This window comes from Bartonella sp. AC329YNZD (assembly GCF_042196685.1).
Taxonomy (GTDB): Bacteria; Pseudomonadota; Alphaproteobacteria; order Rhizobiales; family Rhizobiaceae; genus Bartonella.
The window spans coordinates 1-115,343 of the sequence record NZ_JBHIQS010000002.1 but is presented as its reverse complement, the minus strand read 5'-3'; the positions used below and the strand labels follow the sequence as shown (position 1 = coordinate 115,343).

General features: G+C 37.6%; 94 protein-coding genes, 1 tRNA gene and 6 pseudogenes (1 of these 101 running past the window's edge). 53 read left to right on the top strand and 48 right to left on the bottom strand.

Annotated features, from left to right (window positions below; all coding sequences use genetic code 11):
* The 4 genes in view from mnmG to ACFIMW_RS01740 are tightly spaced (at most 40 nt apart) and all read left to right on the top strand, a layout consistent with a single transcriptional unit that may run on beyond the window.
* Window positions 1–1,338, top strand: partial view of a tRNA uridine-5-carboxymethylaminomethyl(34) synthesis enzyme MnmG gene (gene mnmG / locus ACFIMW_RS01755; RefSeq protein ID WP_375607903.1) — the 3' portion only. The gene continues 531 nt to the left of window position 1, outside the view; only the last 1,338 of its 1,869 coding nucleotides appear in the window; its start codon lies off the left edge, out of view; its stop codon occupies window positions 1,336–1,338.
* Window positions 1,338–1,985, top strand: a complete 648-nt coding sequence (gene rsmG, locus ACFIMW_RS01750) for a 16S rRNA (guanine(527)-N(7))-methyltransferase RsmG (RefSeq protein WP_375607902.1) — start codon at window positions 1,338–1,340, stop codon at window positions 1,983–1,985. Before mnmG ends, rsmG begins: the two co-directional genes overlap by 1 nt.
* 6 nt (window positions 1,986–1,991) lie before the next feature.
* Window positions 1,992–2,789, top strand: coding sequence for a ParA family protein (locus ACFIMW_RS01745; protein WP_375606091.1), 798 nt, complete (start codon window positions 1,992–1,994; stop codon window positions 2,787–2,789).
* A gap of 40 nt (window positions 2,790–2,829) precedes the next feature.
* Window positions 2,830–3,726: a ParB/RepB/Spo0J family partition protein gene (locus tag ACFIMW_RS01740; RefSeq protein WP_375607901.1), complete on the top strand. Its 897-nt coding sequence runs from the start codon at window positions 2,830–2,832 to the stop codon at window positions 3,724–3,726.
* Between the two features lie 22 nt (window positions 3,727–3,748).
* Here the strand turns inward: ACFIMW_RS01740 and ACFIMW_RS01735 are convergent, their stop codons facing one another.
* The 7 genes from ACFIMW_RS01735 to dapF form a co-directional block, all read right to left on the bottom strand.
* On the bottom strand, window positions 3,749–4,216 hold the full coding sequence (locus ACFIMW_RS01735) for a hypothetical protein (RefSeq protein WP_375606089.1): 468 nt from the start codon (window positions 4,214–4,216) through the stop codon (window positions 3,749–3,751).
* Between the two features lie 196 nt (window positions 4,217–4,412).
* Entirely contained in the window at window positions 4,413–4,910 is a 498-nt protein-coding gene (locus ACFIMW_RS01730) for a hypothetical protein (RefSeq protein WP_375606088.1), read from the bottom strand.
* A gap of 2 nt (window positions 4,911–4,912) precedes the next feature.
* Window positions 4,913–5,674 carry a hydroxyacylglutathione hydrolase gene (gene gloB, locus ACFIMW_RS01725; RefSeq protein ID WP_375606087.1) on the bottom strand — a complete coding sequence of 254 codons (762 nt, stop codon included), beginning with the start codon at window positions 5,672–5,674 and terminating at the stop codon, window positions 4,913–4,915.
* 62 nt (window positions 5,675–5,736) lie between these two features.
* Window positions 5,737–6,423: a septation protein A gene (locus ACFIMW_RS01720; RefSeq protein ID WP_375606086.1), complete on the bottom strand. Its 687-nt coding sequence runs from the start codon at window positions 6,421–6,423 to the stop codon at window positions 5,737–5,739.
* Window positions 6,420–7,643, bottom strand: coding sequence for a signal recognition particle-docking protein FtsY (gene ftsY, locus ACFIMW_RS01715; protein WP_375607900.1), 1,224 nt, complete (start codon window positions 7,641–7,643; stop codon window positions 6,420–6,422). Before ftsY ends, ACFIMW_RS01720 begins: the two co-directional genes overlap by 4 nt.
* A 14-nt stretch (window positions 7,644–7,657) precedes the next feature.
* On the bottom strand, window positions 7,658–8,941 hold the full coding sequence (gene mtaB / locus ACFIMW_RS01710; RefSeq protein WP_375606084.1) for a tRNA (N(6)-L-threonylcarbamoyladenosine(37)-C(2))-methylthiotransferase MtaB: 1,284 nt from the start codon (window positions 8,939–8,941) through the stop codon (window positions 7,658–7,660).
* Window positions 8,941–9,792 (bottom strand): diaminopimelate epimerase, encoded by an 852-nt coding sequence (gene dapF / locus ACFIMW_RS01705; RefSeq protein WP_375607899.1) that lies wholly within the window; start codon window positions 9,790–9,792, stop codon window positions 8,941–8,943. Before dapF ends, mtaB begins: the two co-directional genes overlap by 1 nt.
* Before the next feature lie 226 nt (window positions 9,793–10,018).
* Between dapF and ACFIMW_RS01700 the strand changes: the two genes are divergently transcribed.
* From ACFIMW_RS01700 to lpdA, 8 genes are all read left to right on the top strand, one after another.
* The gene (locus ACFIMW_RS01700) at window positions 10,019–10,564 is read left to right on the top strand and encodes an AprI/Inh family metalloprotease inhibitor (protein WP_375607898.1); all 546 of its coding nucleotides are present in this window, start codon (window positions 10,019–10,021) and stop codon (window positions 10,562–10,564) included.
* A gap of 98 nt (window positions 10,565–10,662) precedes the next feature.
* Entirely contained in the window at window positions 10,663–11,862 is a 1,200-nt protein-coding gene (gene zapE, locus ACFIMW_RS01695) for a cell division protein ZapE (RefSeq protein WP_375607897.1), read from the top strand.
* 288 nt (window positions 11,863–12,150) lie between these two features.
* Window positions 12,151–13,113 (top strand): malate dehydrogenase, encoded by a 963-nt coding sequence (gene mdh / locus ACFIMW_RS01690; RefSeq protein WP_375607896.1) that lies wholly within the window; start codon window positions 12,151–12,153, stop codon window positions 13,111–13,113.
* A gap of 90 nt (window positions 13,114–13,203) precedes the next feature.
* Window positions 13,204–14,400, top strand: coding sequence for an ADP-forming succinate--CoA ligase subunit beta (gene sucC, locus ACFIMW_RS01685; protein ID WP_375607895.1), 1,197 nt, complete (start codon window positions 13,204–13,206; stop codon window positions 14,398–14,400).
* A 3-nt stretch (window positions 14,401–14,403) separates the two neighbouring features.
* Entirely contained in the window at window positions 14,404–15,306 is a 903-nt protein-coding gene (gene sucD, locus ACFIMW_RS01680) for a succinate--CoA ligase subunit alpha (RefSeq protein ID WP_375607894.1), read from the top strand.
* A 163-nt stretch (window positions 15,307–15,469) separates the two neighbouring features.
* Window positions 15,470–18,469: a 2-oxoglutarate dehydrogenase E1 component gene (locus ACFIMW_RS01675; protein ID WP_375607893.1), complete on the top strand. Its 3,000-nt coding sequence runs from the start codon at window positions 15,470–15,472 to the stop codon at window positions 18,467–18,469.
* A 33-nt stretch (window positions 18,470–18,502) separates the two neighbouring features.
* Window positions 18,503–19,717 (top strand): 2-oxoglutarate dehydrogenase complex dihydrolipoyllysine-residue succinyltransferase, encoded by a 1,215-nt coding sequence (gene odhB, locus ACFIMW_RS01670; RefSeq protein ID WP_375607892.1) that lies wholly within the window; start codon window positions 18,503–18,505, stop codon window positions 19,715–19,717.
* Window positions 19,718–19,748: 31 nt separating this feature from the next.
* Window positions 19,749–21,155 carry a dihydrolipoyl dehydrogenase gene (gene lpdA / locus ACFIMW_RS01665; RefSeq protein ID WP_375607891.1) on the top strand — a complete coding sequence of 469 codons (1,407 nt, stop codon included), beginning with the start codon at window positions 19,749–19,751 and terminating at the stop codon, window positions 21,153–21,155.
* 1,125 nt (window positions 21,156–22,280) lie between these two features.
* Here the strand turns inward: lpdA and ACFIMW_RS01660 are convergent.
* Window positions 22,281–23,519 (bottom strand): saccharopine dehydrogenase NADP-binding domain-containing protein, encoded by a 1,239-nt coding sequence (locus tag ACFIMW_RS01660; RefSeq protein WP_375607890.1) that lies wholly within the window; start codon window positions 23,517–23,519, stop codon window positions 22,281–22,283.
* A gap of 53 nt (window positions 23,520–23,572) precedes the next feature.
* Window positions 23,573–24,670, bottom strand: coding sequence for a carboxynorspermidine decarboxylase (locus ACFIMW_RS01655; RefSeq protein ID WP_375607983.1), 1,098 nt, complete (start codon window positions 24,668–24,670; stop codon window positions 23,573–23,575).
* A gap of 166 nt (window positions 24,671–24,836) precedes the next feature.
* On the opposite strand from ACFIMW_RS01655, the gene ACFIMW_RS01650 reads away from it, so the two are divergent.
* The 7 genes from ACFIMW_RS01650 to mnhG all read left to right on the top strand — a co-directional run bounded on the left by ACFIMW_RS01650 (window position 24,837) and on the right by mnhG (window position 31,611).
* A complete protein-coding gene (locus ACFIMW_RS01650) occupies window positions 24,837–25,334 on the top strand; it encodes a BA14K family protein (protein ID WP_375607889.1) in 498 nt (165 codons plus the stop codon).
* 228 nt (window positions 25,335–25,562) lie between these two features.
* Window positions 25,563–28,484 (top strand): monovalent cation/H+ antiporter subunit A, encoded by a 2,922-nt coding sequence (locus ACFIMW_RS01645; RefSeq protein WP_375607888.1) that lies wholly within the window; start codon window positions 25,563–25,565, stop codon window positions 28,482–28,484.
* Window positions 28,484–28,825, top strand: a complete 342-nt coding sequence (locus ACFIMW_RS01640) for a Na+/H+ antiporter subunit C (protein ID WP_375607887.1) — start codon at window positions 28,484–28,486, stop codon at window positions 28,823–28,825. The genes ACFIMW_RS01645 and ACFIMW_RS01640 overlap by 1 nt, the downstream gene beginning before the upstream one ends.
* On the top strand, window positions 28,825–30,447 hold the full coding sequence (locus ACFIMW_RS01635) for a monovalent cation/H+ antiporter subunit D (RefSeq protein ID WP_375607886.1): 1,623 nt from the start codon (window positions 28,825–28,827) through the stop codon (window positions 30,445–30,447). Before ACFIMW_RS01640 ends, ACFIMW_RS01635 begins: the two co-directional genes overlap by 1 nt.
* Window positions 30,444–30,926 (top strand): Na+/H+ antiporter subunit E, encoded by a 483-nt coding sequence (locus ACFIMW_RS01630; RefSeq protein ID WP_375607885.1) that lies wholly within the window; start codon window positions 30,444–30,446, stop codon window positions 30,924–30,926. Before ACFIMW_RS01635 ends, ACFIMW_RS01630 begins: the two co-directional genes overlap by 4 nt.
* A complete protein-coding gene (locus ACFIMW_RS01625; protein ID WP_375607884.1) occupies window positions 30,926–31,207 on the top strand; it encodes a K+/H+ antiporter subunit F in 282 nt (93 codons plus the stop codon). Before ACFIMW_RS01630 ends, ACFIMW_RS01625 begins: the two co-directional genes overlap by 1 nt.
* Window positions 31,204–31,611: a monovalent cation/H(+) antiporter subunit G gene (mnhG, locus tag ACFIMW_RS01620; protein WP_375607883.1), complete on the top strand. Its 408-nt coding sequence runs from the start codon at window positions 31,204–31,206 to the stop codon at window positions 31,609–31,611. The genes ACFIMW_RS01625 and mnhG overlap by 4 nt, the downstream gene beginning before the upstream one ends.
* Before the next feature lie 15 nt (window positions 31,612–31,626).
* Here mnhG and ACFIMW_RS01615 read toward each other — a convergent pair whose 3' ends face one another.
* From ACFIMW_RS01615 to ACFIMW_RS01600, 4 genes and pseudogenes are all read right to left on the bottom strand, one after another.
* Entirely contained in the window at window positions 31,627–32,019 is a 393-nt protein-coding gene (locus ACFIMW_RS01615; protein ID WP_375607882.1) for an MliC family protein, read from the bottom strand.
* Between the two features lie 17 nt (window positions 32,020–32,036).
* Complete coding sequence (locus ACFIMW_RS01610) at window positions 32,037–32,420, bottom strand: MliC family protein (protein WP_375607881.1); 384 nt, start codon at window positions 32,418–32,420, stop codon at window positions 32,037–32,039.
* A gap of 402 nt (window positions 32,421–32,822) precedes the next feature.
* A complete protein-coding gene (gene aroB / locus ACFIMW_RS01605; RefSeq protein WP_375607880.1) occupies window positions 32,823–33,956 on the bottom strand; it encodes a 3-dehydroquinate synthase in 1,134 nt (377 codons plus the stop codon).
* Window positions 33,931–34,564: pseudogene (locus ACFIMW_RS01600) on the bottom strand (shikimate kinase). Before ACFIMW_RS01600 ends, aroB begins: the two are co-directional and overlap by 26 nt.
* Window positions 34,565–34,819: 255 nt before the next feature.
* Here ACFIMW_RS01600 and ACFIMW_RS01595 point away from each other — a divergent pair.
* From ACFIMW_RS01595 to ACFIMW_RS01585, 3 genes are all read left to right on the top strand, one after another.
* Window positions 34,820–35,758 carry a site-specific tyrosine recombinase XerD gene (locus ACFIMW_RS01595; protein WP_375607879.1) on the top strand — a complete coding sequence of 313 codons (939 nt, stop codon included), beginning with the start codon at window positions 34,820–34,822 and terminating at the stop codon, window positions 35,756–35,758.
* Between the two features lie 77 nt (window positions 35,759–35,835).
* Window positions 35,836–36,792, top strand: coding sequence for an acetyl-CoA carboxylase carboxyltransferase subunit alpha (locus ACFIMW_RS01590; protein ID WP_375607878.1), 957 nt, complete (start codon window positions 35,836–35,838; stop codon window positions 36,790–36,792).
* A gap of 40 nt (window positions 36,793–36,832) precedes the next feature.
* Window positions 36,833–37,582: a L,D-transpeptidase family protein gene (locus ACFIMW_RS01585; RefSeq protein WP_375607877.1), complete on the top strand. Its 750-nt coding sequence runs from the start codon at window positions 36,833–36,835 to the stop codon at window positions 37,580–37,582.
* 878 nt (window positions 37,583–38,460) lie between these two features.
* Here ACFIMW_RS01585 and ACFIMW_RS01580 read toward each other — a convergent pair.
* From ACFIMW_RS01580 to ACFIMW_RS01565, 4 genes are all read right to left on the bottom strand, one after another.
* Window positions 38,461–39,522, bottom strand: a complete 1,062-nt coding sequence (locus tag ACFIMW_RS01580; protein ID WP_375607876.1) for a CobW family GTP-binding protein — start codon at window positions 39,520–39,522, stop codon at window positions 38,461–38,463.
* A gap of 8 nt (window positions 39,523–39,530) precedes the next feature.
* Window positions 39,531–39,656 carry a DUF4102 domain-containing protein gene (locus tag ACFIMW_RS01575; RefSeq protein WP_375607875.1) on the bottom strand — a complete coding sequence of 42 codons (126 nt, stop codon included), beginning with the start codon at window positions 39,654–39,656 and terminating at the stop codon, window positions 39,531–39,533.
* Between the two features lie 637 nt (window positions 39,657–40,293).
* A complete protein-coding gene (locus tag ACFIMW_RS01570) occupies window positions 40,294–41,385 on the bottom strand; it encodes a D-alanyl-D-alanine carboxypeptidase family protein (protein ID WP_375607874.1) in 1,092 nt (363 codons plus the stop codon).
* Between the two features lie 989 nt (window positions 41,386–42,374).
* Window positions 42,375–43,184, bottom strand: a complete 810-nt coding sequence (locus tag ACFIMW_RS01565; RefSeq protein WP_375607873.1) for a lysophospholipid acyltransferase family protein — start codon at window positions 43,182–43,184, stop codon at window positions 42,375–42,377.
* A 131-nt stretch (window positions 43,185–43,315) separates the two neighbouring features.
* Between ACFIMW_RS01565 and thiD the strand changes: the two genes are divergently transcribed.
* Together thiD and ACFIMW_RS01555 are read left to right on the top strand one after the other, a co-directional pair.
* Window positions 43,316–44,173 carry a bifunctional hydroxymethylpyrimidine kinase/phosphomethylpyrimidine kinase gene (thiD, locus tag ACFIMW_RS01560; protein ID WP_375607872.1) on the top strand — a complete coding sequence of 286 codons (858 nt, stop codon included), beginning with the start codon at window positions 43,316–43,318 and terminating at the stop codon, window positions 44,171–44,173.
* Between the two features lie 12 nt (window positions 44,174–44,185).
* Complete coding sequence (locus tag ACFIMW_RS01555) at window positions 44,186–44,761, top strand: NADPH-dependent FMN reductase (RefSeq protein ID WP_375607871.1); 576 nt, start codon at window positions 44,186–44,188, stop codon at window positions 44,759–44,761.
* Window positions 44,762–46,033: 1,272 nt separating this feature from the next.
* Here the strand turns inward: ACFIMW_RS01555 and ACFIMW_RS01550 are convergent.
* From ACFIMW_RS01550 to nth, 11 genes are all read right to left on the bottom strand, one after another.
* On the bottom strand, window positions 46,034–46,759 hold the full coding sequence (locus tag ACFIMW_RS01550) for a GNAT family N-acetyltransferase (protein ID WP_375607870.1): 726 nt from the start codon (window positions 46,757–46,759) through the stop codon (window positions 46,034–46,036).
* A 442-nt stretch (window positions 46,760–47,201) separates the two neighbouring features.
* Window positions 47,202–47,588, bottom strand: coding sequence for a YbaN family protein (locus tag ACFIMW_RS01545; RefSeq protein ID WP_375607869.1), 387 nt, complete (start codon window positions 47,586–47,588; stop codon window positions 47,202–47,204).
* A gap of 401 nt (window positions 47,589–47,989) precedes the next feature.
* Window positions 47,990–48,895: a metal ABC transporter permease gene (locus tag ACFIMW_RS01540; RefSeq protein ID WP_375607868.1), complete on the bottom strand. Its 906-nt coding sequence runs from the start codon at window positions 48,893–48,895 to the stop codon at window positions 47,990–47,992.
* Window positions 48,892–49,758 carry a metal ABC transporter permease gene (locus ACFIMW_RS01535; protein WP_375606165.1) on the bottom strand — a complete coding sequence of 289 codons (867 nt, stop codon included), beginning with the start codon at window positions 49,756–49,758 and terminating at the stop codon, window positions 48,892–48,894. Before ACFIMW_RS01535 ends, ACFIMW_RS01540 begins: the two co-directional genes overlap by 4 nt.
* On the bottom strand, window positions 49,755–50,585 hold the full coding sequence (locus tag ACFIMW_RS01530) for a manganese/iron ABC transporter ATP-binding protein (RefSeq protein ID WP_375607867.1): 831 nt from the start codon (window positions 50,583–50,585) through the stop codon (window positions 49,755–49,757). The genes ACFIMW_RS01535 and ACFIMW_RS01530 overlap by 4 nt, the downstream gene beginning before the upstream one ends.
* Window positions 50,582–51,490, bottom strand: a complete 909-nt coding sequence (locus ACFIMW_RS01525; protein ID WP_375606167.1) for a metal ABC transporter substrate-binding protein — start codon at window positions 51,488–51,490, stop codon at window positions 50,582–50,584. The genes ACFIMW_RS01530 and ACFIMW_RS01525 overlap by 4 nt, the downstream gene beginning before the upstream one ends.
* Window positions 51,491–51,780: 290 nt before the next feature.
* Window positions 51,781–54,195, bottom strand: a complete 2,415-nt coding sequence (gene pheT, locus ACFIMW_RS01520) for a phenylalanine--tRNA ligase subunit beta (protein ID WP_375607866.1) — start codon at window positions 54,193–54,195, stop codon at window positions 51,781–51,783.
* 32 nt (window positions 54,196–54,227) lie between these two features.
* On the bottom strand, window positions 54,228–55,310 hold the full coding sequence (pheS, locus tag ACFIMW_RS01515; RefSeq protein WP_375606169.1) for a phenylalanine--tRNA ligase subunit alpha: 1,083 nt from the start codon (window positions 55,308–55,310) through the stop codon (window positions 54,228–54,230).
* Window positions 55,311–55,404: 94 nt separating this feature from the next.
* The gene (gene rplT / locus ACFIMW_RS01510; RefSeq protein ID WP_012754515.1) at window positions 55,405–55,806 is read right to left on the bottom strand and encodes a 50S ribosomal protein L20; all 402 of its coding nucleotides are present in this window, start codon (window positions 55,804–55,806) and stop codon (window positions 55,405–55,407) included.
* Between the two features lie 33 nt (window positions 55,807–55,839).
* Window positions 55,840–56,043: a 50S ribosomal protein L35 gene (gene rpmI / locus ACFIMW_RS01505; RefSeq protein WP_183193590.1), complete on the bottom strand. Its 204-nt coding sequence runs from the start codon at window positions 56,041–56,043 to the stop codon at window positions 55,840–55,842.
* Window positions 56,044–56,197: 154 nt separating this feature from the next.
* A complete protein-coding gene (nth, locus tag ACFIMW_RS01500; RefSeq protein ID WP_375606170.1) occupies window positions 56,198–56,938 on the bottom strand; it encodes an endonuclease III in 741 nt (246 codons plus the stop codon).
* A 122-nt stretch (window positions 56,939–57,060) separates the two neighbouring features.
* Between nth and ACFIMW_RS01495 the strand changes: the two genes are divergently transcribed.
* The 3 genes from ACFIMW_RS01495 to ilvD all read left to right on the top strand — a co-directional run bounded on the left by ACFIMW_RS01495 (window position 57,061) and on the right by ilvD (window position 60,576).
* Entirely contained in the window at window positions 57,061–57,492 is a 432-nt protein-coding gene (locus ACFIMW_RS01495) for an Hsp20 family protein (protein ID WP_375606171.1), read from the top strand.
* A 26-nt stretch (window positions 57,493–57,518) separates the two neighbouring features.
* Entirely contained in the window at window positions 57,519–57,770 is a 252-nt protein-coding gene (locus tag ACFIMW_RS01490) for a DUF1150 family protein (protein WP_375606172.1), read from the top strand.
* Window positions 57,771–58,737: 967 nt separating this feature from the next.
* Window positions 58,738–60,576: a dihydroxy-acid dehydratase gene (gene ilvD, locus ACFIMW_RS01485; protein ID WP_375607865.1), complete on the top strand. Its 1,839-nt coding sequence runs from the start codon at window positions 58,738–58,740 to the stop codon at window positions 60,574–60,576.
* 21 nt (window positions 60,577–60,597) lie between these two features.
* Here ilvD and ACFIMW_RS01480 read toward each other — a convergent pair.
* Both ACFIMW_RS01480 and mutS read right to left on the bottom strand, forming a co-directional pair.
* A pseudogene (locus ACFIMW_RS01480) lies at window positions 60,598–60,720 on the bottom strand (integrase); the annotation flags it as partial.
* 1,256 nt (window positions 60,721–61,976) lie between these two features.
* The gene (gene mutS / locus ACFIMW_RS01475; protein WP_375606174.1) at window positions 61,977–64,721 is read right to left on the bottom strand and encodes a DNA mismatch repair protein MutS; all 2,745 of its coding nucleotides are present in this window, start codon (window positions 64,719–64,721) and stop codon (window positions 61,977–61,979) included.
* 195 nt (window positions 64,722–64,916) lie between these two features.
* Between mutS and ACFIMW_RS01470 the strand changes: the two genes are divergently transcribed.
* Window positions 64,917–67,217 carry an NADP-dependent malic enzyme gene (locus ACFIMW_RS01470; protein ID WP_375607864.1) on the top strand — a complete coding sequence of 767 codons (2,301 nt, stop codon included), beginning with the start codon at window positions 64,917–64,919 and terminating at the stop codon, window positions 67,215–67,217.
* A 69-nt stretch (window positions 67,218–67,286) separates the two neighbouring features.
* On the opposite strand, the gene secB is transcribed toward ACFIMW_RS01470, so the two are convergent.
* Together secB and ACFIMW_RS01460 are read right to left on the bottom strand one after the other, a co-directional pair.
* Window positions 67,287–67,763: a protein-export chaperone SecB gene (gene secB / locus ACFIMW_RS01465; protein WP_375606176.1), complete on the bottom strand. Its 477-nt coding sequence runs from the start codon at window positions 67,761–67,763 to the stop codon at window positions 67,287–67,289.
* Between the two features lie 142 nt (window positions 67,764–67,905).
* Complete coding sequence (locus ACFIMW_RS01460) at window positions 67,906–68,400, bottom strand: FxsA family protein (RefSeq protein ID WP_375606177.1); 495 nt, start codon at window positions 68,398–68,400, stop codon at window positions 67,906–67,908.
* A 174-nt stretch (window positions 68,401–68,574) separates the two neighbouring features.
* Between ACFIMW_RS01460 and ACFIMW_RS01455 the strand changes: the two genes are divergently transcribed.
* Both ACFIMW_RS01455 and ACFIMW_RS01450 read left to right on the top strand, forming a co-directional pair.
* Window positions 68,575–69,267: a Tim44/TimA family putative adaptor protein gene (locus ACFIMW_RS01455; RefSeq protein WP_375606178.1), complete on the top strand. Its 693-nt coding sequence runs from the start codon at window positions 68,575–68,577 to the stop codon at window positions 69,265–69,267.
* 52 nt (window positions 69,268–69,319) lie between these two features.
* The gene (locus ACFIMW_RS01450; RefSeq protein ID WP_375607863.1) at window positions 69,320–69,910 is read left to right on the top strand and encodes a Smr/MutS family protein; all 591 of its coding nucleotides are present in this window, start codon (window positions 69,320–69,322) and stop codon (window positions 69,908–69,910) included.
* 976 nt (window positions 69,911–70,886) lie between these two features.
* Here ACFIMW_RS01450 and ACFIMW_RS01445 read toward each other — a convergent pair.
* Window positions 70,887–71,423 (bottom strand): GcrA family cell cycle regulator, encoded by a 537-nt coding sequence (locus ACFIMW_RS01445; protein WP_375606180.1) that lies wholly within the window; start codon window positions 71,421–71,423, stop codon window positions 70,887–70,889.
* A 484-nt stretch (window positions 71,424–71,907) separates the two neighbouring features.
* Between ACFIMW_RS01445 and ACFIMW_RS01440 the strand changes: the two genes are divergently transcribed.
* From ACFIMW_RS01440 to ACFIMW_RS01420, 5 genes and pseudogenes are all read left to right on the top strand, one after another.
* Complete coding sequence (locus ACFIMW_RS01440; RefSeq protein WP_375607982.1) at window positions 71,908–73,122, top strand: aspartate aminotransferase family protein; 1,215 nt, start codon at window positions 71,908–71,910, stop codon at window positions 73,120–73,122.
* Window positions 73,119–74,054 carry an ornithine carbamoyltransferase gene (gene argF / locus ACFIMW_RS01435; protein ID WP_375607862.1) on the top strand — a complete coding sequence of 312 codons (936 nt, stop codon included), beginning with the start codon at window positions 73,119–73,121 and terminating at the stop codon, window positions 74,052–74,054. Before ACFIMW_RS01440 ends, argF begins: the two co-directional genes overlap by 4 nt.
* Before the next feature lie 36 nt (window positions 74,055–74,090).
* Window positions 74,091–75,092, top strand: a complete 1,002-nt coding sequence (locus ACFIMW_RS01430; protein ID WP_375607861.1) for an Hsp33 family molecular chaperone — start codon at window positions 74,091–74,093, stop codon at window positions 75,090–75,092.
* A gap of 924 nt (window positions 75,093–76,016) precedes the next feature.
* Window positions 76,017–76,351 (top strand): annotated as a pseudogene (locus tag ACFIMW_RS01425) (replication initiation protein).
* 167 nt (window positions 76,352–76,518) lie between these two features.
* Complete coding sequence (locus ACFIMW_RS01420; RefSeq protein ID WP_375607981.1) at window positions 76,519–76,644, top strand: hypothetical protein; 126 nt, start codon at window positions 76,519–76,521, stop codon at window positions 76,642–76,644.
* Window positions 76,645–77,582: 938 nt separating this feature from the next.
* Here ACFIMW_RS01420 and ACFIMW_RS01415 read toward each other — a convergent pair.
* From ACFIMW_RS01415 to ccmA, 5 genes are read right to left on the bottom strand one after another with little or no spacing between them, the layout of a single operon-like run.
* The gene (locus ACFIMW_RS01415; protein WP_375607860.1) at window positions 77,583–78,191 is read right to left on the bottom strand and encodes a DsbE family thiol:disulfide interchange protein; all 609 of its coding nucleotides are present in this window, start codon (window positions 78,189–78,191) and stop codon (window positions 77,583–77,585) included.
* Entirely contained in the window at window positions 78,166–78,417 is a 252-nt protein-coding gene (locus ACFIMW_RS01410) for a hypothetical protein (RefSeq protein WP_375607859.1), read from the bottom strand. The genes ACFIMW_RS01415 and ACFIMW_RS01410 overlap by 26 nt, the downstream gene beginning before the upstream one ends.
* Window positions 78,405–79,184, bottom strand: a complete 780-nt coding sequence (locus tag ACFIMW_RS01405; RefSeq protein WP_375607980.1) for a heme ABC transporter permease — start codon at window positions 79,182–79,184, stop codon at window positions 78,405–78,407. The genes ACFIMW_RS01410 and ACFIMW_RS01405 overlap by 13 nt, the downstream gene beginning before the upstream one ends.
* Window positions 79,185–79,230: 46 nt before the next feature.
* The gene (gene ccmB, locus ACFIMW_RS01400; RefSeq protein ID WP_375607858.1) at window positions 79,231–79,896 is read right to left on the bottom strand and encodes a heme exporter protein CcmB; all 666 of its coding nucleotides are present in this window, start codon (window positions 79,894–79,896) and stop codon (window positions 79,231–79,233) included.
* 11 nt (window positions 79,897–79,907) lie between these two features.
* A complete protein-coding gene (ccmA, locus tag ACFIMW_RS01395; protein ID WP_375607857.1) occupies window positions 79,908–80,519 on the bottom strand; it encodes a heme ABC exporter ATP-binding protein CcmA in 612 nt (203 codons plus the stop codon).
* Window positions 80,520–80,815: 296 nt separating this feature from the next.
* Between ccmA and acnA the strand changes: the two genes are divergently transcribed.
* From acnA to gpsA, 11 genes are all read left to right on the top strand, one after another.
* Complete coding sequence (acnA, locus tag ACFIMW_RS01390; RefSeq protein WP_375607856.1) at window positions 80,816–83,503, top strand: aconitate hydratase AcnA; 2,688 nt, start codon at window positions 80,816–80,818, stop codon at window positions 83,501–83,503.
* Window positions 83,504–83,728: 225 nt separating this feature from the next.
* Window positions 83,729–83,995: a 30S ribosomal protein S20 gene (gene rpsT, locus ACFIMW_RS01385; RefSeq protein ID WP_375607855.1), complete on the top strand. Its 267-nt coding sequence runs from the start codon at window positions 83,729–83,731 to the stop codon at window positions 83,993–83,995.
* A gap of 713 nt (window positions 83,996–84,708) precedes the next feature.
* On the top strand, window positions 84,709–86,280 hold the full coding sequence (dnaA, locus tag ACFIMW_RS01380; protein WP_375607854.1) for a chromosomal replication initiator protein DnaA: 1,572 nt from the start codon (window positions 84,709–84,711) through the stop codon (window positions 86,278–86,280).
* Window positions 86,281–86,468: 188 nt separating this feature from the next.
* The gene (dnaN, locus tag ACFIMW_RS01375) at window positions 86,469–87,590 is read left to right on the top strand and encodes a DNA polymerase III subunit beta (protein WP_375607853.1); all 1,122 of its coding nucleotides are present in this window, start codon (window positions 86,469–86,471) and stop codon (window positions 87,588–87,590) included.
* A gap of 20 nt (window positions 87,591–87,610) precedes the next feature.
* Window positions 87,611–88,744, top strand: a complete 1,134-nt coding sequence (recF, locus tag ACFIMW_RS01370) for a DNA replication/repair protein RecF (protein WP_375607852.1) — start codon at window positions 87,611–87,613, stop codon at window positions 88,742–88,744.
* A 55-nt stretch (window positions 88,745–88,799) separates the two neighbouring features.
* Complete coding sequence (gene aroQ / locus ACFIMW_RS01365) at window positions 88,800–89,252, top strand: type II 3-dehydroquinate dehydratase (protein WP_375606189.1); 453 nt, start codon at window positions 88,800–88,802, stop codon at window positions 89,250–89,252.
* Between the two features lie 131 nt (window positions 89,253–89,383).
* Entirely contained in the window at window positions 89,384–90,355 is a 972-nt protein-coding gene (gene cyoA, locus ACFIMW_RS01360) for a ubiquinol oxidase subunit II (RefSeq protein WP_375607851.1), read from the top strand.
* A gap of 84 nt (window positions 90,356–90,439) precedes the next feature.
* Window positions 90,440–92,458 (top strand): cytochrome o ubiquinol oxidase subunit I, encoded by a 2,019-nt coding sequence (gene cyoB, locus ACFIMW_RS01355; RefSeq protein WP_375607850.1) that lies wholly within the window; start codon window positions 90,440–90,442, stop codon window positions 92,456–92,458.
* On the top strand, window positions 92,455–93,123 hold the full coding sequence (locus tag ACFIMW_RS01350; protein ID WP_375606191.1) for a cytochrome (ubi)quinol oxidase subunit III: 669 nt from the start codon (window positions 92,455–92,457) through the stop codon (window positions 93,121–93,123). Before cyoB ends, ACFIMW_RS01350 begins: the two co-directional genes overlap by 4 nt.
* On the top strand, window positions 93,123–93,971 hold the full coding sequence (gene cyoD / locus ACFIMW_RS01345; protein ID WP_375607849.1) for a cytochrome o ubiquinol oxidase subunit IV: 849 nt from the start codon (window positions 93,123–93,125) through the stop codon (window positions 93,969–93,971). The genes ACFIMW_RS01350 and cyoD overlap by 1 nt, the downstream gene beginning before the upstream one ends.
* Before the next feature lie 402 nt (window positions 93,972–94,373).
* The gene (gene gpsA, locus ACFIMW_RS01340) at window positions 94,374–95,381 is read left to right on the top strand and encodes an NAD(P)H-dependent glycerol-3-phosphate dehydrogenase (protein ID WP_375607848.1); all 1,008 of its coding nucleotides are present in this window, start codon (window positions 94,374–94,376) and stop codon (window positions 95,379–95,381) included.
* Window positions 95,382–96,430: 1,049 nt separating this feature from the next.
* Here the strand turns inward: gpsA and ACFIMW_RS01335 are convergent.
* The 4 genes and pseudogenes from ACFIMW_RS01335 to fabA form a co-directional block, all read right to left on the bottom strand.
* Window positions 96,431–96,731: pseudogene (locus ACFIMW_RS01335) on the bottom strand (Arm DNA-binding domain-containing protein); the annotation flags it as partial.
* A gap of 658 nt (window positions 96,732–97,389) precedes the next feature.
* Window positions 97,390–98,208 (bottom strand): enoyl-ACP reductase FabI, encoded by an 819-nt coding sequence (gene fabI / locus ACFIMW_RS01330; RefSeq protein WP_375607847.1) that lies wholly within the window; start codon window positions 98,206–98,208, stop codon window positions 97,390–97,392.
* 48 nt (window positions 98,209–98,256) lie between these two features.
* Window positions 98,257–99,477, bottom strand: a complete 1,221-nt coding sequence (fabB, locus tag ACFIMW_RS01325; protein WP_375607846.1) for a beta-ketoacyl-ACP synthase I — start codon at window positions 99,475–99,477, stop codon at window positions 98,257–98,259.
* Window positions 99,478–99,535: 58 nt separating this feature from the next.
* A complete protein-coding gene (gene fabA / locus ACFIMW_RS01320; RefSeq protein WP_375607845.1) occupies window positions 99,536–100,045 on the bottom strand; it encodes a 3-hydroxyacyl-[acyl-carrier-protein] dehydratase FabA in 510 nt (169 codons plus the stop codon).
* A gap of 233 nt (window positions 100,046–100,278) precedes the next feature.
* Between fabA and irrA the strand changes: the two genes are divergently transcribed.
* The gene (gene irrA / locus ACFIMW_RS01315; protein ID WP_375607844.1) at window positions 100,279–100,791 is read left to right on the top strand and encodes an iron response transcriptional regulator IrrA; all 513 of its coding nucleotides are present in this window, start codon (window positions 100,279–100,281) and stop codon (window positions 100,789–100,791) included.
* A gap of 46 nt (window positions 100,792–100,837) precedes the next feature.
* Here the strand turns inward: irrA and ACFIMW_RS01310 are convergent, their stop codons facing one another.
* The 4 genes from ACFIMW_RS01310 to ACFIMW_RS01295 form a co-directional block, all read right to left on the bottom strand.
* Window positions 100,838–101,398 (bottom strand): SH3 domain-containing protein, encoded by a 561-nt coding sequence (locus tag ACFIMW_RS01310; RefSeq protein WP_375607843.1) that lies wholly within the window; start codon window positions 101,396–101,398, stop codon window positions 100,838–100,840.
* A gap of 1,636 nt (window positions 101,399–103,034) precedes the next feature.
* Window positions 103,035–103,268 carry a 30S ribosomal protein S21 gene (gene rpsU, locus ACFIMW_RS01305; RefSeq protein ID WP_273717519.1) on the bottom strand — a complete coding sequence of 78 codons (234 nt, stop codon included), beginning with the start codon at window positions 103,266–103,268 and terminating at the stop codon, window positions 103,035–103,037.
* A 185-nt stretch (window positions 103,269–103,453) separates the two neighbouring features.
* On the bottom strand, window positions 103,454–105,127 hold the full coding sequence (locus tag ACFIMW_RS01300; RefSeq protein ID WP_375607842.1) for a formate--tetrahydrofolate ligase: 1,674 nt from the start codon (window positions 105,125–105,127) through the stop codon (window positions 103,454–103,456).
* A 768-nt stretch (window positions 105,128–105,895) separates the two neighbouring features.
* A tRNA-Arg gene (locus tag ACFIMW_RS01295) sits at window positions 105,896–105,972 on the bottom strand.
* A gap of 366 nt (window positions 105,973–106,338) precedes the next feature.
* Between ACFIMW_RS01295 and ACFIMW_RS01290 the strand changes: the two genes are divergently transcribed.
* The 3 genes from ACFIMW_RS01290 (at window position 106,339) to pgi (ending at window position 112,461) form a co-directional block, all read left to right on the top strand.
* Entirely contained in the window at window positions 106,339–107,478 is a 1,140-nt protein-coding gene (locus ACFIMW_RS01290; RefSeq protein WP_375606200.1) for an efflux RND transporter periplasmic adaptor subunit, read from the top strand.
* The gene (locus ACFIMW_RS01285) at window positions 107,475–110,609 is read left to right on the top strand and encodes an efflux RND transporter permease subunit (RefSeq protein WP_375607841.1); all 3,135 of its coding nucleotides are present in this window, start codon (window positions 107,475–107,477) and stop codon (window positions 110,607–110,609) included. The genes ACFIMW_RS01290 and ACFIMW_RS01285 overlap by 4 nt, the downstream gene beginning before the upstream one ends.
* A gap of 187 nt (window positions 110,610–110,796) precedes the next feature.
* A complete protein-coding gene (gene pgi / locus ACFIMW_RS01280) occupies window positions 110,797–112,461 on the top strand; it encodes a glucose-6-phosphate isomerase (RefSeq protein ID WP_375607840.1) in 1,665 nt (554 codons plus the stop codon).
* A gap of 303 nt (window positions 112,462–112,764) precedes the next feature.
* On the opposite strand, the gene ACFIMW_RS01275 is transcribed toward pgi, so the two are convergent.
* Both ACFIMW_RS01275 and ACFIMW_RS01270 read right to left on the bottom strand, forming a co-directional pair.
* Window positions 112,765–113,280, bottom strand: coding sequence for a helix-turn-helix domain-containing protein (locus ACFIMW_RS01275; protein WP_375607839.1), 516 nt, complete (start codon window positions 113,278–113,280; stop codon window positions 112,765–112,767).
* Window positions 113,281–113,361: 81 nt separating this feature from the next.
* Entirely contained in the window at window positions 113,362–113,892 is a 531-nt protein-coding gene (locus ACFIMW_RS01270; RefSeq protein WP_375607838.1) for a helix-turn-helix domain-containing protein, read from the bottom strand.
* A 152-nt stretch (window positions 113,893–114,044) separates the two neighbouring features.
* Between ACFIMW_RS01270 and ACFIMW_RS01265 the strand changes: the two genes are divergently transcribed.
* The 3 genes and pseudogenes from ACFIMW_RS01265 to ACFIMW_RS01255 form a co-directional block, all read left to right on the top strand.
* Window positions 114,045–114,338, top strand: coding sequence for a helix-turn-helix domain-containing protein (locus ACFIMW_RS01265; protein WP_375607837.1), 294 nt, complete (start codon window positions 114,045–114,047; stop codon window positions 114,336–114,338).
* A gap of 197 nt (window positions 114,339–114,535) precedes the next feature.
* A pseudogene (locus ACFIMW_RS01260) lies at window positions 114,536–114,934 on the top strand (hypothetical protein).
* Window positions 114,934–115,266: pseudogene (locus ACFIMW_RS01255) on the top strand (ParB N-terminal domain-containing protein); the annotation flags it as partial. The pseudogenes ACFIMW_RS01260 and ACFIMW_RS01255, both read left to right, overlap by 1 nt.
* Window positions 115,267–115,343 lie beyond the last annotated feature (77 nt).

The window sequence follows — 115,343 nt, the reverse complement described above, 5'->3', positions numbered from 1 at the left end:
GTGAAACTTGCTGAACATTTGAAAAAATATCATATAAAACTTGGACGATTAAAAACAGGAACCCCTGCTCGTCTGAGTAAAAAAACAATTGCTTGGGAAACTCTCCAAAAACAACAAGCAGATGAAAATCCCGTTCCCTTTTCTCTTTTAACAGAGAAAATTGAACAGCCACAAATTGAATGTGCAATAACGCGTACAAATGCACAAACACATAAAATTATTCGCGAAAATATCTATAGTTCTGCTTTATATTCTGGAAATATTGAAGGATTAGGACCACGTTATTGTCCTTCAATTGAAGATAAAATCGTTAAATTTGGAGAACGTGATGGACATCAGATTTTTCTAGAACCAGAAGGATTAAATGATGATACTGTTTATCCAAATGGTCTTTCTACGTCTCTTCCTGAAGATGTACAAATTTCTTTATTGAAAACCATTGAAGGATTGGAAAATGCTACAGTTTTGCAACCTGGCTATGCTATTGAATATGATTTTGTTAATCCTCAACAATTAACGAAAAGTTTGGAAGTACGCTCTTTACCAGGTTTGTTTTTAGCGGGCCAAATTAATGGCACAACAGGATACGAGGAAGCGGCAGCACAAGGTCTTTTAGCTGGATTAAATGCTGCATGCAAGGTAGGTAAATTAGATGAAATACTTATAAGTCGTTCTACTGCTTATATTGGTGTTATGGTTGATGATTTGGTTTCACGTGGTGTTTGTGAACCTTATAGAATGTTTACATCACGTGCTGAATTTCGTTTATCTTTAAGATCTGATAATGCTGATACGCGTTTAACACCTTTGGCAAAAGAATGGGGTATTGTGAGTAAAGTACGTTGGGATTATTATCAGAAAAAGCAACAACGGCTTGATCAAGCACGATCGATATGTCAAAATCTCTTTTTAACACCTAATGAAGCTTCTGCTCATGGATTACACGTTAACCATGATGGGATTCGGCGTTCGGCTTATGATTTTCTTGCATATCCTCATATGACTGTAGAGCGTCTTTCACATTTATGGCCACAATTACAAGAAATTGATTCTAAAACAGTTGAAGCTTTAGAAATTGAAGCACAATATGCGGTTTATTTAGATAAACAAGCACAAGATATTGCCTCTCTTCAAAGAGATGAACGTTTAGAAATTCCTTCTTCTCTTAATATTGAGGCAATTTCAGGTCTTTCAAATGAACTTAAATCAAAAATTCAAGAAGTATCGCCTCGTTCAATTGCTGATGCACAAAAAATTGATGGCATGACTCCTGCCGCATTATCACTTATTATTACATATATTCAACGTCAACGGCGTGAAAAGGCTAAAACAGCTTAATGGATTTTTCTACAGAAAAAAAATATCAACAATTATTAAATATTATTCCTTCTGTTTCACGTGAAACGATGGAAAATTTAATGCAGTTTGAGTCTTTAATACTTCAATGGAATGCACATATTAATTTGATATCTGCTACAACTATACCAGATCTATGGACACGACATATTTTAGATTCAGCACAAATTTTTCCTTTATATGCTCATTCTTTACATTGGTGTGATTTAGGATCAGGAGGAGGTTTTCCTGCAATTGTGATTGCTATCTTTTTGAAAGAAAAAAAAGCAGGACATATTAATCTTGTTGAAAGTAATGGGAAAAAAGTTGCTTTTTTGCGAACAGTTATTGCTCAACTTAATCTTCCAGCAACGGTTTATCACGCTAGAATTGAAGATATATATCAAAAAATTCCCATATCTGATATTATAACGGCACGAGGATTAGCGCCGCTTGATACTCTTTTACAACTCATTTTTCCTTTATTAACAGAAAAAACAATAGCTCTTTTGCAAAAAGGTCGGGATTACGCTACAGAAATAAAAAATGCCTCTGCCAATTGGCACTTTGATCTGTTAAAACATAAAAGTAAAGTTGATGAAAATTCTGTTATTTTGGAAATTTCTCATATTCGATCATATAGAGGGTAGAGCAAAATGAGCGAAACACGAATTATCGCTATTGCAAACCAAAAGGGTGGAGTCGGAAAAACAACCACAGCAATTAATCTTGCTACAGCTTTAGCGGCTATTGGTGAAAATGTCCTTATTATGGATGTTGATCCACAAGGTAATGCTAGTACAGGTTTAGGGATTGATCGTAATAGCCGTCCTTTATCTTCTTATGATGTTTTGGTTTCGGGCGTTTCAATTACACAGGCGGCTTTAAAAACAGCCGTACCCAATCTTTATATAGTTCCCTCTACACTTGATCTCTTAGGAGTGGAAATGGAAATTTCTTCATCAAAAGATCGCATACAACGCTTACGTAAAGCTCTCTATGATGATCCGGAAATGGAAAAAAAATTCAATTATGTTTTAATTGATTGTCCTCCTTCCCTTAATCTTTTAACACTTAATGCTATGGGGGCTGCGGATTCTGTTTTAGTGCCTATGCAGTGTGAATTTTTAGCACTTGAAGGTTTAAGTCAATTACTTGAAACAGTAAAACAAGTGCGATCCGTACTTAATCCATCTTTAGAGATCCAAGGTATTGTTCTAACAATGTATGATGGACGTAATAATCTTTCAAATCAAGTTGTTGAAGATGTACGCTCTTTTATGGGAGATAAAGTTTATCGTACTGTTATTCCACGAAATGTAAGAGTATCAGAAGCGCCCTCTTTTGGTAAACCTGTATTGCTTTACGATCTCAAATGTGCTGGAAGTCAAGCTTATTTGCGTCTAGCATCAGAAGTGATTCAACGTGAAAAACAAGCACGCGCTGCTGCTTAGAAATATAAAAAAATAATCTAAAAATTCAAAGAGAAAAATTATGAATGATGATCTCTCAAAAAAAAGACTAGGACGTGGATTAGCGGCATTGATTGGAGATATCAATTTAAACAATAATATTGCACGTTCATCAAGCTTTGATAAATTAAATGAATCCGGTAGTCTTTCTGAGCAATTTATTCCAATTGAATCTATTTCATGTAATCCTCATAATCCTCGGCGTCATTTTACTGAAACAGAGCTTGATAATTTGACACAATCAATTCGTCAACACGGTGTGGTTCAACCGATTATTGTAAGGCCTTTAAGAGATCATCCTCATCGGTTTGAATTGATTGCTGGTGAACGGCGCTGGCGTGCAGCACAACGTGCAAATTTAAACCAATTGCCAGTTATTATTCGCGATGTAGATGATAAAACGGCTTTGGAATTGGCAATTATTGAAAATGTTCAACGTGCAGATCTTAATCCTATCGAAGAAGCAAAGGGATATGAGATGCTTCTAAATGAACATGATTATACGCAAGTAGATTTAGCGCAAGTTATAGGAAAAAGTCGTAGTCATGTTGCAAATACGCTTCGTTTGTTAAAACTTCCAGAAAAAGTACAACAATTCTTAACTGATGGACAACTTTCCGCAGGTCATGCACGTTGTCTTATAACCGTTGATAATCCACAATATTTAGCTGAGAAAATTATTCGTGAAGGGCTTTCTGTACGTCAAACAGAAATACTTGCATATGAGCAAGCTAATCCTAAAACTAAAAAACGTACCAATTCGGAGAAAGATGCTGAAACAAAATCTTTAGAAAAATTACTTGCAGATGTGATAGGAATGAAAGTTATTATTCAACATGGTAAAAAAGGTGGAGATTTAAAAATACATTACTCTTCATTAGAACAATTAGATGAAATTTGTCGGCGTTTACAAAGTTAATCAATTGTTCTAAAAATGTTTTTTAACAGTTATCTTTTAAAATTTTTATTATTCTATACATATGCTCTTTAGCAAATTCTATATTGCTTGAAGGTAAAAAGTTTTTTTCATAAGTAGAATTTTCTTCATTAGTAAGTACATACAATGTCGCTTGAAGTGCTAGGTGAGCAACAACAAAATCTTTCGGTGTTATATTATTTTCTTTTAAAATATTCACAAGTTTTGGATTATTAGAAATATAGGCAGCGTATTTTTCAATATTATCATTATAAGTATTTAAATCACTTTTTTTATTCGTTTGTTCTGGTTTTGAATATAAATTTTTACATTCTATTTTGATTTTTTCCAGCTTTAAAAGAAGATCTTCTGTTAAGGGATAATTTGCAATGAAAGGCGATATAAAAGAAAGCTCATCTATTTCTTGTTTTTTTTCTTGAGCGTATGATGCAAAAGGAAAAATGAAGAAAAAGCACAATAGAAGTTTAAACATGACTAAAATTATCCTTTCTTTTTTGAATTTCAATAAATATTTTTTCGTCTGTTATTCTTTATTTTTAGAAAAACATTTGTTAAATGTAATCGAAATAAACACAATTATTAGGAATGATAAAAACACGGTGATTTTTTAATGCACGGACTTTTTTATTAGATTAATGGGATGATATTTTTTAATGTCTCATAGCTGATTAGTTGCTCAAAATGAGTTTTTCACAGCTATCTAAAAGAATTGTCGCTTTAAAAAAATGTTTTTTAACAAATTCAAGATTGTTTAGAAATATAGTATTTTTCTCAGTAGAATATTCCTTTTCAGGTACAAATATGAGAAGCGTTGATATTTCTTTAAGAGCTAAGGTTCCTGAAGCAAAATCTTTCGGTGTTATATTATTTTCTTTTAAAATATTTACAAGTTTTGGTTTACTAGAAATATAGGTAGTGTAATTTTCAATACTAGAATGGATACTAGAATCATAACTTATAAGATTATTTTTTGTTTCTGGAAGTAAATTTTTACATTCTTTTTCAATTTTTTCCAGCTTTAAAAAAAAATCTTCTGTTAAGGGATAATTTGCGATGAGAGATGATATAAGAGAAGAATTATCTGTTTCCTTTTCCTCTGCCCTTGTTAGTTGAATATGTATCACGAAAAGAAAAAGGAGGAACAAACGTAATACGAACTTAAGCATGATTAAAAATTATCCTTTCTTCTTCGAATTTCAGCAAAGACTTCTTCATCTGTTTCTTCTTCCATTACAAGGTTTCTTCGCAACACACTATCATCCCAGCGGAGAAAGGGATTTGTTGTTTTTTCTTGCCCTAAAGTGACAGGAAGAGTCATGGCATTTTTTGCGCGCAGTAAAAAAACATCTTCTACTCTTTGCTGGAGTTTTTTATTATGTGGGTCAATTGTTAGCGCGAAAAGAGCGTTATTTTTTGTGTACTCATGTCCACAATAGAGGAGTGTTTCATCGGGGAGTTTACGAAGTTTTTTTAAAGAATTTAGCATTTGTGCAGCTGTTCCTTCAAAAAGACGTCCACAACCAAGTGAAAAAAGTGTGTCTCCAGCAAACAGTAATTTTTTTTCAGAAAAATAGTAAGATAGCGCTCCTAGCGTATGGCCAGGTGTTGATAGAGCTAAAAGTGTGTGAGAACCAAAAAAAAGTTTCTCATCATGGTGAAGTGTTTGATCAAGATGATGAATCTTTTCTTTTTCTGCTTCTGGTCCAATAATTATAGCATTGTAAACTTGTTTTAATTCTGCTAGGGCTTCTACATGGTCGTGATGATGGTGAGTCACAAAAATAGTGTTAAGTGTCCAATTACGGCGCTTTAAAGCGTTATGAATCGCTTTGCTTTCTGGAGCATCTATTGCGGCTGTCATACCACTTTTTTCATCATGAATGAGCACACCAAAATTATCTTCTCGACAGATAAACTGTTCAATCAGCATGTTTTTTCTCCTGAACAGTGTTTCGCAATGAATCTATAAAATAATTTGTGATGGTAAGTTTTTTAAGAATCAGATTTGTCCTCTTCTGTAAAAAGTCCTTTTGAATGTTTTATAATGATAGGCATTTGGGTAAGCATGAAAAGGACTGTTATAGGCATGACGCCAAAAACTTTGAAACTCGTCCAAAAATTATCGCTAAAATTGCGCCAAATAATTTCATTCAAAAGAGCAAGAAAAATGAAAAAAAACGCCCAACGATAGGTCAATTTTTGCCAGCCTAAATCATCAAGTTTTAAGGTAGAATCAAGAGCATAACGCAAAAGCGGTTTTTTAAAAAACATTCCACCAAAAAGTATCAAAGCAAATAAGCTATTAATGATTGTTGGTTTCATTTTTATGAAAGTTTCATTATGAAGCCAGAGAGTTAAAAAACCAAAAACTAAAACAAATATTCCCGAAATAAGAGGCATAATAGGAATTTGTTTTGCAAGGATCCATGATAAGCTTAGAGAAATAATAATTGCTACCATAAAAATAGCTGTTGCAGGGAAAATAGGCTTGCTAAAATTTTGAAAAAATTCAATGTTTTTTATCAACCATTCTCCTTTATAATTAGCAAAAAAGAAGGCGACCAATGGTCCCATTTCTAAAAGAAACTTAAGTGTTGGTGAAAGGGGCGTTTTTTTATTGTTATTCACATTTTTTTCAGAATTATTATGTGAATTAGGGTTAGATAAAGGCTGTTTCATACATGTTTTCCTGCAATAGTTTCGGCAAAGTCAGAAGCAGAAAAGGGTTGAAGGTCTTCAATATTCTCTCCTATACCGATAAAATAAACGGGTAATTTATATTTTGCTGCGATAGCGACAAGAATTCCTCCTCGTGCTGTTCCATCCAGCTTTGTCATGACCAAACCATTAACACCAGCAATATCACGGAAAATGTCCACTTGGTTGAGTGCATTTTGTCCGGTCGTTGCATCAAGTGTTTGAAGGATTGTATGGGGCGCTTGGGGGGTGTGTTTTCTTAAAACACGAATAATTTTTGCTAACTCATCCATCAATTCAGATTTATTTTGTAAACGTCCTGCTGTATCAATAATTAATACATCACTGTTTGCTTTTTTTGCTTTCTCAAAAGCATCAAAGGCTAAACTTGCAGCATCTGCACCTAATTTTGTAGAAATAACAGGAGAATCAGTACGTTCACCCCAAATATGCAGTTGCTCAATAGCTGCGGCTCGGAAAGTGTCACCGGCTGCAAGCATAACTTTTAATCCCCCTGCTGTTAATTTGGCTGCAAGTTTTCCAATAGTTGTCGTTTTTCCAGTGCCATTTACACCTACTAGCAAAATAACATGAGGCTTATGGCTGAGATCAAGTTCTAATGGTATTGCAACAGGTTCCAGAACTTTTTTGATCTCATCAGCTACAATAGTATGAATGTCATCTGGAGAGAGGTCTTTTCCATAACGACTGGAAGCTAAAGTATTCGTGATGCGCGTTGCCGTTTCTACACCGAGGTCAGCTTGAATCAGAATATCTTCGAGCTCTTGCAGTGTAGCTTCATCAAGTTTTCTTTTAACAAAGAGGTCACTAATTGATCCGCTTAGGCGTTGTGAAGAAAGCGATAGACCTTTTTTAAGGTGTCCAAACCACGCTGTCTTTTTTTGTTCAACAAAGGATTCAGACAAAATTTCTTCATCCTTTTTTTCACGGATGGTGTTTGTGACAATAATTTTTCCATAAGGGGGAATTTTAACAGAAAGGGAAGCTTTATCAGAATGAGATTCTAAAGGTGGAGATTTTTCATCACACTTTGTAGGTGTTGACTTTTTATTTTTTGTTCTTTCATTTTTGTCCTTCTTTTTTTCTATGATATCACTTTTATCAGGAATAGAAATTTGTTCCATTTCCTGCTCTTTAGATTTGTTAAAAGAAAATATTTTTTTTATAAAAGATTTTGTCATAAGAAATTTCCTGTTCAAGCAGCGTTTAATTTTGGAAGGACAGCAATTAATTTATCGCCATCATGGTCAACGATAAGGGCTTGAACAATTGTTCCTGCTTTTACACCTTTAATTTGTACAAGAGTATAATCTTCCGTTCGTCCGATTTCATCTCTTTCAACGAGAATTGTTTGTTGACTGTTTTTTAAATGAGCAAGATGCTTTTGGTAAGCTTCCTCACCTGCTTTACGTAGTCTTTCAGCACGCATTTTCACTATTCTACGGTTGATTTGTGGCATACGTGCGGCAGGTGTTCCTTCTCTTGGACTAAAGGGAAAGACATGTAGGTGGGTTAAATTACACTCTTTAATCAAAGCAAGACTGTTTTGAAACATCTCTTCTGTTTCGGTAGGAAAACCAGCAATTAAGTCGGCACCATAAACCATTGTAGGACGTTTGGCATGCAATTCTTGGCAAAATTGAATGGCATGTTCACGCAAATGCCGTCGTTTCATCCGTTTTAAAATCATATTATCACCTGCTTGCAAAGATAAATGCAAATGGGGCATGATTCTTTTTTCATAGGCTAAAAGATTTATGAGTTCTTCATCTGCTTCAATAGAGTCAATAGATGAGAGGCGTAATCGCGCTAAGTCAGGAATATGATGCAAAATAGCTGAAGTTAATTTTCCTAGAGTAGCTTTTCCAGGAAGATCGTGGCCATAACTTGTAAGGTCAACACCTGTAAGGACCACTTCTTGAATACCCACATCTGTCAGCTTTTTAATTTGTTCTATGACAGCACCCATGGGAACTGAACGAGATGGTCCACGTCCATAAGGAATAATGCAAAATGTACAGCGGTGATCACATCCGTTTTGTACCTGTACAAAAGCGCGGGTACGTTCTTGCATTGCACTAACCATATGTGGAGCAATTTTTTTCACTTCCATGATATCATTGATACGCACCTTTTCGGTATGGTTAATACCAAAATCAGGAAGTTGACGATAAGAATGGGCGTGAAGTTTATCTTCGTTTCCTAAAACGAGATCCACTTCTGTCATTGAGGCAAAATTTTGTGCTTCTGTTTGGGCTGCACATCCTGTTACAATGATGCGCGCATGAGGATTTTCACGTCGCGCTTTGCGGATAGCTTGTTTTGCTTGTCGTACGGCTTCGGCAGTGACAGCGCAGGTATTAAAAATAATAGCACCATCTTTAAGCTGGTCTAGCCCTGAAGAAGTGCTTTCTTTGCGAATTATTTCCGATTCGTAGCTATTGAGTCGACAACCAAAAGTTACAATTTCTACTGCCATCAGGAGTGATCCTTTTTGTAGCACCCTGTTAAAGGGCTTAAAAAACCACTAAATTGATATTTTATTGGTCCTGTCATGATAATATGATCGTCTTCTCGGTAAAAAATATTAAGAGCTCCCTTTGGTAAATTCACATCAACATGGCGCTCTGTAAATCCACGACGATAAGCAGCTACTGCACTTGCACAAGCAGCACTCCCACATGCTTGTGTTAATCCTACCCCTCTCTCCCATGTGCGTAAATTTAGACTTTTCTTTGACGTTATGCAAGCAATGGAAATATTACACCGTTCTGGAAACAGGGGGTCATGTTCAAGTTTTGGTCCATATTTTTCTAAAGGAAAATGTTGAATATCATTTTCAATAAAAAAGATAGCATGGAGATTGCCAATGGATATGAGACAAGCGTCTTTTAGGGGACCAGCCATAATTTCTACGTGATTGGTATCAACTATTTCACGTGAAACAGGCATCTCTTTTGCATTGAAATTTGGGCATCCCATATCAACAGAAATGAGATTATCGGTTTGGTATTTTCCTTCAATAACTCCAGCGGGAGTTTCTAAACGAAAACTTTCACCAAAATTATGGTCTGTGAGCCATGCAATAACACAGCGGGTACCATTGCCACAAGCTTTAGCTTTTGAACCATCAGAATTCCATATTTCGATGCGGAAGTCGGCTTTTTTCTGGGTTGGTGTGTGGATAGCCATGATTTGATCAAAATGCATTTCGGGATCTACCGATAAAGCAAGGATTGCTTGTGGTGTAAAAGCATGTGCGCTTTCACGCATATCCGCAACAATAATTTGATTTCCAAGACCGTCCATTTTGCTAAATGGCGTTTTCATGAAACTTCTCTATTTCTAATGATTACTTATTAAGGGATATATGACTGAAAATATTATAAATTTCTAGTGTTTAATAAATATAAAATTGGGTACATAAATTATTTCTTTTAAAAATAAGTGATTTTAACCTGTTTTTTTTAATTTGTTAATTTATCTTTGTAATTATAACAAATATTCGCTTAATTTTTTTGTGAACTTATTTATTGTCGTGGGAGAGAGTACAGACATGGTGTTTTCAAAAGTTTCGTTTTTCGTTGCACTATCAACTGTAATGCTTTTAGAGGGATGTTCAACAGCGCGGTTTGGTAGTAATGACAATAGTAACGCATTAGAAGTTTTTTATCCATCTCAACAAACGACAATATTGGAAGCGTCTGATCTGTCGTCTGCTTCTTCGTCGATATCTGAAGATGCAAACACTCCGATGTATGAAAAAGGAGATTCTCAGAGTGATGGACGAATGGTTAGTCTCGAATTGCCAAGCAATGCCACTGATTTATTTCCTGCAAGTATTGCGGGGGTATGGAGTCTTTCTATGGGGGGTAAAGTTTGCCGAATTGCAACGCCACAAACAAAGTTTGGACAAGGGTACCGTGCTGGTCCTTTACACTGTCCAGGAATTGTTTCTCAAGTAAGATCGTGGGCGGTTAAAGGAAAGAAATTATATTTTTATAATAACTCTGGACGTGTTATCGTTGCTCTTTATTCTTCAAGTGTTGATCGTTTTGAGGGACGTACACTTGACGATCGTCATGTTGTTTTAAGCCGTTAGATCATTTTTGACCGTTTATGAAAAAGTAAGTTATAGAAACAGATTCGTGAAAAGAATTTGTATTTTTCATTGAGAACGGTTTGAAAAAGGTTGTTTGGATGATTCTTGTTTCAACACGCTATAAGGAGTTGGTCTCTGAAGGAGAAGTTTGTTTTGATCCAGCTCAATTAGTTGTAACAGAGCATTTTGATCATTTATTAAAAAAAATTGAGGAACAAAATGCTTCTCGTCCGTGGTTTTTGGTATTTTTGTCTTTTTTAAAAAGAATACTTAAAAGGAAAAAACAAAATATTGCTCGTGTTGCAAAACAAGGGGCTGAAAATGGATCTTTTCAGGGGCTGTATATTTATGGTGAAGTAGGGCGGGGCAAAACCATGTTGATGGATTTGTTCTTTTCTTGTTTGCCGAAAGGTCATAAAAAGCGCGCCCATTTTAATGACTTTATGGCTGATGTGCATGAGCGCATTAATTTGTATCGTCAAGCATCTGGGCGTACAAAATCTAAACAGGATAATCCTATTTTAGCTGTTGCTGAAGATCTTGCACGAGAAGCAAAGGTGCTTTGTTTTGATGAATTTAGTGTAACAGATATCGCTGATGCTATGGTGTTGGGGCGGCTTATTTCTGCTTTATTTGATAAAGGAATTTTCTTTATTGCAACTTCAAATGTGGCGCCCGATAACCTTTATTATAACGGTTTAAATCGCGAACTCTTTTTGCCTTTTATTCAAGTTTTGAAAGCATATGTTCGTGTTGTTAATCTTGATGCAAAAACAGATTATCGTCTTGAAAAATCAAATCTACAGCCCGTGTATGTAACACCTTTAGGGAAAAAAGCAGATGAATGCATGGATAAAGCATGGACACTTGTATTGCAAGGAAATAAGGAGATATCTGATGGGCTTTCTATAAAGGGGCGCCTTATTCCTATTCCGCGTTTTGGTGCAGGATGTGCGCGCTTTGATTATCGAGATTTGTGTGTACAGCCTTTGGCAGCAGCTGAGTATTTGATATTAGGCGAGCGTTACCATACGATTTTTATCGATAATGTACCGGTTATGGATGATACATGTCGCAATGAAACAAAACGGTTTATTTTGCTTATTGATATTCTTTATGAGCGCCACATACGATTATTTATGTCTGCAGCAGCAGATGTGGAGCATTTGTATAAGGGGCATGCACAGATTACGGAAACATTTGAGTTTCAAAGAACACAGTCACGTCTTTTTGAAATGCAAAGTCACGATTATTTGAAACTTTGGGAAGAACATTTTCTTTTGAAGAAGAAGCGTTGATTATACTATTACCTTTACGTAAACTGTAAAAATAATAACTCTTTGAAATTAAAGATATGCAATAATTCTGTTGTATTTTTTTAAAATTCACTTTATCGATACATCATGATAATTTTCTAATAGTTGTTTGTGCGGAGGGTTATTGTTTTTGTGAAGAGAGAAATTTGTAAATTTCATTTCTTTACTCCTTTTTATGATATTGTTTAAATATGGTTGAAGTCAAAAATATTCAGTATACGGACGCAAATGAGTGTGCGCTGAATTGTCTAAAAGTTAGGAAAAAATAAAATGGCACGAAAAAAAATAGCTCTCATTGGTTCAGGTATGATTGGTGGTACTTTGGCACATATTATTGGGCTTAAAGAGCTTGGTGATGTTATCTTATTTGATATTGCAGAAGGTGTACCACAGGGTAAAGCTCTTGATATTGCTGAGTCTTCACCTGTTGATGGTTTCGATGTTCATTTAAAAGGGGCAAATGCTTATGATGCAATTGAAGGGGTTGATGTTGTTATTGTAACAGCAGGGGTTGCGCGGAAACCTGGTATGAGCCGTGATGATCTTTTGGGTGTTAATCTAAAAGTTATGGAACAAGTTGGTGCTGGAATTAAAAAATATGCACCTTCAGCTTTTGTTATTTGTGTTACAAATCCCCTTGATGTAATGGTATGGGTATTGCAGAAATTTTCAGGTCTTCCGGTGCATAAAGTGGTTGGTATGGCTGGTATTCTGGATTCAGCGCGTTTTCGTTACTTTTTATCTGAAGAATTTAAAGTCTCTGTCAAAGATGTGACAGCTTTTGTTTTAGGTGGGCATGGTGATTCAATGGTGCCCTTGGTGCGTTATTCAACAGTTGGTGGTATTTCTTTGCCTGATCTTGTTAAAATGGGTTGGACAACACAGGAGAGAATTGATCAAATTATTCAACGTACCCGTGATGGTGGTGCAGAGGTTGTTAGTTTGTTAAAAACAGGTTCTGCTTATTATGCACCAGCAGCTTCTGCTGTTTGTATGGCTGAAGCCTATTTAAAGGATACTAAGCGTGTTGTGCCTGTTGCAGCCTATCTTTCAGGGGAATATGGGGTTAACGATACATACGTTGGTGTTCCTGTTGTACTTGGTGCGGGTGGTGTTGAACGGGTCATTGAAATTGATCTTGATAAAGAGGAAAGAGATGCTTTTGATTATTCAGTAAATGCGGTTAAAAAGCTTTGTGAAGCTTGTATTGCTCTTGTGCCTAGTCTCAAGTAAATTGAACAGGATTTTGTTCATTAAATTAAAGTATTTAGAATATTATAACTTTAGGATTAATAATAATCCATAAAAGAAAAGGACAAATGCATGAATATCCATGAGTATCAGGCCAAACGTCTGCTTCATGAATATGGAGCACCAATTGCAAATGGTGTTGCTATTTATTCTGTAGAGCAAGCTGAAAAATGGGCAAAAAAATTACCCGGACCTCTCTATGTGGTTAAAAGTCAGATACACGCTGGTGGTCGTGGTAAGGGTAAGTTTAAAGAACTTGGTTCTGATGCAAAGGGTGGTGTTCGGCTTGCACAATCTGTTGAAGAAGTTGTTGCAAATGTTCAAGAAATGCTTGGGAAAACGTTGGTAACCAAACAAACTGGTCCAGAGGGTAAGCAGGTCAATCGCCTTTATATTGAAGATGGTGCCGATATTGAATGGGAGCTTTATCTTTCACTTTTGGTTGATCGTAGCGTTGGTCGGATTGCTTTTGTTGTTTCAACAGAAGGTGGAATGGATATTGAAACAGTTGCTGAAGAGACACCAGAAAAAATATTCACGCTGCCTATTGATGCTGTAGAGGGTGTTACTTCTGATGATTGTGCAAGGCTTTGTGATGCATTGGAATTGCGCGATAGTGCACGGGAAGATGGTGAAAAGCTTTTTCCGATTCTCTATCAGGCATTTTGTGAAAAAGATATGAGCCTTTTAGAAATCAATCCGCTTATTGTGATGAAAGATGGTCGCTTGCGCGTTCTTGATGCGAAAGTTTCTTTTGATAATAATGCTCTGTTTCGTCATCCAGATATTTTAGAATTGCGCGATCTTTCAGAAGAAGATCCAAAAGAAATCGAAGCTTCAAAGCATGATCTTGCTTATGTTGCTCTTGAGGGTACAATTGGTTGTATGGTCAATGGCGCTGGTCTTGCTATGGCAACAATGGATATCATTAAGCTTTATGGAGCAGAGCCGGCGAATTTTTTGGATGTTGGTGGTGGAGCATCAAAAGAAAAAGTGACAGCTGCTTTTAAGATTATTACGGCCGATCCAAATGTTAAGGGCATTTTGGTTAACATTTTTGGTGGTATTATGCGTTGTGATGTCATTGCTGAAGGTGTGGTTGCTGCTGTTCGTGAGGTTGGTTTAAAGGTTCCCTTGGTTGTTCGTCTTGAAGGCACTAATGTTGAGCAGGGAAAAGCGATTATCAATGAGAGTGGTTTGAATGTTATTCCTGCTGATGATTTAGATGATGCTGCTCAAAAAATTGTTGCAGCCGTGAAGGGAGCGTAAGTTATGTCGATTCTGGTGGATAAAGAGACGAAAGTTCTCGTTCAAGGGCTTACAGGAAAAACAGGAACATTTCATACAGAACAGGCGCTTGCTTATCATGGCACGCAAATGGTTGGTGGCGTTAATCCTAAAAAGGGTGGAGAAACATGGGAAGGTTCAAAAGGCGAAACTCTTCCTATCTTTGCTAATGTTGCAGAAGCAAAAGAAAAAACAGGCGCGGATGCTTCCGTTATTTATGTTCCTCCTGCAGGGGCTGCGGCAGCTATTATAGAAGCTATTGAAGCTGAAGTTCGTTTAATTATCTGTATTACGGAAGGTATTCCTGTTATAGATATGGTGAAAGTAAAGGCGCGATTAGAAAACTCAAAATCTCGTCTTATTGGTCCTAATTGTCCTGGTATTCTCACGCCAAACGAATGTAAAATCGGTATTATGCCTGGTTCTATTTTTAGAAAAGGTTCTGTTGGGGTTGTCTCACGGTCGGGAACTTTGACTTATGAAGCCGTTTTTCAAACGAGTCAGGAAGGTCTCGGACAAACGACAGCTATAGGAATTGGTGGTGATCCTGTTAAGGGTACTGAATTTATTGATGTGTTGGAAATGTTTTTAGCGGATGATGAAACCCAGTCTATTGTTATGATTGGTGAAATTGGTGGTTCTGCTGAAGAAGAGGCCGCACAGTTTTTGCAGGATGAAGCAAGAAAAGGGCGTAAAAAGCCAGTTGTTGGCTTTATTGCTGGTCGTACGGCTCCTCCAGGACGTACAATGGGACATGCTGGCGCTGTTATTTCTGGTGGTAAAGGTGGAGCAGAAGATAAAATTGCGGCAATGGAATCCGCAGGGATTCGTGTTTCTCCTTCACCATCACAGATAGGTAAGACTTTGATGTCAGTTTTGAAAGGCTAAAAGAAAATTTCACCTGAATAAGAATATATTCTTAATTCAGGTGAAAAAACTTGAGTATAAAAAGGTAAAACTTTTTTGAATGTTCAAAGCGTCGCTTGCTTTGTGAGCATTGAAAGGTCGAAAAAAGATATAAGGAGACGGAATAAGTGTTCCGGAGAGGTATATGGCAAGGCAGGATGAGATAAATAGTCTTTTTGCACAGACGTCATTTCTTTATGGTGGGAATGCGGATTATATAGATCAACTTTATGCTCAATATGAAAAAGATCACACCAGTGTTGATTCACAGTGGCGTGCTTTTTTTGAAGGCCTTCATGATAACAAAGAAGATGTTCTCAAAAATGCTGAAGGAGCGACATGGCAACGTGATCATTGGCCACTAAAGGCGAGTGGGGAGTTAGTTTCCGCTCTTGATGGTGATTGGTCTTCTCTTGAAAAATATCTTGGCGATAAATTAAAGGAAAGAGCAATAACAGGGGCTGCGCAAAAGGGAAAAACTTCCAGTGAACAAGATATTATTCGTGCAACACGTGATTCTGTTCATGCAATTATGATGATTCGTGCGTTTCGAGCACGAGGGCATCTTCGTGCGCGGCTTGATCCTCTTCAATTGGCAGAAAAATTGGAAGATTATAAGGAACTTTCTCCTGAGGCTTATGGCTTTACTCCAGCTGATTACGAGCGTCCCATTTTTATTGATAATGTTTTAGGGTTGGAATATGCAACTATTCCGCAAATGCTTGAGATCCTCAATCGTACCTATTGTTCAACAATCGGTGTGGAATATATGCATGTTTCTGATCCGGTTCAGAAAGCATGGCTTCAAGAGCGCATTGAAGGGCGAGATAATAAAATTGCTTTCACACAACAAGACAAGAAGGCTATTCTGAATAAGCTTATTCAGGCAGAGGGATTCGAACAGTTTTTAGATACTAAATATAAAGGTACAAAGCGTTTTGGACTAGATGGTGGTGAGGCGCTGATTCCCGCTCTTGAACAGATTATCAAATGTGGTAGTGCTTTGGGGGTTAGGGAAGTTATTTTAGGAATGGCACATCGTGGTCGTTTAAATGTTCTTTCACAAGTTCTTGCCAAACCGCATAGGGCTATTTTTCATGAATTCAAAGGGGGATCTTACAAGCCTGATGATGTGGAGGGATCCGGTGATGTCAAATATCATTTGGGAACTACCGCTGATCTGGACTTTGATGGTAAAAAAGTTCATTTATCGCTGTTGGCCAATCCATCTCATCTTGAGATTGTTGATCCGGTTGTTATGGGAAAAGCACGTGCTAAACAAGATCAGCTTATGGGACCTGCGCATACTGATTTACTCCCATTAAGTGAGCGTTCAAAAGTGATGCCATTGCTTATTCATGGTGATGCTGCTTTTGCAGGACAAGGCGTTATCCAAGAAACTTTTGGTCTTTCAGGTCTTAAAGGTTATCGTGTTGCGGGCTCACTTCATGTTATTATCAATAACCAGATTGGTTTTACAACATCCCCACGTTTTTCACGTTCTTCGCCTTATCCATCAGATGTCGCAAAAATGATTGACGCACCAATTTTTCATGTGAATGGTGATGATCCTGAGGCAGTTGTTTTTGTTGCTAAAGTAGCAACAGAATTTCGTCAAATTTTCCATAAATCGGTGGTCATTGATATGTTTTGTTATCGCCGTTATGGGCATAATGAAGGTGATGAACCTTCCTTTACGCAGCCACTTATGTATAAGGCAATTCGTAATCATAAAACAACCCTTCAGCTTTATGGTGACCAATTGATTGCAGAAGGAATAGTTACTTCAGAAGAAATTGAACAACAAAAAAAATTATGGCGCGATAAGCTTGAAGGTGAGTTTGAAGCAAGTGTTTCTTATAAGCCTAATAAGGCTGATTGGCTTGATGGAAGTTGGACGGGAATCAAAGCTTTTAGTAATGCTGATGAGCAAAATTCCAAAACAACGGGTGTTGAGTTAAAAACTTTAAAGGAAATTGGTCAAAAACTTGTCGAAATTCCAGAAGGTTTTCATGTTCACAAAACCATTCAGCGTTTTTTAAACAACCGTACTAAAATGTTTGAAACCGGTGAAGGAATTGACTGGGCAACTGCTGAAGCTTTAGCTTTTGGTTCACTTTGTTTGGAAGGAGCGCCGGTTCGTCTTTCTGGTGAGGACGTTGAACGTGGAACTTTTTCACAACGTCATTCAGTTCTTTATGATCAAGAGAATGAAGCGCGTTATATTCCTTTGAATCATTTACAAAAGGGGCAAGCGCTTTATGAAGTTGTTAATTCTATGCTTTCTGAAGAAGCTGTTCTTGGTTTTGAATATGGGTATTCTCTTGCTGAACCGCGAGGATTAACACTTTGGGAAGCTCAATTTGGTGATTTTTCTAATGGTGCACAGGTCATTTTTGATCAATTTATTTCATCCGCAGAGCGTAAGTGGCTTCGTATGTCTGGTCTTGTGTGCTTATTGCCTCATGGTTTTGAAGGGCAAGGACCGGAGCATTCTTCTGCACGTTTAGAACGGTTTCTTCAACTTTGTGCGGAAGATAATATGCAGGTTGCTAATTGTACAACTCCTGCAAATTATTTTCATATTTTGCGTCGGCAAATTAAGCGTGATTTCCGTAAGCCTTTGATTTTAATGACACCAAAATCACTTTTACGTCATAAGCGGGCTATTTCTTTTCTCGATGAAATGGGATCAGAAACGAGTTTCCGTCGTGTGTTGCTTGATGATGCAGAATGTCTCAAAGATTCTGTCGTTAAATTGCAAAAGGATAATAAAATTCGTCGTATCGTTCTTTGTACGGGCAAGGTTTATTACGACCTTTATGAAGAACGTGAAAAAAAGGGTATCGATGATGTTTATCTCCTTCGTGTTGAACAACTTTATCCTTTTCCTGCAAAAGTTTTGGTGAATGTGTTATCGCGCTTTTTGCAGGCAGAAGTTTTTTGGTGCCAAGAGGAGCCAAAAAACATGGGGGCGTGGTCATTTATTGAGCCTTATTTGGAATGGGTTTTGACACATATTAATGCGCAATATTCACGTGCTCGTTATGCTGGACGTCCTGCGAGTGCATCACCGGCCTCTGGGTTGATGGTGAAACACCTTGAGCAACTGGCTGCGTTTCTTAAAGACGCGTTAGGTTCTTAACTTATTATTACTCTGATGTATGGAAAGAATATTATGACTACTGAAATCCGTGTTCCTACTTTAGGCGAATCGGTTACTGAAGCAACGGTTGGCAAATGGTTTAAAAAACTTGGCGAAGCTGTCGCTATGGATGAGCCTTTGGTTGAATTAGAAACTGATAAGGTAACAGTTGAAGTTCCTTCTCCTGTTGCGGGGAAGTTATCTGAAATCATCGCAAAAGAAGGCGATACGGTTGAAGTGAATGCTCTTTTAGGAGCGGTGGAAGCTGGCGAAGCTGGTGTCTCCCAATCATTTTCGTCTTCTACTGCACCTGTTCCAGTTGCTTCATCTGAATCAGAGAAGCCTGCTTCGAGCAGTAGTACTATGCCTCCTTCACCTTCGGCAGCAAAATTGATGGCTGAAAATAATGTTGCAAAAAGCGATATTTCAGGTTCTGGAAAACGTGGACAAATTCTTAAAGAAGATGTTCTTGGTGGATTAGAACAAAGAGCAAACGCCTCTACACTTTCTTCTTCTGCGACGAGTTCTTCGGTAATTCCCGTCCAAGAAATACGTGAAGAGCGGGTTCGTATGACGAAATTGCGTCAAACAATTGCGCGCCGTCTTAAAGATGCGCAAAATGTAGCAGCAATGTTAACCACATTTAATGAGGTTGATATGTCAGCGGTGATGGATTTGCGCAAGCGTTATAAGGACCTTTTTGAAAAGAAACATGGTGTTAAACTTGGTTTTATGGGTTTTTTTACTAAGGCTGTTTGTCATGCATTGAAAGAACTTCCTGCTGTTAATGCAGAAATTGATGGAACAGATATTGTTTACAAAAATTATGTCAATGTTGGAATTGCTGTTGGAACGGATAAAGGGCTTGTCGTTCCAGTGGTGCGTGATGCAGATCAAATGTCATTGGCAGAGATTGAAAAAGAAATTGGCCGTTTGGGACGTCTTGCGCGTGATGGAAAATTAGCTGTTTCTGATATGCAAGGCGGAACTTTTACCATTACCAATGGTGGTGTGTATGGGTCGTTAATGTCGACACCGATTTTGAATGCACCACAATCTGGTATTTTGGGAATGCATGCGATTAAAGAGCGAGCAATGGTTGTTGAGGGCCAAGTGGTAATCCGACCCATGATGTATTTAGCGCTTTCTTATGATCACCGTATTGTGGATGGGCAAGAAGCTGTAACTTTCCTTGTGCGTGTTAAGGAAAGCTTAGAAGATCCGGAACGCCTTGTTCTTGATTTGTAAAATACAGTTTTCAGGATGAAAGGAGAAACGGATGTCTTATGATGTGGCTGTGATCGGAGCGGGTCCAGGTGGTTATGTAGCAGCAATAAAGGCGGCGCAATTGGGACTTAAAGTAGCGATTATTGAAAAGCGTACAACATTAGGGGGAACATGCCTCAATGTTGGTTGTATTCCTTCTAAAGCATTGTTGCATGCTTCAGAAGTGTTTGCTGAAACCCAGCATGGTTTTGAAACGCTTGGTATTTCTATTGGGAAACCTAAGCTTAATCTTGAACAAATGATGGTTCATAAGAAAGCTGTAGTGACAGCCAATACAAGTGGTGTTTCTTTTTTGATGAAAAAAAATAAAGTTGATACTTTTTTGGGAACAGCTAAAATTTTAAGTGCGAGTCATGTGGAAGTTGTTGCCAAGGATGGTAATAAACAAACGATTGAAACAAAAAATATTATTATTGCGACAGGTTCTGAGAGTTCGGGCATTCCAGGGGTGAATGTTAAAATTGATGAAAAGACTATCGTCTCTTCTACGGGAGCGCTTTCACTTGAAAAGGTACCTGCGCGTATGATTGTCGTGGGTGCTGGTGTTATTGGTTCAGAACTTGGATCAGTTTGGAGCCGTTTAGGTGCTAAAGTGACCATTATTGAATATCATAATAAAATTTTGGGTTCAATGGATGGTGAAGTTTCTCGTCAATTTCAGAAGTTAATGGAAAAACAAGGAATTGAATATAAAACTGGTGCAAAGGTAACAGCCATTACACAATCTGGCTCAACGGCTCAGGTGAGCTTTGAAACCGTCAAAGGGGGGGAGGCTGAAACTTTAGAGGCTGATGTTGTGCTTATTGCTACTGGACGTTCTCCTTATACAGAGGGGCTTGGCTTGAGAGAAGCCGGTATTCAGTTGGATGAACGTGGTTTTGTTGAAATTGATGCCCATTGGCAGACGAATATTCCAGGAGTTTATGCGATTGGTGATGTCGTAAAAGGGCCAATGTTAGCCCATAAAGCAGAGGAAGAAGGCGTTGCTGTGGCAGAAATTTTGGCAGGTCAAAAAGGACATGTTAATTTTGATGTTATTCCTAGTGTAGTTTATACTCAGCCGGAAATTGCGAGTGTAGGAAAAACAGAAGAAGAATTAAAAACTGCTGGTATTGAGTATAATGTTGGCAAATTTCCTTTTATGGCTAATGGTCGTGCACGTGCGATGCAAAAGAGTGATGGGTTTGTTAAAATCCTTTCTGATAAAAAAACAGATCGGGTGCTAGGGGGGCATATTCTTGGATTTGGTGCTGGTGAAATGATCCATGAAATTGCAGTTTTAATGGAATTTAGTGGTTCATCAGAAGATCTAGGGCGCTGTTGTCATGCACATCCTACCTTATCGGAAGCAGTGCGTGAAGCAGCTTTAGCAACATTTGCGAAACCGCTTCATATTTAAAAATCTTTTAAAAGGTACATTTTAAAAAGAGCAAGGGGGGGCAGCAAATGCTTGTGAAGCATACAATAGCACTTTAGAAGGAATAAAACCAATAATGAGGGATTCCATTTAATGTTATATGCTCAATAGTTGTTGTTTTAGAGCTCGATTGTGCTGTTTTGATTGATTATCGTGGTGTACTGTAAAATCTTATCGTTTAGAGCGGTGATATTTGGTCTACGTAAAAGTTTACGTATGAGGTATTTTTTATAGTGTTATAAAATATCTAAGGTATGGAGCGTAGAGGCCTATTTGCCCGCTTTGTTTTAAGGAAATATCTCTTCAAAGCTCCGAGAGGCTATTTCGCGATGGTGTTTGTGAATAGTATAACTATAAAATTCCTTGTGAACTATATAAAACTCATTATGCACCGTCATCTTCACGTTTAGTAAAAATGTACGCTGACACTATCCTAAGTTTTTCCATTCCTCAACATTGCTAAAGCTCTTTATTATTCGAGAGTTTTCATAAGAGGAGATTTTCTTTTATCGTTTTTTGTTTACACGTTTTCTTTGTTTGTGATGTGCGGACAAGAGATTTTAATTGATTCAATTAAGAGAGAGTTTATGATGAGAAAATCTTACAGTATTCGGCGTTATGATTCAAATTAAGAACGAAAATTGTATCATTATAAATCAAAATGTTATATATTATGATGAATCATATGAAGTGAGAAATTAAGAGGAATTGAATTGTTTAATGATTGGCGCCGGTTAAAAATTTTCATCCTTTAAGATGAAGATGGATGTCAAATATTTTACAAAATACCGCTCTTTTTTTAAGAGCGGTATTTTTATATCTTTTTGTTGATAACACTATCTTTTTGATGACAATGGCAGATCATAGAGTGTGATTAAATCAGTTCTTTTTGCCATTCTATTTTTCTTTATCATGGTTTGCTATGTCTTAAAAAGATGATCTGTATCTTCTTTAATGTTTTTAAGAAATTCCAATGCTACCAAAATATAACGAATAGCTAAAATTTTTTTGAAAAAACATAATTTCATAAGAATATTAAATTTGTTTTCATTTGGCAGTTTTGTGATAACTTGAAAAATTAAGTTTATGCACTCTATAGGGATAAATTTAAAATTGTAATTTTTTATCCTCTTGTTGTTCTCTTATAAAAGTGGGAAGCCCCATATGATCAAGATATTTAAGGAAAGGGTGGGGTGGTAACTCTTCCACATTGACCATAGTTTTAACATCCCATTCACCTGTGGCAATAAGAAGAGCTGTTGCGGCTGCTGGTACGCCAGCCGTATAGGAAATGCCTTGTGCCCCAGTTTCATGAAAAGCTTGTTTATGATCGGCTATGTTATAGATAAAAATTTCTTTTGGTTTTCCATCTTTTTCACCTTTAATAAGATCTCCAATACAGGTTTTTCCTGTGTAATCTGGGGCGAGAGAGGAAGGATCAGGTAAGACAGCTTTTACAACTTTTAAAGGAACGACTTCTTGTCCTTCTGCTGTTTTAATGGGCTGTTCGGATAAGAGACCAAGATTTTTCAAAACGGTAAAAACAGTGATATAACGATCACTAAATCCCATCCAGAAGCGGACATTTTGAACATCAAGATTTTTGGAAAGTGAATGAATTTCATCATGTCCTGTCATATAGGCTTTTTGTTTTCCGACAACTGGAAGATCCCATTCATGACTGACTTCAAACATTTTATTGGAAGTCCATTTTTTATTTTGCCATGACCATACTTGTCCTGTAAATTCACGGAAGTTAATTTCTGGATCAAAATTTGTAGCAAACCAACGCCCATGATTCCCAGCATTAATATCGATAATATCGATGTCTGTGATTTTATCAAAATAACATTTATGGGCTAATACTGCGTAAGCATTAACGACACCGGGATCAAATCCCGCACCCAAAATAGCGGTGATACCAGCTTTTTCACATTCTTGACGCCGTGGCCATTCATAATTGCCATACCAAGGAGGAGTCTCACAAATTTTAAGAGGATCTTCGTGGATGGCAGTATCGATATAAGCGCATTTGGTTTCGATACAAGCTGAAAGAATAGACATATTGAGAAAGGCAGAACCAACATTAATGACAATTTCGCATTTGGTCTTTTGGATGAGCTTTACAGTTTCTTCTACATTCATTGCATTGAGTGTATGGCTTTTGAAGACACCTTGTTCTTTCATTGCGTTTTTTTCTTTAATAGAAACAATGATGGCTTCACATTTTTTGAGCGTTCGTGAAGCAATGTGAATTTCACCAAGAATATCGTTGTTTTGAGCACATTTGTGCGCCACAACTTGTGCAACACCTCCAGCACCAATAATGAGAACATTTTTCTTCATTGTAGGTTCATCTCCTTTTTAATACTGTTGTATGACGTTTTTTATGGTTATCTCTATGAAAGACTTTCCTGATAGTCGTTATAGCTAAACTGGCGTTGCAGTGTTAATGTGCCATCGCATTCTTTGAGAACAATAGCAGGCATTGTAACACCATTAAACCAGTTTTTCTTGACCATTGTATACCCTGCTGCATCTTGAAAAGACAGCCTATCCCCTATTTTAAGAGGTTTTGGAAACTGAAAAGTTCCAAAAACATCACCGGCAAGGCAGGATTTTCCGCAGATCATAATTTCATGTTCTCCTTGATTGGGTTCTAATTTGGCATTTTCACGATAAATGAGAAGGTCAAGCATATGTGCTTCAATTGAGCTGTCGACGATGGCAAGATTCTTTTGATTATATAATGTGTCAAGAACGCTGACTTCTAGGGTGGTGCTTTTGGTAATCGCGGCTTCTCCTGGTTCTAGAAAAAGCGTAACATCATGAGTTTTGGAAAAGTGTTTTAAGCGTTCTGCGAAAGCTTCTAGAGGATAATTTTCAGCGGTAAAATGGATTCCGCCGCCAAGGCTTATCCAGTCAACGGCAGAAAAAAGCTCTGAAAACTTTTCTTCCATATACCCAAGTATTTGATTAAAAAGATTAAAATCAGCATTTTCACAATTATTATGGATCATCAAGCCGTTGATGAGAGGCAGGACTTCTTTAATAGCACTTTGATTTGTTTCTCCTAAGCGACTAAAAGGGCGGGATGGATTGGCAAGATCAAAATTCGATGCACTAATTCCTGGATTTAATCTTAGACCTCGTTGAATGGTTTTTGTTGCATTAGAAAAGCGTTGAAGTTGTTGGATTGAGTTAAAGATAATTTTATCTGCATAACCACAGGCTTCATCAATTTCATGATCGGCCCAAGCAACTGAATAGGCATGCGTTTCTTTGCCAAACTTTTCTTTTCCTAAATGAAGTTCATAAAGGGATGATGATGTAGTTCCATCCATAAACTCAGACATTAAATCAAAAACACTCCATGTGGCAAAACATTTCAAAGCAAGCAAAACTTTTGCTCCGGATATTTCCCGTAAGCGAGAAATCGTTTGCATATTTTTGATGAGTTTCGATTTGTCTATAAGATAATAGGGGGTTTTTATCATCATTTATTCATTCTTTTTTGAAGGATCTTATTGCCAAGATAAACGTTTAGTATAAAGAGTAACAGAATGTATCAAGAAAAAAGGATTTTAGGAGAAGAAACTGTTTCTGTCTAGCAATGAAAGACTTTCTGTAACTGCTGTCGTTTATTATTTTGAGTTTTGCGTTATGAGTATGAAAAAAAAATTATATTATGCTTTAGCTTTTGTATTTGTTAGCAGTTTTTTCATTATAACAACCACTCTTACTCATTTGGTGCAAAATAGGAGTGATGCTAAAGCCAAACTGATTTCTAATGCCTCTGTCCAAGAGGATTCGGTATCTTTGATTTTTACTGGGCGTAGAGAACTTAATGGTTTTAAGGGGTATCATGATTATAGACGTGGTTATGTTAAGTATAAAGATAATTGGTGGTATCCTGAAGCGGCATTTGTTACATCTCCGCACTTAAGCACAAAAGGCGCATCATTAAAAGTTGTATCAGATACTAAAAGAGAGTTTTTAGCTTCTTCTTCAGAAAAATTAGAAAAAAAAGAGCCATGGATGCTTAAACAACATATTGAATCTTGCCGTGTGCGTTATCGCTCTTATAATAAAAATGATAATAGTTTCCAGCCTTTTCATGGACCTCGTAAACAGTGTTTATCGCACTTTTTTAAAGGATAGAAATTATTAAATAAAATTTTAATTGCTTCTTGTCGTGGGCGTTATTGTTCTTACAATAAGGAGAAAACTTGTATGGTGCGCAGTATTTTTACGCAAGCATTGTTGTTGAAAAATTTAAATGCTTTTAAGTTTTATTAAATCTTATTATCATTAAGTGTGGAATGGGGGGAAATATAAATTTTGTTTTGTCAATGACAAAATATTTAAGGGCAGTATGGAGCTGAAAGAATGATAACACGGGAAGCAATGTTGATATTGCTCGTTTTGCTTCCCTTTGGTGGAAGCGCTGTTATTGGCTTTTTTCATTCGACAGCGAAAAATAACGAAGCATGGTTTGCTGGAGGCATTGCTCTTTTTAGTCTTTTTTTTACAATCATGCTTTATCCTGCGGTTTGTGGAAATCATATTATACGTTTGGATATTTCTTGGCTTCCAGAATGGGGAGGGAATTTAGTCCTTCGGATAGATGGTCTATCGTGGCTTTTTTGCTTGCTCATTACAGGAATTGGGCTGCTTGTCGTTGTTTATGCGCGTTATTATATGGATCCGGCGGATTCTGTACCACGATTTTTTTCCTTTTTTCTGGCCTTTATGGGTTCGATGACAGGGATTGTTTTATCAGGTAATCTCGTTTTTTTGGTTGTTTTTTGGGAACTTACCAGTATTTTTTCTTTTTTGTTGATTGGTTATTGGTATCATAATGCTAGTGCGCGTGAAGGGGCGCGTATGGCTTTAATGATTACAGGTTTTGGTGGTTTTGCCCTTTTTATTGGGGTTTTATTGATTGGGTACATTGTTGGCAGTTTTGATTTGGATAAGGTTCTGCAGTCTGGAGATGTGATCCGGTCAAGTGCTCTTTATAGTCCTGTCCTTATTTGTATTCTATTGGGAGGATTAACAAAAAGCGCGCAGTTTCCCTTTCATTTTTGGCTACCCAACGCGATGGCTGCTCCAACACCTGTATCGGCTTATTTGCATTCAGCCACGATGGTGAAAGCAGGGTTGTTTTTGCTGGTTCGTTTATGGCCTGTGCTTTCTGGGACAGAGCTTTGGTTTTTGCTGGTTGGCTTTTCAGGACTTTCGACACTTCTTCTAGGTGCCTATTGTTCTATGTTTCAGCAAGATTTGAAAGGACTGCTTGCTTATTCGACTATTAGTCATCTTGGATTGATTACCACGCTTTTAAGCCTTGGGAGTCCCCTTGCATGTGTTGCAGCGATTTTTCATATGGCTAATCATGCTACTTTTAAAGCTTCTTTATTTATGGCTGCTGGCATTATTGATCATGAAACCGGAACACGTGATATGCGTAAGTTGACAGGCCTTTATCGCTTTATGCCGGTTACAGCAACTCTTGCTTTAGTGGCAAGTGCTGCGATGGCTGGTGTTCCTTTATTAAATGGTTTTTTATCGAAAGAGATGTTTTTTGCTGAGGCCGTTGAAACGCATATGGAATCATGGCTTGATTGGATTGCTCCTTATGTAGCAACGCTGGCTAGCTTGTTTAGTGTGACTTATTCTATACGCTTTATTCATGGTGTTTTTTGGGGACCAAAACCGGATAAATTACCCAAAACTCCGCATGAACCTCCGCATTTTATGCGTTTACCAATGGAACTTTTGGTGTTTATTTGTTTGGCAGTTGGTATTTTTCCTAATTTAACAATCGGGCCTATTTTAGATAATGCTGTTGTGTCTGTTTTAGGACCAATGAAGATCTCTTATAGCTTAGCTGTTTGGCATGGGATTAATACGCCATTAATGATGAGCTTAGTGGCTTTATTAGGGGGCGGATTGCTTTATGTTGTCGGGCATCGTTATTTTTTATCCTGTGATGATGGGGCTCCTTTTTTTCGTCATTTGAATGGACCGCGTATTTTTGAACGTATTCTTGTGATTATTTCTTGGAAATGGGCACGTGCGGTGGAATCTGTTTTGTCAACACGCCGTTTGCAAATACAGTTGCATTGGATCTTTGGTGTGTGTTTTATTTTTGTTGGTCTTTTGCTTTGGTGTGATGGTTTAATCGCAGCAGGAGGATTACCACTTTTTCCACTTGATATTCCTTTTCTCGCTCTTTGGTTAGTCGGTGGATTGTGCGCTCTTTTAGTGGCTTGGCAAGCAAAGTTTCACCGTCTTGCTTCACTCATGCTGTTGGGGGGAGCAGGACTAATGACTTGTGCAACCTTTTTATGGCTTTCTGCGCCCGATTTGGCAATAACGCAATTGGTTGTTGAAATCGTGACAGCTGTTTTATTATTGCTTGGTTTGCGTTGGTTGCCTAAGCGTGTGCATAATCCTGCTCCAACGTCTGTTCATTTTTGGGTGCGTGTACGTCGTGCTCGTGATTTCATCATAGCAATTATGGGAGGTGCTGGTGTTGCATGGCTCTCTTTTGCGGTGATGACACGTCCTCAAGGAACAACAGTTTCTCATTTTTTTCTGAAGAATGCTTATTCTGGTGCTGGTGGTCGTAATGTTGTGAATGTGTTATTGGTTGATTTCCGTGGTTTTGATACTATGGGAGAAATTGTGGTTTTGGGGGCTGTTTCACTGACTGTCTTTGCCCTTTTGCGTCGATTCCGCCCTGCTCCTGAAAGTATTGATGCACCGTTTCAACAACGTGTTCAGGAAGCTTTTGATAAGGCACAGCCGGATCGGAATGTGGGGGATACAGTGTTGAATTATCTCGTTATTCCTTCTGTTATTATGGGGTGGCTTTTTCCGGTTATTATCGCTTTTGCTGTTTATTTATTCGTGCGAGGACATGATCTTCCAGGAGGGGGATTTGTTGGTGGAGTCACTTTAGCGATAGGCTTTATTTTGCAATACCTTGCACAAGATATTCGTTGGGTAGAAAACCATTTGAGAGTCTTGCCTTTACGCTGGATGGGTTTCGGTTTATTGCTATCGGCTCTAACGGGAATAGGGGCTTTGTTTTTTGGGTATCCTTTTTTAACATCATTTTTTCAATATATTCATGTGCCGTTAATTGGAAAGATTCCTATAGCATCTGCTTTTTTGTTTGATTTTGGTGTGTTTTCTCTTGTGTTAGGAGCAACGGTTCTCATTTTAATTGCACTTGCACATCAGTCAATTCGTAGTTACCGAATCGGTAAAAAACCCGCTTTGAAAGAGAAGGAAAATTGATGGAAATTATTCTTTCTTTGGCTATCGGTGTTCTTGTTGGATCTGGGATTTGGCTCATTTTACGTCCTAGAACTTTTCAAATCATTCTTGGTTTGTCTTTGATATCTCATGGTGTTAATCTTTTCATATTTGCAATGAGTAGACCGCGCAGTAATGCGGCGCCAATTGTTGATCCTACTACAGTGATTAATACAGCTAATTATGTTGATCCTCTTCCTCAGGCTTTGGTTTTAACTGCGATTGTGATCAGTTTTGCAACGACAGCGTTATTTTTGGTTATCTTGTTGGTTTCACGCGGTTTAACAGGTTCAGATCACGTTGATGGACGTGAGGTACAGTGATGGGAGCTTGTGTGCATTATCTTCTTATTTTGCCTATTCTTTTGCCGTTAATTACAGGAGCTCTTCTTCTTTTCTATGATGAACGCCGTTCAAAACTGAAATCACTTATAAGTATTTTTTCCGCTGTATTGTTAATTGTTGTTGCTGTTTTATTGGTGGGGCGTGCTCTTGAAGTTGCACCAGCCTTGGATGTTTATCGGCTTGGTAATTGGCCTTCCCCTTTCGGTATTGTTTTGGTGCTTGATCGCTTAAGTGCTATGATGCTTTTACTTTCTAGTCTGTTGACTACTGCAGCATTGGTTTTTGCACGAGCACATTGGTATAAAGCGGGTCCTCATTTTCAGTCATTGATGCAATTTTTCATGGTTGGAATAAACGGCGCTTTTTTGACAGGTGATGTATTTAATTTATTTGTATTTTTCGAAGTAATGTTAACAGCCTCTTATGGGCTTGTGTTGCATGGATCTGGTCCGTTACGTGTGCGTGCTGGGTTGCATTATGTCGTGGTTAATCTGGTTGCTTCGTTGTTTTTTCTGGTTGGCGCGGCGCTCATTTATGGAATCGTGGGTACGCTCAATATGGCTGATTTGGCTGTAAAAATAAAATATATAGCCTCTAGCGATATGACTTTATTCGAAATAGGAGCTGCGCTTTTGGGAGTTGCTTTCTTGCTTAAAGCAGGAGTGTGGCCATTGAATTTTTGGTTGATGCCAACGTATAGTGCAGCAGTAGCACCCGTTGGAGCTTCTTTTGCACTTTTAAGCAAAGTTGGTATTTATATTATTTTACGTTTAACATTGTTATGGTTTGGTCCTGAAAGTGGACATTTTAGTCATTTTGGTCAAACGGTTTTATTTTACGGTGGTCTTGCCACTATGGCTTTTGGTTTTATTGGGGTGTTGGCAAGCCAAGTCTTAGTACGTTTGGCAGCTTATAGTGTTTTGGTTTCTTCTGGGACTTTGTTGACAGCGATTGGGATTGGCAACACAGCATTGATTGCAGGTGCACTTTTTTATATTGTTTCCTCAACATTGGCACTTGGTGCTTTTTTTCTTGTTGTGGAGTTGGTTGAACGTTGTCAAGATGTGGCAGCCAATGTTTTGACGGTTACAATGGAAGTTTATGGTGACGATGAAGAGGATGAAGAAGATGAAGTGGGGACCTATTTGCCGGTAACTTTGGCAATTCTTGGGGCTTGTTTTGGGCTTTGTGCACTTTTGATTATTGGTCTACCACCTTTTTCTGGTTTTGTTGCTAAATTTATGATGTTCGTGGCACTCTTAAACTATAGTAAAGAAAATATTTCTACCTCTCTGCCCGTTTATCATGATTGGCTTTTTATGATTTTTGTTACCATATCTAGTTTTGCTGCTTTAATTGCGATGACACGAACGGGGATTCGAACTTTTTGGATTTCTCTTGAGGGCAGAATTCCAAGGGTTCAGGTGATTGAATTTGCTTCTGTTGCCGTTCTCCTTGCTTTGTGTTTTCTTATTACAATTGTTGCTGGTCCTGTTAGTCGTTATATGTTGGAAACGGCCAGAACTTTGTATGAACCTAAAAACTATATTGGAAGTGTTTTGGATGATTTTTCTCTAGAAAATAGGGGGATGAATCAATGAAGTATTGTTACTTTTTCCCTTTTTCTAGCGTAGCAATTGTTTTTATGTGGCTGATCTTAAATGGCTTTAGTTTCGGCCAATTGCTTTTAGGCGTTATCATCGCGTTGTTTGGGGGCTGGATGATGCGGCTTCTTGAGTCGGAAAAGACAACCATTAAAAGTTGGCGGGCAGTTTTTCAGTTGTCTTTTCGTGTGTTTATCGATTCTATCGTTTCAAATATTGCAGTGGCTTGCTTCGTTTTAACCAAAAGATCTCGAAAACATCAGTCTGGTTTTATTGTGGTGTCCATTTCGCTCGAAAGTCGTACAGCTTTAGCTGTTTTGGCATGTATTCTTTCAGCAACTCCAGGTACTGTTTGGATTGCCTATAATAGAAAAAATAGTGAACTTTTACTTCATGTTTTAAATTTTAAAAATGGATATGATTATCAAAAATTGATCAAAAAACGCTATGAGCAATTACTTTTGGAGATTTTTTAATGAGTATGGTGATCCTTTATTGGGGGCTTTATCTTTCGCAGTTTTTTTTAAGTTTGGCAATGATTCTTGCACTATTTCGGTTGATTCGTGGGCCACGGGCGCAAGATCGGATTGTGGGGTTGGATGCTCTTTATATAATCACTATTCTTTTATTTCTTACATTCGATATCCGTTCAGGAACAACTATTTATTTTGTTGCAGCACTTATTATTGGCTTGTTGGGTCCTGTATCAAGTATTGCGTTGGCAAAATTTCTCATGCGAGGAGAAATTATTGAATGAAGGATGTATCGCTTGTTGTTTCTATTGCTGTTACATTTTTTTTGATATTAGGATCTGGTCTCACATTGATTGGAACAATAGGATTGGTGCGCCTTCCCACGTTTTATAAGCGTTTACATATGCTTTCTTTGAGTACAAGTTGGGGTGCTGGCAGTATTCTTATTGCGTCGTTTCTTTATTCAATTTTTATAGATCATCATTTTGTTTTTCATGAATTTTTGTTGATGATTTTTTTATTTATAACAATGCCTGTCGCTTCTATGCTCGTATCACAAGCGTCGGCTTATCGCCACTATTCAAAAAATAAATTAAAAAAACCGCTGGCTCTTTTATCACGTCAGATGGAAGAACAAACATCTGCTTCAGAAGAAATATCATGTGATACGAGCCAGAGCGATTTTTAAGATGAATAAGCTTTTTTATTCTGTTTTTTGTTCTTCTACACACTGAATAGGGTTTTTATTTTCTGGATCATTAATGAGATCAGAGAGTATGGCTTCGTTTCCTTTTGTCCACCATATATATGGTCCTCCCATATATTTTGCTCCAGAAGCACTTATGCTACGGGAAGCGATGATACGCTTTCCGTTCCATTTGAAATCAACAAGTGAAATGTTACCAGCATTGAGATAGGTTGCTTCAACACGCTCTTTACTTGTGCCTGTATCGCATTGATAGGTAGCAACTTCTGTTGTTGGTTCTGGATTATCCGGTACCTCAATAACTAAAGAGCTAGCAAAGGCATTGAGTGAACCGAATAGTGGCATACTTAAAGCAGCAAAAAATCCTACAATAAAAGTAATTTTTTTCATGATATTTCCTCAGTTATTTAAAATAATAACAGTGATTCATCCTTACAGAGGATGGGATTTTTTTCTTCTGGATCTTGAATAAGATCATAAAGTGTTACTTCTTTATTTTTTTCCCACCAAATATATTGCTCCCCCACATACTTTGCTCCAGAAGCAGCAATAACATTAGCAGCAATAATGTGATCGCCTTTCCATTTGAAATCAACTAATGAAATATTGTCAGCGTTGTAATAGGTTGCTTCAACGCGTTCTTTATTTCCTCCTATATTACATTGATAGGTCATAGTTTGTTTTTCTGGATTATCTGATACCTCAATGATTAAAGAAACAGCCAAGGCACAGCTGACATTGAAAAATAATAAAGAGGAAAAAAATCCTAAAATATGTAGAGTTTTTTTCATAATGCTTCCCTATATGAAAAGTAATTTATCCTATACGATGGTGTCTACGGCAGGATTCGAACCTGCGACCCCAGGATTCATACCACTTCGATTTTCACCGCCAGCCTTATCGGCTGTTTGTGGTCTGGACTGTCTCTTCACCTTGAAGCTTACGCCTTTTAGGTGCTGCCCGTTCAGTCTCTACACCTTCCTCTTATAATGAAGAGAGGCTTGGCTCGGGATTGGCATATAGTCGCCCATGAAGCTTTCCCCGAATTTGAGCAGATCCACTTTGAAGATTTCTCCTCAAAGTGCCCAATTTCTTTAGGAATCCTGTGCTCTATCCTACTGAGCTACGCAGACATCATCATCTTTATTCCTTTAATAGAAGTATAAAAACGAATCAATTATATTCAATATGAATTAACGAATTTCTGTTAATTTTTGTTCCAAAAAGGACAAAACTGCATCTGGTGGAACATTTTTTGCAATAAATGATTGGCCAAGTCCGCGTGTCAAAATGAAAGTCAAATTATTTTGTGAAACTTTTTTGTCTTGGGCGATGAGATTCATTAGAGTTTCAGCATTTGGTAGACATCCTGGAATATCTTTTAATTGTGTAGGCAATCCTATGGCTTTAAGGTGTGCTTCGATGCGGTGTATGAGCGTGGAGTCTATTAGATTCAGTTGAGCAGAGAATTGATGCGCGAGAACCATTCCAATTGCTACAGCTTCACCGTGAATTAAACGCTTTGAGTCATAAGCGGTTGCTGTTTCAAGCATGTGTCCAAATGTATGGCCGAGGTTTAAGAGTGCGCGCTCTCCTTTCTCATATTCATCACGTGCTACAATGGCAGCTTTAAATTGGCATGAGCGAACAATTGCCTCTGTTCGTATAGAGCCATTAGAAAAAATTTCTTCTCCATTTTTTTCAAGCCATTCAAAGAAATCAGGTTGGTTAATGAGTCCATACTTGACTATTTCTGCGTAACCAGCACGAAATTCACGTAGTGGTAGGGTATCAAGGATACATGTGTCAGCAATAACGCATTGCGGTTGATAAAAAGCACCAATAAGATTTTTTCCATATCGGCTGTTGATACCCGTTTTTCCACCAACAGAGGAATCAATTTGCGCAAGAAGAGTTGTGGGCATTTGGATGAAGTTCATACCACGGCGGATCATACTTGCCGCAAATCCTGCTAGATCGCCAATGACACCACCACCAAAAGCAATAACACAGTTCCCTCTTTCTAAACGCGCAGCAAGAATTTGATCGATGACAACTTGCAGGGTTGAAAATGATTTTGATTGTTCTCCCGCTTCTACAATAATAGGGACAGTATGGATTTTATTTTTTTTAAATTCTGTTTGTAATGTATCCAAATGGAAGGATGCAACATTTGTATCTGTAACAACTGCTAAACGCGTTTGATGAAAATCTTTTTGCTGAAGAGCATGTTTAATCTGTAAAGAAGCTTGTGTAATGAGACCCGGACCAATGATGATATCATAACAGTGCTTGTCTAATTTAATGGTGACGGTTTTGGCTTGCATGCTTGTTCTTTCTATCGTTATTTTTTTGTATGGAGGTAGTGCTGTATAGATCGTATGACATTTTTTGCTACTCTGTAGGGGCTTTCTTTATGACTGTTAATTGTTAAATTTGCTTTTTCATAGAGAGGATAGCGCTGTTCCATGAGTTGTTGCATCGTTTCTTTAGGGTTTGCTGTTTGAAGAAGTGGTCGTGTTGGACGCTTGGAAACACGTTGCATAAGGATATCAAGATCTACTTTCAGCCAGATGGATATTCCATTTTGATGGATGGCTTTTCGTGTATCTTGATTCATGTAGGCGCCACCACCTGTCGCTAAAACAAGAGGGCTTTTTTTTATGAGATTGAGAATAACACGCTGTTCAAGAGTACGAAATTCCGCTTCACCGTAGATTTTAAAAATTTCTGTGATAGGCATTTGTGCTGCTTTTTCGACTTCTTGATCAGAATCATAAAAGGGTAAACCAAGCATGTTAGCAACACGTTTTCCGATGACTGATTTTCCTGCCCCCATAAGACCAACAAACACAAGAGCTTGGTTATCGAGAGATGATAAGAGTTGTTTCTTTACTTGTGACATGGAGGGATGTTGGGGTCGATTATTTTTCATAGCTTATTTCGGCATTTATCTGCTTGAAAGTCAATTCCTGTTAATCTTTATAAGATAGAATAAGAGATAGAATATTTTGGAAAAAGTTTATTATTTTATGCCAACATTGACCAGATTTTTGATGATTCTTTTTATTTTGCTTATTATTCTTTTTAGTATAATGATCACTCTTGTGGTTTTTGTTGAGCCTGTAACTGTGGATATGTCTGTTGATGTCCCTTTGGATTCATTGAGTCTTTCCTTGAGAATGAATCAATGAAAAATAACATTGTGATAGAACGTTTTCTTGAAATGATGAGTGCTGAACGAGGTGCTTCTGTTCATACGCTTGCGGCTTATCAACATGATTTACAGTGGGCGCAAGATGAATTGTCTTCCCATTCTGTTTCGCTTTTTGCAGCACAAAAAGAAGATTTGATTGGTCTTTTGTCGCTTATGCATACGTTTGGTTTTGCTGCATCTTCACAAGCGCGTCGTTTATCGACGTTGCGTCAATTTTATCAGTTTCTTTATGCAGAAGGATTAAGAGCAGATGATCCTTCCCATGATATTGATGCACCTCGCCAAGGACGCCCTTTGCCCAAAATTATCAGTGAAGATGTGGTGACAAAATTTCTTGATTTGGCGCAGTTGGAGGTTAATCAAGCAGTTTATGGGTCCAAGGATTATTTGCGGGCATTGCGTCTTCAGTTGTTGAGTGAAATGCTTTATGCAACAGGATTACGCATTAGTGAGTTGGTGAGTTTGCCAGTGCAGGCTGTTCGGGGGAAAGAATACAGTATTTTGGTTTGCGGTAAGGGAAAAAAAGAACGAATGGTGTTGTTATCAAAAAAAGCATATCAAGTTCTGTTGCAGTGGTTGAATTTGCGTGATCAAGGAAAAGATGCAACAAGCCTTTATCTTTTTCCGGCCCATTCAGAAACAGGGTATATTGCTCGTCAAGTTGTTGCACGGGAATTGAAAAATCTTGCTAAAAGAGCTGGAATAAAAAGTAATCACTTTTCTCCCCATGTGTTACGCCACGCTTTTGCTAGCCATCTTTTACAAAATGGTGCTGATTTGCGTGCCGTTCAACATTTGTTGGGTCATTCTGATATTTCTACTACTCAGATTTATACCCATGTATTGGAAGAGGGACTTTATCGTTTAGTCAATGAGCATCATCCACTTGCCGATGAGCAAAAGGCTCGTTAAAGAAAAGGTGTTGTTTTTGAAAAAGACTTTATAAAGCGAATTATAAGTGTATAAGTGACACTGAGTGAGTTGGTACAATGTATAATTATCTTGATTTTGAAAAACCAGTTGCTGATCTCGATGGGAAAATTCTTGAATTAAAAAAAATTTCTCAGGAAAAAGACAGTCTTGATATGAGCGACGAGATTGCGCGTCTTGAAAAGCGTTCCCAAACGGCATTGAATGATATTTATAAAAAATTGACACCGTGGCAAAAAACACAAGTCGCTCGTCATCCTGATCGTCCGCATTTTATGGACTATTCTAAACGCTTATTGAGTGATGTTACACCTTTGGCAGGAGATCGCAAATTTGCTGAAGATGAAGCTATTCAAGCCGGTTTTGCTCGCTTTAAGGGGGAGGCCGTTGCTTACATTGGTCAAGAGAAAGGTCACGATACGCAAACACGTTTGCGCTATAATTTTGGTTCTGCACGTCCAGAAGGATATCGTAAAGCGGTACGTATTATGGAAATGGCTGACCGCTTTAGTTTGCCACTCCTCACTTTTATTGATACAGCGGGTGCTTATCCTGGAGTAAGCGCTGAAGAACGTGGGCAAGCGGAAGCAATTGCTCAATCAACAGCAGCAACTTTGCGCCTAAAGGTTCCTGTTGTATCCGTTGTTATTGGAGAAGGCGGTTCTGGGGGAGCTATAGCAATTGCGGCTGCCAATAAAGTTTATATGCTGGAACATGCGATTTACTCTGTTATTTCTCCAGAAGGAGCAGCTTCTATTTTATGGCGTGATCCAGCCCGTGCAAAAGATGCTGCAATGAATATGCGTATTACTGCTCAAGATTTGTATCGCTTAAAGATTATTGATGGTATTATTTCGGAGCCTTTAGGAGGAGCACATCGTGGAAAAGAAATTGCCATTGATGCAACGGGTGATGTTATTTCAGGGGCTTTAAAAGAGATGGCTGGAAAGGATGGTCAAGTGCTTAAACAAGAGCGAAGGGAAAAATACCTTCAAATTGGTCGCTCACTAGTATAAGTCATTTTTGGTGAGGGGTGTTGGATTGGAGTTTTATTCGATGATATTTAACAGATTCCTCGCTCTGTGTGTTGTGTTTGTAATGGGAATATTGACGGCATGTGAAGGAAGATTACCAGCTTCTATTCGGGCTAAAGTTGAGCAACCTCTTCCGCAGGAAATCCGAAATAGAATGGCTCTGTACAATATAGACCCATATGCACCGATTATGATGCGGTTTTTTAAGGAAGAAAATGTTGCTGAAATTTGGAAGCAATCTCGTTCAGGATCTTTTGTGTTGGTGGCGCGCTATGGCATTTGCAAATGGTCTGGTAAGCTTGGTCCTAAATATAAGGAAGGGGATCTTCAGACACCAGAGGGCTTTTATACGATTAGCGCAAACCAAATGAATCCTTATTCAAAATATTATCTTTCTTTTAATATAGGATATCCGAACCTTTATGATCAGGAAAATGGCCGTACAGGAAGCAATCTTATGGTACATGGTTCTTGCTTTTCCGCTGGTTGTTATTCTATGAGTGATAGAAATATGGCTCAAATTTATGCGTTTGCACGGGATGCTTTTAAAGGAGGGCAAAGAGCATTTCAGTTACAAGCTTTTCCTTTCCGCATGACTGAGAATAATATGTCACGTCATAGCAATGATCCTCATTATCAATTTTGGGTTATGCTTAAGAAAGGTTATGATTTTTTTGAAGAAAATCGTAAACCTCCAATCGTTGAAGTTTATGAAAAACGTTATGTTTTTAATCGCGATATTGATAAAACTTCAGTTTCTCTGATGCAGTGAGTGTTATTTTATCCTGCTGCGTACTGTAAAACACTGTCGCTTATGGTGATGATATAGGATATATAACTTTATGCATAAGGTGTTTTTTTAAGTGAGGGGTCAATGTTTTAAAGCGTTGAACTTGTTCATAGAGCTTTATGTCAGTAAATTAAATGGGGTGGGACGCCAAGAGGAACTTGTTTAGAGGAGTTATATTGTTTGCAGACCGATACAGGGAGCAATATTTATTTTTAGTGGAGAGTAAGCTAACAAAAAATGTACTTTTTTTCAAAGGATTTTATTCTTTCATGCTATAAAATTTTTCCTTGTAAGGCTGTTATGTAAGTAAGGCTGTTATATAAAATACAGTCACACATCTTAAAATACGATATTGTTCTGTCTGATTTTAGTTTTTTTGCTTCAATTTAAGAGGGTTTTGTTTCAATCTGCTGGAGAAATAAAGTTGAGTAGAATATTTAGAACCAAGAATTTGTTCAATGGGATTGTGAAATGAATCATTTGAACTGGTTCGTAGATGAAGCCCATGACGAGAAAAATACCCTGATTACAAATTGGTAAATATTAAAAAAAATTATGATAACAATTTAATTTATAATGATAATTTATTATTTTTCCAGTTTGAATCACAACCTGATTCTTTTATATGAAAATCTATTTATGATGAATCAATCAAAATTATTTGCTTGCACATTACAAATGGGAAAAGCCCGCGTGGCTAAAAACATTAAAGAAAAAAACGCCTCTTATGAATCTCAAGTGTAAAGGGTGGTGCAACATTGGAGGTTGGTAAATAATGTGATGGTGCTGGATTTCTCCTTCAAAAGCGTAAAGATGGTGGTCCTAAAGAATTTACCATTATATCATTGAAGGGAGGCGAATTAAAATTTTACGCCTGGAATGACCAGAGGGTTTTCCAAAAGCGCCGTTTTATCTGCAGTATCTATTGCTGGTTTATTAAAAAAAGCATTGAGAAGTTTTTCTATCGCTTCTTTTTCAACACCATCGGCAATGATGACAAAACGTGTTTGTTTTATTCCTTTTGGCCATGCTGGCAATCTTATGGGAGGATGAAAAAATGTTTGTACGCCATGTAATACAAGTGGGCGATAAGGGTCATCACGCAATGCGATAATTGCTTTAATACGGAGTAACTTTGCACCATAACGGTCTTGTAGGAGATCTAAAAAAGCTTCAATTGTAGCGTAATCAACAGGATCCTCACAGTTTAATGAAAAGGTACGAATGGTTTTATGGGGGGTATGATCATGTGGGGTAGTCGTAAGATTTTGTTTAAGTTTTGTATTTTCTCCTTTTTCATTCCATAATGTGTTATTTATTAATAGATTTGAGCAGAAATCTTCAGAATGGGCATCAATTATTTGTGCTGTAGGATTAATGGCTTTAAGTGTGTTAAGGAGTGTATTTGAAAGCATTTGTGGGGCTGAGAGATCTGTTTTGGTGAGAATAATTTTATCAGCAAAGATTAATTGTTTATATATTTCAGGATAGTGCTCACATATGGAAAGCGTGCTTAATGTATCAAATGTTGCAAAAACAGCATTTATGGACAATGTTTGAATAAACAGTGGGTGGCTTAAAAGTATTTGTAAAATAGGAGCGGGATCAGCCACCCCTGTTGTTTCAATGATAATGTGATTGAGTTGTTTGATTTGTCCTGTTTGGATGCGATTGATTAAATCGGTTAATGTGTCGATGAGATCACTGCGTAAATGGCAGCATAAGCAACCATTGGCAAGCTCAATAATTCCTTCTGTCGCCTTTTCAACCATAAGGTGGTCAATACTGATTTCACCGAATTCATTGATGATAACAGCACATTCTGTTAGAAGAGGGTTTTTTAGCATACGGTTGAGCAAAGTTGTTTTGCCAGAGCCTAAAAAACCAGTAATAAGCGTGAGAGGAATGCGCTTTATTTTCATATTAATCATCAACCGTGGTTTTGTTTTAAAGAAACATCTCTTAAAGCACCCAATCTCATTTCATGGCGCCGACGATGAATGGTATAACGATAAAGCCATTGAGCACCACCAGCTTTACGTTTGTGGATAAGCAAGCCGGCATTAACACTATTTGCCGGCTTCCAATGTTGCGCGACAGCCCTTAGAACTTAAGATGGTTCATAAGAGCCACTTTAATCCTTTCTTAATAGTTTTTTACCCATATGGCTAGTCTCGCTTGTGACGTGCAAGTAAGTGATTTTGATTGATTCAAGATAAACAAATTTGAAATGAGAGAATTTTACGTTATTCGGGACTCTCAATTCAATATGAATAACGCTAAATTATCATTATAAATCAATATCTTGTTGTTTTAAAGAAACCTATCTGAATATGTTTAATCCCATTTATAATGGTACTTGTGAGGGATATAATGGTAAACACCCCATAAATCCATTATACTACTATTCTTATGCTTATAAAGGTGCACGTAGGCACTAACTACACTTCCTCAGTGGCCAATGTTGTGATAACTTTTGGTACTTGAAAAGACTTATAAGAGGAATTTTAATTTCCTGCTTTAATTATTTTATCTCTATGCTCATCCAACTGGTGGTGTGCAAGAAACTGATTTTAATTGATTCGACAGATACAGATTTGAAATGAGGAAACCTTACGATATTTGTTCTTCTGACATAAGGTGCAAAATTATTATTATAAATCAATGAATTATAATTAATTATAGATTATGGCTTACGGCTTTTTTATAGAATAGTTTTCACTTCTTTTAGACAGATTATGGGGTTTTCTTAGTGGTTTTACTGTCATTTTGGGTGTCTGTGGCGTACGAATGAGGTGTACTACTAAAGGATGAGAAAAAGAAGGTGAAGCAGCAATAAAAGGTGAGGTGAGAATAATATTTCCTTGATCATCATATGAATTTGCATGCATTTTTATGGCTTCAGGTGTGCATGTTTGTTGTCTCATATTGCTGGCTTGTGTTATCTTGCTACCATAAGGTTTTAATGTTGCTAGTGTTAATTGAGGGGTTCCTTGATGCAAAAAACCTGTTTCAAGAAGTTGTGCAGCTTTTTCTTCTCTTTCACTTATGTTGTTAGCACCTAGAATAACAGCAATAATTGTACGTTTATTGCGGGTGGCTGAGGCAACAAGATTAAAACCAGAGGCACAAATAAAGCCTGTTTTCATACCATCTATTCCATAAAAACGTCCAATCAGGTTGTTTGAGTTATGCTGGATTTTTCGATTCTTACCAAAATCAATGGCTGGAATAGAAAAATAATGAGCATATTGTGGAAATTCTCGACGTATTTGAACGGCTAAAAGAGCAATATCGCGTGCTGTGGAATAATTTTGAGGGTCTGGTAAACCACTTGCGTTCGCAAAATGGGTGCCAAACATGCCTAAACGTTTAGCTTCGCTATTCATTTTACGTACAAAATCTTTCTGTGAATTTGCAACGGCTTCACTCATGGCAATAGCCAAATCATTGGTAGATTTAACCATGGTGATACTTAAGGCTGTATCAAGTGTGAGTACGGAACCGGCTTTATAGCCTGAACGATATGAGGGAGCTTTTGCTGCATATTCGCTGATGGTGATAGGTTTGTTTGGTGAAATTTCACCTCGGCTCATAGCACGAAAAATAACATAAGCGGTCATTAATTTTGTTAAGGAAGCTGGATACCAACGTTCAAAAGCTTGATTATGTTTTAAGATATGTCCTGTTGTAACATCAACAGAAATAAAAGGCTGCGCTAGAACAGAAGCGCTGGATAAACTCAAAACGAAAGAAAAAAATAAATTATAGAAGCGATGTTTCATTAATTTAAATCGAGTTCCTTTTTATTCGTTATTTAGAATTATTTTAATGTAACACACAAAGCTTTTGAGTCCAGGATTGAAAGGACAGATGGTTAATTGCTGTATCAGTTGTGTTTCAGAGATAAAGACCAACACTCATCTTTATTTTCCCCTTGAATTTGGTTTGATAGCTTAGGTGTCTCAAGAAATACTTTTTAAATAATGAAGATTGTGCAAGATTTCAGGTTTTTGGGAGAATTGATGTTTCGCAGGAAGGAATAAGCCGGTATAATCATACATTTTGCTTGCTCTTCTGTTAGGTTGTGTTAGGACAACTCTTGGCACTTGAGATGGCCTATGAGGTATTTTTTATCTATACGTGAACCTTGCTTATGACAGACAAGGAAGTAAATTTAATGAGATTCAATATGAGAAGGAGGAGAATGAGATGATTTTACTATATTGGGAGTTATTATTTAATATGAAAAGTTATTTATCATTATAAATCAATATTTTATACATAAAAATAATACGATGCTATATTGTTTATTTTTCTTCTAATTCCACCCATCAAGCATTTTGAGCATTGTTTGTACATAAGTATAAAGTTCTTATTATGCGGTTCCTTTATGTATTTACTTTAATAGGAGAATACGTTCCTTGTGCAAGGCAAAACGCTCACAATAAACACTGTTGCGTTGCCGATTCATGTGTCTGTTTTAAAGAAATATTTATTAGCCGTTATGTTTCTTTTAAAATGTGTCGCTCGTAAGAAGTATCACATGAAGCTTACAGAAAATCTCATCCTTATGTTTATGGAGAAAAATGTTGGAATTTATTATTTGCTGTCAATGCTGTGTTTATTATTTAAACGATTTTCAAGATAAGAAGAAGTCTTTTTCAAAAAAATTTATACATTGATCGTTTTTTATAATTTTGAATGAGGAAATTTTAAGTTTTTTTCTTATATCTTTGTTCCATAGATTCTGCTCAATATATAAAGCGATGCATTATTCTAATTCATGAGTGTCTTGATTTAGTTTTTGAAGTTTTTTGACAGCGGATGGTGGCATAGGAGGAGGGGTAGGATCTTGAGCTGCTAAGAGAAGCAGTTCATCACAGGCTTTTTCAGTCTTTTGGACAAGTTGATCTAGAAAATCACGTTTGCTTAAACCAACTTCTATGGGAGGAAGAATGCGAACGCGGATTGTTCCAGGATAACGGCGAAAATTATTGCGTGGCCAATATAAACCCGCATTATGTGCAATAGGGACAACTTGAAGTCCCAGTTCATTATAGAGAGCGACAATTCCTGACTTATAATCTGGTTCTTGACCGGGTTGTCGGCGTGTTCCTTCGGGAAAAATCAAGATTTGGCGCCCTTGTTTTACTTTCTCTTTTGCTTTTTGTATAACCATTTTCAGGGCTTTGATGGGTGTTGTGCGGTTAATGGGGATAATTTGTGTTTTTGCCATATACCAGCCAAACAATGGAATCCACATCAATTCACGTTTTAAAATGAGAGTGGGATCATCAAAATAGGGAACAAGACTGAAAGTTTCCCAAGCTGATTGATGCTTTGGAGCAATGATATAGGCTCCTTTGGGAAGATTTTCTAAACCTTCAATCTCATAACTTGTGCCTGCGATATATTTTTGCAAAAAGAGTGTGACGCGCGCCCATGTTTTAGGGACAATCCATGCTTTTTTACGTGGCATTAAAAAATAAACGGGCGCGTAAAGAATCATTTGTATGAAAGTGGTTGTATAAAAAGCAAACGTAAAAAGAACAGAACGAAGGATAAGCACTACATTTTCCATTTTATAGCTATAAGAGAACTTTCATATATAATATAATTTACATGAGAAAACATCTTCTTTATGTTTTTTCAAGCATCTATTTTTTTCGGTAATTTATTTTTCGATATTTAAAAACATAAGGAAAGAGCTGGATGGAATTACAGAAAGATAAGCTTTTTATTCCACGGATTTTATCTATTGCGGGAACAGATCCTTCTGGTGGTGCTGGAATGCAAGCGGATTTGAAGGTTTTTTCAGCTATGAAAACTTATGGGATGAGTGTGGTTACAGCTGTTGTTGCACAAAATACTCAGGGCGTACGTTCTTTTCAGGCATTAGATGCTTCTTTTGTTGCAGATCAAATTGATTCTGTTTTTGAGGATATCCATGTTGATGCCGTTAAAATTGGTATGGTTGCAAATGCTCAGATTGCACAGACTATTGCAGAACGTCTTGCTTATCATAAAGCGCGTTTCATTGTTTTTGATCCGGTTATGGTTGCAAAAAGTGGTGATGTTCTTTTAAAGTCTGATGCAATTGAAATTATGCGTGATGTTCTTGTGCCGATGTCAACTTTGATCACGCCAAATTTGCCTGAAGCTGCACTGTTATTGGGAGGTGAAGTGCAATGGTCTTTAGAGACTATGTATCAATATGCTCCACGACTCTTGGCGCTAGGGTGCCATGCCGTTCTGTTAAAAGGGGGGCATTTGAATACGCTTACCAGAAATAGTACAGAAAATTACGATTGTTCTAGTCCAGATCTTTATTGTGATTGTGAAAACCTTGTTATACTTGAAGCTTCACGTATCATAACGACCAATGATCATGGGACAGGGTGTACTATTGCAGCTGCAATTGCAGCACTTTTACCGACAACACCTTTGGTTTGCGCTGTTAAACAAGCAAAAGATTATCTCAATAATACTTTAGCAGCTTCAACTGTTTTGCAAGTAGGAAAAGGGCGAGGGCCGCTTCACCATTTTTGTAAACTATGGGATGAAAAATAAAGGAGAATCCTATTGAATATTGCGATTGTTTTGGGATCTATACGTCAACCCTCGTTAACAAGAGCTTTAGCTAACTGCTTGGCTGATTGCCTATTGACGCGTGGTGCATCTCTTCATTGGGTTGATTTACGTGAACAGCCTTTGCCGATTGCTGATCCAGATTATCACCATAATGTAGAGGCTAATCCAAGTGCTGCCGTCCGCCAATTTGTTAAAACAATTGCAGCAGCTGATGGTGTTATACTCGCTAGCCCCCTTTACCAAGGATCTTATTCTGGTGTTTTAAAAAATGCTCTTGATCATTTAGCCTATGATGCCTTTTTAAGTAAACCGGTTGGGCTTATTTCTCATGGGAGTACGGCAAAAAGATGTGCACAACCGTGTGAACATTTATTGCCGGTGGTGCGTACGCTTTATGGGTATGCGCTACAATGTCAAGTCGCTTCGGCCAAAGAGGATTTTGCATCAGATGATGAAGGTCGTGCATGGAAAGTCATAAGCAAAGAGGTATGGACACGTTGTGAGCGGCTTGCTCATGAAATGTGTGCATTTTTACACCAGAAAGCTGGGAGAGATGATAAAAAATGATGAGCAATATCGTTATTTAGTGGTAGGTGACACGGGGATGCTTGCTCCTTTGTGTCAGTCGCTAAAGTCACAAGACGTGATTATTGCGGCGCGCTTTCTTTCTCGTCTGGATCAGCTTGAGGTGTTGCAAAAAACTATATGTGTGTGCCGTTGGATTATTATTGTACGGCTTCGCAGACACAATTTTTAGAAACTGTGACGCAATGGTGTGGGCTTAACATATTGCATATTATGGATTCATTCATCCGCCTATGCATTTTCTTGCACGTTGATTGAGCAGTTGGCTTTTTTACCTAAGCCACCATGTATTCTTCATATTTTTGGTTTCAATTCTCATGATTAAATGCTTGTTGATTGCGCACGTAAGAACAAGGTCGATTTCATACCCATTAAATTAGGACGAAAAACAACATCAAATGGATGGCAGTGGCTTATCCATCAGGAGATAAGTCAACAGGTATTGGATGCAATGAAAGGTTATGCATGAACTAAAATTTTAATTATTTGAGATGGCGAATTAGGTTCGTTTTTTGTATATTTTTTTGAAACATAGATACTTTTTATGAAGAGGGCAATATAAAAGCCGATTACTGATTGCTTTATGATAGTGCTAAGAATGAATTGTTTTTCATGCTTTGCATACCTAAGGGGGAGTTTCTACTGTCTTTCAATGATGTACTTCAGATCCAAAAAACCTTTAGCAAATTTAAGACAAAAGAAGTAAATACATCTTAATCATGTGGTTTAAAAAAACTGTCTCCGGTTCAAGAGCCAATCATCTCAAATTGTGATTTTTAAGAAAAGAAAAAGATTCATGAAAGAGGCTTTAAATGATCTTTGAAAGTTTTTTTAAGCTCCTTTGGTTATTGTATAAAGCGAAAATTTTTTTTATTAATTAATTAACAGACTAACCATCTAACAAACTATGATGCAACTGTCGTTTTAAATATTTGCTTTCGAGTTCTCCATAATTATCAGTAATAATCAGTAAATTATAGATCATATCAAATAAAAAATTTTTACTTATCCAATTTAGATTTGTGATAGATATCTTTTTTAAGACAAAGTAAAAAAAATAAGAAAATTTGAGTGAGTCATTTAAAACAATTATATTAAAACAATTATATTTGTAATAACTGATTTTAGATTTTCACTATCAGTATTAAAGGGGATTGGCCAAGCTTCCTTGGTTATATCGATTGCTTGATCATATTTGAGTTTTGTTGAAAATAATAAATTCTTTTAATTGATGAGCAAAAAAAGAGTTCATAGCTAAACCACTATGTGTTTATTGGAATAAATTTTAAATTCACCAAAGTTTGTAAAACCCAATTTTTTATAAATGCTAATTCCCTCGTGAAAGGCTTGCATACCAATAATATGACATCTCTTTCTTTTTAAATGCTCAATAGCAATTTTTGTCATGAATGTCCCAACACCTCTTTTCTGAAAATCCGGCTTGGTGACAATATCATACACTCCACCAATCCCATCCGCTTTAATACAAAAACATATTGCTACAGGATTATTATTTATATAACCAACGAACATCTCTACATCAGAGTCTTTTTTATAACAACGGCCTATTGTTTCATAAAATATAACCGCTTCTTCATCAAAAGGCTCGAATACTGATGCCATAACATTTCCGTAATCTCTAAAATCTTGAAGAGATTCAACTTCTTTGATTTTGAAGTTATCCGGCATAGAAGTAACATGTGAGTCTATATCTTGCGCTAAAGCTGCCATTCCTACCTCTGTTTCAACATGCTCTAAGCCAATAGATAAGAGAACTTCATCAACTTTATAATGAGACGAATGAGGTCCAACCCACCAAGCTAAAGGTAGTTTCTGCGCATTAAAGGAATCGATTATAGATTTTGCTTGCTCTACAGGTATAGTTTCTTGTAAATTTTTAGCAGAGATAATATTGAATGTATCTGAAGCAAATGTTGAATTAATAGAAGACACGCCATTTGAAAAATCAACAACCTTCATTTTAGGGCGCAATTTTGGTAAAGACGTACTTTTGAACAAAAATTATTCTCTAATGATAAGTCAATTTTTGATTTGTTTAACATTTGTTTTTCTTGTCATTGTTCATAATTTCTAATTAATCTTTTATACGGGGGCTGTAAAAAATCCGTATAAGTTAAAAATTATTATCTTAGATCTAAGCTCCCAATCCAATGGATGATTCATAAGAAATTACGAATCTTAGAAAAACTTTGAAAAAAATAAATTGGTACAAAACCGAGTGGCAAAATATACAAAACCTGCTGGCTAGCTACAATTGATTAGTTTCTTTAAAAAAGCTTGTTATTTCATAGGTATCTTGGATATGGAGAGGTAATATCTAAAACTTGAAAAGCCGCTCTCTCAATAGTTTTTACAAATAAGTCAAAGTTAAAAAGAGCATCTCATAAAGTATTTGCCATCATTATGAAGATGGACGCGTTACAATATAAACAGCAATCAACAATAATATAACCCCAGTGAATAAAGAAAACCATAAAGGAGGATGTATCATCAAGAAAAAGGATAAAAAACCACCTGTCATACTCATCATTGCAAAAACTTTAACGAATGGAGAGATTGCTTTTTTTTCTTCCCATCGCTTAATAGGGGGACCGAAAATACGATGATTATTCAACCATTGATGAAAACGTGGAGAAGAACGCGTAAAACACCATGAGGCAACCAACAAAAAAGGCACAGTTGGCATAATAGGTAATACTACGCCGATAATACCTAATATAACCATTGCCCACCCTGCTATATAATAGCAGATACGCAAAGGGTGCGATATCTTCAAGTCTTTTTTCATTCGTCTCGTACTATTTTCCTCTACGCAAAACTCTACATAAAAACACTGTATCTATTTTCTTATTGTTCAGATGTTTGAGTGCACAATCACTCTCTATCACTTCATGCGTAAGCATTTTTTCTGTCATAAGTTCCTTGAAAATACCGAATAGTTTACGCAATATGATAATCATTTTAAATGATTTCAAGAAATGAGAAAAAGTTTTAGAAAAAAATAAAAAGGCTGCAGAATAAATCAATGCAGCCTCTTAATTAAAATGCAGTCTTGGGGGGAGAATATACACTGCATTCAATTGCTAGGCATTAGGAGGAAAATAACCTGGCGATCCAGTCTCTAACTAAAATAGGCACGAGAGACAATACATAAAAATGCATGGCTGATATGCGAGAATTTTATTATCTTCAAGTTTCTTGAACTGTGTTTTGACGAAAGAAAATCATCATGAAAATAGCAATAAAAATCAATGTTAAGATTAACACAATTGTGGAAGCAGAATCAGAGCCGATAAATAAGCTGAGATAAATCCCTAAAAAACCAGAAAAAGCGGCAACAAGTATCGCGATTATTAACATAAAAGAAAACCGCTTTGTGACAAGATAGGCAATTGCTCCTGGTGCTATCAGTAAAGAAATAACGAGCACGATACCTACAGCTTTCAAAGCCGCAACAATTGTAAGAGAAATCATTGTTAGAAGGGTATAGTGGAGTAGAGATATTGGTAATCCCATTGCACGACCTTGAATTGAATCAAAAATATACAGCATAAAGTCACGCCATTTTGCTGCTAAAATAAAAGTGACAACAATAGAAATAATTGCTGTCTGCGTAATATCAAGCCAGTTAACACCTAAGAGATTACCAAATAGAATATGATTTAAATCTAAGCTACTATAAATAGAGGTGGCTAAAACAAGCCCTAAACCAAACATTGAAGAAAAGACCACACCCATCACCGTGTCCTGTTTGATACGGCTATTGCTTCCTAAAAAACCCGTTAATAGTGCACACACCATTCCTGCAACAAAAGCACCGCAAGTAATCAAAGTCATTGTAATATTCTCGGGACGCATATGCTGAATCCAAGCAAATGGCAAAGAAGTTAAAAATGCGATTACCCATGGTGTTGTCATATAACCAACAACAACACCGGGAAAAACTGCATGGGAAATGGCATCGCCTAACAGTGCCCATCCTTTTAAGATAAGAAAGCAGGAAAGCATTGCCATTGGAACAGAAAGAATCATGGCAATAAGCATACCTTTAAGCATAAAAGAAAATTGAAACGGAAGCAGTAATTGATCAATCATGATAATATCACACCCTTTTTTGCCGCATTTATACGTAAGCGTGCAGCAATAAATCCGTGTTTAGGAGCAAAAATAAAAGCCAAAATAAATAAAAATGCTTGAAAAAGTACTACAACCCCACCTGTTTGCGCATTCAAAAAATAACTTACATAAACACCCAAGACACTTGTGAATGTTCCAATTATAACTGCAATAATCAAGACATTTACGAAACGATCACTTAAAAGATAGGCTGTTGCCCCAGGTGTCACAACAAGACAAATGACTAAGAACGCTCCAACGGTTTGCATGGCAGCAACCGTACAAGCGGCCAGCAATGTGAAAAAGAGAATCTTTAAAAACTTTACGTTTAATCCAATGGCGTGCGCATGCGTTTCATCAAATAATGAAACAAGAAGATCTTTCCATTTCAAAAGCAATATAAGCAAAGAAAAAAAGCCGATAAAAGCCAATTGTAGGATATCTGTTGAACTAACTGCTAAAATATTTCCCAAAACAATCGTATCAATATTAACAGCCATTGGTTTTAATGATTTGAGAAATAACCCAAAGGCAAAAAAGGAAGAAAAAATGAGCCCAATAATGGTATCTTCTTTAAGTTTTGTTCGATGGTTAAAAAAGAGCATTGCTGCTGCTGCAAGACCACCAGAAAAAAAAGCGCCGAGTGAAAAAGGTAACCCTAAAAGGTAAGCTCCTGCTACACCAGGAACAATCGAATGGGAAAGTGCATCACCAATCAATGACCAACCTTTTAACATCAAAAAAGCCGAAAGAAAGGCACAAACACACCCAACTAACCCAGAAACCCACATTGCATTCACCATATATTGATAGCTCAGTGGCTCAAGCAACCAAGAAATCATGCAACGTGCTCCACTCTTTCAATATCTTCACAAACTGCAGACTGCTTTCTTCCCATGAAAACATCATTTTTTTTTGTGCTTTGAAGATCAAAAATATGGTGGTGCAAAGACCCTCCAAAAGTTTTTTCCAGATTTTGCTTTGTAAAGATTTTTTCAGTTAATCCGGAAGCTAACACTGTTCCTTTTATTAAAACCGTATGATCACAAAATTCACGAACAGAGCCCAAATTGTGAGTTGAAACCAAGATCACAGCTCCTTCTTTACGAAGATCTTGTAACAAAGCAATGATTTTATCTTCTGTTGTAACGTCAACCCCTGTAAACGGCTCATCTAATAAAATAGCTTTTGCTTTTTGTGCAAGAGCGCGTGCTAGAAAAACACGCTTTTTCTGTCCACCAGAAAGTTCTCCAATTTGGCGCTTAGCAAAAGCCAGCATATCAACACGTTCTAAAGCAATACGAACGGCTTCATAATCTTGTGTACGGGCATAGCGAAAGAAATTCATATGACCGTACCGCCCCATCAATACAACATCTTCAACCAAAACAGGAAAATTCCAATCGACATCTTCACTTTGAGGAACATAAGCAATAAGATTTTTTTTCAAAGCTACATCAACGGGCAAATCAAACATGCGAATTTTTCCCTTTGAGGGGCGTACAAACCCCATAATCGCTTTAAATAACGTTGACTTACCGGATCCATTAACACCAACCAATGCCGTAATAGAACCCTTTGGACTTTCAAAATTCACTTCGCGTAAAGCTGTATGTCCATTACGATAAGTTACCGTTACCCCTTGGGCAAATATTCCACATTCCGTCATTGGCTTTTTACTCCCTCTGCTAGAGCCTTGCTAATACGCCCACTCGTGACACGTAATAAATCAATATAAGTGGGGACCTCACCATTTTTCTCACTCAGAGAATCAACATAGAGAACACCACCGTATTTAGCCCCTGTTTCTCTGGCAACCTGCTTAGCAGGCGCAGGGGAAATAGTGCTTTCAGAAAAAACTGCATGAATATTGTATTTGCGAACCATATCAATAACATGCTTGACCTGCTGTGGTGTTCCTTGTTGGTCAGCATTGATGGGCCATAAATAAAGTTCTTTTAGATCAAAATCACGCGCCAAATAGCTAAAAGCCCCCTCACTGGTCACAAGCCAACGCTTATCTTGCGGTACGGCTTCTAATTCAGCTCTAATTGGATCAATCGTTGCACGAATTTTCTGTTTATAAATTTCAGCATTCTCTTTATAAATTTCAGCATGTTCAGGGTCATATTTTACAAAAGCATCGCGAATATTATCAACGTAAATCAAAGCAGAGGTTGGTGACATCCACGCATGAGGATTGGGTTTACCGCTAAAAGGGCCCTCACCAATTTTAATGGGTAGAATACCTTTTGAAACAACAACACTTGGAACATCCTTGATATTTTGAAAAAACTTTTCAAACCAAAGCTCTAACTCTAAACCATTCCACAATACAAGGTTAGCTCCCTGAGCACGCATAAGATCGCGTGGGGTGGGTTGATATTCATGAATTTCCGCACCTGGTTTTGTAATGGATTCAACATCAGCGGCATCACCTGCTACATTGCGTGCCATATCAGCAATGATAGTAAATGTCGTAACAGCTTTAAATTTACCAGCACACAAAGCAAAATTGGGTGTAAAAAAAATAACACTTCCAAAAACTATGGTGAAAAATGTTCTTACGTTCATTGATGCTCTCTTTCCTTTATATGCCTTCTTTTTATTGCAAATAATTTGCATTATCATTTAGCAATAGCAGTTATCTTTTACATTTGCAATGAAGGATTAAGAGAAAAAATAACTTTTCAAGATGTTTAAAAACAGTTTTTTCATATTGAAAAAATTGATAATTTAAGCAGCTTGTTTTAGTAAAGAGATCCCCTTTCAAGAAGTTCTATAGCTCTTGAATGCCAAACAAAAAGGGAGCACTCAAAAATGCTCCCACTTCATGTAAAATATCTCATAAAAAATGAGAATACTCAGTAGCGTAAATATGCACCTGTCATTTTGGTAACATTATCCACGATCTTTGAGGCAAGCTTTTCTAAATCTTCATCTGTTAGAGTCCGTTCTATGGGCTGAATAGTTACTTCAATTGCAACAGATTTTTTATCTTCACCAAAGCTTAAATCTTCAAAAATATCAAAAACCTGCACTGAATGAATAAGTTTTTTATCAGCTCCACTTGCCGCCCGAATAATAAGAGAAGAGGCAACAGTTTTATCCGCTATAAAGGCAAAATCACGCCGCACCATTTGAAAAGGTGAGAGTTTCAAAGGAGGACGGCTTTTGGTCGTTTTTTTCTTTGATTCTGGAATTCGGTCTAGAAAAATTTCAAAGCCGCATAAAGGACCACTGACATCTAACGTTTCTAATGTAGCAGGATGAAAAACACCAAAAAAACCAAGAATAATCTTTGATCCAAGTTTTATGACACCTGAACGACCTGGATGATACCAATCAGGTGCTCCAACTTCAATCTGCACTTTCCCAACATCCATATCACATGCTTCTAAAACAGCTAAAGCATCTGCTTTGGCATCAAAAACATCAACGACGGTTGCATTTCCATTCCAAAAACGCCCTGCCCCTTTAAATTGCTCTGTTCCGCGACGAACTCCACTAACAACACGGTGTTGTTTATCAGGGGTGTCACCCTCATAAATACTTGAAACTTCAAACAAAGAAAGATCGGAAAAACCACGATCAGCATTTCTCTGTGCCGCCATAATCAAACCAGGTAAAAGGGAAGGACGCATTACTGACATATCAGCAGCAATAGGATTAACTAATTTAAGCTCTTCTTGACCTCCTCCAAAAGCAAGAGCTTGATTTTCAGAAATAAAAGACCATGTTACCGCTTCTTTCATACCACGTTGCACTAGAGCCAAACGTGTAGCACGTGAACGAATTTGTGCGCATGTTAAAATTTGATCTTTTCCTTCTGCAAAGTTTTCCAAAGGAATAGGTTTAATTTTATCTAACCCATAAATTCTCATAACCTCTTCCACCAAATCGGCTTTACCCATAATATCAGGGCGCCATGATGGTACTTTTACCGTAACGACATCTCCTTTTCCTTCAACAAAAAATCCGAGTTTTGTTAAAATAGAGACGACTTTTTCAGGCTCTATTTCCAAATTTGTTAAACGTTTAATTTCAGAAAAAGGAAAAGCGATCTGTTTGATTTCTTGTTGTTGATAGCCGATGATCCTCTTCTTAGATACTTCACCACCACAAAGACGTAAGACCAATTCTGTTGCAATTTCAAGCCCTGTTTCTATAAAAGCCGGATCAACACCTCGTTCAAATCGATAACGTGCATCACTGATAAGACTTAATGCTCTTCCTGTTTGTGCAATGCTTTGCGCATCCCAAAGCGCCGATTCAATAATCACGCGATGTGTTGTTTCATCACAACTCGTTCTTTCACCGCCCATGATACCGGCAATCGAAACAACCCCCTCGTCATCTGCAATGACACAATTCTTAGCGCCCAGATGATAGACTTTTCCGTTTAGTGCTTGAAGCTGTTCTTCCTCACGAGCACAACGTACACACAAATTACCTTTAATTTTATCTGCATCAAAAACATGGAGTGGACGACCAAGGTCAAAACTGATGTAATTGGTCATATCAACAAGCGCATTAATCGGTCTCAAACCAATTGCATTCAAACGCTGTTGCATCCACTGTGGTGATTCGCCATTTTGAACATTGCGTACTTCACGCCAAGCGAAACCTAAACATAATGATGAACCTTGCGAAAAATCTAATGAAACATCGAGAGGTGTTTCAAAAGAAGGCTCAAGTTTTGACAAGGATAATTCTTTTAATTTTCCCATTCCAGCGGCAGCAAGATCACGGGCAATACCGCGAACACCTGTACAATCGGAACGATTGGGGGTCAAACCAATATCAATGATCGGATCATCTAAACCAGCATAAGCTGCAAATGAATCTCCAATAGGTGCATCTTCTGGAAGTTCGATAATCCCGTCATGCTCATTTGTTAATTCAAGCTCCGCTTGCGAACACATCATCCCAAAACTTTCAACACCGCGGATTTTTCCTACAGATAATGTTACATCAAGTCCTGGAATATAAGTGCCTGGTAGTGCCAGAACACCAATAAGACCTGCTCGTGCATTTGGGGCTCCACAGACAACTTGAACAGGTGTAGCAGTTCCTGTATCCACTGATAAAATTTGAAGTTTATCGGCATCAGGATGTTTTATTGCTGTTAAAACTTTTGCAATCACAAAACCTTTTAAAGAAGACCGATCATCAACGTGATCAACCTCAAGACCGATAGCGGTTAATTTTTCACAAATTTCATCCAAAGATGCATTTGTCTCTAAGTGATCTTTTAACCAGGACAATGTAAACTTCATTTTAAAACCTCACATGAAAGCGATGACTAAGATCACACATTTCTATTAGGAAAAAAAGCAGGCATATCAAAGCAACGAAAGCCATAATGGTCTAACCAACGCAGGTCAGCATCAAAAAAAGCCCGCAAATCAGGCATACCGTATTTCAACATGGCAATACGATCAATGCCCATTCCCCATGCAAAGCCTTGATATTCATCGGGATCTAAACCAACATTTTTCAACACATGAGGATGCACCATTCCGCATCCTAAAATTTCCAACCAACCCTGTCCTTCACCAAATTTTATTTCTGAACCAGAACGATCACATTGAATATCCACTTCCATAGATGGTTCGGTAAAAGGGAAAAAAGAGGGACGAAAACGCATTTTTACAGAGGGAACTTCAAAAAATTCTTTACAAAAGGTTTCATGTAGCCACATCATATGGGCAATGGTGGAGGTTTTATCAATGACAAGACCTTCTACCTGATGGAACATAGGAGAATGCGTTGCATCCGAATCCATGCGGTAAGTTTTTCCAGGAATAATGATCCGTATCGGTGCTTTTTGTTTTTCTAGTGTACGAATTTGTACGGGTGATGTATGGGTTCGCAATAATTTTCTCTCTCCCATTTTATCAACATCAAAAAAGAAGGTATCATGCATTTCACGCGCTGGATGCCCTTCAGGAAAATTCAATGCTGTAAAATTATAATAATCTGTTTCAATATCTGGACCTTCGGCAAGAGAAAAACCCAACTTCGTATAAATGGCAATAATTTCCTCAATCACTTGTGAAATAGGATGAATGCGTCCCCTTTCTATAGGTGAAGAGCGAACAGGCAAGGTAACATCAACTGTTTCACGAGAAAGACGGGCATCCAGTGCCTGTCTTTTCAGAAGATCACGCTTTTGTGCCCATAATTCTAAAATGCGATTTTTTAATCCATTAAGAACAGGTCCAACTTTATGGCGCTCGCCAGCATCCATTTTTCCTAATTCTTTTAATTTTTCAGAGATACTACCTTTTTTACCCAATGCTGAAATACGCACTGTTTCAAGTGCTTGTTCATCACCTGCTGCCTCTAAGGCTAAACAAATTTCTTGTTCCAGACGCTCAATATCATTCATATTTTTGCCTATTTTCTAATAAAGAAAAACCCGCACTCGCAATAGCCAGCACGGGACCTCGAATAAATAAATGCTTTAAGAGAACACGACTGGCTTACTTGACAGCGCCTTCAAAAGCATTAGGTGTTGTGTCTTTTAAATATTCTAAAGCTTTTTTTGCTGAAGCGACTAGAGCAGAAAATGCTTCCGCCTCGTGGATTGCTATGTCTGAAAGAACCTTACGATCAACTTCAATACCAGCTTTTGATAAGCCATCAATAAAACGTCCATAAGTTAAACCTTCTGCACGAACAGCCGCATTAATTCTCTGAATCCACAAAGCACGGAAAGTACGCTTTCTATTTTTGCGGTCACGATAAGCATACTGCTTTGAACGATCAACTGCTGCTTTAGCAGCACGAATGGTATTTTTACGTCGACCATAAAAGCCTTCAGCTTGTTTAAGAACTTTTTTGTGCTTAGCGTGTGCTGTCACACCTCTTTTCACACGAGCCATATTATAATCTCCTCAAAATCAAAAGCGTAAGGTTTAAATACCATTCGGCAAATAATGCTGAATGACTTTTTTAGCATCTTGTTCACACAAAACCATTGTTCCACGTGCATCGCGAATAAATTTATTCGAACGCTTAATCATGCCGTGGCGCTTACCAGCAGCTGCTACTTTAATTTTGCCTGACGCAGTGATTTTAAACCGCTTTTTAGCGGATGATTTGGTCTTCATCTTGGGCATTTTGCTACTCCATACATTAATTGATTCAATCAAACATTTTATTTGATCAAGCGGACCAACGCTTGAACAAGCATTTAAACAGCCACGGCATGCCCTGCCGGGCGGTTCCAAAAATGTTCTCATAAGCTAGTATACACAAAATAGCAAGACCGTATTATAAAAAAATGGGCGCTCCATTGCCTTGAATTTCAACCAGAGGTGCCGGAATAGCATTTGTTTTGCTTGCGGCTTTACATAAATCGGCAATAATGCATTGCGCACATTTTGCTTGACGTGCTTGACAAATATAGCGTCCATGTAAAATTAGCCAATGATGCGCATGACGAAGATAATAGATCGGTATAATCTTTAATAATTTTTTTTCGACAATCTCTGGTGTTTTGCCAGGCGCTAAACCAAGACGATTGCTTAAGCGAAAAATATGTGTATCTACTGCCAATGTAGGTTGACCAAAAGCAACATTCAAAACAACATTAGCCGTTTTTCGTCCCACTCCAGGGAGGGACATAAGTGCTTCACGCGTATCAGGGACTTGACCGCCATATTGATTAATTAAACAGTTGCAAAGTGCATAAATATTGCGTGCTTTTGCTCGCCAAAGACCGATTGAACGGATATGAAGTGCTATTTCTTCTTCCCCTAATGCAACCATTTTTTCCGGTTGATCAGCAAGGCGAAATAATTCTTTTGTCGCTTTATTAACGCTTACATCTGTCGCTTGAGCTGAAAGTACAACTGCCACCAAAAGCGTAAAAATATTTGTATAGATAAGATCACTCTTAGGCGCTGGGCGTTGCACAGAAAAACGGCGAAATATTTCTGCAACTTCATCTTTATTATATAATATACTAGATAAATTTCGCGCTTTTGATAATTTTATGGTACGTTGAGTCATTGAACTCTCTTAATTTTCTCTCTTGAAGTTATCATTTACGCTCGCCATATGAGAGGAATGCAGCGAACACTTTGTATAGAGTTTGGTCAAGTAACGCCGCTTTTCAAAGAGGATACTCATGAATGACACATGTGACGCCTTTCTCCAATCCTTTTCTTTTAGGATTTGAAACCGTAGAAAAAACATTGCAACGTATCGGTAAAGCTGATGAAGCTTACCCAGCCTATAACATTGAACGTTTACATAAAAACGATGATGCAAATCATATCCGGATAACTTTGGCTGTTGCTGGATTTAAGATTAATCATCTTAATATTTTGCTCGATGATAATCAATTGGTTATTCATGGTAAACAAACAGACAACCAAAATCATCAATATTTATATCGCGGTATAGCTGCGCGACAATTCCAGCGAATCTTTATTCTTGCGGAAGGGATGCATGTCACAAATGCGGAGTTGAAAAATGGTCTTTTATCAATTAATCTGTATCAACCAAGATTAAAAAAAGAAATAAAACAGATTCCAATTAAAGTCAGTAGTGGTGAGTCATAAAAGTTAAGGCGTAAAGGAACCGTGAAATGGGAGAACATAAACAAAACTTATCGTTTCAGAACACAGCCTACTCTGATGCGGGACAAATTGCCTATTTAAAAAAAGTTTGTACAGATGACTTGGCTAAAAACTTTCCTGATCTTCCACCAATGACCCCAGGCATTACCATATGGGCTCTCTTTGGTGAAACAGGTTATCCTATCATTTTATCCGATGAACGCTCTATCGCTCTTGCTGGAGCCAATGAGCATGAACTACAAATTGTAACTCTGCACTAGATTTCCTTACGAGAAAAACGGAGTTCTTTATAAATTCTATTCGTTTTTCTCATAAAGGGTATAATGATATAAGACATTGATTTATATTCATAATTAATTTTTTTACAACTGGAATGAGAGTCCCGAATATCATAAGGTTCTCTCATTTGAGATCTTCTTATGTTAAAACAATTAAAGTCACTTGCTTGATGTCATAAGCAAGGAGAGCCATGTGGATAAAAACACTTGAAGAAAGGAATAAAAATCTCTCTTTTTAATTGTCTTAATTGCCAAGGACTTCGCAACATTGGGGATGAGTAAAATGTATGATGGTGTTTGTTTTCTTCTTCATAAGTGGTGAGGATGCTTCTCATAAGTTTATATTATTCACGAGGGCCGTTATACCTTTATGGGCGCTGTCATGAACTGAGTTCGAGCGCAGTGAGAAATGTTTCTTTAAAACGAATGCGTAAATTGGCAATACAAGTGTATTTTGTTTGGTGTGTTTTGTTCTTCCTAAGGGGGTAACTCCATTGAAGAGTGTGAAAAACAAAAGTATGAGACAGCGCCTCATCATTATTTAAAAGATATTACTATGGAAGCTTTTGAAAGGTGTAAAGCTGAATTGTAAGGAGATGATAGATTTTTACCACGATGCCTTTATATTCTTTCCAATTTCAGAAATTACGCAAATAGATATACGCAATATAGCCATCAAATCTGGCATACAAAAATCTAGAACAGTTCATACTGCACTGAATCGTCTTGACATTTTTCTCAAACATAGAGTTACGCAGAGATGAGATGTTGATTGATAAGGAATAGAAAAAACAAAAGCTTTATGAGGAAGTTGATGCAAATCTTTTAATTTTGTGCTTCAAATGTCTCAGTCCAAGGTATTTTTCTCTTTTGAATACTAAAGCTCTTGTTTTTATAATGAAGTTACAGCACAACAAGAAAAATGGAATTATTTGAGGGGAAAAAAATAATGCCTTCTTACCGTTCAAGAATATCGACTCACGGGCGTAATATGGCAGGAGCCCGCGGTCTTTGGCGTGCAACAGGGATGAAAGATGCAGATTTTGGTAAACCCATTATTGCGATTGCGAATTCTTTTACACAATTTGTACCAGGACATGTCCATTTAAAGGATCTTGGGCAATTGGTTGCACAACAGATAGCCGTTGCTGGTGGTGTTGCGAAAGAGTTTAACACTATTGCTGTAGATGATGGAATTGCGATGGGGCATGATGGAATGCTTTATTCTTTGCCTTCACGCGAAATTATTGCTGATTCTGTAGAGTATATGGTTAATGCACATTGTGCGGATGCACTTGTCTGTATTTCTAATTGTGACAAAATTACGCCTGGTATGTTAATGGCTGCTTTACGGTTGAATATTCCAACAATCTTTGTTTCAGGCGGTCCTATGGAAGCAGGTAAGATTAAATGGAAAGATCAAGATCTAATGGTTGATTTGGTTGATGCCATGGTCGCAGCAGCTTCAGAACAGAATTCAGAAGAAGAAGTTGCTGAAATGGAGCGCGCTGCTTGTCCTACATGTGGTTCTTGTTCAGGAATGTTTACGGCCAACTCTATGAATTGTTTAACGGAAGCATTGGGGCTTTCGCTTCCCGGAAATGGATCAATGCTAGCAACACATGCAGATCGACGGATGCTTTTTGAAGAAGCTGGAAAACAGATTGTTACATTGGTCAAGCGTTATTATGAAGAAGATGATGAAACAGTTTTGCCACGCTCTATTGCTTCACGCAAGGCTTTTGAAAATGCAATGACCGTTGATATTGCCATGGGAGGATCAACCAATACAGTACTGCATCTTTTAGCAGCGGCGCAAGAAGGTGAGGTGGATTTTACCATGACGGATATTGATCATCTTTCACGTCGTGTTCCTGTTTTATGCAAGGTTGCTCCTTCTGTTGCGAATGTGCATATGGAAGATGTTCATCGTGCCGGTGGTATTATGGGGCTTTTAGGCGAATTGGATGCGGCGGGACTCATTGATACGTCAACTTATACGGTTCACGCAAAAACGATGAAAGAAGCTTTGTACCGTTGGGATGTAAAACAAACCAATGAACCAACAGTTCGTGCATTTTATCGTGCTGCTCCAGGTGGCATTCCAACCCAAACCGCTTTTAGCCAATCTAGTCGCTATGAGACTCTTGATCTTGATCGTGAAAAAGGTGTGATTCGCGATAGGAAACATGCTTATTCACAAGATGGAGGATTGGCAGTTCTTTATGGAAATCTTGCAAAAGATGGCTGTATTGTAAAGACAGCAGGTGTTGATCAGTCAATTTTAACCTTTAAAGGTCCAGCAAGAATTTTTGAAAGCCAAGATTCAGCTGTTTCAGCTATATTAACGGATAAGATTAAAACAGGTGAAATTGTTTTAATCCGTTATGAAGGTCCTCGTGGTGGACCTGGAATGCAAGAAATGCTCTATCCAACGAGTTATCTCAAATCTAAAGGATTGGGCAAGGTTTGTGCACTTGTTACGGATGGACGTTTTTCAGGGGGGAGCTCAGGGCTCTCGATAGGACATATTTCACCAGAAGCTGCTGAAGGAGGAGAAATTGCGTTGGTAGAAGAGGGGGATATCATAGAAATTGATATTCCAAATCGTAGCATTCATATATTGGTTGATGACATTGAAATGAGGCAGCGTCGTGCTAAGATGGAAGCAAAAGGAAAAGGTGCTTGGCAACCGGTTGAGAAGCGTCAGCGTAAAATTTCAAAGGCTCTCAAAGCTTATGCAGCGATGACCACATCTGCTTCAAAGGGTGCAGTTCGTAATATTTGATGAGATAAAGGATGCGTTTTAAGAGACATCTCTCAATGCTCCCAAGCGCATTTTGCGACGGTACCTATGAATGGTATAACGATAAATCCATTGAACAGCCCCATCTTTACGCTTGAGAAGAAGCAAGCCGGCACCATCACACACTTTGCCAGCTCATGGATGTTGCTACAATCCTTGGGGTTCATAAGAGGCATTTGTATTATAGTTTTTCCCACACACTCATCCCGCTTGTGATGTGCAAGCAAGTGATTTTGATTGGTTTAAGATAAACAGGCTTGAAATGAAAGAATCTTACGATATTTGGGGGGGCTAATTCAAGTTCAATAACGCTAAACTTTAATTATAAATCAATGTATTGACTTATAAAAGAAAGATAGTCCTCTAAGAGATTTTTTGGTATCTTTTGCACGATATTCTAAGCGGATAAGTTTATGAGCTTATCAGGATATTTTGAGTTATCGTAAGTATGATTAAAAGGCGATGCATAAAATTTATAAAAGCTGCTGCGGATTTTTTTTAGTAGTTGTGTAAGACAGGTGAGGTCGTATCAAGCGCTTTTCATATCATATTCTAGTTTTATGCAAGGTTATGATCTCTTATTACTCATCTTATGAAAGATATTTATTGTACTGGTGATATTATTTTGTTGGGCTATAAAACACTGTCATTGAGACGTGGGATATAAGAAAGCTTTCAACATTTAAGTGTTTTTAACGTGAGTTGTGAATATTCTTAGGCTTGTTTGTCAAGTCCTTGTGTAAGTTAATTACATGAGTGGGAAGCTTAAGAGGAAGCCGCTAGAATTGGGACTGTTTACAGATCAAATTCGAGTGGAAATCTTCGTCGTTTAAGGTTGGGAAGGATTTCAAAAGCTTTTTTTAGGAAAATAAAATGCAATTAGAATATCATTGATATACTTAATTATATGATTCATGTGGAAACAGTAAAAGAGTTCTTTATCATTTGAAATATAAAGAAAAAGCGTAATCTATTGCACGTGAATTTATCATGCAAAATGGGGTAGTATGATACACACAGACAGCTTTAAACCAACGCTGTTGCTATGAGTAAGATAATATTGAGCGTAAAAAAGCGTAATTCATTAAACATGCATGTTGGCAAGGTGGAGGAGAATTCAAGATAATCGTTGCAAAAAATGATTGTCTTGTAAAAAGAATCGATGTGGATCAATTTTTTTGTATAAACGTCAAGATTGATCTAAGGAAATATGAAATATAATGCATAGGATTTTTCCTCTAGATGCATTCTACTTATCAAAATATATTGCGTAGAAAAGCAATAGGAATAAGGTAAACAAATATTTGTACCAAAACATATCAAAAAAGGACACTTTATTTCCTATTAAGAAAGCTTATTTAATAAAAAGTAACATCTGTTTTCTATAGGGGGGTACTCTCTTCAAGCTGTTTGAGGTGGTAAATTGTTTCTAAAGCTTGCTTAGGAGAGAGTTCATCAGGATGGATATTTTTTAAAGCTTCGTGAAGAACACAATGTTTGTTTCTTTCTTCATTGACAGGAGATGTTGCTTTAAGAGAAAAGAGGGGTAAATCATCAATGAGTTTATGCCCTTTTCCAGCCATTTCACCTTGTTCTAGTTGATGGAGGACATCTGTCGCTCGTGTAATAACGGCTGGGGGAAGTCCAGCAAGCTTTGCAACTTGTACACCATAGGAACGGTCAGCAGCTCCTGGTATGACCTCATGAAGGAAAACCACATCACCATCCCAATTTTTGACTTTCATGGTTACATTATGCAGTCTATCAAGTTTTTCGGTAAGCGCAGTCATTTCATGAAAATGGGTAGCAAGAATAGCACGACAATGGTTAACTTCATGGAGATATTCAACGGCTGCCCAAGCAATAGATAGTCCATCAAAGGTTGATGTTCCACGTCCTATTTCATCAAGAATAACAAGGGAGTGGTGACTTGCATGGTTGAGAATCGTTGCTGTTTCCACCATTTCCATCATAAAGGTTGAGCGCCCTCGTGCAAGATCATCGGAAGCACCAACACGGCTAAACAGGCGATCAACGACGCCAATATGCGCTGAAGTTGCTGGAACAAATGACCCCATTTGTGCCATAATAGCAATGAGAGCATTTTGCCGCAAAAAAGTTGATTTTCCTCCCATATTAGGTCCAGTTAAAAGCCAGATTGCTGCATACTGTTGATTTTTTTGTACAGAGAGATCACAATTATTGGCAATAAAGGGTTCTGCGGCTTGTTTGCGGAGTGCTTGCTCGACGACAGGGTGGCGTCCTGCTGTAATATGAAAGGTCAGTGAATGATCAATTTTAGGGCGGCAATATCCTTGTTCTTCAGCAAGATGTGCTAGAGCGACAGAGACATCTAAAATTGCAAGTGCTTCAGAGGCTTTACGAATAAAGTCAACTTGTTCGGTAATTTCCTGAACGAGAATATCAAAGATTTCTAATTCAAGCGTCAATGCATGGTTGGCAGCATGGGCAATACGGCTTTCAAGGTCAGCAAGCTCTGTTGTCGTAAAACGCATAGCATTTGCCATTGTTTGGCGATGAATAAAACGTGCTTTAGCCTGTGGATTATTTGTGAGAGCAGATGCTTGTGTACTGGTTACTTCAATGAAATAGCCTAGAATATTATTATGCTTTATTTTAAGCGTCTTAATATCTGTTTCTTGGGCATATTGCGCTTGAAGTTCAGCGATAACGCGGCGAGATTCGTCACGTAAAGCCCGCATTTCATCGAGTTCTTTATGATAATTGGAGCGAATAAATCCCCCATCACGTTTAAGCAGTGGGAGATCATCAGCTAATGCTTGCTCTAAATGAATGTATAAAGCTGTGGGTAAGTTTGAGAATATCTGCTGTACATCACTTATTTCTTGAGATAGGAGCTCATTATTAAGGAGTTGATGCAGTTCACGAATGATTTCAAAACCGCGTTGGATTGTCGCCATATCACGGGGGCCTCCTCGTCCAAGAGCCAAACGTGAAACGGCGCGGGGCATATCTGGTCCCCCTTTTAAAATAAGCTTTATCGCTTCTGCAAGAGAAGGATTACGTAGAAAAAAATCGATAGAATCCAAACGCGTATCAATCGCTGAAGGAGTGGTGAGGGGAGCAATAAGGCGGTCAATAAGAAGGCGTGACCCTCCTCCTGTTACAGTGCGATCAATCGCTTTTAATAAACTTCCATCCCGTTGACCTGATGTCGTACGAATAAGTTCAAGGCTTAATCTGGTTGCAGCATCAATAAAAAGAGTCGCACTTTCATTTTGGCGCTCAGGCTGCATGAGGGGAGGACGATGCGTGATTTGTGTTTTTTCGATATAACGAATAGCCGCCACAATTGCAGAGAGTTCGGAACGTGAATAATCGGCAACACCCTCAAGAGTTGAGAGTTTAAAATAATTGCAAATATCGCGTTCAGCGGTGAGTGCATCAAAGAGACAAGCAGGTTGAGGTGAAACGATACGATCAAGAACATTAAAAAGCGATTTGTGAGATTTATCATGAAAAAAGGAATCAGCAACAATGATTTCTTGTGGATCCACACGCATAATATCTGCCAAAAGTTTTTCTTGGCGGCTTTCTGTTACACGAAATATGCCTGTTGAGATATCAATCCAAGAAAGAGCAAACTCTTCTCCATCACTGGTTTTTATACGGGAAAGCGTCATCAAATAATTTGCACGCGTTGGATCAAGGAGTTTTTCTTCTGTTATTGTTCCAGGTGTTACAAGACGAACAACATCACGCCGAACAACAGACTTTGAGCCACGTTTTTTCGCTTCAGCAGGATCTTCTATTTGTTCACAAACAGCAACACGATAACCACAAGCAATGAGTTTTTGCAAATAATCATCTGCCGCATGAACGGGAACACCACACATAGGAATATCTTGTCCTAAATGTTTTCCGCGTGCTGTGAGTGTGATTCCTAAAGCCTGAGCCGCTTCAATTGCATCATTAAAAAATAATTCATAGAAATCCCCCATCCTGTAAAAGAGAAGGGAATCATGATTGATGGCTTTGATTTCTATGTACTGCTCCATCATAGGTGTAAGACGTTCTTGAGAGGAAGCAGATGAGGAGGCAGGCTGTGGAATTAAATTATTTTTATGATTGTTTTTTTTATCCATTTGTACGAGGCCTGTTTCCTTTAAGTGAAGTTTTTACTCTTTTTTGTTTACTTCGATATTTATTTATCTCTAAATTGCAACGTATCATCAGATTTGCTAAGGCAAGAATAGCGATTTCTAACATATGAATCAAATTTAATAACTATACGCATTATCAAGCAAAATTTACACTGTTTTTGGAGAAAATAAAGTGAGATGAAAAAGAGCGAGCAGGATCAGAAAATGTCTCAAACTGTTTACAGTGCGAGCGAAAGAGAAGCTCTAGATTTTCATAGTCGTGGTCGACCAGGAAAGCTTGAGATTGTTGCAACAAAGTCTATGGCAACACAGCATGATTTAGCACTTGCTTATTCACCAGGTGTTGCAGTTCCAGTTAAGGCAATTGCTCAAAATCCAGCACTCGCTTACGATTATACAGCAAAAGGCAATCTTGTTGCTGTTATTTCAAATGGTACAGCTATTTTAGGGTTAGGCAATTTAGGTGCCCTTGCCTCTAAGCCGGTCATGGAAGGCAAAGCAGTGCTGTTTAAGCGTTTTGCGGATATTGATTCCATTGATTTAGAAATTGATATAAATGATACGGAAAGTTTTATCAATTTGGTGCGTCATTTAGAACCTTCTTTTGGTGGAATCAATCTTGAAGACATTAAGGCACCTGAGTGCTTTATGATTGAAAGCCGCCTACGCGAGGTGATGAATATTCCTGTTTTTCACGATGATCAACATGGTACAGCGATTATTGTTGCTGCGGGTGTTCTCAATGCTTTGACTTTAACAGGGCGCGATATGCAAAACACGCGGTTAGTCTGTAATGGTGCTGGTTCTGCTGGGATTGCTTGTATTGAACTGATTAAAGCAATGGGCTTTCGTTCTGAAAATATCATATTATGTGATACAAAGGGCGTGGTCTATGAAGGTCGTAAAGAGGGAATGAATCAGTGGAAATCTGCGCATGCTATTCGAACGGATAAACGTACGCTTATGGAAGCAATGGAAGGAGCAGATATATTTTTCGGGGTTTCTGCTAAAGGTGCTCTTATCCCTGAAATGGTAAAATCCATGGCGCCGCAGCCGATCATTTTTGCTATGGCCAATCCCGATCCAGAAATTACGCCGGAAGAGGTTATGCAAGTGCGTCATGATGCTATTGTTGCAACAGGGCGTTCCGATTATCCAAATCAGATTAATAATGTTCTCTGTTTTCCTTATATATTTCGTGGTGCGCTTGATGTGCGTGCAACAGTTATTAATGAAGACATGAAGATTGCTGCGGCAAGAGCTCTTGCTGATTTAGCGCATGAGGAAGTACCTGACAGCGTTGCAGAAGCTTATCGTGGAAAGCGATTAAAATTTGGTCCTAATTATATCATTCCCGTTCCTTTTGATCCGCGTTTGTTCACAGTTGTTTCAATAGCGGTAGCAAAAGCAGCAATGGAAAGCGGTGTTGCACAAAAGAACATAGATGATTTAGAGGCCTATGAGCGTGATTTAAATGCGAGGCGTGATCCTACTTCTTCGATAATGCGTGGGGTTTATAACCACGTTCGTCAAGCGCCAAAACAAATTGTTTTTGCAGAAGGTGAAGAAGAACAAGTTATGCGGGCAGCCGTTTCTTATGTTCATCAAAAATTAGGACAAGCGATTTTGGTTGGTCGGGAAGAGCAAATAAGAGAAGCAGCTGTTATCGCTGGAATTGATTTGGAGCGTGAAGGTATTTCTATTATAAATGCCAAGCTTTCTTGCCGTACAGATGCTTATGCGAATTATCTTTATAAAAAGATGCAGCGTCAAGGCTGGCTGTTGCGTGACTGTCATCGTCGTATCAATAATGATCGCAATTATTTTGCTGCGTGTATGGTGGCACTAGGAGATGCTGATGCAATGGTTACAGGGGTGACACGCAATTATGAAACAGCGTTGATCGATATACGTCGGGCAATTGATGAAAAACCAAAAGAACGATTGATTGGTATTTCAATGGCCATTTGCCGTGGCCGAACTGTGTTTATTGCCGATACAGCTGTTTATGAAAATCCTAATGCTGAAGAATTTGCTGATATAGCGGAACAAACAGCTTCGTTTGTGCGTGGATTTGGATATCAACCACGGGTAGCATTTTTAGCATTTTCTACGTTTGGCTACATGAAAGGGCAGACGACGCAGCAAATTCAGGATGCAATTAATATTTTGCACGAACGCAAGGTTGATTTTGAGTTTGATGGAGAAATAAGCGCTGATGTGGCGCTCAATTCCAAATTGATGCAGCAATACCCATTTATGGGATTAACAGAGACTGCTAATATTTTAGTTATGCCTGGATATCACGCGTCTTCCATTGCCAGCAAAATGTTACAAGAACTTGGTGAAGCAACCATCATTGGTCCTATTTTAATTGGATTGGAAAAATCTGTCCAAATTGTACCATTTAGTGGAAGCGATACAGATGTTGTCAATATTGCAATGCTTGCGGCTTATCATGCCGAAAAAGTCATCTAAAGGAAAAAAAGCCCCTAATATACCAATAATATATCAAGGGGCTTTTTGATAGCAAAAAAAATAAATTTTTTAAGAGGGCTGTATTTGACTGTCCTTTTGTTCTTCAGAAAGACGCTTCTGGAAGAGTGCTGCAAAATCAATAGGGTCAATCCACAAAGGTGGAAAACCACCACTTTGAGTAGCATCAGATATAATTTGGCGAGCAAATGGAAATAAAAGACGGGGACATTCAATAAAGACCAGTGGCATAACATGTTCTTGTGGAATGTTTTTAAGGTGGAAAACACCACCGTAAATCAGTTCTACATGAAATAAGGTTTCAGTGTCATCATTGGCTTTAACGGAGAGAGACAAAACGACATCATAATTATCATCACCAATTGGGTTAGCATTGACGTTAATATTGATATCAATTTGTGGTGACTTTTCACGTGCACGCAATGAACGAGGAGCACCAGGGTTTTCGAATGATAAATCTTTTAAATATTGAGTTAATACAGCAAAAACCGGCTCTCCACCACTGTTATTCATTTCACCTTCGGCCATACGACGAACCTCTCTCATTATAATATGTATATTTATTTTAGATCTAAAGACCAGATTGGTTATCACGCCTTGCAAAAGGTTGCAAGAAATGCGCTCTTTATCTTGAATATTTTTTTAGTTTGTTACAGATTTTTTAGGCATTTCAATGGTTATCATCATTTTTGCGCCATGGAGATTCTGTCGTATCATGAATTGTGTAATCTTCTGCGTTAAGGTCAATTATTTTTTCAGAGTCATTTTTTCTTTTAGTATTTTGATTCATTTTGTTTTTTAATGATGAAAAGAAATGCCAAACAACAGAGCGAATTGGTTTAATAAGAAGTAATATTCCCAAGAGATCAGTTATAAAGCCGGGAAGAATAAGTAAAATCGCACTGAACATAATGAAAGCATCATTGATAATATTATTTTCTAATGTGCGTCCTTGGATAAGTTCAGTTTGTATGTTTTTTAAAAGGCTAATCCCTTGAATTCGCAATAAAACAACCCCAACTATGGTTGTGAGAATAACCAGACTCAAGGTTGCTAAAATACCAATTTCTTGACCAACAAAGATAAAACCAGCAATCTCGATTAAAAGAATGCAAAGAAAGATAACAACAAAAAAACGAGGATTTATAGAATAAAGTTTTATCACATGAAAATTTCCTTCTGGATGAGTAGGGGGAGAAATTCTTAAGAGAACTCCGTTTAAATATAAAATCTATAAAAATATTTGAATGATAAGATTCCTTATTTTACATATTTATTGATAAATGGTATTGACTGCAATGTTTATTAGAGACTTAATCTTTGGAGATTGACAGCGCCTATGGAATTTGACGTTATACTTGTCATCGCTCTTGTTATTATGGTTGTTATTTTTGTGCAACTCCGTAATGTATTAGGGAAACGAATTGGGTTTGAAAAGCCACCCTTTGATCCTTATTCACGACGTTCTAAAAAACAAGATGAGACAGAAACGACAGATAATATTGTTTCGTTCCCTCATCAGAAAAATTCAGAAAAAGGCAATTTTAGTGAAATTGATGAAATTGCACCAGAGGGAAGTATTTTGAATAAAAATTTGCGAGCACTGCGTAAAATTGACCCGCATTTTTCTCCTCAATTTTTTATAAAAGGTGCACAAATTGCTTATGAAATGATTGTAACAGCTTTTGCCAAAGGTGATCGCAGTCAACTAAAAAGCTTGCTTTGTCAGAATGTTTTTGAAAACTTTTGTACAGCGATTGAACAACGAGAAAAAAACAAAGAAAGAATAGAGTTTACTTTTGTTGGAATTAATAAGATCGAGTTTGTCTCGGCGGCAATACAAGAAAAAGACGAACTTTTAACGATACGTATTGTCAGTGAGATGATTTCTGTTACTTATAATGAACAGGGCGAGCGTATAGACGGTGATCCTGATGCTATTGTAGAAATCAGGGATATTTGGACTTTTGTTCGCAATAGTTTATCATCAGATCCCAACTGGAAGCTTTTTGCTACAGAAAATGAAAATTAAAATACTTTTTGTTTTTCTTCCATAAGCATTCAATGATTTATGAGAAATTAAAATGTCCTCAAGTAAATGGAGACAAAAAAGAGATTTATTGGCTTCACAAGATCGCCTTTTATGGGAGATGGTTTGTCGTACGATAACACCGCTTCACGGTAAGATGCTCTCTTCTACTTCAGAAACTATTGCAAATATTAATGATAAAAAACAGCCTGTAACTCAAATCTCCTTATTGTCTCAGGAAAATCAACAACCCTCGACAATTATTAAAAGAGAAAAGAGGGCAGTTACACAAGCACAAAAGGTTCATTTCTTTGATCATGTTGCACATCGTAAAATTTCCCAAGGTCGTTATCCTCTTGAGGCGCGTCTTGATCTCCACGGTTATATGCAGGAAGAAGCTTATTTTTTCTTAAAAAAATTTCTACAATCCTCTCAGCAGAGAGGATTGCGTTATGTTCTTGTGATTACAGGAAAAGGACGATCCGTTGGGAGCGATGGAGCTTTGTATAGATTTGTTCCGTATTGGTTATCAACACCAGCTTTTCGATATTATGTCCATGCGTTTGAAAAAGCAGCGCGTCAACATGGCGGAGAAGGTGCGCTTTATGTTTGGTTGCGCCGTTTCGTATCGGGAAAAGAAATGTGATGTTATTGAGGTCGTTTCAGGTTCAATATTGATTTTATAAGATCTCGTATGTTACAGGTTGTAGAAAGGATGTGATAATATACTGATTAATAACGATAATTAATTATTTCCCATATATTGCGCAAAAACCTTAAATACAATATTCCCTTATTTTTTAATTTTCTTATAAAGACATTGTTTTACACTCTCTCATTGCCTCATGCTTTTGTTTTTACAGATTTAATGTGATAACAGCACTCACGAAAAACAGAATGTTTCAGGCAGAACATACTTATACTACATATTCGCATGCTTATTAAAAAAATATCTCCTAATATTTTCAAATTCATTTTATGGAAGGGCGTGTAAAAAGTAATCTCCATGAGGTGTACAAAATTCATTGTACACCACCATCTTTACACTTACATATAAAGTGCAAGGTTGGATATTCTAACGTGATTTACCACTTCCCAATATGGCGATAGCCCTTGAATCCTCCTTAGTACTTGAGAAAGTTTATAAGCGGTGTGTCTTTCTTTAAGTGTTTTTACTCTACACGGCTCTCGTCTCATTTGTGATGTGCAAACGAAAGATTTTTATTAATTCAATATAAGAAGACTTAAAATGAGAGAGTCTTATCATATTTGCGGATCTAATTCAGGATGTAAAATGATAAATTGTTTTATAAATCAATGCATTAATCTATTAAGTATATGAAAAATAAAAACATGAGAAATTAAGAAACTACGTTCTTCAAAAGATATTGCTACTATGGATAGTTTTAAAAACTGTATAACTGAATTAAAGAGAATCGTGAAAATAAACAACAATAGACATTTTACAACACGTAGCCACACACTCGCATCAAAAGATACAATTTACGATGAATGCTTTCATGAAGAAATTTTTTCATTCATTAAAGAATAAATTTCTTTCTCATAATAATTCAATAATTAAAAATAATGAGACGTAGAATACGAGATTCAATCGGAGGATATTACACTCTTATCCGACGTCTTTCAGATATTGGTTGAAATGCTAGCTTAGCGTGAAAGGCACAATAAGGGCTATTTTCATCAGAATCTGCACCACAAAAATGAAAATCTGCTGATAATGGATCGCCAACCGGCCATCTACATGTATTTTCACTCAATTGTAGAAGATTAAGTTGACGTGATATAGGCACAACTACATTGGATTTTGTGGACATATCAACTTCTTTTACATCTTCCACTACAAATTCTGTCTTTAAAGCGGTTTCTTCAATACTTACAGCTGATGTGTTTATTGGCGATACCGTAGATGTGTTGCGACGCACACGTGGAGATGATGGGCTGCTGCTTCCCACGGGAGTTTTTTGCGCACGCGTACTTCCTTGTGCTGTCTTACCACGTCCTGGTAACTTTAATCGATGTACTTTGCCGATGACTGCATTTCTGCTGACCCCACCTAATTGAGCAGCAATTTGACTTGCACTTAATCCTTCACTCCAAAGCTTTTTAAGAAGCTCAACGCGTTCACATGTCCAACCCATACCAGCACTCCATTCCGATTACGTCACTAAGATGCTCTCCCCCGTTGCATCTTCAAATGTTTAAATAATGTTTTCATTACGCTGAATGAAAGAACTTTACACTCTACGTGAGCATAAAAAAATCATCCAACCTGTGGATTTACAAATCAAAACACATCATCTTGCTTATTATATTGTAAATTACAATATGCACTCACTCTATGACAAGAGTCTTTACCTCTTGAAGAGTTTATTTAGAATGTTTTCCCCAACTTGCAAATCAATCATAGGTTAAACTTTCACTTTTGTTTAAGGTTTTTTCCAAAATGCTTATTTGTAGAACCTTCATTGACTTTTTTTCAATTGGTGTAATGATCTATTCCATAGGTGTAATCATTAATCGCAATGAAAGTTGAAAGCACCGTAACGAAATGTACCATGTTGTTTTATTTATAGTGTTGCTTTGTATATATATTGAAAAGGTTAAAATATAAAGGAAATTATGATGGACACCATCTCTGTACAACCACTTTATGAATGCTTCGCACGACGAAATTTGCATTTTGAACAAGGGCATGGTGTATGGCTTATTTCCGATAAAGGAGAACATTATCTTGATTTCACATCTGGCATTGCTGTTAATGCATTAGGGTATTCACATCCAAAATTGGTTGATACACTCAAAATACAAGCTGAAAAGCTTTGGCATGTTTCCAATCTTTTTCAATCTCCTGAACAAGCAGCTCTTGCTACGCGGCTTTGTGCAAATAGTTTTGCAGATAAGGTTTTTTTCTGCAATTCAGGCACTGAAGCATTAGAATGCGCATTTAAAACAGCGCGTCATTATTACTATGCCGCTGGTCATTCAACACGCATTGAAATAATTACTTTTGAAGGGGCATTTCATGGACGTACACTTGCAGCACTTGCTGCGACTGGGCATGAAAAATATCTTGAAGGCTTTGGACCTAAAGCTGGTGGATTTATTCAAGTCCCTTTTTGTGATGAAACCGCTTTGCGTAACGTTATTAATAAAAATACCGCCGCTATTCTTATTGAACCTATTCAAGGAGAAGGAGGAATACGAACGGTCCCTCATGAATATTTAAGATTTTTGCGCAAAATATGCGATGATAATGGTCTGTTATTGATTTTAGATGAAGTCCAAACGGGTGTAGGACGAACAGGAAAGCTTTTTGCCTATGAATGGAGTGATGTCACGCCTGATATTCTTACCCTTGCAAAAGGACTAGGAGGTGGATTTCCATTAGGTGCTTGCCTTGCAACGGATAAAGTTGCAAAAAGTATGACACCTGGGACGCATGGATCAACCTTTGGAGGCAATTTGCTTGGAATGGCTGTAGGAAATAGTATTCTTGATATTTTGTTAGAGCCAAGTTTTCTCAACCATATTCAGCGTATGGGGGATAAATTAAAAAATGGACTTTTGCACATTCTCAATATCTATCCTGATATTATCTGCGCTGTTCAGGGGATGGGGCTTATGATGGGCATTCAGTGTGTTGTGCCTTCAAATCTTGTTGTTAATGCTTTGGAAAGTGAATATCTCTTAAGTGTTGCTGCCAACAATAACGTTGTGCGCTTATTGCCTCCTCTTATTATCAAGGAAGAAGAAATAGATGAAAGTTTGCGTCGTATTGAAAAAGCAATTTCTTATCTTTCGAAAATAAATAAGGACAGACAAATATCACACACATGACAAATGCTCTTCGTCATTTCACGGATTTATCCATTTTAACGCCAGCAATGGCACGTGCATTAATCGATTATGCAAAAATCCTTAAAGCATCTTTTAAAGCAGGAAAAGGTTCAAAACCTTTTATAGGTAAAACGCTCGCGATGATTTTTGAAAAACCATCCACACGAACCCGTATTTCATTCGATATCAGTATGCGCCAGCTTGGGGGAGATACAATCATGCTCACGGGCTCAGAGATGCAGCTTGGTCACAGTGAAACTATAGCTGACACGGCTCGAGTTTTATCCCGTTTTGTGGATATCGTGATATTACGAACAACAAAACATCAACGTATGCTCGAATTGGCACAATATGCACAAATTCCTGTCATTAATGCCCTTACAGATGATACACATCCTTGCCAAATTTTAGCAGATATCTTAACCTATGAGGAACATAGAGGGCCAATTGCTGGCAAAATATTTGCATGGATGGGAGATGGTAATAATGTGCTCCATTCCTTAATTGAAGCTGCAGCTCTTTTTGGTTTTCATTTGCGTGTTGCCACACCAAAGGGCAGTGAACCACAAGAACAATTTGTACATTGGGCACGTGAGCGGGGAGCGCATCTTATGCTAACCCATAATCCCCAAGAAGCGGCTCAAGATGCTGATTGTATTATGACCGATACATGGGTCTCCATGGGACAAGAGTTTCGTGCTCGCAGTCATTCTATTTTTCAGCCTTATCAAGTCAATGAAGCTCTCATGAAATTAGCAAAACCGGATGCTCTTTTTATGCATTGTCTTCCTGCTCATCGTGGTGAAGAAGTGGTTGATTCTGTGATTGATGGACCGCACTCCGTTGTCTTCGATGAGGCTGAAAATCGTCTTCATGCTCAAAAAGCAATTCTTTCTTGGTGTTTACAAGATGCATTTTTCTCTCCACAATAGCCTCTCTACAACAAATTATATAAAAAAGGTAAAGCTATGAGTGAACAAGCTAAGGATGAAGCCTCTCTCAACAACAACTTCTTGCATGAAGATGATAGTGTTATTCCCTTTCAAGTTGAAGAACTTGATATCCGTGGACGTGCCGTACAACTTGGGGAAACTTTAAATTCTATTCTCACAAGACATCAATACCCTGAACCGGTTTCTTATCTTCTAGCAGAAGCTTTACTTTTAACGGTTCTGATTGGAACTTCTCTAAAACTTACGGGAAAATTTATTCTACAAACCCATTCCGATGGACCGGTTAATATGTTGGTGTGCGATTTTTCGCCTCCTTCCAGTTTACGTGGATATGCTCATTTTGATAAGGAACAGCTTAAACAAGCCATAGACAATGGTCAAACCTTTTCAGAAATACTTTTAGGAAAAGGCACTTTAGCTTTCACAATTGATCAAGGTCCCCACATGCAACCCTATCAAGGGATAGTTGCATTAGAGGGATCAAATTTACAAGAAGCTTCTCGTATTTATTTTGATCAATCAGAGCAAATTCCTACCGATATTCGTTTGGCTGTTGCCATATTAATTAATCGTGATCAACAAGGAAAACCGCAGAAAAGTTGGCGAGCTGGAGGTATTTTGACCCAACTTTTACCCCAAGAATCGTCTCATCATAAAATAGATGCTCCTCATCAAAAGCGAGAAGAAACGAAAACTCATACCCAATTGGATAACCAATGGCAGGAAGCTAAAATACTCATGAAAACGATTGAAAGTTCAGAATTAACAGATCCCCAAGTGGGTAGTAAACAGTTATTGTTTCGTCTTTTTCATGAACAAGGTGTTAGAGTTTTTAATTCTTTTTCTCTTGTCGATCAATGTTCTTGTTCATGCGAAAAAATTAAAGGAATCCTAGAAGGATTTCCTATTGATGAACGCAATAAAATGGTTAAAGATAACTATATTTCAGTCACATGTGAATTTTGCTCAAAAACGTATCGTTTTACACCGCAAGAATTTCTAGAAGAAAAAACATAATCAAATATTTTTCATAAAAAATGATGATTGCAACAAAAGCTTATTTTATTCACGTCATAAAAGTTTAAGCACAGCTATTATGAAACTCTAGAATATTTCTTTTCTTAGCTTTTTTCGATGTATGCTAATGATCTTTCTTTGACAATCAGTATTTACATCATACAGGACCTTCAATATACTAATAAATTGGTTTATAATGATAATTTATCGTTTTGCATGTTGAATTAGAGCTCTGAATATTGTAGAGTTCTCTCATTGCAAACTTTTTTATGTTGCATCAATTAGAATCGCTTGCTTGCACATTACACGTAGGGTTGGCGTGGGGGTAAAAGCACGAAAAAAGGCGTAAAATGCCTCTTATGAATCGTTTCAAGTGCCAAGGCTGTGTCGTAATATCCAAGATGTGGCAAAGTGTGTTATGATAATGACTTACAACTTTTATATTAAGATATTAAGCGTAAAGATGGTGGTGCTCTATAAAATGGCATGCATAGCATGGTGAAACCGGATGTTCTTACTTACAAGTCTGCATTATTATATTTTTCAACTTAAAATATTGCCAATTATTTTCATGTTTAAACGATTCATAAAAGGTACTTTTAGCCTTTTCTTAAACATTTTTTTAGTTCAACATAGAGAAATTTGAGAAAATCTCATAGTATTCGGTGTTTTCATTTACTAGAAAAAAATGGTAAATTTTATTAAAATCAATATCTTGTAATGATTAAAAGCATCTTTTTTCGAGTGTTTTCCACAGGTTGAACAGTAGAAAAATAATTAAAATACGTTATAAAAATTTCACGACATACACACTTAAAAAAAGACGCATTCATGCAAAACATAGAAAGAAAAAATACCTAAATTAAAAAAGATAAGTATGAAATTGTTAATCTAGAATGCACCAGTAGCAATAGATGAATCACAATGCAAAACGCATTAATCTGTGCTGGATACAGACTAACTCTATCCGAAAAAAGAATTATGATGATAGCTATTTCTAAACCTAATAATACTAAATGCGCACTGCCTATGAAGCATTTCAAAGTGCCTCTAAAAAATTATATCAACGATCTATTGCGTTTTATGAACCCGCTTACATTCGCAAAGGTAAATCTATCTCTTCAACAGAAGTTAAAATGAGGTGGGGTAGGCAAGAACACTATCAAAAAGATGAAGGATGGGTTGAACTTTATTGGTGGCTAAAATTAATACCGTATTTAACGAATATCAAAAAGCAATTTATTAGCCTATCAACTTAAACAGGTCTCAGCGCTCCATTCTATCTATTCATGGCGTTTATTAGAATTATTAACGCGCTTCAAAGATTCAGGTACTGCAAGTATACAATTGATGATTTTTGTATTTTAATGGATTGCACAGAAAAATAATGCCAAAACTTTAATAACATTAAACGTCGTATTATTGAATCAGCCATTACAGAACTAAACAAAAAGATGGATGGAAAATTGACTGGAAGTCCATCAAAACTGGGAGGAAAGTTACAGCAGTTGAGTTTAAATTTAAAAAAGATCCGCAAGGGAAATTATTATAATAAACAGAAACAAATATATCCAAAATCATAATATTTTGAGAAGTTTCTTATAGCTACTAAAATCGAGCAAATATCGTTTTTTCGATATGTATTTTGTATCTTAAAATTACGTTTTAAAATAAAACATATAATTGCACCTTCAAAAATCTTTCAAAGAAAGACATTTTCAGGAGTGTATAAATAAAATGTGCTTTTTTAGTTTGTGATGTTTTTTTAAAATGATCTTTATAAATTAAAATTGTCTTTTAGGCTAAAAAAAGCTTTGTGAGAGCCTTTCAGTTTTAAAACGTGAATTTTTATTTCATTGAATGCATTGTAGGGTTAAATTTAGCGTCAACAGAGATTTTTTTATTTGATTATGATTTGGGAACCGCATGAGAAGGACAAAACAATCTGTTTTATTTTGGATCAAGGATGCCATTAGGTGCCTTCGTAGATGATTCCTTTATCCTAAAAATCTAGGATTGTTAGCTCCTTCGATAAATGCGGATTTGAGCTCATGGTTTTTGTGAATGTACAGAGATTTTGAGAGATGTTAGTCTCTCACTTTATTGATGTATGTACGAACGAAGTGAGTTCTATATCAAAATTTGACTTACGTTTTATTCTCTCAGATATGCTGAATATTTATGCGAATAAATTTAATGATGCTAGTTGCGTAACGCTACATTACACATCTTATCGCTGCCGTCGATTTTTTTAAAAATAAAACCTTTCCAAAAAGCTTCTTTAATTGACAATTAAGTCATTTTTTTGAAAAATTTGGAAAAATATTATACATTTTAAACATACTTTGAAATTAGATGTTGTTAAATTACTTTCTTCTATTGATGCTTTTATTCTAGTAGAATTTTTCTTTTCAAAAAGGAACGGTTTTTCAGTTAAAAGATCTATAAGTCTTTAACATAATTTTCGTTTTTCTTGTTTTTTATTTAAAATCAATATGTCGATATTTTATTCATCTTCTGTCTTATCGCTTGTTCAATTTTTGGTAGAATTTTTTTTTGATAAATTTGCCATGTTAAGGGACCAACATGTTTGGCAATAATAATACTCTCTTTATTCAAGAGAAAGGTTTCTGGTGGTCCATACACCCCCCAGTCAATAGCTGTATATCCTGAATCATCAAAGCCAATAAATTTAAAAGGATTACCAAAACTGTTTAAAAAGCGCAGGGCATTTGCTTTGTTATCTTTATAATTAATGCCAATTAGATCAAAACGTTTATCTTGTGCAATTTTCATAAGAAGAGGATGCTCTTCGCGACAGGGTAAACACCAAGAACCCCAAAAATTGACCAATGTGACACGTCCTTTAAACTGTTTTGAATTGAGATAACTTGCTTGATCAAGGAGAGGAAGATAGATATTGGGGGCAGGCTTTTTAGCCAATGCGTTTGGGAGAAGAGCTGGATCTTGAGGGTATTTTTTATCCATAAAATTGAAAAAAAACACCATGAGCAGAAGAAAAAGCACAAATGGTCCAAAAAGAACAAACAAAACAGGCAAAGATATATTTTTTTTAAGTTTTGGAAGGATGTTTTTCATTATACTTTTCTTTTTGTGACAGCTCTTTGTTGTTTAGCTGTTGGAGAATTTTTTTTTGGTAGAGGGCTTTGCAAAGAATATATCCAATAAGACAGAAGAGGGATATTGCAGAAAGCACATAGCTTAAAACAACAATTTGCTCGTGTTTAAGGGTTCCAAGGAAAAAATCAATTTTCTGAGATAGATTTCCTAAAAGTCCGCTTTGGATGCCATTTAGATGGAGCATGATGAAGAGTCCTGTTGTTGTGCACGACGGGATTTTTTCATCTGAAGTATTTGGATATAACGATGATTGATTTCATTTCGCATAGCCATCAAATAGAGCGTAATAAACATAAAGATGAAACAAAAGAGCATTGTTATAAGGGGCCATAACATAGCATTGTCGATTGTTGGTCCTCCAGCACGTAACAATGATGCTGGTTGATGCAATGTATTCCACCAATTAACAGAAAATTTAATAATAGGGATATTAACAAATCCAACAAGTGTAAGAATTGCAGTAGCACGCGCGGCTTTTATTTGATTGCCGAAAGCTTGTCCAAGCAGGATAATAGCAAGATAGATAAAAAGTAGAATTAAAACTGATGTTAACCGAGCATCCCAGACCCACCATGTTCCCCATGTAGGTCTCCCCCAAAGTGCTCCTGTCATGAGAGCCAAGGTGGTAAAAATTGCTCCAATGGGCGCCCCGCATTTGAGTGCCACATCAGCAAGATGATATTTCCAAATCAAATTTCCTAATGCCGCGGCACTCATCGTTATGTAACAGAATGTAGACAACCACGCAAAGGGTACATGAAGGTACATAATTTTAACAGTAATTCCCTGTTGATAGTCGTCAGGGGAATGCATCACAAGAATCAACCCAAAGATAAGAAAACACAATGTTATGCTGGCTAACAAAGGCAAAATCATTTTGCTTATTTTCATGAAACGGGTAAAACTTATAGGGAGTGACCTCGTTTTATATGTGCGCATTATTTCATTCATAAAATTCATAATAGGCATAGTTTTGCTATGCGGCAATCATCTTTTATTATTCTGATAACAGCTTAAGTGTTATAGCGGCCACAAAAGAGCTAAAAAGACTCAAAAAAAGTGAAAAAGCGCCAAGAAGAGCTAGGGATGTAAGAAAAGAGGCATTTGGGTTTGTTGGAGCTGTAGCAGCTGAAACACCAAAAATCATAATTGGAATAATCCATGGCAAGATAATGATGAAAATAAGAAGGGTACTTTGCAACAATGAGGTTGCCAGTGCTGCTCCTATAGCGCCAATAAAAATAATGGCTGGTGTTCCGCATAAAAGGGTAAGTATTGTTGTAAAAATTAGCGTGACATCTAAATGGAGCATGATGGCTAAAATAGGCGTAGCAAAAATGAGCGGAAGCATTGTTCCTACCCAATGGGCAAGGCATTTAGTAAAAACAATTAGTGTAAAACTTTGTCTTTGTCCTGAAAGGATAAATTGGTCGAGATTGCCATCATCACGATCAATTTGGAACAGTTTGTTCAGATTAAGGAGTCCTGCGAGAAGGGCTCCAAACCACAATATACCTGGTCCTATTTGTGCAAGAGTTTTGGGATCTGGTCCAATGGCAAAGGGGGTTATGACAACAACAGCGATGAAAAATAATAGTCCTGTTAGTGAAGAGGCTTGTGGCGCTAATAATAGTTTAAGATCACGCCAGAATAATGCTTTCATTTTATTTTTTCCTAGAGAGGTAAAAATTTTTCCAGAGCGATTTTATGGTTTTCTGGAATACCTAGGGAATTATGAGTCGCTGCAATAATCATACCACCTTGATTGAGATGACGTTGGAAAATACGGGCAAGGAGTTTTTGAGCATGATTATCGAGACCAGATATTGGTTCATCCAAAATCCAAATAGGACGATAGGAAAGTAAAAGGCGGGCAATAGCGACACGTCTTTGTTGTCCAGTTGACAGAGTGTTAAAGGGTAAATGTTCAAGATCAGAAAGACCAATATCGGCAAGGGCTTCATGCACAAAGCGTAAGTGTTGACCGTAAAATTCTGCCCAAAATTGCAAATTATCAATGACAGATAAAAGAGGTTTCATAGCGTTTTGAGGACCAAGGTAATGACAGGCAGTTGCAACAGGGTATGTTTGATTATGGTCTTTAAGGATTATATGGCCTTCAGCAGCTTCAAGAAGACCAACAATGATTCTGAGTAATGTTGATTTTCCGATACCATTTGGTCCACTGATTGTCATAAGTTGCTGTGGAAATAAACAAAAAGAAAGACCTTTAAACAGAATTTCCTCGTTTCTGTAAGCAGCTAAGTTTTTTCCTGATAATACCATGTGATTGCCTATTTTGCTTTTATTTTCATATTTTTATTGCATTATAGAATAAAAAACACGTTTTTTATGCAATTGTACCTAGAATAGTTCTAGAAATAGTTCTATAAGGAATGCCTTACATCAATATCTGGTGTAGAATGGTTTTCAGCGCTGATTTCCGCATTTGCCTATGAGAATGTGGAGGGGGAAATGGATAGCGGAGGTATTGCGTCTGCGCTCAAGCTGCGACCTTGACTCGTAGTTTGTGTTGTTCATTCCTAGAAATTGGGTGGTTTTTAGTATGAGGGTGGACAGTCATGACTCAAATTGATAGCTTTAATTGTCGCAGAACGTTAAATGTTGGTGGCAAAGAATATACTTATTATAGCTTAATCGAAGCAGAGAAGAATGGACTTGAAGGTATTTCTCGGTTGCCGTTTTCGATGAAAGTTATTCTCGAAAATTTATTGCGATTTGAAGATGGTCGAACGGTTAAAAAAGAGGATATCCTCAATGTTGCTAAGTGGTTAAGCGACAAAGGGAGTGCTGGGGCAGAAATTGCTTACCGTCCTGCACGTGTCCTTATGCAGGATTTTACAGGTGTTCCCGCGGTTGTTGATCTTTCTGCAATGCGTGATGCTATGGTCAAACTTGGCGGTAACGCTGAAAAAATCAATCCTCTCATCCCTGTTGATCTCGTCATAGATCACTCAGTTATTGTTGATGATTTTGGCAATCCCATGGCCTTTAAGGAAAATGTTGAGCATGAATATGATCGCAATGGTGAGCGCTATCGTTTCCTTAAATGGGGGCAACAAGCCTTTCAAAATTTTCGCGTTGTTCCTCCAGGAACAGGGATTTGTCATCAGGTTAATCTAGAATATTTAGCGCAATGCGTGTGGATGAAGAAGGAAGAGGGGTGTGAGACAGTTTATCCTGACACCTGTGTGGGAACCGATTCGCATACGACTATGGTGAATGGTTTGGGTGTTTTAGGTTGGGGTGTTGGTGGTATTGAAGCAGAAGCGGCAATGTTAGGCCAACCTGTTTCTATGTTGTTACCTGAAGTGATTGGTTTTCGTCTAACAGGGAAACTTAAAGAAGGTGTAACCGCCACCGATCTCGTGTTGACGGTGACCCAAGTGTTACGCCAAAAGGGTGTTGTTGGTAAATTTGTTGAGTTTTTTGGTCCTGGTTTAGAGCATATGACGCTTGCTGATCGGGCTACGATTGGAAATATGGCACCTGAATATGGAGCAACGTGTGGTTTTTTTCCAATTGATAAGGAGACAGTGCGTTATCTCAATATGACAGGGCGTGATGAAAATCGGATTGCCTTAGTGGAGGCTTATTCCAAAGCACAAGGGATGTGGCATGACGAAATGGGGGCTAATCCTATTTTTAGTGACACAATTGAATTAGATATGGAAACCGTTGTTCCTTCTATGGCTGGTCCTAAACGCCCTGAAGGACGCATTGCATTGGAAAGTGTTGGGCAGGGTTTTGAGAAAGCATTAGTCGAAGACTATAAAAAAACGTTTGGGCAAGATGAGTGCTATCAGGTCGAAGGTGAAGAATATACGCTGAGTCATGGTGATGTGGTGATTGCTGCAATTACTTCTTGTACGAATACATCAAATCCAAGTGTTCTCATTGCAGCAGGTCTTTTGGCACGAAATGCTGTAGCAAAAGGTCTCAAGAGTAAACCATGGGTAAAAACTTCTCTTGCACCTGGGTCACAAGTCGTTGAAGCTTACCTTCAAAATTCAGGTCTACAAAAAGATTTAGATGCGTTAGGATTTAACTTAGTAGGGTTTGGGTGCACGACATGTATTGGGAATTCTGGTCCTTTGCATCCAGCTATTTCCAAAACGATTAATGACAATGGTGTCATTGCAGCTGCAGTTCTTTCAGGAAATCGTAATTTTGAAGGGCGTGTTTCCCCTGATGTGCAAGCCAATTATTTAGCTTCACCACCGTTAGTTGTTGCACATGCGCTCATTGGGACGGTGTGTAAAGATTTAACCAAGGAGCCTCTTGGTGAAGATTCAGATGGTCAACCGATTTACTTGAGAGATATTTGGCCAACTTCTCAAGAAATACAGGAATTTATCGAAGAAAATGTGACGCGTAAGGTTTTTGCTGAAAAATATGCAGATGTCTTTAAGGGAGATGAAAATTGGCAAAAAGTTCAGATCCCTACGGGTTCTACCTATTCTTGGGATGAACAATCTACCTATGTACGCAATCCACCTTATTTTGATGATATGCAGAAAACTCCTAATGCCTTACCAGATATTAAGGATGCACGGATTTTAGGTTTATTTGGTGATAAAATCACGACAGATCATATTTCTCCTGCAGGTTCCATTAAGGCAGCTTCTCCTGCAGGAAAGTATTTAATGGATCATGGTGTTAAAGTAGGGGATTTTAATCAGTATGGAACACGTCGTGGGAATCATGAAGTTATGGTTCGTGGGACTTTTGCCAATATTCGCATTCGTAATTTCATGCTAGGAGAAAATGGTCAAGAAGGAGGGTATACGGTTCATTATCCGTCAGCAGTAGAACAAACCATTTACGATGCAGCAATGGTGTATAAACAAGAAGGTGTTCCGCTTGTCGTTTTGGCCGGTATTGAATATGGGAATGGATCATCACGTGATTGGGCAGCCAAAGGTACCAATCTTCTTGGTATAAAAGCAGTGATTGTGCAGTCTTTTGAAAGGATTCATCGCTCTAATCTTGTTGGTATGGGCATTGTCCCTTTTGTCTTTGAGGAGGGGCTAAGTTGGAAATCTTTAGGCTTAAAGGGAGATGAAAAGGTGACAATTGAAGGGATTCATAACTTGAAACCTCGTCAAAAGACATTAGCGACAATTACTTTTTCTGATGGTACGGTAAAAACTGTTCCATTGTTATGCCGCGTTGATACTGAAGATGAGCTGGATTATTTACATCATGGTGGAATTTTGCAATATGTCTTGCGTAAGCTAGCCGTTTAAATACCTTTGTTTGTTGAGGAGTGTCTTTAAACTATAGAACTATAAAGTTGCAGATAAAAGATTTTGGCTTCGTTTTTTATCTCTATCTTTGAAAATTTAATTGACGTTGGCTTTGAGATTGCGCTATAAGCCATACAGTTATAAGCAACTTTATAGTTTTGCTTTTGTTAGTAGAGTTGTTATTGAGACTCATTTTACCGAGGTATTGAAAGAGAGATTATATTTATGGCGAATACACCTTCTGCTCAAAAAGCGGTGCGCAAGGTTGCAGCACGCACACAGGTTAATAGGGCCCGCCGTTCACGCGTTCGTACTTTTATGCGTAAGTTTGATGATGCTTTAGCTGGTGGCGATAAGGCGTGTGCAGAAATTGCATTTAAGAATTTTGAGCCTGAGATTATGCGTGCGGTTTCTAAGGGGGTTTTTCATAAAAATGCTGCTGCACGGAAAGTATCGCGTTTAGCTAAACGTTTGAAGGCTTTCAGCGTTTAAGCTTTTTCTTTTTTATTGGGAAACAAGCCAGTATCCGTAAGGACACTGGCTTTTTGTTTTTTGTTTCAAAAAGCTTCCATTGAAAATAAGAATCGGCAACGATTCTCTTCTTTAAAAAGGAGAGAAAGTTTATAGAGGGAGTAAGGTTATCCACAAGCTTTGTGGATTTTTACAGAGTCTTTTTTGTCAAGCATTTTATTTTTTTTTTTTTTAATCTGAAGAGATTCTTTAATTGTTAAGAAATTCGGAAAAAAAATGAGTTGAATCAATTATTTTTCTCATTCCTCATTGATATAAGCATTTTAAAAGCGTTTTTTGGGGGCTTTTGATTGTATTTTGACCTCTTGCATTTTACCTCTGCTGTTTTGTATGGTTCCTATGAGGACTAAAAAGCATGAAGGGGTCATATCAGCGCATTATCCTGTATTTTGTTGGATACAAGATGCTTTGGTTTAGGCTTTTCGAAGATTTTGTGTTGGATAGGTTTTCTGATGGTTTTTTAGTTTTCATGATTGGTATGTTTACCATTTTAGAAGGGTGGATCATATCGGTTGAGTGCAAGTAAATCTTATTGGTCATCTTTGTTAATGGGGTTGTAATGAGGCTACCCTAGGGGAGGATGAGGAATCTTATTGGGGGTAGGGCGTTTTGCCTTCGCTAGGTTTATTTTAGCTGTTTGGCAGGACAGAATTTTGTTTTTATCAGGATGAAAGATGGTGGATAAATTGAACTCTAAAGCTAGTTCCTTTAAAAGGGTTTCGGTGAACATTCTGCCGGCAGAGAATATAATAAAGAATAGGATAATGGGTGGTGAGGGGACTGTTTGTAAAAATGCTTCTATAGATCCCTCTCTTGTTTCAGAGGAGGAAGGTGCGGCGGCTTTTGTCCGTGTTATGGCACAATTAAAGGTGCAGGTTGGTGTTGAGGCTTATACCAGTTGGTTTGGTCGTGTAAAGCTTGCTGAATATAGTCATACTCTTGTAAAGCTTTCTGTTCCTACAGCTTTTTTGCGTTCATGGATTAATAATCACTATGGTTCTCTTTTGACTCATTTATGGAAGCAAGAGAATTCGGCGATTCTTCGTGTTGAAGTCATTGTTCGCGGTATGGAACGTGTTTCAAGAGAAGTCATTTGTAAAACAAGTGCACCTTCTGTTGTGTTGCAGGAGCAGGCGGCTTCATCTTTTGTTGAGAGTTGTGCAGAGCATTCAGTCAAGAGTTCTCAGACTGGGGTTTTTGGATCTCCACTTGATTCTCGCTATACTTTTGAAAGTTTTGTTGAGGGGGCTTCTAATCGTGTTGCTTTAGCGGCTGCACGTTCAATTGCGGAGGGGCATAAAAGCGCTTTGCGTTTTAATCCTCTTTTTATTCATGCATCTGTTGGTTTGGGAAAAACACATTTGCTTCAAGCGATTGCGGCTTCTGCATTGAAGCGTTTAACATCTGCACGTGTTATTTATTTAACTGCTGAATACTTTATGTGGCGTTTTGCAACAGCTATTCGTGATAATGATGCTCTTTCTTTTAAAGAACAGCTTCGCGATATCGACCTTTTGATTATTGATGATATGCAGTTTTTGCAGGGAAAGTCGATACAACATGAGTTTTGCCATTTGCTTAATATGTTGCTTGATAGTGCAAAACAAGTTGTTGTCGCTGCAGATCGTCCACCAGCAGAATTAGAATCGCTTGATCTTCGCGTTCGATCTCGTCTTCAAGGAGGGGTCGCACTTGAAATTGAAGCACCAGATTATGAAATGCGTTTACAAATGTTGCGCCAGCGGTTAAAGGTGGCACAACAAGATGATGGCATGATATCAATCTCTGATGATATCTTGGAATATATTGCCAAAACGGTTTTAGGGTCGGGACGTGATATTGAAGGAGCATTTAATCAGTTGTTATTTCGTCAATCTTTTGAGTCTAATTTATCTTTAGAACGGATTGATGAGTTATTAGGTCACTTGACACGTCCTGGAGAACCTAAGCGAATTCGGATTGAAGAAATTCAGCGTACGGTAGCGCGCCATTATAATGTTTCTAAACAGGACTTGTTGTCTAATCGCCGAACACGTACGGTTGTGAAGCCACGGCAAGTTGCGATGTATTTAGCAAAAGTATTAACTCCTCGCTCATTACCAGAAATTGGACGCCGTTTTGGTGGGCGTGATCATACAACAGTTTTACACGCTGTGCGTAAAATTGAAGATTTGGTTTGTGGTGATCAGACCTTAGCTAAGGAACTTGAATTGCTTAAGCGGTTGATTGGAGAACAGGCTGTATAATGTTTATCGTTTCTTTCTTTGGAGAAACTTTAAAGGATTTAATAAAAGGATTTGTTTTTTCTTATGCAGTAGTGGCTTGTCATTTTAAGAGAGGTTTAATAAACTCTATTAGGCGATTCTTTAAAGAGGATCTGTCGTTTTAATTCTAAAGAATTCTTATAGTTTTTGGTAAATCATACGAGGCTTTTATGCGCATTACAGTTGATCGCAGTCAATTTCTCAAGTCTCTAGGTCGTGTTCATCGTGTGGTAGAGCGCCGTAATACTGTTCCTATTTTATCGAATGTGCTGATTGATGCAGAAAATGGTCGTGTGCAGTTAAAGGCAACAGATATTGATTTAGAGGTTACAGAATCTTTTACGGTAAATGTTGAACAAGCTGGAGCAATAACTGTTCCAGCACATTTGCTTTATGATATTATTCGGAAACTGAGTGATGGCAGTGAAGTTGTATTATCCGTTGATGAAAATCAAGCAAGTACAATATCTGTTGTTTCGGGTTGTGCACATTTTCAGCTTCAATGTCTTCCGAAGGTAGATTTTCCAGAGTCACTTCCTGGGCAGTTTGGTTATCGCTTTTCTCTATCGGCATCAGGGTTAAGGCGTTTACTTGATTGTACACAATTTGCTATTTCTACTGAAGAAACCCGTTATTATCTTAATGGTATTTACTTCCATGTTGTTAATGATGGTGTTTTGAAACTGCGTTTGGTTGCAACGGATGGTCATCGTTTGGCACAAGTTGAGATGGAAGCTCCTTCAGGAGTTGAGGGAATGCCCGGTGTTATTGTTCCCCGTAAAACTGTAGGAGAGTTGCAGAAACTTCTTTCAGAAGAAAATGATGGTGATGTATGTATAGAGCTTTCAGAGACAAAGATTCGTTTTTCTGTGGGTTCTGTTATTTTTACATCAAAGTTAATTGATGGAACATTTCCAGATTATCAGCGCGTCATCCCTCTTGGAAATGATAAAGAATTAATTGTTAATAGGCAGGGTTTTTCTTCTGCAGTTGATCGTGTTTCAACGATTTTAAGTGATCGGGGGCGTGCAGTTAAGTTAACGATTGAGCATGGACAGTTAAAGCTTATCGTTAATAGTCCTGATTCGGGCAGTGCAGAAGATCAATTATCAGTAACTTACACATCTGAACCGCTTGAGATAGGGTTTAATTCACGTTATCTTTTGGATATCGCTGGGCAGCTTTCAAGCAATGAGATGGTTTTTATGTTGGCTGAGGCTGGAGCACCGGCTCTGATTCGTGATAATGATGATGCAGATGTGCTCTATGTGCTGATGCCTATTCGCGTTTAGGGGCAATTGTTTTGCAATGCATGGCGAGTCGTGTGCACAAAGTGGCAGTGAGGCAGCTGAAGCTTTTACGTTATCGCAATTATTCTTTTTTTAATATTCATTTTTCGGGTCAGCATGTGGTTTTTACTGGCCATAACGGTGCTGGTAAGACGAATCTTTTAGAGGCGTTATCTTTTCTTTCTCCTGGTCGTGGTTTGCGACGTGCTGCTTATTCTGATGTTAGCTTTGTAGAGGGCGGAGGTGAAGGATTCGTTGTATTTGCACGTCTTGAATGTGCTCTTTATGGTGAAGTAAAGATTGGTACAGCTTTGGAGGTTAGCGATAACAGTCGAAAGGTCCATATTAATGGTGTGAATGAACCAGGTGATTGCCTAACAGATTATTGTCATATTAGTGTCCTAACACCGTCCATGGATGGTCTTTTTACAGGTCCTTCACTTGAGCGCCGTAGTTTTTTGGATCGTATGGTTTTAGCGATTGATCCCTTGCATAGGCGTCGCATAGCCGATTATGATAGAGCTATGCGTGCACGTAATCGCTTATTTTTGGATGGAAATGAAGATTGTGCTTGGTTTGATGCTTTAGAAAAGCAAATGGCAGAATTGGCGACAGCTATTTCTGCGGCGCGTGTTGATGTTATTCGGCTTTTAAATGACATGTTTACACAAATGCCGTCTCATATACCTTTTCCACGAGCTTTTTTGCAAATTGATGGTTTTTTAGAAACAGCTCTTAGTGAAATATCAGCAACTGAAGTTGAAGAACAATTTTGTGATCAATTACGGCATAATCGCGCAATGGATCGTGCTGCTGGTCGGACGTTAGAAGGACCACATCGTGCAGATTTGCAGGTTTTTTATGCTGATAAGAATATAGCAGCAACATCTTGTTCAACAGGTGAACAAAAAGCGCTGCTGACAGGTTTAGTTTTATGTCATGCACGTCTAACAGGTATGATGTCGGAAAGGGCTCCCATTCTTCTTCTTGATGAAATGGCTGCTCATCTTGATTCGCATCGACGTGCTGCTTTATTTGATATTCTTGATGATTTAGCTGTGCAAACATTCATGACAGGAACAGATCGTGTTTTATTTGATGCCTTAAAAGGACGCGCAGAATTTTTTGAGATTAAGAATGGAGCTTTATTGCTGTAAAAAACATGCTAAATATCTTTCTAATAAGTGATGACTCTGAAAGAAAAGGCTTGCTATGTCAGAGATAATAACGATTTTAAATGGTCCTAATTTAAATTTTCTAGGTCAACGTGAGCCAGGAATTTATGGAACTGAAACTCTAGAAGGTATTGAAAAAAGATGCAGAGAATGGGCAAAAAAAAATGATATCATAATAAATTTTTATCAAAGTAACTGTGAAGGGCAATTAGTAGCATGGATACAAGAAGCAATAGAGGCAAGTTCTGGATTGATCATTAACCCAGCGGCTTACAGTCATACATCTGTTGCACTTCTTGATGCCCTAAAAATGTTTTCAGGGCCGAAAGTAGAAGTTCATTTATCTCATATTTATCAGCGTGAAGCTTTTCGTCACCATTCTTATACATCTGCAGGTGTAGACGCTATCATAACTGGGTGTGGAGGTGATGGATATCGGTTTGCACTTGAGTATATTGCAAAACAATTAAGCAAAATAATTAATTTGTGATAGGTAAAGAGCAAACGTTGGATAAGAGTAGTATTGGCATTGAATTCACTTGATAATTATTTTCAAATCTGTACAATATTAAGGTGTTATATTATGACAATTTTTAGTGCGTATGACGGGGGTAAATGAAGATGAAAAGCTTTGTTAGACAATTAGAGATGCTTGTGATTTTAGGGGGAGCACTGCTTTTGTCTGGTTGTAAAATTGATGTTATACAGCCATCAGGTTATGTTGCACGTCAACAGTTAATTTTGATTGTTGTTTGTGTGGCTGTTATGCTTTGCGTTGTCATTCCAGTAATGGTGAGTGTGGTATTTTTAGCTATAAAATATCGTGCATCGAATGTGAAAGCGGACTATTCTCCTGATTGGGCGCATTCAAATAAAATTGAAGCGTTGATGTGGAGTATTCCCATTGTAATCATAATGGTTTTAGGTTCATTAACAACTTATTATACCTATAAGCTTGAGCCTACAAATCCCCTTCCAGTAGAGGTGGTGGGTGAAGGAAAGCCATTGCAGATTGATGCTGTAGCTCTTGATTGGAAGTGGCTTTTTATTTATCCTGAATATGGTGTTGCATCGATTAATGAAATTTACGTGCCTGAAGGACGTCAAGTTTTATTGCAATTGACGTCAGAGAATTCTGTCAATGCCTTTTGGGTTCCCAAATTGGGTACGGTTCTTTACGCTATGCCGCAGATGAATGCTAAGTTGCATTTGGTCGCTGAAGAACAAGGGGTATTCAAAGGGACCTCAGCAAATTACAGTGGTGATGGTTTTTCGGGTATGCGGTTTAAGTGGCATTCTGTGTCTTCGCGGGATTTTGAGGATTGGATTGTAAAAGCTCGGGCTAATGGTCGATTACTTGATCGTACATCTTATCGTCAACTTTCTATTGCGCCTCGTATGGGTGATATTGCTGCGAAGGAAAAAGATGCTGAAGTTCGTTATTTTGCACCTGTTGAGAAGCGGCTTTACTATCGTGTTGTTAATCGATGTGTCGATGAAAATACGGTGTGTAATGAAGATTTAATGAAACGTGCTGCTGCTCAGACGCTATGGGGTGCACTGTGTTCAGTATTTGATCCTGATGTTATTTAAAGGGTCAATAGAGAAAGAGCCCTTTTAATATTTTTAATATAAGGTTTCTTTTAAACTTAAATTTCATTTGAAATGGGTTGAGAAATGTTTGGAAGACTTACAGATCCTACGGCAGGTGCTTTTCATGCGCTTGCACATGAACCGATCGTTTTGTATACATGTATTGCGATTGTTTTGGTTGGTTTAATTGCTGTCGTTGCTCTGACAGCGCTTGGGTGGTGGGGAATTTTATGGCGAAATTGGATTACAACTGTTGACCATAAGCGCATAGGCATAATGTATATAGTTCTTGGAATTATTATGCTTGTTCGCGGTTTTGCGGATGCACTTATGATGCGAACGCATCAAGCTTTAGCTCTTGGGAGTGAAACAGCAGGTTATTTACCTCCTGAGCATTTTGATCAAATTTTTTCGGCGCATGGTACGATCATGATTTTTTTCATGGCTACGCCTATTTTATTTGGTCTTTTTAATTATCTTATACCGCTTCAAATTGGTGCGCGTGATGTTGCTTTTCCCTTTGCAAATAATCTGGGTTTTTGGATTACGGCAGCTGGGGCGATTTTGATTAATATATCCCTAGGTGTTGGTAATTTTGGTCGTGGTGGTTGGTTGATGTATCCACCTTTTACAGAATTACAAACGAGTCCAGATACAGGGGTAGATTATTATTTATGGTCTCTTCAGCTTTCTGGTATTGCAACAACAATGGGATCAGTGAATTTTATTGCAACGATGATTAAAATGCGTGCTCCTGGAATGACAATGATGAAAATGCCTATTTTTTGTTGGAGCGCTTTTGTCAGCAATGTTCTTATTGTAGTTATTTATCCTGTCTTAACTGTTGCTTTTGCGCTCTTGGCATGTGATCGTTATTTGAACATGAATTTCTTTACTAACGTTGGTGGTGGAAATCCAATGGTGTGGATTAATTATGTTTGGGTTTTTGGTCACCCTGAAGTGTATGTTTTGGTTGTTCCTGCTTTTGGCATTGTGTCTGAAGTTGTCTCAACTTTTTCTTCAAAACGCCTCTTTGGTTATACTTCCATGATATGGGCCATGGTGGTTATTTTGATTCTTTCGCTTCTTGTTTGGGGACATCATTTCTTTACAATGGGTGGTGGTGAAGCTGTAAATACCTTCTTTAGTATTGCTACGATGATCATCGCAGTTCCAACAGGTGTAAAAGTCTTTAATTGGCTGCTCACGATGTATAAAGGTCGGATTCGCTTTGAGCCTCCAATGCTTTGGTGCATGGGAATGATCTTTACGTTTGTTGGTGGTGGGTTAACTGGTGTTTTATTATCTATTGTTCCTGCAGATTGGCAGTTTCATAATTCGCTCTTTTTGATAGCGCATTTCCATCATACAATTATTGGAGGTGTGGTTTTCGCTTATTTAGCAGGGCTTGCTTTTTGGTTTCCAAAAGCTTTTGGTTATAAACCAAATCGCATACTAGGTATTGCATCTTTCTGGTGTTGGTTTATTGGTTTTTACCTTGCGTTTTTCCCTGTTTATGCGCTTGGTTTAATGGGTGCAACACGTCGTCTCCAGCATTACATGGAACCTAGTTGGCAGCCGATGTTTATTATTGCTGCTCTAGGTGCTTTTATTATCTTGCTTGGTATCCTTTGTTTTGTGTTACAGGTTGTTTTGGCGATTTGGTACGGTATTAAGCATAAAGGTCACCTACCGGTAACGTTGAATGATTCTTGGGGTGATGCACGTACACTTGAATGGTTTACCTCTTCACCGCCTCCTGCCTACAATTTTGCCCTCCTTCCAAAGATACAGTCTGATGATGCTTATTGGAATATGAAGAAAAGTGGTTATCAACGTCCGACAAGTGGATTCACAAAAATTCATATGCCGTCGAATACATCGGCTGGAATTATTGCGGGATTCTTCTTATTAGTTGTTGGTTTTGCACTTGTTTGGCATATTTGGTGGCTTGCTGCTGTTGGACTGATTGGTTTTATTGCAACGCTTGTGTGTCATTCATTAACAGGTGATCATCATGGTTACTATATTCCAGCTGAAGAAGTGCAAAAAACTGAAGATGCCTTTACGGCTGTTCTTAAAGAACAAGGAGTGACAGTATGAGTGCTGTAACAATGAATAACGCGAGTACTATAGATGAACTTCACCACGATAGTAGCTCGGTAATGACGTTTGGTTTTTGGGTCTATATTCTTTCAGACTTAATCCTGTTTTCGACACTGTTTTCAAGTTTTGCTGTTTTTTCTGCTTCTTATGGTGGTGGTAAAGCGGGCAGTGAGTTTATAGATTTAAAGTTTGTTTTGGTTGAGACTGCTTTCTTGTTGTTTTCATCCGTCACTTATGGCTTTGCAATGGTACAAGCACATAAAAATAACATCAGTGGTGTGCGTTTATGGATGGCTATTACCTTTGTATTGGGGTGTTGCTTCATTGGTATGGAACTTTACGAATTTCATGAACTTTTGAGTGAGGTTTTTTATTTCGATCCAAATGCTTATGCGGGTATTGATCCTGCAACAGGTTTACAGCTTTTTGGACGGGAGATACTTTCTGCTTATTGGTCAGCATTTTTTGCTTTGGTTGGCACCCATGGTCTTCACGTGAGTGTTGGTCTTCTTTGGATGGTCGTGATGTTTTGTCATCTTCGTCGTAATGGTTTGGATCAGGATAATAAAACACGTTTAGCGTGCCTTTCCATTTTTTGGCATTTACTTGATATTGTATGGGTTGGTGTTTTCACCATGGTTTATCTATTAGGAGCGTTGTGATGAGCATGCAAAATGAAACACATGGTCCCAGTACTGGTTCCTATTTGGTCGGTTTTATTCTGGCTGTATTTTTCACCTTGGGTTCTTTTATTCCTGTGATGTATGGAATGATGGAAAGTTGGGCAGTCAGTACAAAAGTTGCATATCTTATTGGGATGGCGATTATTCAGATTGTAGTACAAATTGTTTTCTTTTTACACTTGAGTTCTGGTCCAGATGCCAAGTGGAATTTAAATGCGTTATGGTTTGCTGCTATTTGTGTTTTTATTATTATTGGGGGTACATGGTGGGCTATTTCTCATTTGAATTATAATATGATGGGTGGCTCAGGACGTGTTATTGAACCGGAAATATCAAGTAGAGATGGTTCTTCAGTATCTGAGCCGTTATCAAACAAAGATATATCCGTAAGAAAACAGCCAGAAAAGATACAGGGCTCAGAGGTGCCAATGGAGCATGTACCAAGTACGCATTCTCCTGTAGATCAGATTCCTGGCTCAGAGGTGCCAATGGAGCATGTACCAAGTACGCATTCTCCTGTAGATCAAGTTCCTGACTCAGAGGTGCCAATGGAGCATGTACCAAGTACGCATTCTCCAGTAGATCAGGTTCCTGGCTCAGAGGTGCCAATGGAGCATGTACCAAGTACGCATTCTCCTGTAGATCAGATTCCTGGCTCAGAGGTGCCAATGGAGCATGTACCAAGTACGCATTCTCCTGTAGATCAGGTTCCTGGTTCAGAGGTGCCAATGGAGCATGTACCAAGTACGCATTCTCCTGTAGATCAGATTCCTGGCTCAGAAGTGCCAATGGAGAAAGTACCAAGTACGCAATCTCCTGTAGAGTAGTTGTTTGAAATATCTGTGGAGCTGATGCGGCATGTATCGGCTCTTACAGGTGTCATTGCAGGGATTCGTAGGATATAAAAAGGGCTAAGTACAAGATATCGGTTGAATGAGTACCATGGTTTTGAATATGCTTTTATTTTAAATGAGAAAGTCCATGGAATATTTAGTCAAGCTTTAATTTTTGAGACAAATAGCTATGGTAGAATATACAAAAATTATATTTGTATGGTTCAGTACAAATAAAGAAGGTTTGAGAAACAAGTTTTATGGTATGTTAGAGAAAGCTACGAAAAAGTAACATTTTTAGATTTACAGGATTTATATTAGAAGATAGCATTGAAGTTATTGGTAATAATAATATGCGATTAAAATCAAAAATTTAGAGAATAATCAGAAAACTTAATGAAAACCGTTGCAATGACCGTTATTGGTGCTGGTTCTTTTGGTACTGCATTAGCAATTGCTCTTGCTCGTAATGGTCATAATGTTTTACTTTGGGGATATAATTCTCAACATATCAAAGAATTACAGGAACAACGTTGTAATCAAGCATATTTACCCGATATACGATTTCCTGAAAATTTATTACTTGAAACTTCACTTGAAACTGCAATAACAGCAAGTCACAATACATTAATTGCTGTTCCAAGCCATGTCTTTCATCAAGTTTTGTATAATATTCAGCCTTATTTGGATCAGCATTCACGTGTTATTTGGGCAACGAAGGGGTTAGAACATGGTACAGGACGTTTCTTACAAGAAGTTGCTCGTGAGATTTTAGGGGAAAAAATTCCTTTAGCTATTTTTTCTGGCCCCACTTTTGCTAAAGAACTGGCTATTGGTTGGCCTACTGCAATGACGATAGCAGCTTCTGATGTTGTGTTTGGTAAAGAATTGCAGCAACTTTTTCATTGTGACAAAAATTTTAGAGTTTATAAAAGCTCAGATATGATTGGTGTTCAATTAGGGGGAGCAGTTAAAAATGTTATTGCTATTGGTGCAGGAATATCAGATGGCATGGGATTTGGGGCAAATGCACGAATAGCTCTCATCACACGAGGACTAACTGAAATCAGTCGTTTAGGGGGAGCTATGGGGGCTAAGCTTGCCACATTTATGGGAATGACAGGCTTAGGTGATTTGGTTTTGACATGTACTGATAATCAGTCGCGTAATCGCCGTTTTGGAATACTTCTTGGTGAAGGAGTAGATATAAAAGAAGCGGAAAAACAAATTGGTCAAATTGTGGAAGGATACTTAAATACCAAGGAAGTATATACATTAGCACAACGTATTGGGGTGGAGATGCCAATTGTAGAAGAAATTTATCAAATTCTCTATTGTGGTAAAAACATAACTGAAGCGGCTAATGCATTACTAAGCCGCACTCTCAAGGACGAAATATATTGATATCCGGTGTTTCTAAATAATTCCAATCATAAAAAATAGAAATATGCTATGATAGAAATATAAAATAGATTGTATTGATGATTGTAATCATATTGCAGCGAATTGACAGATTCATATATTCGATTCTCTATAAAATATGGCTGAAATATAAAAGCTTTGACTCTTGTCTAATTCATTTCTTTGAAAATAAATTATATTGTTTCTACTTACACATGTTGATGTAAGGTTAATTAAAGAGATATTTTTATTTTACACTTATCTCGCAATGATATTTGCAAACAGAATAATAGAAGAGATGCATTGGAAAGCAGGAGCATATTTATGGTAGGTATAGGCTAGAAATATCATTGCTATTATACAATATTATCTACTACTTTTGGTGTTTGAGATGTTTTAGTAATGATATTTACGCTTTTTCTTTTCCCACATGTCAATTCTACATTGTATATGCAAGAGACGTTTTTTTTAATTCTAAATGTAAAAGTCTGAAATTGAAATAATGTTATTGTATTTATGGTTCTCACTTAAACTAAAAAATGATGTGATTACAAAAATAAGAGGTTAATCTACATTCATAATTTATTGTGTTTTTATATTGAATTAATCAAAATCATTTACTTGTTACAAATGGGGTGGCATGTGGATAAAAGTTATTTAAAAAAGGAATAAAAATACTTCTAATGAATTATCTCAAATGTCAAGGGATATTGCAACATTAGGATTTAGCAAGTAAAATGATGGTGTTGGCTTTATTATCCGCATAAACGTCAAGATTATGGTGTCAAAAGGCTGTTGTATACTTCACAGAGATTTTAATTATATATTCACGGATATCGTTGTGAAATGGAATTGCATGCATTGAGAGATGCCTTTTTAAAAAAGTAGGTGAATGAGCAACAGAAATAGTATTTTAGGGTGTTTTACTTTACCTGATGCATTAGTTATGCCTTCTATTAAAGAACGTGCAAAACAAGAGTGTGATGTAAGGCGTAATCGCCATTATTAAAAAAATATTGATGTATATGCTTTTAAAAACCGTAAAATCTCATTAAAGAATGGAGATTACGCATTGCCTCGCGTTTTTGTTTATTGCGTTCTTTAATAGGGTCACGTCCTTCGCGAAGAACAGAGCACTATAGGGTTACACATTAACGGGCTTGTTTTAAAGAAACGTTTCTCAAGGTACCCAAACCTATTTCACGATGACACTCATTGAAGGGTATTAACGGTAAATCCATTGAGCACCCCCATCTTTACGCTTATGGAGAAGCAATTTGGCACCATCATTATATTTGTCATCCCCCAATGTTGCGACCGCCTTAGAACTTAAAGATGGTTCATAAGAGCTATTTTTAATCTTTTCTTGTACAGTTTTTACTCACACGTCAGCCCCGCTTTTGACGTGCAAGGGAATGGGTTTGATTGATTCAAGATAAACAGGTTTGAAATAAGAGTATCTTACAACATTCAGGTCTATCATTTAACTTACAAAACAGAAAATTATTATTATAAATCAATATATTGTCAATGAAGGATGATAAAATTAATGATTGATTTCTTTATGCCTTCATATTCTTCCTAAATTAGGTTGTATTTACGTTATCAAGGATAAATCAAACGATAGGCAATATTTTCTTTAATTTAATATACAAAAGCTAAGGGTTTCCATACTCCTAATTTCTGTCTCAAACTATATCGGCATGAGGGGTGGATATTAATCTACAGGCAACAGTAAAAACGCCTGCTTTAGTAAGGTAAATAACGTCATAAAACACAAAATTTAACTAAAATGAACTGAAGAAGTATTCCAGTTTTTTATAAAATAATTTGCGAAACAACGGGCGTCATACACTTTGTTTTGTGTTTACTTACTCTTACAAACATCTACATACGTTCCTTACATCATATTTTTATGAGCTAATATACCATTATAATGCAGAAGAAGCACTCAATACGCGACTAAAGTACTATGCGTATGATTAATTTTATTTTTTTAATGTGATGATTTTTATCCTTCTTGGGCATCGTCACTTTTTTTCAGTTCTTCAAGTATTGGCATAGACATGATGTTATAGCCTGAATCAACATAATGGATTTCACCTGTAACGCCTGATGATAAATCAGAGAGTAGATAAAGAGCAGATTTTCCAATTTCATGAATATTCACGGTACGACGTAATGGGGCATTACGGCGTTGATGTGAAAATATTGCCCGTGCAGCTGCAATACCATTACCTGCTAAGGTTCTAACAGGACCAGCTGAAATTGCATTGACGCGGATATTTTGAGGACCAAAGTCCGCTGCTAAATAACGTACCATAGCTTCTAAAGCAGCCTTAGCAACGCCCATGATGTTATAATTAGGGACAACTTGCTGTGAAGCACCATAGGTAAGGGTTAGAAGTGTTCCTCCATTGGGCATAAGTTTACCCGCACGCTGGGCAATTTCAGTAAAGGAATAAGCTGAAATCACCATCGTGCGTTGAAAGTTTTCACGTGTTGTAACATCAACGTAACGCCCTTTTAGCTGAGTTTTATCTGAAAAACCAATGGCATGGACAATAAAATCAATAGTTTCCCATTCTTTTTTAAGTTGCTCAAAGACGTAGTCAACATTTTCAATTTTTTCAACATCGCACTCTAGCACTAATTTGCAGCCAAGTTTATCGGCTAGGGGCTGAACACGTTTTCCGAAAGCATCTCCTTGATAAGTCAATGCTAATTCAGCTCCTGCTTGCGCGAGTTGACAGGCAATACCCCAAGCAATTGAATGGTCATTCGCAATTCCCATAATAAGGCCGCGTTTGCCCTCCATCAAACCTTTCATATTATTCTCCGTAAGACCGTACTTTTTTCAATTACTAAGCACTTTCGTTTATACATAGCGTTGGAAAACTAGTGTTGCATTGGTACCGCCAAAGCCAAAAGTATTTGACAATACGGTATTCAGTTGTTGATGATCACGTCGTTCACGAACGATTGGCATATCAGAAAAAGCTGGATCAAGTTCTTCAATATGGGCACTTTCACAAATAAAATTATGATTCATCATTAACAATGTATAGATTGCTTCGTGAACACCTGCTGCTCCCAAGGAATGTCCTGTTAGAGATTTGGTAGCAGAAATGGGGGGACATTGATCACCTTCTCCAAAGATACGGCGGATAGCTTCTATTTCAGGAGGATCACCAACAGGGGTTGCTGTTGCATGGGGATTAATGTAATCAATTTTATTATTGACAGTTGCAAGGGCCATGCGCATGCACCGTTCTGCTCCCTCTCCTGATGGGGCGACCATATCATGTCCATCGGATGTAGCTCCATATCCAACGATTTCTCCATAGATTTTTGCACCACGTGCTTTAGCAAGTTCTAGATCTTCAAGGACCAAAACGCCAGCTCCTCCAGCAATGACAAAACCATCACGATTGACATCATAAGCACGCGAAGCTTTTTGAGGGATGTCATTATATCTGCTAGACATAGCGCCCATCGCATCGAATAAAACAGAGAGTGTCCAATCCAAATCTTCGCAGCCACCGGCAAAGACGCGCTTCTGTTTACCATATTGGATCATTTCATAAGCATTACCAATACAATGATTGGAAGTAGCACAAGCTGAAGAGATTGAATAGTTTACCCCTTTTATTTTAAAGAAAGTTGCCAGTGTTGCAGATGCTGTAGAACTCATCGCTTTAGGGACAACAAAAGGTCCAACACGTTTGGGACCTTTTTGACGTGTAATGTCAGCAGCTTCTACGATTGATTGAGTTGAAGAACCTCCAGAGCCCATAATAATACCCGTGTGTTCGTTTGATACTTCATGAGGCTCTAGACCAGCATCTAAGATTGCTTGATCCATAGCAATGTGATTCCATGCTGTTCCACGTCCATGAAAACGGAGAGCACGTCGATCTACGAGCTCTTCTATATTAATATCGGGTTTTCCATAAACTCTGCTACGAAAGCCTAATTCGGCGTATTGAGGTGCGTAAGAAATTCCGGATTTTGCTTCACGTAAACTGGTTAAAACAGCTTGGGGCCCATTTCCAATCGCGGAGACAATTCCCATTCCGGTTACAACAACTCGACGCATTTATACCTCCTTGTTCCATACAGAATAGTAAAAAATTCTTTCTGAATGAAAATAACGTTCAATCTTCTTTAAATAAAGCAACGCGTAAATCATTCGCTTTATAAATAGTCTCTCCATCTGCTTTTAGCCACCCATCAGCTATTCCTAAGACTAAATTTCCACGCCGAATACGCTTGAAATCTATTCCATATTCAAGAAGTTTGGTTTGTGGAGTTATCATACCTGATAACTTTACTTCACCTGTTGATATCGCTCTTCCTTTCCCTGGTTCGCCTAGCCAACCAAGAAAAAAACCTGTTAATTGCCACATACCATCCAGTCCAAGACATCCTGGCATGACAGGATCACCTATAAAGTGACAATCAAAGAACCACAGGTCTGGTGTAATGTCAAATTCGGCACGAACCATCCCTTTATCGTATTCACCACCAGTTTCGCTAATTTGAGTGATTCGATGAATCATCAACATTGGCGGTGCCGGCAATTGCGCATTACCTCTACCAAACATTTCACCGCGAGCACAGCTTAGAAGCTCTTCATAAGTGTAGTGAGACTTTTGTTTAGCCATTGTTACTCCATTTATTTGCATATATCTTTATTTCTGCGCTTTTCCCGAACCTACTTTTAGAGCAAATTTTAAAGAGAGGGAAATGATTTTATATCATTTTTAATGACAAAGTCCCTTTTTTATGTATTCTGCATAGGTAATTATTTAAAAATGAAATACAAGATTACATCACATTATTCGCATTTTTTTGTATTTTGATCTTATTTACACAGAAATATATTTTGGTTTGTAATATGTCAGTGAGTGCAGATAATTTTGATATGAATGAAGAGCAACAGTCCACAAAAGAGTGTAGAAAAGTTGTGCAATATTATTCCATTTCTATGTTAGAAAAACGTTTGCGTCAAAATGGTTTGCGTCCAACACGTCAGCGGTTAGAACTTGCACATATGATTTTTTCTCAGGGAAATCGTCATGTTACTGCTGAAGAGCTCTATGAGGAGGCGGTGAGGGCAGGCGTTCCTGTATCTTTAGCAACAGTTTATAATACGCTTCATCAATTTACGGAAGCGAGATTATTACGTATTATTGCCGTAGAAGGTTCGAAAACTTGGTTTGATACCAATACTTCTGATCACTACCATTTTTATATAGAAGGCGAAAATCGTATTCTTGATATTCCATGCAATTTGGAAGAAGCTCCCATTATTAGAAATTTGCCTGAGCCACCAAAAGGTATGGAAATTTCACATGTTGATTTGATCGTGCGATTGAAACCAAAAAATCAATCTTGTGATAGGGAGTGAGCATGTTCAATGAGGAATAAAAATTAAATTTGATGCGTTTAAGCATTCACCAACCTTTTATTTTTTCATCAGGATAGATCCCCCATAACTGAGGTTGTTGAAGCCACCCATGAACATTATTAATAGTGATTTCGCACCATTGTCCATCGCATTGGCGGATATTACCAATGACATTAGGCTCTACTTCTGCCACGAGTTCTGCGTTGTCGGTGGGGTTTTTTCGTAGCATCAGTCTTTTTGTTTTATCTTTTTGCCATGGAAGAGTTATAGCAGTTCGTTTTCCCGATAAAAGCGATTGATATACCCATCCCTCATCACCTTCTGCATCACGAATTTTGCGCCATTGATCATATTCTTGGATGATTTCAATAGGTAACCCCTTCTTTTGGTAGGTAAAAATGATAGAATAATTGCTTCCTGGTCCGACGCGTACATTAACACGGGTAGGTTTAATCGAAGCAAATCGTGGAAGTGGTAAACCACTGGGCCCTAAATTTTGATTAAATGTTTGTGCATGCAACAAATGAGGTGAACCCAATACAATGACTTTTGCTATTAAGAGACATGATAAAAGCCTTGAAACACGAAACCAACGAGAATTTTGCAAACTTAACTCCTTTATTTCGTCATATATTGGAAATTTAAAATCTGGAAGATAAGACTAGAAACTGATAAAAATTATGACATATTGCTCGTTAAAGAGATCTAAACGATGCAAAAATTATTACGAGAATAGTAAAATAAGGGAAACAAAAGTTTGAATTTCTTAGCGCTTATCTTTTTTATGAGGAGATGACTGTAAATAAAATTGGATTTTTATGGAGCTATATGCGTGATAAAATAGTAAAGTATATTGCGGCCATAGCAGTTTTGTACAGGAGATCAGGGCTAAAGTATTGTATCTCTTTTCTGAGTTTATTTCTCGAAATAAAAGTAAAGGTATGCATATTCTAAGCAAAAAACTGTTCAGTAAAGGGATTATTGTGTGGTTTGAAAAGACGTTTTAAATGAACAAAATAATACGATGAATGAAGCATTTAAGCGTAAAAGTATGAGAAACCATTATAGAGTAAATTGCTATATGAAAGGCTAGATTTTAACAGGACAGTTTTCCGTAATAATCCATTTTATAAAATTTGCTATACTATAATCTTATGCCATGATAATGCTTATCCGTATGGTAGATAAGCTGAATCCATTATTCTACTTACCAGCCTCTCAATGTTATATGCAGTTTTATTATTTATAGCGTTCCTAAGAAGCATTTTTATTCTTTTTTATAGCTGTTAGTTCCATTTGTATATGAATCACACTTGTGATGTATAAGCAAAAACTTTGATTGATTCAATATGAGAGGGTGTATGATGAGAGCTTTACGGTATTCATAGTTATTATTTGATATGAAAAACGCTTACTTATAATAATAAATCAATACGTTATACATTTTAATCGTTATTTAAATTGTAAAAATATTTTCATAAAAAATGATAAGATAAGGCACATATTCACACATATTAAAATCACAGTGGTTTCTTTGTTTATTGTCAATTTTCTTTTATACTGAGTTAGAGAAAAAGAAAATTAAATGAAATATTCAGGGGAAGGTTTGCTCGATACGCTATGAGGTGAATAACATAATTGATGAGGGGAAGAAATTTATCAAGAAAAACCAATCTGTAATGCAGTGGTTAAAATTCTTCCCTTTGTAAAGGGATAAAATCAAGAGATATCGAAAATTATGGAATCATTTCATTATATAAGTGAAGGGAACGAGGATTATGTATTTTATATCATATCTCTACACATACATAATCGCATATTGCAATAGTGATTTGTGCTTTGCAATATGATCTAGAATTTTCGAAAGATACAGAATATTTTAATAGAAAAAAAGAAAACCAGCACGTGAGCGGTACATAAGAAAGAGCTATTTAAGAGATGAAAAACTACAGCAAAATGCCATTACAAAATATCCAGTACTCTCTCCTTAATTTTGTACAGCAATAAGTCGATTTAAAGAACCGAACTGCAGTTTGTTATGCAGTGCTTGAAATGCCGAAGAGTGAAATAAAAATCACTATATTTATAGACCCAAAACACCCATTATGCTCAGATAATTCTAAATACTATAACACACGCCTTATGAGAAAAATTCATTTACAACATCCTATAAGTACAAAATTTCTGATAGCCTATTTACACTACAATTCATGCCATTTTGATAACGCATACACAAAAGCATATTACTTCACCGCAACAGTTCGTCCGTTACTAACAAAACCTTCTCTTTGCGCACGCTTACGAGCGAGCTTACGTGTACGACGAATAGCCTCAGCTTTTTCACGAGCACGCCTCTCAGATGGCTTCTCATAATAACTACGCATTTTCATTTCACGGAAGATACCTTCACGCTGCATCTTTTTCTTCAACGCGCGGAGCGCTTGATCAACATTATTATCACGAACGAGTACTTGCACTATTTATCCTGCTTTTTTCAGTGTCACAAATAATAGGAAAACCTACGTCCTTTTAAAGGCATATCCAAAAGGACAAAAACTTATATCATATAAATAAGACATTTGTCTATATCGCTTTTAAAAATTCTATTTTTTTTGTAATAAAATGCTTTTTATAATGAATGATAGAGTTCATGATTATAAACTCATGAAAGTCCTTGTATTTGATCATTTTCATCAAGATGAATTTTTTCAGCCGTGGGATAATGGGGTAGTCCAGGCATGGTCATAACATCTCCGCAAATGACAACGATAAAGCCGGCTCCCGCACAGAGACGAATTTCTCGTACGGGAATTTCAAAATCAACAGGCGCACCATATTGCTTGGGATCAGCAGAAAAAGAATAAGGTGTTTTTGCCATACAAATAGGGTAGGCGCCAAAACCTTCTTTTTCCCAAGATTCAAGTTGTTTGAGAATAGGGGCTGAGATAATGGCGCCACGCCCACCGTATAGCTTTGTTATAATACAATTAATTTTTTGAACGAGGGGAATATCATCTTGATAGAGAATCTTAAAATGAGATTTTTTTTCTTCAATCAAGGTAACGAGTTCTTGTGCAAGTTCTATAGCGCCTTTCCCACCTTGTTCCCAATGCTTACAGATAATAGCTTTGTGTCCAGTTGTTGCAACTATTTTCTGTAATGTTTTTATTTCGGCATCGCGATCGCTGTCAAAATGATTGATAGCCACAACACAAGGAATACCGTAGTGCTTCATATTTTTTATGTGTCGTAAAAGATTAGCTGCTCCTTTTTCTAAAGCGGTGATATTTTCTTCTGTCAGGTTATTTTTATCCACACCACCATTCATTTTTAATGCACGAATAGTTGCGACGATCACGGTAGCATTTGGTACAATACCTGCTTGCCGACATTTGATGTCGAAAAACTTTTCTGCTCCAAGATCGGCTCCAAATCCTGCTTCTGTGACAACATAATCAGCGAGTTTTAAAGCAGTTTTTGTTGCTATAACTGAGTTGCAGCCATGAGCAATATTAGCAAAAGGTCCTCCATGAACGAGAACAGGGTTATTTTCAATTGTCTGTACGAGATTGGGTTGTATAGCATCTTTTAGAAGAACTGCCATTGCACCTTCTGCATTAAGATCAGCAACGGTGATGGGCGTTTTATCATAACGATAAGCAACAATAATTTTCTTGAGTCTTTGTGTAAGGTTTTCTAAATTTTCAGAGAGACAAAGAAGCGCCATAATTTCTGATGCAACAGTAATATCAAAACCTGTTTGGCGTGGAAAACCATTTGTTATGCCCCCCAATGAAATGACAATATCGCGCAATGCACGATCATTCATATCAAGAACGCGTTTCCAAACAATGCGACGTGGATCAATGTTTAGAGTATTTCCCCAATAAAGATGATTATCTATCATTGCGGCAAGAAGATTATGAGCAGCTGTAATAGCATGAAAATCACCGGTAAAATGTAAATTAAGGTCATCCATTGGAATGACTTGCGCATAACCACCACCAGCAGCACCGCCTTTTACACCAAAACAGGGACCTAAAGATGGTTCTCTCAAGGTAGCTATTGTTTTTTTACCAATAAGATTAAGAGCATCACTTAGTCCAACTGTTGTTGTTGTTTTGCCTTCTCCGGCAGGTGTGGGATTGATAGCTGTGACAAGGATAAGTTTACCATCTGGATTTTTATTAAGCGATTTTATGTATTCAGAAGAAATTTTAGCTTTATCATGGCCATAGGGAATGAGATTTTCATGTGAGATACCAATTTTTTGTGCAATTTCAATAATATGTTGCTTTTTAGCAGTGCGAGCAATTTCAATATCAGTTTTAGGCATGGAAAAATTCTTTAAATTCAGCTTTTATTAATGTTTGAAATCTGTACCCATGGATTAATTAGAAAAATTCATAGAGAACAGAAAAATATTAAGATATCATAGAAATCGATGATATGCCATGCAAGAGATAATGCTAAAGAAGCACAAGAAGAGTTTTATTGTTTTTTAGGAAAAAGAATCTTTTTGCCTTTAAGCAGTAAAAATACGTTTAATTCAATTAAAAATATTGCGAAAAGAAGCTTTGGTTTGCAACAAATGCTGATGATATTAATGGATACCATAAGTGTTTCATAGTAGTATGTTCGAGAAGTAGTTTATTTATTCTTTCCAACAACACACTGAAAAAGCTTCACATGGTGGTAAACCGGAATTTATGGCGGCACATCTGAAATCCCTCTTAAGATGGGACTGCTAGGAATAAAATATCTAGAAACATTCAGTTATGGAACAATTAGAAATAAGCACGTAAAAATTACCTAACTGAGTAGAGAGTATAATCCGGAAGAGACCAAAAACAAGCGCATAGATTGAAAAAAGAAAACAACAACATACGCTACTCATGTAATCGCTACGATTATAAGCTAATAAAAGCACCTTAGAGCTGAATTGAAGGACTCATAACATTTTATTCTAGCAAAATGGCTAAAGAAACGCCCCACAACAGAATGAAATAACAAAATACAAAATAATAGATCACAAAATAAAGAATTTAAAAAGTCTGACTTTATAAGTAAGATATTGATAGATGATAAGTAAGATATTGATAGATGGCGCACCCGAAGAGATTCGAACTCCTGACCCCCAGATTCGTAGTCTGGTGCTCTATCCAGCTGAGCTACGGGTGCATACATTTCAATTTTTTACATTGTCTAAGACAAAGGGTTCCTAATCGTTTCATTAAAGAAATGCAAGTGAAACTTGAGTCGTCATAAAAAAAATCTCTTTTTTTTATGATATATTTTAAAAAAGGATATAATATATTATGGCTTCAGTTGGTTTTGATATGAACATTTTTTTGTCATGACCATACAAAGCAATATGAACGATAGTTAACTTGACGTTTTAATCTATGAAAGATAGTCAAGCAGAGATGAGATGTGTTTTTTGCGGTGGGGTAAGATATATACACCCGCTGTTGGGTTTTTGTGTAAAACGCCGATATTACTGTTGAAAACTATTTCAGATGAACATGACACAGCAAGGGCGGATGTATGGCGTTATTAAAAAAGATCTTTCCATTAGTGTTTTTAATCGTTGTTTTAACGGTTACTTATTGGGTTGGAAAAAAGAGTGCAGACCAACCCATTTCTATGGTGGATAAAACAAGAGTATCGTATAAAGATTCAAATGGAAAAATGAGAAAACCACCGGTAAAGGTTGTCGTTGATCTTGTAAAAAATCAAGATTTTTATGAACAACTTAACGTTCTAGGGAGTGGACAAGCACTTGCAGAAGTCGAGCTCACCCCTTTATCTCCAGGTGTTATTGATAAGCTTTTTGTGTCAGCTGGTACAAAAGTACAAGTAGGTGATGTGATTGCAAAGCTTGATTCTAAAAAAGAGGAAATAGCGGCTGCAAAAGCAAAAGTACAACGTGATAATAATGCGTTAACGCTTTCGCGCATTCTTAAATTACGTGCTAGCAATACAGCAACAGAAGTTCAAGAAATTACAGCACGCTTAGAGTTGGATAATGCAAATTTAGTTTTGCGTAATGCTGAATTAGATCTCGATCGGCGAACAATTCGTGCACCGATTCCTGGGGTTGTTGGTATTTTGCCTGTTGATGCGGGGAATAACGTGACCCTTAATACTGTAATAGGCCGTATTGAGAATAGAGAACGTATTTTGGTCGACATATGGGCTCCTGAACGATATGTGTCGCGCATCCATAAAGGAGATGAGGTAACGGCAACATTAACTGCGCAGCCAGACAAATCTTTTGTTGGTCATATTTATGCGATTGATAATATCGTTGATCCAGAAAGTCGCACACTTCATGCTCAGGTTGAAATTAATAATGAAAAAGATACGCTTATGTCTGGTATGTCTTTTTCTGTTGCCTTGCAATTTCATAGTGGTTCTTTCCCTGTCGTTAATCCTCTTGCGGTTCAATGGAACAGTAAAGGGTCATTCGTTTGGCGTGTGAGAGAAGGGAAAGTAGAGGCTATACCCGTATCAATTATTCAGCATAAAGCAGATCAAGTTTTCGTAAAAGCACCCCTAGAAAATGGTGATCAAGTTGTCATTCAAGGAGTACAAATGCTTTATCCAGGAAGTAAAGTAACGATTGATGATCCAAAGTCTCATCAACAGCAATTACCAGCAGTTTACGGAACGGATATACAATGAGCCAAGAATTGAGCACAAAACAGCCGATGTCACAGGTCGAGCAAGGTGGTCTCATTACCTTATTTATTCGCAGACCGGTTTTTACTTTTGTTTTAAATGCTATGATCATCATTGCAGGATTTGCAGCATGGTTAAATGTTGATGTAAGAGAATTACCTGATGTTGATACTCCCGTAACAACGATTGTGACGGTGTTTTCTGGTGCGTCGGCAGAAACAATTGATCGTGAAGTTACAAAAATTATAGAAGATGCTGTTTCTCGTGTTTCAGGTGTTAAGACGATTTCTTCAACGTCTTCTTTTGGGCGCTCCCGTGTGCAGATTAATTTTAATGTTGGTGTTGATTTGAATGTTGCAGCATCTGATATTCGTGATGCCCTGTCTCGCATTACGTATACTTTACCGAAAGATGCGGATTCGCCTTTGATTATTAAAGCAGATTCCAATGCTGCTGCCATGATGTATTTGGTTGTGACGTCACCAACAATGAGTGTTGATGATTTAACCACGATTGTAGACGATCAGATTGTTGATGCAATTTCCGCTGTTGATGGTGTTGGTGATGTACAGGTTGATAGCGCTCGCACAAAGATTTTTCAGATTGATATAGATCAAGCAAAACTTGCAAGTTATGGATTAACCGTAGCAGATGTTTCTCGTGTTCTTGCTGATATGACAACGGATGTGCCAGTAGGATCATTACGCAATTCTACGCAAAATTTAGTTGTGCGTGCTACTGCACGTTTAACAACACCAGAATCTTTTGAACAAGTTGTTTTAAAACCTCATGTACATCTTGGTGATGTTGCGCATGTCACTTTATCGCCGGATATAGAAAAGGTTATTCTCCGTATCAATGGAAAGACAGGTATTGGATTAGGAATTGTGCGTAAAGCACAATCCAACACTCTTAATATTTCTGAAGGAGTGAGAACCGTTGTTGATAATCTCAAAAGTATTGTTCCTTCTTCTGTACATATAGACGTTATTAATGACGATGCAGTTTTTATTAAAAGCGCTCTTCATGAGGTTGAAGTTGCGTTGGTTATTGCTATTTTGAGTGTTATCTTGGTCATTTTTCTTTTTCTCAGAGACATTCGTGTAACGCTGATACCTGCTGTATCTCTTCCTGTCGCTTTGATTGGTACCATTGCAGCTATTTATCTTGTAGGATTTTCATTAAATATTCTCACATTTTTAGGACTTGTTTTAGCAACAGGGCTTGTTGTGGATGATGCTATTGTTGTTCTTGAGAATATTGTTCGGTGGCGCAACATGGGTTTAGGGTCTAGGGCTGCGGCGGTGATAGGAACACGTGAAGTATTTTTTGCTGTTTTAGCAACAACATTGACTTTAGTGGCTGTGTTTGTTCCTATTTCCTTTCTTCCTGGGCAAGTTGGAGGTCTTTTTAGAGAATTTGGTTTTGTTTTGGCAATTTCTATTTTGCTTTCTTCAGTTGTTGCCTTAACGCTTTGTCCCATGTTGGCTTCGCGTTTTCTCAAAGAACATATTGAGGAGAAAGAGGAAGAGTCCCATCATTTTGCTTTTTTATATAAATTAGGTACTTTTTTTCATAAGGCATATACTTACAGTTTGCATAAGTGTTTAGAAAAGCCTTGGGCTGTTGTTTTTGCTTCACTTATTTTTGCGGGTCTTTGTGTTGGAGGCTATACGAAATTACAACAGGAATTAACGCCAGCAGAAGACAGAGCTGTGATCTTTTTGGTTATTAATGGACCACAAGGTATTTCAACACAATATTTGAACGAGCAAGTAGAGCAAATTGAAGCAAGTCTACAGCCATTACGTGATGCAGGGGAGATTGCTAACAGTTACTCTATTGCGGGTGCTGGTGGTTCACCCAATACTGCTTTTTTGATTTTATTGCTTTCGTCTTGGGATAAACGTTTACGGAGTCAGCAAGAAATCGTGAAAGATATTAATGAAAAGGTTAAACAGTTTCCCGCAGTTTTTGTGTTTGCTGCGCAGGGAAATTCTCTGGGTGTGAGAGGAACTGGGCAAGGATTACAATTTGCAATTCTTGGCAATGATTATGCAACATTACAACCCATTGCTGATAAGCTGGTGAGTACTTTACAAGATGATCCGCGTTTTATTCGCCCACGTCTTACTGTTGATGCAACACAACCGCAATTTTTCATTGAAATCAATCGAAAAAAAGCCTCCGATTTAGGGATTGATATCACCAATTTGGGCGATACATTACAAGCAATGTTGGATGGTAAAAAGATTGGTTCCATTAACGTGGATGATCATTCTTACGATGTTAAATTGATGTCGCGTAAAAATTCTATGAAGAGTCCTAGTGATTTAGAAAACATTTTTTTAAAGACCAAAGACAATCGATATGTTCCTTTATCGGTTATTGCACGTTTACATGAAAAAGCTATCTCGCCCCAATTAAAACGGGAAAAACGCATGAGTGCTGTTATTTTAAGCGCAAATCTTGCTCCAGGTATTGCTTTAGGGGAAGCTTACCAAACGGTACAGAAAATTGCATCTCCTTTGTTATCGAAAGGAACCTATGTAGTTCCCTTAGGGGAAGCTGAAACGCTTAATGAAACATCCTCCGGTTTTATGATTGTTTTTGGCATTGCCTTTTTGATTATTTTATTGATTTTGGCTGCTCAGTTTGAAAGCTTTATTTCAGGATTTATTATCATGGCCACTGTCCCATTAGGGATTGGTTGTGCTGTAATTGCTATGCTATTGAGTGGTGTGAGTCTTAATATTTACAGCCAAATTGGATTAATTTTGTTAATTGGCGTTATGGCGAAAAATGGTATTCTTATTGTTGAATTTGCAGATCAATTACGTGATCAGGGAAGAAGCGTGCGTGAAGCCGTAGAAGAAGCAGCAAACATTCGCCTTCGTCCAGTTTGCATGACAATGATTTGTGCCATTTTAGGAGGTATTCCTTTGGTTTTAGCCAAAGGTGCTGGCGCAGAGGCGCGTATAGCTTTAGGTTGGGTTATCGTTGGTGGTTTAGGTTTAGCAACTATTTTTACGCTTTATGTTACACCGGTTGTTTATCTTTTTTTAGGGCGTTTTATAAGACCAAAAGCAGAAGAAGCTATATTATTAACAAAAGAACTCAATAAAGTTAAATGATGTATCGAGTGGAAAAGATTTAAAAGTTTATTCTTGTAAAAATATCATCTTCGAATCTTATTTTTTACTTTTATATTCCTTAGTTTTTATGTGAACAGTAAAGATAGCGAGCAATAAAGGAGATGCTTTCTGCTTTGTTATTGTTTGGGCATAGATTTCATTGTCAATAACTGTATAGGATCAGCTTATGGGAGATAGCTTTTCGATTCGAAATGAAAAGGCTTTTGAAGCCGCATTAAATGCTTTAAGGAGCCATGCCGCAAAGGATGGGGTCTATGATATTCGTCGACATTTTTTAGCAGATGAACAGCGTTTTTCCCATTTTTCTCTCAGACTTGATGATCTTCTTTTCGATTTTTCAAAATGTGGGATAACATTTAAAACATTGCAACTTTTAGATGATTTAGCTGTTGCAGCAGATGTGTTAGGACGGCGTGATGCAATGTTTTCTGGTCAAGCGATTAATACAACTGAAAAACGCTCAGTTCTTCATATTGCATTACGTTTACCTGCTGACGAAATTTTCATGTTGGATGGCCATGATCTTATTCGCGATATTCAAGATGTTCTTGAAGACATGGAAAGATTTTCTGAAAAGGTACGTGATGGAAGCTACAAGGGAAGCAATGGAGAGAGAATAAGTGATATTGTAAACATTGGTATTGGTGGATCTGATCTTGGTCCTGCAATGGTTACATATGCTTTAAAACCTTATCATGATGGTCCACGTTGTCATTTTGTTTCTAACGCTGACAGTGCTCATATTTCTGATACTCTCTCTATTTTGAATCCAGCAACAACGCTGTTTGTCATTGCTTCTAAAACTTTTACAACGGCTGAAACAATGGTAAATGCTCAAGTTGCACGTCAGTGGATTTGTTCACATTTAGGAGAAGAAGCCATTTGCACGCATTTTGTTGCTGTTTCGAGTGCGCTTGATAAAGTGGCAGAATTTGGCATAGATTCGACAAGAGTTTTTAAATTTTGGAATTGGGTTGGAGGGCGTTATTCAATTTGGTCAGCCATTGGGCTTGTTGTGATGTTTGCAATAGGTGGTCGAAATTTTCGCCAATTTCTCAATGGTGCTTTGCAAATGGACCAACATTTTAAAACCATGCCTTTGCATAAAAATATTCCTATTCGTTTTGCTCTTTTAGGGTTTTGGCATCGTGTTATTTGTGGTTATTCATCACGCTCTATTATTCCCTATGCGCAGCGTTTAATACATTTTCCAGCTTATTTACAACAGCTTGATATGGAATCAAATGGTAAGCAAGTCTCGCTGGATGGAAAACCATTAAGTTTTTCAAGTGGTCCGATTGTTTGGGGTGATTCAGGCACAAATAGTCAACATGCTTTTTTTCAGCTTCTGCATCAAGGAACAGATGTTATTCCTGTAGAATTTATTTTATTTATAAAAGGGCATGAGAAAAATTTACATTCTATGTATGAGATGTTGCTAGCAAACTGTTTAGCACAGTCAAAAGCCTTGATGAAGGGGCGTAGTATTGAAGATGCTCAGCATATCTTGATAAAAAATGGAGTTGATGAACGTGAAGCAGGTTATTTAGCTATTCATAGAAGTTTTAAAGGAAACCGTCCCAGTATTACGCTGGTTCAGGATTTATTAACACCTTTTGCACTCGGTCGTCTTATTGCGCTTTATGAACATCGTACTTTTGTTGAAGGGATTTTAATGAATATTAATTCATTTGATCAATGGGGTGTTGAGCTTGGTAAAGAATTAGCAAACGAGTTACTACCAATTCTTCGTGGAGAAAGTAAAGCGGATAACCGTGATAGTTCAACATTAGGGTTGCTAGCACATATTCAAGTAAGACGTGCAAAATAAATATAGTTTTACAGTAGTTTTTGTACTAACTAAGCAAAAGTAGAATGAGAAAGAAATATGAGATAATTCTTTAATTTTACTATGCGTTCTCTTATTATCCGGATTAGATTTATGTAACAGAAAATCAGAAAAAAGTGCGTTTTCATGGTAAAAATGAAAGAAGGCTTTGAAAGGTCTTTGAAGACCCTGTGAAAAAAATAAATCCAAAAGTTCAATCGACTCCAAAACCAACCAAAAATGACCAAAAAAGCAAAAAAGATTTTCATATCGATTTTTCATATTAAAGGGACATTAAGCTGTATCTTATTTAGTTTCTGGATGTGTATTTTCAGCCTCTATTTGACGCTTTAAATGCAGTTTTAAAAGAGGTAAAATAAGCTCGACGTCTTCCGTGTCGTTGATGTCTTGAACAAGCTCTTGCAGTTTTCCATAAAGTTCCGCCGCGCGTTCCGCTATATCTTCAGGAGGGAGTTTTATATTTGCATCGCGATAGGTTGTATAAGCTATGCGACCAAGCTTTTTCATGAGACCAGCAGGTATGGTGGGTGCTTTAAAACCAGCTGCTTTCGCTTTTGCCATGTCACTAAACATTTCGCCTTCACCTGTAATTAGCCAAGTTAAGTTGATATTTAATTGCTGTGATAAAGCAGTCAAAAATTTTACATTGGGAAAAGTGGTCCCTCTTTCAGCATGGTCATAAATTGCTTTTTTAATACCTAAACGGGTAGCTATCTTATCTCGATTAAGCTCTAAGCTTTCTCGTATCAAGCGTAAGCGCTTTGCTAGTTCTGTTTTAGGTTCTAGTTCGGAGCGTGCCAAAAATGCTCCTTATTCATATTTAGGTTCGTTTTAAATTACAGGATTTTAAAAAGAGCTTCCCCCATTCATCTTAGAGAGGCATTAAGCCGAATTTTGTGTAGTTTTGGAGTGTTCTTTTTCAGCCTCTATTTGACGCTTTAAATGAATTTTAAGAAGAGGGAAAGTCGCTTCTACTTCTTCCGTGTCGTTGATGTTTTGAACAAGCTCTTGCAACTTTTTATAAAGCTCTGCCGCGAGTTCCGCTATATCTTCAGGGGGGAGTTTTATATTTGCATCGCGATAGGTTGTATAAGCTATGCGACCGAGTTTTTTCATGAGACCAGCAGGAATGGTGGGTGTTTTAAAACCAGCTGCTTTCGCTTTTGCCATGTCACTAAATATTTCACCTTCACCCGTAACGAGCCAATGAGGATTAATGTTATAGGCTGTATAATAGGCGTTAATTACTGAGGATGGAGGCTCATGTGCTCCGATTTCATAATTGGCAAGGGTATTGCGTTGTAAATTAAGGCGTTGCGCAAAAATGCCCCGTTCTTCGTTTCCGAGCATTCGTCGTATTTCACGCAATCGTTTTGCCAGTTCTGTTTTAGGTTCTACTTCTGGACGTGCCAAAAAAAATCACCTCTATACAAAATACATTGTTTACAACACAAAATATTTGGTATATACCTCTAATTACAGCCCGATATTGAGGGCATTTATTATACATTTAACCCCACAAAAAACGGATGTAGGAGCGTCCGTTTAAAGCAGGAGCGAAAGTTATGACCACCACACAAGTCTGGGATCGCCATAGTATTTTAGCCGAGCTACGCCGCCGTAATATGACTTTGGCGGAGCTGGCTAAAGCATATCAATTACCGTCATCCAGCGTTCAACACATCTGGACACGCCCCAACGAGAAAGCCGAACGTGCTATTGCCGATTTTATCGGTTTTCCCGTCGAGCAAGTGTTCTACGACCGCTACCCCAAAAGTCGCCGTCGTATTTTTAAAGCAGCAAAACATGCCAATACAGATTCGGCAACACAGTCCGCATTGCGCGGTAATGCTGCTTGAACTTCGTTACACGGCTTTGCGTGTGTCATACGCATTTGCCATGAATTTAAATACCATAAGATGAAAAGGTTTATCAATGTCTAAAGATCAGTACGAAATAGGCAAGATAAATTGCATAGAGTTGCATCATAGAACAGCCGTTTGGGTAGTTTTGTTTTCCATAGGTGGTAAGCGGATTTTACTAATGGTGGATGGTTATGGTTGCAGCTTATAATTTATGGACGCCCGAGGCAAAAAGAGAAATCTTTAATCCTTATTCAGAAGCTGAACGGTTACAAATGATGCTTTCCTGTTCTTTAAAAGCAGTGAGTGGTGGCTTTCGGCATGTACCGATCCGGTATATTATTGATCCTCAGCATGGATTGTTTGATGCGATATTAGCGCGGCAAATTGCCATTCATATTTTGCATTATCAGTTTGAGGTACCGCGGCGGCGTATTGTTGCCATGCAAGTACGGCAGTAGACTGCTATCTTTCTTGCTTTGCAAGTGATTAATCGGCGTTTGGAAGAACCCGTTTTTGCGAAAGCTTATCGAAGATGGGCAGGGCGTGCGATGGATTTATTCTTACTAGAAATGGAAAAGGCGGGGGCGTGATGGCACAGTTTCAAGAGATTGCTTTAGATTTGATTGTTGTTCCCGAACGTATACGCCCTGTAGATGTTGAGCATGCCAAGGCACTTGCACAATCAATGGCGCGGGAGGGATTGATGAATCCGATTACGGTGCGTCATACACCTAATGCTAAAGAGGGTAATTACACGCTTATAGCTGGTGCACATCGGCTGAGGGCTGCTGAGCTTTTAGGCTATAGCGAAATTGATGCGGTTGTGGTGCAGGCGGATAAAGAGAATGCTGCGCTTTTAGAAGTGGCAGAAAACCTCTTTCGCAATGAATTGTCGGTGATTGATCGTGCGCTTTTTGTCCAGGCGACAATTTGAACTCTTACAAAACCGCATTGTGGCTTTGGGGATTAGCATTGGTGAAGTGCTTCTGCCTCCTCTCA

Coding starts and splice junctions, on each gene's coding strand:
- rsmG (WP_375607902.1), top strand. CDS start 1,338: ATGGATTTTTCTACAGAAAAAAAATATCAACAATTATTAAATATTATT.
- ACFIMW_RS01745 (WP_375606091.1), top strand. CDS start 1,992: ATGAGCGAAACACGAATTATCGCTATTGCAAACCAAAAGGGTGGAGTC.
- ACFIMW_RS01740 (WP_375607901.1), top strand. CDS start 2,830: ATGAATGATGATCTCTCAAAAAAAAGACTAGGACGTGGATTAGCGGCA.
- ACFIMW_RS01735 (WP_375606089.1), bottom strand. CDS start 4,216: ATGTTTAAACTTCTATTGTGCTTTTTCTTCATTTTTCCTTTTGCATCA.
- ACFIMW_RS01730 (WP_375606088.1), bottom strand. CDS start 4,910: ATGCTTAAGTTCGTATTACGTTTGTTCCTCCTTTTTCTTTTCGTGATA.
- gloB (WP_375606087.1), bottom strand. CDS start 5,674: ATGCTGATTGAACAGTTTATCTGTCGAGAAGATAATTTTGGTGTGCTC.
- ACFIMW_RS01720 (WP_375606086.1), bottom strand. CDS start 6,423: ATGAAACAGCCTTTATCTAACCCTAATTCACATAATAATTCTGAAAAA.
- ftsY (WP_375607900.1), bottom strand. CDS start 7,643: ATGACAAAATCTTTTATAAAAAAAATATTTTCTTTTAACAAATCTAAA.
- mtaB (WP_375606084.1), bottom strand. CDS start 8,941: ATGGCAGTAGAAATTGTAACTTTTGGTTGTCGACTCAATAGCTACGAA.
- dapF (WP_375607899.1), bottom strand. CDS start 9,792: ATGAAAACGCCATTTAGCAAAATGGACGGTCTTGGAAATCAAATTATT.
- ACFIMW_RS01700 (WP_375607898.1), top strand. CDS start 10,019: ATGGTGTTTTCAAAAGTTTCGTTTTTCGTTGCACTATCAACTGTAATG.
- zapE (WP_375607897.1), top strand. CDS start 10,663: ATGATTCTTGTTTCAACACGCTATAAGGAGTTGGTCTCTGAAGGAGAA.
- mdh (WP_375607896.1), top strand. CDS start 12,151: ATGGCACGAAAAAAAATAGCTCTCATTGGTTCAGGTATGATTGGTGGT.
- sucC (WP_375607895.1), top strand. CDS start 13,204: ATGAATATCCATGAGTATCAGGCCAAACGTCTGCTTCATGAATATGGA.
- sucD (WP_375607894.1), top strand. CDS start 14,404: ATGTCGATTCTGGTGGATAAAGAGACGAAAGTTCTCGTTCAAGGGCTT.
- ACFIMW_RS01675 (WP_375607893.1), top strand. CDS start 15,470: ATGGCAAGGCAGGATGAGATAAATAGTCTTTTTGCACAGACGTCATTT.
- odhB (WP_375607892.1), top strand. CDS start 18,503: ATGACTACTGAAATCCGTGTTCCTACTTTAGGCGAATCGGTTACTGAA.
- lpdA (WP_375607891.1), top strand. CDS start 19,749: ATGTCTTATGATGTGGCTGTGATCGGAGCGGGTCCAGGTGGTTATGTA.
- ACFIMW_RS01660 (WP_375607890.1), bottom strand. CDS start 23,519: ATGAAGAAAAATGTTCTCATTATTGGTGCTGGAGGTGTTGCACAAGTT.
- ACFIMW_RS01655 (WP_375607983.1), bottom strand. CDS start 24,670: ATGATAAAAACCCCCTATTATCTTATAGACAAATCGAAACTCATCAAA.
- ACFIMW_RS01650 (WP_375607889.1), top strand. CDS start 24,837: ATGAGTATGAAAAAAAAATTATATTATGCTTTAGCTTTTGTATTTGTT.
- ACFIMW_RS01645 (WP_375607888.1), top strand. CDS start 25,563: ATGATAACACGGGAAGCAATGTTGATATTGCTCGTTTTGCTTCCCTTT.
- ACFIMW_RS01640 (WP_375607887.1), top strand. CDS start 28,484: ATGGAAATTATTCTTTCTTTGGCTATCGGTGTTCTTGTTGGATCTGGG.
- ACFIMW_RS01635 (WP_375607886.1), top strand. CDS start 28,825: ATGGGAGCTTGTGTGCATTATCTTCTTATTTTGCCTATTCTTTTGCCG.
- ACFIMW_RS01630 (WP_375607885.1), top strand. CDS start 30,444: ATGAAGTATTGTTACTTTTTCCCTTTTTCTAGCGTAGCAATTGTTTTT.
- ACFIMW_RS01625 (WP_375607884.1), top strand. CDS start 30,926: ATGAGTATGGTGATCCTTTATTGGGGGCTTTATCTTTCGCAGTTTTTT.
- mnhG (WP_375607883.1), top strand. CDS start 31,204: ATGAAGGATGTATCGCTTGTTGTTTCTATTGCTGTTACATTTTTTTTG.
- ACFIMW_RS01615 (WP_375607882.1), bottom strand. CDS start 32,019: ATGAAAAAAATTACTTTTATTGTAGGATTTTTTGCTGCTTTAAGTATG.
- ACFIMW_RS01610 (WP_375607881.1), bottom strand. CDS start 32,420: ATGAAAAAAACTCTACATATTTTAGGATTTTTTTCCTCTTTATTATTT.
- aroB (WP_375607880.1), bottom strand. CDS start 33,956: ATGCAAGCCAAAACCGTCACCATTAAATTAGACAAGCACTGTTATGAT.
- ACFIMW_RS01595 (WP_375607879.1), top strand. CDS start 34,820: ATGAAAAATAACATTGTGATAGAACGTTTTCTTGAAATGATGAGTGCT.
- ACFIMW_RS01590 (WP_375607878.1), top strand. CDS start 35,836: ATGTATAATTATCTTGATTTTGAAAAACCAGTTGCTGATCTCGATGGG.
- ACFIMW_RS01585 (WP_375607877.1), top strand. CDS start 36,833: ATGATATTTAACAGATTCCTCGCTCTGTGTGTTGTGTTTGTAATGGGA.
- ACFIMW_RS01580 (WP_375607876.1), bottom strand. CDS start 39,522: ATGAAAATAAAGCGCATTCCTCTCACGCTTATTACTGGTTTTTTAGGC.
- ACFIMW_RS01570 (WP_375607874.1), bottom strand. CDS start 41,385: ATGAAACATCGCTTCTATAATTTATTTTTTTCTTTCGTTTTGAGTTTA.
- ACFIMW_RS01565 (WP_375607873.1), bottom strand. CDS start 43,184: ATGGAAAATGTAGTGCTTATCCTTCGTTCTGTTCTTTTTACGTTTGCT.
- thiD (WP_375607872.1), top strand. CDS start 43,316: ATGGAATTACAGAAAGATAAGCTTTTTATTCCACGGATTTTATCTATT.
- ACFIMW_RS01550 (WP_375607870.1), bottom strand. CDS start 46,759: ATGAAGGTTGTTGATTTTTCAAATGGCGTGTCTTCTATTAATTCAACA.
- ACFIMW_RS01545 (WP_375607869.1), bottom strand. CDS start 47,588: ATGAAAAAAGACTTGAAGATATCGCACCCTTTGCGTATCTGCTATTAT.
- ACFIMW_RS01540 (WP_375607868.1), bottom strand. CDS start 48,895: ATGATTGATCAATTACTGCTTCCGTTTCAATTTTCTTTTATGCTTAAA.
- ACFIMW_RS01535 (WP_375606165.1), bottom strand. CDS start 49,758: ATGATTTCTTGGTTGCTTGAGCCACTGAGCTATCAATATATGGTGAAT.
- ACFIMW_RS01530 (WP_375607867.1), bottom strand. CDS start 50,585: ATGACGGAATGTGGAATATTTGCCCAAGGGGTAACGGTAACTTATCGT.
- ACFIMW_RS01525 (WP_375606167.1), bottom strand. CDS start 51,490: ATGAACGTAAGAACATTTTTCACCATAGTTTTTGGAAGTGTTATTTTT.
- pheT (WP_375607866.1), bottom strand. CDS start 54,195: ATGAAGTTTACATTGTCCTGGTTAAAAGATCACTTAGAGACAAATGCA.
- pheS (WP_375606169.1), bottom strand. CDS start 55,310: ATGAATGATATTGAGCGTCTGGAACAAGAAATTTGTTTAGCCTTAGAG.
- rplT (WP_012754515.1), bottom strand. CDS start 55,806: ATGGCTCGTGTGAAAAGAGGTGTGACAGCACACGCTAAGCACAAAAAA.
- rpmI (WP_183193590.1), bottom strand. CDS start 56,043: ATGCCCAAGATGAAGACCAAATCATCCGCTAAAAAGCGGTTTAAAATC.
- nth (WP_375606170.1), bottom strand. CDS start 56,938: ATGACTCAACGTACCATAAAATTATCAAAAGCGCGAAATTTATCTAGT.
- ACFIMW_RS01495 (WP_375606171.1), top strand. CDS start 57,061: ATGACACATGTGACGCCTTTCTCCAATCCTTTTCTTTTAGGATTTGAA.
- ACFIMW_RS01490 (WP_375606172.1), top strand. CDS start 57,519: ATGGGAGAACATAAACAAAACTTATCGTTTCAGAACACAGCCTACTCT.
- ilvD (WP_375607865.1), top strand. CDS start 58,738: ATGCCTTCTTACCGTTCAAGAATATCGACTCACGGGCGTAATATGGCA.
- mutS (WP_375606174.1), bottom strand. CDS start 64,721: ATGGATAAAAAAAACAATCATAAAAATAATTTAATTCCACAGCCTGCC.
- ACFIMW_RS01470 (WP_375607864.1), top strand. CDS start 64,917: ATGAAAAAGAGCGAGCAGGATCAGAAAATGTCTCAAACTGTTTACAGT.
- secB (WP_375606176.1), bottom strand. CDS start 67,763: ATGGCCGAAGGTGAAATGAATAACAGTGGTGGAGAGCCGGTTTTTGCT.
- ACFIMW_RS01455 (WP_375606178.1), top strand. CDS start 68,575: ATGGAATTTGACGTTATACTTGTCATCGCTCTTGTTATTATGGTTGTT.
- ACFIMW_RS01450 (WP_375607863.1), top strand. CDS start 69,320: ATGTCCTCAAGTAAATGGAGACAAAAAAGAGATTTATTGGCTTCACAA.
- ACFIMW_RS01445 (WP_375606180.1), bottom strand. CDS start 71,423: ATGGGTTGGACATGTGAACGCGTTGAGCTTCTTAAAAAGCTTTGGAGT.
- ACFIMW_RS01440 (WP_375607982.1), top strand. CDS start 71,908: ATGGACACCATCTCTGTACAACCACTTTATGAATGCTTCGCACGACGA.
- argF (WP_375607862.1), top strand. CDS start 73,119: ATGACAAATGCTCTTCGTCATTTCACGGATTTATCCATTTTAACGCCA.
- ACFIMW_RS01430 (WP_375607861.1), top strand. CDS start 74,091: ATGAGTGAACAAGCTAAGGATGAAGCCTCTCTCAACAACAACTTCTTG.
- ACFIMW_RS01415 (WP_375607860.1), bottom strand. CDS start 78,191: ATGAAAAACATCCTTCCAAAACTTAAAAAAAATATATCTTTGCCTGTT.
- ACFIMW_RS01410 (WP_375607859.1), bottom strand. CDS start 78,417: ATGCTCCATCTAAATGGCATCCAAAGCGGACTTTTAGGAAATCTATCT.
- ACFIMW_RS01405 (WP_375607980.1), bottom strand. CDS start 79,184: ATGAATGAAATAATGCGCACATATAAAACGAGGTCACTCCCTATAAGT.
- ccmB (WP_375607858.1), bottom strand. CDS start 79,896: ATGAAAGCATTATTCTGGCGTGATCTTAAACTATTATTAGCGCCACAA.
- ccmA (WP_375607857.1), bottom strand. CDS start 80,519: ATGGTATTATCAGGAAAAAACTTAGCTGCTTACAGAAACGAGGAAATT.
- acnA (WP_375607856.1), top strand. CDS start 80,816: ATGACTCAAATTGATAGCTTTAATTGTCGCAGAACGTTAAATGTTGGT.
- rpsT (WP_375607855.1), top strand. CDS start 83,729: ATGGCGAATACACCTTCTGCTCAAAAAGCGGTGCGCAAGGTTGCAGCA.
- dnaA (WP_375607854.1), top strand. CDS start 84,709: ATGGTGGATAAATTGAACTCTAAAGCTAGTTCCTTTAAAAGGGTTTCG.
- dnaN (WP_375607853.1), top strand. CDS start 86,469: ATGCGCATTACAGTTGATCGCAGTCAATTTCTCAAGTCTCTAGGTCGT.
- recF (WP_375607852.1), top strand. CDS start 87,611: ATGGCGAGTCGTGTGCACAAAGTGGCAGTGAGGCAGCTGAAGCTTTTA.
- aroQ (WP_375606189.1), top strand. CDS start 88,800: ATGTCAGAGATAATAACGATTTTAAATGGTCCTAATTTAAATTTTCTA.
- cyoA (WP_375607851.1), top strand. CDS start 89,384: ATGAAAAGCTTTGTTAGACAATTAGAGATGCTTGTGATTTTAGGGGGA.
- cyoB (WP_375607850.1), top strand. CDS start 90,440: ATGTTTGGAAGACTTACAGATCCTACGGCAGGTGCTTTTCATGCGCTT.
- ACFIMW_RS01350 (WP_375606191.1), top strand. CDS start 92,455: ATGAGTGCTGTAACAATGAATAACGCGAGTACTATAGATGAACTTCAC.
- cyoD (WP_375607849.1), top strand. CDS start 93,123: ATGAGCATGCAAAATGAAACACATGGTCCCAGTACTGGTTCCTATTTG.
- gpsA (WP_375607848.1), top strand. CDS start 94,374: ATGAAAACCGTTGCAATGACCGTTATTGGTGCTGGTTCTTTTGGTACT.
- fabI (WP_375607847.1), bottom strand. CDS start 98,208: ATGAAAGGTTTGATGGAGGGCAAACGCGGCCTTATTATGGGAATTGCG.
- fabB (WP_375607846.1), bottom strand. CDS start 99,477: ATGCGTCGAGTTGTTGTAACCGGAATGGGAATTGTCTCCGCGATTGGA.
- fabA (WP_375607845.1), bottom strand. CDS start 100,045: ATGGCTAAACAAAAGTCTCACTACACTTATGAAGAGCTTCTAAGCTGT.
- irrA (WP_375607844.1), top strand. CDS start 100,279: ATGTCAGTGAGTGCAGATAATTTTGATATGAATGAAGAGCAACAGTCC.
- ACFIMW_RS01300 (WP_375607842.1), bottom strand. CDS start 105,127: ATGCCTAAAACTGATATTGAAATTGCTCGCACTGCTAAAAAGCAACAT.
- ACFIMW_RS01290 (WP_375606200.1), top strand. CDS start 106,339: ATGGCGTTATTAAAAAAGATCTTTCCATTAGTGTTTTTAATCGTTGTT.
- ACFIMW_RS01285 (WP_375607841.1), top strand. CDS start 107,475: ATGAGCCAAGAATTGAGCACAAAACAGCCGATGTCACAGGTCGAGCAA.
- pgi (WP_375607840.1), top strand. CDS start 110,797: ATGGGAGATAGCTTTTCGATTCGAAATGAAAAGGCTTTTGAAGCCGCA.
- ACFIMW_RS01265 (WP_375607837.1), top strand. CDS start 114,045: ATGACCACCACACAAGTCTGGGATCGCCATAGTATTTTAGCCGAGCTA.